The organism is Williamsia sp. z34 (assembly GCF_059553395.1).
The window spans coordinates 228,411-309,954 of record NZ_JCANWW010000007.1 but is presented as its reverse complement, the minus strand read 5'-3'; the positions used below and the strand labels follow the sequence as shown (position 1 = coordinate 309,954).

Genomic DNA, 81,544 nt, shown 5'->3' with positions numbered 1-81,544 from the left:
CCCTCCGTGTCAGCCTCAAGGTGAGTCACCGCACCGAGAGGAAGCCCGATGCTCGCCTTCACCACCGATGAGAAACGAGAGTTCGTCCTCGATTACCTCCAACAGCGCCACGGCAGCAAGACCGCCTGGCTGCAGGACAAACCGTTCAGCCTCCGACAGTTAGCACGCTGGCGCAGCGCCTATCTCCACGGCGACCTTGACCGCGACCTCGTACCTCGCAAGACTCGAGGAATGACCAGCCACCCTGCTCGACTTGAGGATCTGGAAAAACTCCTGACCCAACAACAACGCGAACACGACGCGCAACTGGCCGAACTCCACGAGGAAAACTCCTCCTTACGAGCGGCCAACGACGCGTTGGGAAAAGCTATCGGGCTCATGCACAAGTGGAGCGAGCACACGCCCGACGACACCCCCACTCCACCCGAGCCACCCAGTTCCTGACCTCCGAAAACATGCTGGTCACCCTACTTGCACAGCTACCCGGGATGAGCCAACGCAAAGCCCTTGCCGTACTGAATATTTCACGGTCAACCTGGCAATACCGCCAACGCCCCCGAAACCGGGTGAGCAACCCGATCTCACACCCCCAACGCCACCAACCACACGCACTGAATCTGACCGAGATCACCACGATCGAGGAGCACGTACTACGGGCCTGGACGCGCGGCGACTCCGTCGACCAGGCCTACGCCACCGCCTGGGACCAGGGCATAACAGTCGGCTCACGCCGCACCTGGTGGCGCTACGCCGCAGCCTTGGAACAATCACAGCGACCAGTCAAAACCCACCGCACCAAAACCGGGCCCCGCGAAAAACCCGTACTGCTGGCCACCGGACCGAACCAAATCTGGTCCTGGGATATCACCGACTTCAAAGCCCCTTACCGCGGACAAGCATTCAAGGTGTACTCAATCATCGACATCTTCTCCCGCAAGATCATCGCCAACCGCGTCGAAAACCGTGAACTCGACTACATGGCAGTGGAAATGTTCGAAACCGCATTCACCACAGAAGGAACCAAACCCCAATGGGTACACGCAGATTCAGGATCAGCGATGCGCTCCGATGCCATGAAAACCATGCTCGGCAACAACAAGATCAACGAATCGCACTCACGTCCCAGCGTCTCTAACGACAACCCGTACTCCGAGTCAGAGTTCCGAACCCTCAAACACCGCAAACATTTCCCCGGCATCTTCGAAACCCTCAACGACGCCCGCAACTACGTCACCACCTACACCGACTGGTACAACAACCACCACCGCCACAGCGGCATCAGCCTCTACACACCCAACGACGTCCACGACGGATCCTGGCGAGAAACCCACCGCCGCCGGCAACAAGCACTCGACGCCTACTACACCGAACACCCAGACCGATTCCGCCAACCACCAACCGCCCCACCCGCCCCGAACTGGTCAGGAATCAACTCCACCGGACCCCAACCCGCCACAAAATGACTCCACACAGGTTGACATCTACCGCTATGAGCGATTTCGGCACGGTCAACGGTCATTTCGGCACGGTCAACGGGTCTGGATCGGTCGGTGATTCACCTGCGATCTCCGGCCACCTGCGTCTGTCACCTCTGCCGATCAGGCCCGCGCGGCGGCGTGAATCAGCTCTTCGCCGGTGGCGTGAACGCTGCCAGCGGTTCAGAACCGGACCAGTCGTGGCCCCAGTAGCTGTCCGCGGTGATTTCCTCGGCCGTGTAATAGCGTTCGTCGACGAGCATGCCCTCGGTACCGAATTCGAGGTCCCAGCCGCCCGGTGCGCGCACGTAGAACGAGACCATCTTGTCGTTCGTGTGACGGCCGAGTGTCGAGGACAGGCTGAAGCCGAGTTTGTTCACCCGGTCGAGCGCCTGACCGACTGCGTCGAGGGTGTCGACCTCGACCATCAGGTGCACCATGCCGGGATCCTGGCTCGCCGGCGCCGGGCACAGTGCGAGGCTGTGGTGACGCTGGTTGACGCCGAGGAACCGCACGCGCCGCGCCGGACCGGGAGCGTCGGGCCCGCCGAGCCGGATGGCCCCGCGTGGTAGGAATCCGAGGACCTCGGTGTAGAAGGCGTAGGTCTCGTCGAAGGCCGGCGTGGGGAGCACCACGTGTCCCAGACCCTCTGTACCGGTGACGAATCGGCCACCGTGCGGAGTGACGACCGGGCTGTGGTCGAGCACGGCACCGAAGAAGATCTCGGTCCGGGACCCGGCGGGGTCATCGAATGCGATGACCTGCTCGGCATCGCGGTAACGCGACTCCTCTTCCGAGAGGGTCTCGACCGCGATCCCCGACTTCTCGACCGCTTCGCGTACACGTTGCAGCGCGAACTGATCGCGAACCTCCCAGCCGATTGCCAGCGCCTTGTCACTGTCGCCGGGCAACACGATGATGCGGGAGCGGCGCTCGTCGAGCCGCAGGTACAACCCGTCGGGTTCGGGACCCGAACCGGTCGACATGCCCAGACCATCGACGGTGAGCCGGCGCCAACGGTCGATATCGCGGGTCTGGACCCGGAGGTATCCGAGTGCTCGGATGTCAGTCATGGAAGAACCTTTCGGTGGTGCGGCCTTAGATCATCGAACGTTGGGCGCCCTGGGGTTCGCCGCCCATCTGGGTCAGGGCCGAGGCGTGATAGATCGAGCCCGGAACGTGGATGGCGTGCGCCAGACCGGCGTGGGCGTCGCGCCAGAAGCGCTGCATCGGGGTGCCGAGCTGCAAGGCTCCACCACCCGAGCGCGCGAAGATCTCATCGACGGCACGCACTGCCCGCCAGGCCGCACTGACCTGACTGCGGCGTCCGATGGCACGCAGTTCGAACGAGATCTCCTGGCCCTTTTCTGTCATGTCCCAGAACCGGTCGACGGTATCGAGGATCGCCGCCCGCGATGCCGCGATCTCCGCCGCCGCCTCGCCGATGGCGAAGAGTACGTAGGGATCTTCCTTGATCGCGACGCCGGACACCGTGACCCGCTCACGCTGAGCGTTGATGTGGCAGGCCAGTGCGCCTTCGGCGATACCGATCAGCGATGAGGTGATGCCGAGCGGGAAGATGCACGAGAACGGGAAGTTGTACAGCGGCTGGGTGCGCCCGAACTCCTTGGGTGCCGAGCCGTCGAAGACCTTCTTGGCCGAAAGGGTGCGGTAGGCGGGGATGTACGCGTCCTTGACGATCAGGTCCTTGCTGCCCGTGCCGCGCAACCCGACGACGTTCCAGCTCTCCTGGTCGATGTCGTAGTCCGATCGCGGCAGCAGGACGTGCAGGTGCTGCGGCGGCATCAACGGCTTGCCGTCCTGGTCACCGACGGTCGCACCGATCATGACCCACCCGCAGTGATCGGTACCCGACGAGAACGACCACCGACCATTGAGGATGTAGCCACCGTCGACCGGCTTCGCCACACCCATCGGGGCGTACGGCGAGGCCATCCACATGTCGGGATCCTCGCCCCAGACCTCGTCCTGCGCCTTGCGATCGAAAAAGGCCAGTTCCCAGGGATGTACCCCGACGATGCCGCTCACCCAGCCGGTGGCGCCATCCATGGCGCCGATGCCCATTGCGGTCTCGGCGAACTCGCGCGGATGCGACTCGAAGCCGCCGTACTCTTTCGGCTGCAGCATGCGGATCACACCGGCGTCACGCAGGCGCTTCGCCGCGGTATCCGACAGTTGCATCAACCTGTCGCCTTCGGCGCCCTCGGCGCGGATCTCCTCGGCGAACTGCTGAATGTTGTCCAGAACCTGGCCCATGGTCTTCTCGGCTTTCTTGTTCAGTACCCGGGCGAACGCCTGGGCAATGGTTGTGTCAGTGAGGTTTTCGTCGATACGCGGCCTCGCGTATCAGCCGGCCGCCACATCAACGGAGCTGTTGCGCTCTGCCCCGGCCACGTGCTGGGCCGCGATGTATCCGAACACCATCGACGGACCGATGGTTGCTCCGGCGCCTGCGTACTCATTGCCCATCACCGAGGCGGACGTGTTGCCGGTGGCGTACAGGCCGTCGATGACGCTGCCGTCTTCCCGAAGCACCCGACTATGGGCGTCGCAGACCAGTCCGCCCTTGGTTCCCAGATCTCCGGCCTCGCAACGGATTGCGTAGAAGGGCCCCTTGGCGATCTCGTCGAGGTTGGGGTTCTTCATGGTCGGGTCACCGTAGTACCGGTCGTAGGCACTGTCGCCGCGACCGAAGTCCTCGTCTTTGCCGGTACGGGCAAATCCGTTGAATCGCTCGATGGTCTTGATCAGTTCTCCGGCCGGGATCCCCACTGCCTGGGCGAGTTCGGTCAGCGTGTCTGCCTTGTGGATCACGCCGGAATCGTAAAACCCCTGCGGGAACGGCATGTTCGGAAGCACCTGGGCAAACGGGTACCGATTCTTGGCCTTGGTGTCCATGATGAACCACGCCGGCACATGGTCGCCCTCGAGCTGATCGTGGACGAAGTTGACGTACGGTCCCGATTCGTTGGTGAACCGGCGACCGGTGCTGTCCACGATGACCGAGGCCGGAATGCAGCGCTCGGACACCAGCGGGATCACCGCACCCATGGGGTGGAACACCGACGGCATCCACCAGGCGTCATCCATCAGATCGACAGCGGCACCGAGGCGCTGGCCGGCGATGATGCCGTCGCCCACATTCTCCTTTGCGCCCGCGCTGATGTCGGGTGCACCGTTGGCCGGCAGGTATTTCGCACGCATCTCTTTGTTGTGGTCGAACCCTCCGGTCGCCAGCAGCACACCCTTGCGGGCACCGATGCGGACGGTCTGGCCATCACGGTCGGCGACCACACCGATGACGGTGCCATGGTCGTCGGTGATCAGCTCGATCATGGACGTCTTGAGCCACAACGGAACACCGGCGTCCTTGAGTACCATGCGCAATCGGGCGACCAGCGCGCGGCCACCGGTTGCCATGTGTCGACGCCGGATGACGTTGGACGCCACGCGCCACGCGGCGACAAGCGAGGCCTTACGCCCTGCCCAGGTCCGCTTGACCATGGCCAGATCGTGGTAGTCCTTCGAGGTCACCCACAGACCCATCGGGCCCTTCATGCTGTTGGGACGCTGGAACTTCTCGTCCTCCTTCAGCGCCCGGGTGTCGAACGGCTTGCACTCGATGGTGCGCCCCAGCGCGCTTCCGCCTTCGAACTCGGGATGGTAATCGGAGTAGCCCTTGACCCAGTACATTTTCATATGCGGGCTGGCCTCGAGCAGGTCCATCAGCTCCGGGCCGTTGTCGACGTAGGCGTCGAGCCGGTCCGCGGGCACCTTGCCCTCGGTGATGACATCGAGGTAGCGGCGGATCGAACTACGGCTGTCCACTGCACCTTTGGCGCGCAAGGTCGGAGCATTGGGGATCCAGATCCCACCACCGGAGATCGCGGTCGACCCGCCGTACTTGCGGCCCTTGTCGATGATCAGGGTGTCGAGGCCACGGTGCGCTGCAGTGATACCCGCAGCCATGCCTCCGCCTCCGCTGCCGACGATGAGGAAGTCGACCAGATGGTCGAAGTCCTCGTGTGCGTTGAGGTTGTCCGTCATCGTGATGTCCTGTCTGTACGGGTGAGAAACGCCAGCACGGCGCTGAGCCAGGCCTCGCGGGCCTCGATCATCGTCCAGTGCCCACACTTGGGGAAAACGTGGAGTTCGGCGTTGGGGATGTCTCGCATCGGCAACATGGCCATGTCGACGGGGCTGACCCGGTCGTCGCGACCCCAGGTGAGCAGCGTCGGCGCGGTGATCTTGGCCAACCGGGCCCAGTACGGCGTGACGTCCGAGGCGGCGGCAGCGGCCATGCTGGCACCGAATGCCTTGCTGCTGTACATCCGTCGAGCGATTTCGAGTGTGGTCGGTTCGGTCGCCAGGGCCCACCGTTCCTCGATCAGTTCCGGGGTGACCAGTGCCGGATCATGGACCATCGAGAGCAGCCAGCGGACCAGACCATCGCGGGTCGGGTTGTCGGTGAATTCCATCAACAGCTTGATGCCCTCACTCGGACCCGACGAGAAGACGTTCTTGCCCATGCCGCCGATCGTGACCAGTTTTGCGACGCGCTGCGGTTCATCGAGCGCGACCTTGGTCGCGATGATGCCGCCCATGGAATTGCCGATCATGTCGACCGCACCGAGCCCCAGGCCATCGAGGAACTGCCCGACTGCTGATTGCGCCATCATCATCGGGTGGCCCTCACCTGGGTCACTCACGCCGAACCCCGGGAATTCCAGGACCAGGCAACGGAAGTGCTCGGCCAGATCGGCGAGCACACCGCGATAGTTGCGCCAGCCGGTGACGCCCGGGCCGGATCCGTGCAGCAGCAGCAATGGAGGGCCGACGCCGGCCTCGTGATACCGCAGGACCCCGAGACTCGTCTCGAGCTCCCTGCGGGTGCCCTCGTAACTCACGTCTGTGGTCATGAAGGAGACGTTGCCAGGACGTAACGCCGCTCACAGAAATCGTCCCGTTCAGCGAGATCGGGCATCGGCGGTGAACTGACCATTCTGCCTTCTTCCACTCAGCGAGACGACGCTACGGAGTGCCCCGAGGCCGGTCATACGCTCGCAGACATCAGCTGGAGTCGAATCACCGACCACACAACGGAATCCGAGGTGGATCAGATGTCGATCGAAACGATGTCACAGGCCGAGATGCGCAGCGCGCTGGGCCAGTTCGCAAGTGGCGTGACCGTCGTGACGGGCATGGACGACGAGGGGCCGATCGGGTTCGCGTGTCAGTCGTTCGCGTCGGTGTCACTCGAACCCCCGCTGATCCTGTTCTGCGCCGACCACCGCGGCCGGTCCTGGCCCCGGATCCGCAACACCGGCCGGTTCAGCATCAACGTGTTGCACGAGGAGCAGACCGATCTCTGCGCGCGGTTCGGAGGTCGCGCCGGCCGCAAGTACGACGAGCTCGAGTGGGAACTGTCGAAGTGGGGAACCCCCTCGCTACCCGGCGTGCTGATGCGGGTGCACGCCGAGGTTCATGACGTCCACACCGCCGGAGATCACGACGTGGTCATCGGCCGCGTCCTCGAATTCGAGTCGGTGACCGAGGAGCGTCCCATGATCTTCTTCCGCGGCAAGTTCGGCATCGAGACGCCCTCGACGTTGCTCCGCGCCTGAGCCGACAGCGCCGGAACCGGTTACCGCGCTAGAGCCATTGTTCCGACTCGACGGTCAGCAATCGATCAAGAGCTTCCGACGACCACGTCTTCTCCGGCGCGGGCACGGCTTTGCGGGTGCGCCGCGGGGAGTCTGCTTCTGGGTACAGCACCTTGGACACTTCCCGGGCCGCGTGGACGACCAGGGGCGCAACCCTTTTGAGCTGTGATGTACGCGCGTCGCCGCTGAGGGAGATCGCGGCGACCGGGCCGTCATAGCTGCGGATTGCGACACCGACACACGCCACGTCACGCACCGCCTCGCCTCGTTCGAACGCCAGACCGCTGCCCTGCCGGATGCGGTTGAGTTCTTGGTGCAATGTCGGCAGATCCGTGATGGTCCGTTCGGTGCAGCGCCTCAGCAGATGCGGATACAGCGCATCGATTCTCTCCGGGTCCATCCAGGCAAGCATCGCTTTACCGCCGGCGGTGGAATACGCCGGGGCCCGGCCGCCGACCCGAGAGGGCAGCGTGGAGGCGAACCGCCCACCGACCTTGTCCAGGTAGACGCTCTCGTTGCCGTCGAGCACGGACAGGTGCACCACCATCCCGGTCTGCATGTGCAGGTCGTGCAGAAGCGGAGCTGCCGCTTCCCGAAGTTGGGCGTGCCCCCCGTCGCCGCCCCCGAGTCCGATGGCGCGACGTCCCAGGCTGTAACCGAACGAGGCATGTTCCACCCAGTTCAGGCGGACCAGCTGATCCAGGATGCGATGCACCGTGGAGCGCGGCAACTGCGTACGGCAGGCGACCTCCTCGAGCGTCAGTCGCGTCGTCGGGCCGTCGAACGCGTCCAGGATGAGTGTCATGCGCTCGACCATCGACGGCGGCAAATCGCGCCGTGGGGTCTTGGTCGGGACGGTAGTAGCCGTGTCAACTGTCATCGGGCCTCCAAACGAACCTGGCCAGCTGTAGGCCATGGCGACAAAACTGAAATGAATTCTCATTATCGTAGCAGCAGTCCCGGTGACCGGGAAGCAATTGCCGCCGGGGGGTAGCTCGCGCTCCTCGGCATGCACCTTCCGGTCACTGCAGAAAAATTGCCCGAAGCACGACAGACCCGCTCCTCTCAGGAGCGGGTCTGTCGTGCACGGATACCGGGGGGTCAGGCGAAGGCGTCAGCGGCCTTCACCGGGGGTTGCAACTTCGCAGCTGCGCCGCGAAGGAGCAACACACCCATGAGACCGGCGAGGGCTCCGGCCACCGCCAGGGCCGAGAAGGCATAAACGAAACCCTTTTCCGGGTACAGCCCATACGAACCCAGCATGATCAGGCCCGGGATCGCCAGGATGCTGAGCATCACCTGACTGCCTACTGCACTGCCCATCGACCCGGAAAGGTTGAGCATGCCGCCGCCTATCCCCTGATCCTCGGCAGGCACCGTGCGCATTATCAGGTTCGGCAACGACGCCGACGCAGATCCCAGGCCCAGCCCCATCACGAACTGGCCGACCAGCAACTGTGGTGTCGTATCGTGCATCACCGCAATGAGAATCGACCCCACAGCGAGAAAGAACCCACCGAACGCGAGCATCGGTGCCGGCCCGAAACGCTTACTGAGGTGCCCACTGACCGGGCCGGCGATCATCGATGCGACGCCGGTCGGCACGGTGTAGAACGCCACCCCCAGAGCGGTTGCGCCGAACCCGTAACCGAGCCCCAAGTCGGCTTTGGTCATGACCATCATCGGAATCAGCATCGAGTGGCTGATCAGGACGAACTGCACAAACGCACTACCCGCCAACGCCTTTGCAACCGGCGCGTGCAACAGCAGATCCAGGTCGATCAGCGGTTCCTGCGGCTTGCGCTCGTAGTACAGCCAGGCCGCGAGAATCACCACACCGGCCCCAATGCACAGCAGGGTCTTCGGGGAGGTGTATCCCCAGGCGTTCATCTTGCCCAGTCCGAACAGCACCACGAACGCGCCGACGGCGAGGATCGCAGCGCCGACCACATCCAGCCGAGACCTGGTGCGCAGGGTCGATTCGGGCACCAGGATCGCAAAGGCGATGCCTGCCGCGGCGACATGGATCAGCTGGGCCCAGAACACGCCGGTATAGCCGAAATGGTCGATCAGATAGCCGCCGATGATCGGGCCGAGAATTGTGCTCGCGCCCATTCCGGTCGCGACGAAGCCAACAGCGACGGGAATCATGCTGCGGGGCATGATGTCCCGGATCAAACCGTAGGCGAGTACCAGGATCGCCATGCCGATGCCCTGCATGCCGCGACCGACCAGGAACAGCGCGAAGTTCGGCGCCACCGCGGCCACGAGGGCGCCGACACCGAAGATGACCGAACAAAACAGCATCACGCGCTTCTTGCCGTAGATATCGCCGATCTTGCCGACGATCGGCGTGGCTGCACCCAGGAGCAGTGTCACGATCGTGATGACCCAGCCCACCTCCGTCGTGGCGAAGTGCCGGCCGATCTCCGGCAATGCCGGGGTGACGAAGTTGTAGGCGAGCGGGATGACCTCGACCAGCAGGATGATGACCGCCAGCAGCGCCAACGATTTCCGACGGGTCAGGGGCGCACGCTCGGCCTCCCCAGATGAGAGGGGCAGCAGGTTCATATGTGTTCGACTCCGAATTAGAGGGGTAGACAAGCTGCCCAAAGGTGACAGCCGTCACGTGATACCGGCCACACGCTCCCACTGACCGAGATCCGGGTCGTGCCACTCTCACGTCGGCGCATCAGTGTGACGTCTAACCCGCAGTTCAGCATCGAAGAATTCGCCCATCGGCGACCAAAGGCCCAGGTGGGCATGGGCTCACATGCCTCGCCCCGCCGAACGAGGCGGAATGCAGCTCGCACTGGCCGGATCACCCTCGTCCCGGTCAGTGAGACCGTGAAACCCCCTCGCTCCCTTGGATAAAACTAGAATGAATACTAGTTTTGAAGCGTCACGAAATTTATGAGGAGCTCAACATGGTGGAATCACTCGATCTGTCCGGCCGCACAGCCGTCGTCACCGGCGCGGGCGCCGGGCTCGGGCGTGCAGAGGCACTCGCGCTCGCCGAGGCAGGCGCCGCTGTCGTCGTCAACGACATGGGCGAAAACGCGCACGTCGTCGCCGAGGAGATCAAGGCCGCCGGTGGTCAGGCAGTGGCCCTGACCGGCGATGTCTCCGATTGGTCGCTCGGCGGGCGTCTCGTCGACACCGCAGTTTCCACCTTCGGATCGTTCGACATCCTGGTCAACAACGCCGGGATCGTGCGCGACAAGATGATCTTCAACCTGTCCGAGTCCGACTGGGACGACGTGATCCGCGTCCACCTCAAAGGCCACGCCGCCACCTCCCGCGCAGCGGCCGTCCACTGGCGCGCTGCCAGCAAGGCGGCGGGCGCACCGGTGTTCGGTCGGGTCATCAACACCTCCTCGGAGGCATTCCTCTTCGGTGCCGCCGGTCAGCCCAACTACTCCGCGGCCAAGGCCGGGATCACCGCGCTGACGCTGTCGACCGCACAAGGCCTGTCGCGCTACGGAATCCGCGCCAATGCCATCTGCCCGCGGGCCCGTACCGCGATGACCGCCCAGGCCTTCGGAGAGAACACCGGAACCGCCGACCTCGATCCGCTCGCTCCCGAACGCGTGGCAACCCTGGTTTGTTACCTCGCCTCTCCCGCGTCCGACGAGATCAACGGACAGGTGTTCGTGGTCTACGGAAAGATGGTCGCGTTGATGGAAGCACCCAAGGTGGAGAACCGTTTCGACGCTGCGGGCTCGGCGTTCTCCGTAGAAGAACTCAATGATCAGCTCACCCCGTATTTCTCGGGACGCGGTCCGTACGAGACCTACGCCGCCTACAGCGTCGCCGGTCTGGAGAAGGTCGCGTTGGCAACCGAGCCCGCCGGCGTCTGAGCCCGAGCACCGGAGTACTTGCGGCCGGCATGCGCCATCGACCCGGTATGCGCCCCGTTGCCACTGAGCGGGACGGCGATTGACCCTCGCCCGCTGCCGGCCGCAAGCTCTGATTCATGTCGCAGGCTTCTCCCCCACCGCACTCGCTATCGGCTGCCGAAGCCGTCCTCGCCATCGAGGAGATCAAGCGGGTCTTCGCGGCCCGGCTCCGGTGCATGGACACCAAACAGTGGCACGAGTACGCGCCGCTGCACACCGACGACGTCGTGAGCGAGACGTGGGGCGGCCTGCCGGCAGACAAACAACCCCGCACCGGCGACACCGCGAACCGCATTGTCGGCAAAGAGAAGCTGGCCGAGGCGATCCGCAACCTGCTCGACGGACCGGTCAGCGTCACGACCGCTCACCACGGTCACACACCGGAGATCGAACTGACCTCCGACACCACCGCCCGAGGTATCTGGGCGATGGAAGACATGCTGTGGTGGCAAGACGGTGACGAAGAGCTACACCTTCACGGTTACGGCCATTACCACGAGGAATACCGCAAGGTGGACGGACGGTGGCTGATCAGCTATCGAAGCCTCACCCGCCTGCGGGTCGACTCATCACCCGGATTCTTCCGCTTCATGAAAGCACTGTGACCCCATGAAAGATCATGCCTCCGCACTCTTCGAGCCGCTGAAGATCCGCTCGCTCGAGCTCGCCAATCGGATCGCGATGTCGCCGATGACCCGATCGTCCTCGCCCGCAGGCGTTCCCGGGCCCGATGTCGCCCAGTACTACGCACGTCGCGCCCAGGGCGGCACCGGGTTGATCGTGACCGAGGGTGTCGCCATCGAACATCCGTCCGCCGTGGACAACGACAACGTGCCGCACATGTACGGTGACGACGCGCTGGCCGGCTGGCGCGCGGTGGTCGAGGGCGTACACGCGGTCGGCGGCAAGATCATTCCGCAGCTCTGGCATGTCGGGCCGCTCTGGGGTGCCATGGGCAAGGTCGACCCGGCGATCAAGCCGATGCGCCCGTCCGGGCTGTGGGGTCCCGTCGGCGTCACGTCTTACACCGACGAATATGTCACGGATGCAACACAACCGACCGCTCCGATGACCGAAGAAGACATCGCCGACGTCATCGACGCCTATGTTCGAGCCGCACGCAATGCCGTCGCAGCCGGGTTCGACGGGATCGCCCTGCACGGCGGCCACGGCTACCTCCTCGACTCGTTCGTCTGGCACGGCACCAACACGCGTGACGATGCGTGGGGCGGAGACCTGTTGGCCCGCAGCCGCTTCCCGGTCGAGGTCGTCACCGCGATCCGGACGGCCATCGGTGACGAGCTCCCGATCTTCTACCGATTCTCGCAGCACAAGCAGCAGGACTACACCGCCCGTATCGCCGAAACCCCCGACGAGCTCGGTATCGTGCTCGGGGCGCTCGCCGATGCCGGTGTCGACGTGTTCGACGCCAGCAACCGGCGTTTCGACGCACCGGTTTTCGACGGCAGCGACGTGTCGCTGGCCGGATGGGCCAAGAAGCTCACCGGCGCCCATTCGATGGCGGTCGGCAGTGTCGGTCTCGGGAAGTCGCTGCGCGACAGCCGCATCGACGGAGCGGCCCCGGTCGTCGACAACATCGGCGACGTGGAGCAGCGCATCGGTTCGGGTGAGTTCGACATCATCGCGATCGGGCGCCTGCATCTGGCAGACCCGGCGTTGGCAACGACGCTTCGCACCGGCGCACCGTTGACCGCGTTCAACCGAGCTGTCCACGAAGGCAGCCTTCTCTGAAAGCTTTACCGCCGATCCCGTGTCGTCTCCGGGATCGGCGGTAATACCCAACCGCTCAGTTCGCCGCAGCGGCGATACCCGCACGCCTGCCGAAGTAGCTGCCATCGCCGAGTGAGGCACCGCTGGCGTACCCACCGGCACACACCCCGGCGGTGGACCGACCCGCTGCGAACAGACCCGGGATCGGGTCACCGGATACGTGCAGCACCTCGGAGTCGAGGCCGGTGCGCAGGCCACCCAACGTGAATCCGCCGGTCATGCCCCGCAGATCGATGGCCGCAATCGGCGACCCGATCGGCTTGACCCATTCGGCCTTCTTGCCGAACGACGGGTCCTCACCCTCTGCCGCATGCCGGTTGTACAGTTCGACCGTTGCCTGCAGAGCCCCTGCCGGAAAGCCGATTTCGGCTTCGAGTTCTTCAACGGACTCGGCAACCCAGGTCGGCTGCCGCCGCAACTGGGGACTCGACGTCGGTCGCGTCAGTGCTTCCTCATAAGCCGCCTCGTCGATGACGAGGAACGCCTCATTCTGGTTCTCGATCAGAACTGCCTGACCGACCCGTCCCGGATAGGTGTCTTCGTTGATGAATCGCTGGCCGCGCCCGTTCACCAGGATGCCCCGGATGAACAATTGCGGGTCGCAGAAGAAGGCGACCTCGGTGGCGTCCATGTGTGCCAGGTCGGCACCGAGCGATTGCGCCATGCGGATCGCGCGGCCATCGTGTTCCTCGATCGAGGCGGCCGGGCGATTGATCAGCCGAGGCGCGAACGACTCGACCATCGTGGTGTTGTAGGCGAAGCTGCCGGTGGCGAGCACCACGCCCTTACGGGCGCGCACCGCGACACTGCGGCCATACTGTTTGGCCTGCACACCGACCACACGTCCGGCGTCGTCGATGATCAAAGCCTCGACGCGCATGTCGTATTCGGCCCGGACCCCGAGATCGGTGGCCTTGTCGGTGAGCGGCTTCATCAACATGTAACCGCCGCCCTTCTCGGCACTGACGTGCTTGTCTTTCATCTGCGGTACATGACCGCGGGGCGCCGGTGGGATGGTCGCGTTGAACGGCGCCGCATTCTCCCCTCCGGTGTACTGCAGACCGTCATCACCCGGTGGCTCCCAACCGGGTTCACCCCAGAAGCTCTCCTTGAACGGAACACCGCATTCGTCGACGAGCCAGTGATAGTGGTCGACACTGCCCTCGCAGTAGAGGTCGATCTTTGCCTCATCGACACCGGGTCCCAACGCGGCTTTCATGAAGGCCTTCATGTTGTCGACGGTGTCGTCGAATCCGCAGGCCTTCTGCAACGGGGTGCCGCCACCCATGTAGATGAAGCCGCCGGACATCGCCGCGGCACCGCCCCATCCCCCGGTCCGTTCGAGCACCAGGACCTCGGCACCGGCCTGCGCCGCGCCCACTGCCGCTGCCGCCCCGGCCACGCCGAAACCGGCGATGACCACGTCGGCCTCAAAGCCCCACTCGGTGATCTCGCCCGCCGGGATGGGCTTGATGGATGAACTGTCGGCCATATGCTGTCTCCTCACGAAAAACGCTGTAACACCTATGTGTTACGCACTTTCCGAGCCGCCGACAGCCGAGATCCCGGCCAACGGGAACCCCGCCCGCTCCCAAACGCGCCATCTTTACGAAGACGCTCCACCTACAACCGGCGCGTCTTCGTAAAGGTGGATCGTTTGAGGTTGAAGGGGGCGGGAGGACTCAGGACAGCCGCATCGAGCCCGTCTCGAGATACCGCTGCTGGAATGCGAAGGCCTCTCCCAGGAGGTGCGGTGTCTGTCCCGCACCGGGCACCGCTTCGGCCCGGTTCAGGTAGTCGTGCAGCAGCGGACGAAAGTCCGGGTGCGCGCAGTTGTCGATGATCACGCGGGCCCGGCGCCGCGGCGACAAGCCGCGCAGGTCGGCCAGACCCTGCTCGGTGACGATCACCTGGGTGTCGTGTTCGGTGTGGTCGACATGCGGCACCATCGGAACGATGGCAGAGATGGCACCGCCGCGGGCGGTCGACGGGCTCAGGAACATGGAGACGTAGCCGTTGCGGGTGAAGTCGCCCGAGCCGCCGATGCCGTTCATGATCTTCGTGCCCATGACGTGCGTCGAGTTGACGTTGCCGTAGATGTCGGCTTCGAGCATGCCGTTCATCGCGATGATCCCGAGCCGGCGGATCACCTCGGGGTGGTTGCTGATCTCCTGCGACCGCAAGGTGATGCGGGTGCGGTAGAAGTCGACGTTGGCAGTCAGCTCTTCCATACCGGCTTCGCTGAGCACCAGGGCGGTCGACGACGCGTGGGCGACCGTTCCGTCCTTGATCAGGCGGAGCATGCCGTCTTGAAGGACTTCGGAGTAGCAGTTCAGACCCTTGTACGGTCCGCGGTCCAGTCCACCGAGCACGGCGTTGGCGACGTTTCCGATACCGGCCTGGAGCGGCAGGAGTGTGTCGGCGGGCAGGCGGCCCGCGCGCACCTCGTAATCGAGGAAGTCCAGGACGTGGCCGGCGATGGCCTCACTGACGGCGTCCGGCGCGGTCACCGGGCTGGCGCTGTCCCGGCAGTTGGTTTCCACGACGGCGACAACCTTGGCCGGATCGACCCGGAAGGTGGTCTGGCCGATGCGGTCCTCGACATGGGTGATCTGGAGGGGTTTGCGATTCGGCGGGAGCGCGGTGCCGTAGTAGACGTCGTGCATGCCCTCCATCGCCTCGGGCACCCAGGAGTTGACCTCGAGGATGATCCTGTCTGCGACGTCGAGCCAGGTCTTGTTGTTGCCGATCGAGGCGGCGGGGATCAGTTCACCGGACTCGGTGATGCCGGCGATTTCGACGATGGCCACGTCGACGTTGCCGTAGTAGCCCTCCCACACCTGTTGCGCGACGTGCGAAAGGTGGATGTCGACGTAGTCCATCCGGCCGTCGTTGATGCGCTGACGGGCCGTCGGCTCCGCCTGGTACGGCATCCGCAGAGCGATTCCGTCGACCTCGCAGAGAATCCGCTCGGCCTCGGACGCCACCGAGGCGCCGGTCAGGAGATTGATCGTGAAGTCCGATCCATTCTCGCGGGTGTGCTCAATGCGTTCAGCCAGGGCCGGGATGGTGGCCTTGGGCGTGCCTGCGCTGCCGAAGCCACTGATGGCGACGGTCTCACCTGGGTGAACGAACGACACGGCGTCGGCAGCGGACATCACTTTCGAAGCAAACGCAGCACTTCGAATACGACCCGAGGTCGTGGGCTCACCTGATGTGGTCACGGCAACAGGATAAGCACCACACTTCGCGAGGATCTGGCCACATTCCGTGCGAATGAACCACAGTGGCGTGGTATAAGCAACCGGCGATCCGCAATCCACAATACGCTCCACTTGCCCGTGATCGCTTCGGGGTACACGCCGATCAGACGCAGTAAATCAAGCGAATTGTGGACGCGGTGACATCCCCGACGTCTTCCCAACTGTGCCCGTGGTCACACTCCGGACAACATTCGGGTTCGAACCCGACTGCTTGGGGAACCCACCCATCGACGGACGCCTGACCAGGGGTTCAACAGGAGCATTCGGATCGTCACATGGAGGGAGTGAGCATGACTGAGGACAACAGGGCCGACCAGGCCCGCAAAGGTCTTTTCGATTCCGTGAAGGGCAAGGCCAAGGAAGTGGCCGGCGCCGTGACCGGGAACGATTCACTGACAGCCGAGGGGCAACTGGAACAGACCCAGGCCCAAAAACGCAAGGAAGCCAACGCCCAGGAGGCCGTCGCCGCGGCGGAGGCCAAGCAGGCTCAGCGCGAGGCCGCCGAGGCCCGTGTCGAGAGTGCACAGGAACGGGCTGAGGTGGAAGCACAGGCTGCGAGCACCGAGCGCGTGGCCGACACGATGAAGCAGGCCCAGAAGGGCGCGGCTGCCCAGCAGGCGGAGCACATGCGCGAGGTCGAACAGGCACAGGCGGAGCGTGACGCCAAGGCCAAAGAACATCAAGCCCGAGCCGAAGAGCAGGCCGAGGTCGCCGAGGCGACCAATGAAGTTGTCGATGCAGTCGACGAACACAAGGAAGCGACCGACGAAGCGAAGCTGGCCAATGCCGAGGCCGAGCGGCTACGACGCCAGGCGGAAAACCTCACCGATCAAGCCGATCTTCCGTAGACCGACCGACCCCCCCACCGATATCGAGGAGAGTGCAGATGAACATCATCGAACTACCGTTGGTTGTGCTACGAACCCAGTATCGAATCGCCCGAATCCCGTTGCAGCTCTTCGAGACCAGAGTCGTCTCGCGACTGGACTCCGATGCCGCCGCCCGGCTCCTGTATGAACGTTCGCTGGGCGTTCTCGACTCGACCGTCGGGAATCTCCTGGGGGACAAATCAATCGAGATGCGCGGATCGGCGCTGACCGAACGCAGTGAGGCCCTCGGACGCGCGTCACAATTGGAAGCCGAAGCCGAACGTACGCGCCAGCAGGCCACCGCCACGCTGAAAGCCAAGGCCGACAACGCCATCGAAGACCGGAAGGTGGCGCGCGAAAACAAGCAGGCGGAGATCCAGGAGGCCGAACAGCAGGCGGCGGAAGACAAACGAGCCGCTGCGGCGAAAGCGCGAGAACGAACCACCGAAGCCCACCAGGAGGCCGACGAACTCGCCGCCAAGCGCAAACAAGAGGTCGAAGCCGCCAAGCGGGATGAGCAGGCCAAGATCAATGCGGCTGAACTGAAAGCGACCGCCGCCGCTGCCGCAAAAGCAAGGGAAGCAGCAGCCAAGCGGAACGCCGCGGAAACCGATCGCGACCAGGCCGACCACATCGAGAAACTCGCCGACGCCGAAAAGGAAAAACGTCAGGCGGACCGCGCCAACAACAAAGGCTGACGCCCGACGTTTGGAAGGATCAGGCCTTCGTCTGGAAGAGGGCTTCGGCGCCCAGTGTCCGCCGCAGTTCGCGCAATGAGTCCTCTTCCTCTGCACAAACGAGCTCGGTCGAACTCACGAAGGCTCCTTCTCACGAAAGAGCACCAGGTGCTCGTGATACAGCACGCCATCGCGGATATCCCCGGTCGCGGTGAACCCGGTGTCGTCGCGGTAGTCCAGATGTGCGCCGGTCACGGTATACGCACCGGTGTAGGCGCCGGCGGTATTTCCTCGTGCCTCTTCATAGCGTCCGTTCGGAAGCAATTCCTGTCGTATGTATCCGTCTGCCGTGACCCACATTCCGACGACGTCGAGGTTTGCGGTCGATGCGTTGCTCATGCCACTCCCATCCCTGAATCCATATGTTTCCACTCCTTCTCACCAGCTGACACGGAGTTGAGATGATTCGAGAGTATGGCGAATCCGAAGATTGAACATGGGTGCATTGCACCCATGTTCAACCCAATCCGCCTCAGCCAGAGGAGGGTCAACCCGCAACGACGCCGGCCGACTGTGGTCGATACGTGACCGTGGGATATCCGCTGGTCGGGTCGATGGTCACGTCCGCCCGGACCTGATACACCTGCTCCACCAACTCCGCGGTGATCACCTCGGTGGGGGTGCCCACAGCAACCACCCGGCCCTGGGCAAGGACCATCACCCGATCACAGAACATCGCCGCCAGATTGAGGTCGTGCAGTGCGATGTAGCTGGTGACGGGCAGTTCGGCCACCAACGCCAGGATGTCGAGCTGATGCCGGATGTCGAGATGATTGGTCGGCTCGTCCAACAACAACTCATCCGGTTCCTGCGCAAGAGCCCGCGCGATCTGCGCGCGCTGACGTTCACCGCCGGAAAGGCTGTGCCACAGCCGGTTCGACTTCGACGTCATACCGGTACGCTCGAGCGCCAGCTCGACGGCCGCATCGTCCGTGGACTCGTCGCCACCGAAAACTCCCCGGTGCGGAATGCGGCCGAGCCGGACTATGTCGAGAACAGTTATGTCGACCTCGGTGTCGGAATGCTGATCGACCATTGCCACCCGGCGGGCGACCTGACGTCGTCGCATACTTCTGATCTCGAGGTCGTCGAGCAGAACACGACCCGCATCCGGTTGCGCGATGCCGCTCAGCACCCGCAGCAGCGACGACTTTCCGGAGCCGTTCGGACCGAGTAGTCCGATGGTCTCACCCTTGACGGTCTCGACGGACACCCCGTCGAGAACGATCCGACCGCCGCGGCTCCATCCGATATCTCTGGCGCACAGGGTCATTGGCTCGACCTCATCCGGAAGAGGATCAGCGCGAACGCCGGGACACCGATCAGGGCCGTGACCACTCCGACCGGAACCTCCTGCGGTGCAAAGACCGTACGGGCCAGGGCATCGACCCACACCATGAAGATCGCGCCGGCCACCGCAGCAGTAGGAAGCAGACGGTCGTGTCGGGGTCCGACGAGGAAGCGGGCGGCGTGCGGCAGGACGAGGCCGACGAACCCGATCGCCCCGGCGGCGCTCACCAGGGTCGCGGTGACGAGTGCCGTGATGCCGAGCAACAGAATCCGGATCCAACGGACCGAGATGCCAAGGGACGCAGCAGCAGTATTGCCGAAGGTGAAGGCGTCGAGCGCGGCCGACTGCGTCAGGCACACCAGTAGGCCCACCACCGTGACCGTGCCGCAGAGCAGGACGCTCGCCCAGTCGGCCCCCGACAGCGAACCGAGTAGCCAGAACAGCACACCGCGGGTCTGTTCGGCGTCCGCCGAGGAGATCACGATGAACGACGTCAGCGCCGAGAACAGCTGTGTGCAGGCGACTCCCGCCAGTACCACCCGCGACATTCCACCGCCCGCGCCGGCGGCCAGCAACATCACCAGAGCGAATGACAGGACTGCCCCGAGAAACGCACCCACCGACAGCGACACCGCGCCGGCGCCGAGTCCGAGGACGACGATCACCACCGCGCCCGTGGACGCCCCGGACGAGATACCCAGGACAAACGGGTCAGCGAGCGGATTGCGCAGCAGCGACTGCATGATCGTTCCGCACAGCGCCAGACCGGCACCGCAGATGGCCGCGAGTAGGGTGCGCGGCAGCCGCAGCTCCCACACGATGCCGTCCTTGATCCTGCTCACCCCGGAGTCACCGAACCCGAGATGGTCCAGAACCACCCGATAGACGTCGCCCACCGACAGGCCGGCCGGACCGATGGTGATGACGATGGCAATGGACACCGCCAGCACCGCCAGGCCGACCAGCAGCAGAATCCCGAGAACGGGGGCCGAATCTGTCGGTGCCGGTCGGACCCCGCGGTGGGTGCCGGCCGCGGTCAGCGCGCCAGTCCCCACTGCTCGAGTGCGGCCGCGGTCTTCTCCACGCCGTCGATGGTGCGGATCGACGGATTCAGGTCGGCTCCGTTGACCACGATGTATCGCTTGTCGCGGACGGCGCTGAGCCGCTGGGTAACCGGGTTCGATTCGAGGAACGCGATCTTGCTGTCGAGGGCGTCGCCATCGACACTACGCCGGCTGAGGTCGGCGAGCACGAGGGCGGTGGGATCGCGATCGAGGATGCTCTCCCAGCTGACCTGCGGCCATTCGTTGGTGGTGTCGGCGAAGATGTTCTCGGCGCCAATGGAATTGGTGATGATGCCCGACGAACCGCAGCAACCGGCCATGTACGGGGTTTTGGTGTCGGCGAACCAATAGGCCAGCGACACACCGGCGGCGTCCACCGATCCCGTGGCGTTTTCGAACCGTTGCTGAAGTTCGACGACAAACGCCTCACCGCGCTCGCGGACGTCGAAGATGGCTGCGAGGTCTCGGATTTCCTTGTAGACGGTGTCGATCCGCAACGGATCGGTGCGGGCGCCGTCCGCGTTGACGCTGGCGGCGGTCTTACCGTCGCAGTCCGTGGGCGAGAGGTAGGTGGGCACGCCGAGCTGTTCGAACTGGTCGCGGTCGGCGACACCACCGGGTCCGAGTGTGCCGCCGAAAGATGCTGAGACGAAGTCGGGTTCGGTGTCGAGGACCACTTCGAAGGACGGATTGTTGTCCGCCAGACGCGGCACGTGGGCGTTGTCGGCGGCGAGGTTCTCACGGACGGGATCGGTCCAGGTGGCCGTGCCGACCATTCGATCCGCGAGTCCGAGCGAGAGAAGGATCTCGCTGGAGCCCTGGTTCAGCGACACCGCGCGCTGCGGCGGCGCATCGATGGTGACGGTATGACCGCAGTTCTCGATGGTCAACGGGAAGTCGAACCCGCCCGAAATCGTCTCCGACACTTGCTCATCCGCCGTGGACGAACATGCCGAGAGCAGCAGGATCGAGGTGATGGTGAAGGTGGTGGCAGCAATGTGCCGCCAAGACTTGCGCATGAAACGGTAACTCCTACATCAGGGCCCAGTCGCGGAGCCGAGGAACTTCTGACCGATCGATGAGTAACCGGACTTCGGCCCGTCAAGGCCGTCACCGTTGCGCGTCAGTCCCGGATTCACACCGGGTTCCCTCGCCGATCGTGGCCGCATGGGCGGCCTCGGCAACCATATACGGCGCTCACCCGTCCGTGGTCATGCGGCCTACTCCCCCGGCCGGGCTATTCAGGGGAAGCGTGTACGACCATGACCGGGCAGGGCGCGGTGTGAAGAACGGCCTGGCTGACCGAGCCGAGGAGCAGCCCGCGGAATCCGCCGCGGCCCCGGCTTCCGACCACGACGAGTTGGGCGTCGCGGGCCGTGTCGATGATGTAGGGCGCCGGCGCCTGGACCGCGATGCGGGTTTCGACAGGGACGTCGGGGTAGTCCTCGCGATGGCCGGCCAGCAACACTGCGAGTCCCTCGACGGCCTCGTCGTGGAGCCGTTGAACGGCGTCGGTGTGGCCGGGGAACACATCGCTGGAGAATCCCGGATAGGTGTGCACCGCGATCACCGAGGTGTCCAGTTCGTCGGCTTGGATGAATGCCTGCTTCACCGCCGCCTGCGACGTCGGCGAGCCGTCGACGCCGACCACCACCGGACCCGCTGCGGGAGGTTGACCGGGGACCACGACGACCGGGCAGTCGGCGTGGGCGGAAACATCGGTGCTGACCGACCCGAGAAGCAGACCGGCGACCCCACCAATGCCGCGGCTGCCGACGACCAGCATGTGCGCCCGGCCGGAGATCTCGCGCAACACCAGCGCCGGTTTGCCGTCGAACAACTGTCCGCTGACCTCGACATCGGCGTTGATCGCCTTGACCGTGCCGACCGCGGCGTCCACGATCCGGTGGGCGTCGTCGCGGACGGCGTCGATGACGTCTTGGGTCATCACGACCCCGGGGGCGTAACCGGCCGCGATGGTTCCCACTGCCGTCACCACCCGCAACATCCGACCCTCCCGTGCTGCGGCGGCAACGGCCCAGCGCAGAGCGTTCTGCGCGTGCTCGGAACCATCGACGGCCACCACGATCGGCGCGTTCAACGTAACCATTGCCTGCTCCTTTGCAGCTGAGATCGTCCAACTCGTGCGGTGACTCCACGATTGCCGATCTGCTCGCCGGTTGCAGGCGAACCGCAAACCACACATCGAAACGTGCCCGGCACCTTCTGACCCGAGGAAGCGGTCCCGACGTCACTCACCCGGACGGGTCCACGGACCGGGTGCGCCCGGTTCTCCGAATCCGCCGACCCCGAGGCTGGTGCGCAGTCAGGTTTGATATCGACAACATCCGGTCCATAAGAGTGCAATCATGTTGTGGAGCCGCGACGCGAACCCGGCCCGCGATCTCTCGCCGTGGCAAGGGAATACCCGCCCGTACGTGTCCAGATGCGCTCGTGCCGATCCGACATGTGTCCGGTGGTTGCGTAACCACTCCGCCATTGAAGCGTTGCCCGGTCGTCGCCGAAAGGTCTTGACGATGAACAACATCGGACCGTCTCCGGTTCATCTACGGGGTGGGATCCTTGGCTGATCGTGAGCGCCCGGCCGATCACATCGACCCGCAGGAGGCGATCACCGGACTCCTTCGCGACCTCGAGACCGATATCACCGGCTTATCCGAGCGGGAAGTGGCCCGGCGGGCAATCGTCTACGGTCCCAACCGACTGGTGAGAAGGCGACGTACCCACTGGTCGCGGCAGGTGATCCGGCAACTGACCCACCCACTGGCATTGCTGCTCTGGGTGGCTGCGGTTTTGGCCTGGATCAGCGACTCACAACCACTGGCGATCGCGATCGTGGTGGTGATCATCATCAACGCCGGGTTCGCATTCATACAGGAACGTCACGCCGAGCAGGCCGTCGAGGCGCTGTCGGCGATCATTCCCGAGAACGCACGCGTGATCCGGCAGGGGCCGGAACACACCGTCGCCGTCGCTGCTCTGGTGCCGGGTGACGTGATCGCACTCTCCGAAGGCGACAAAGTCCCTGCCGACGCGCGGCTCATCGAAGGCGCAGTCCAGGTTGATCTCTCGACGCTGACCGGTGAGTCCGACTCTGTCCACGTCGAGACGCGATCCGAGCCGCAATCGGGTCCACTCCTCGAAGCGACCGACATCGTCTTCAGCGGCACCAATGTGGTCGGCGGAGAGGCGCGGGCCGTTGTCTTCGCAACCGCGATGGGGACCGAACTCGGCCGCATCGCGGCACTTTCTCAGCGCGTCACCCATGAGGAGAGCCCACTCGAAACCCAGGTGAAACGTGTCGCCTGGCTGATCGCGGCGGTCGCGGTGGTGATGGGCGCGGCGTTCATCCCGATGGGAACGTTGTTGGCCGGCCTGTCCCTGCAAGACTCGGTCAATTTCGCCATCGGCCTGCTCGTCGCGAACGTCCCGGAAGGCTTGCTGCCGACCATCACGCTGGCGCTGGCGCTCGGCGTCCGGATACTCGCCCGCAGCGGAGCTCTCGTCAAGCGGATCTCGGCAGTGGAAACCCTCGGCTCGACCACCGTGATCTGCACGGACAAAACCGGCACCCTGACACAGAACAAGATGCAGGCAACCAGGCTGTGGACTCCGCAAGGCGAGCTCACGTTGCCCACCGGTGATGCCGATGCGGCCGTCCGGCGGGCCGCTCAGGTGATGGTCGACTGTTGCACCGCGACGATCACCACCGACGACTCGGGGGCCCTTGTCGAACGCGGGGATCCGACCGAAGTGGCCATCCTGCGCGCGGGCACCCAGCTGCTCGATGGTTCGCCGCCAGAGCACGCCGAACAAATAGAGCAATTCCATTTCGAATCCGCGCTGCGCCGAATGTCCACCGTGACCCGCTCGACACGTGGGACAAGAGTGAACGTCAAGGGTGCCCCTGAGGAAATCCTGGAGCGCTGCACCCGAATCGTGGAGAACGACGGCACCGACCGAGAACTGACGGATGCTGAGCGGCAACCAATTTCGGAGATGCTCAAGCAGTGGGCAGCGGAAGGGCTCCGACTCTTGGCAATCGCCGACCGCCAGATCGACGACACCGCTGCGGCGACTCTCGATCGAGACCAAGCCGAAAGCAACCTCACCCTCCTTGCGGTCGTCGCATTGCTCGATCCTCCGCGACCGCAAGTGAATGAGGCTGTGGCGAAGTGTCATTCAGCGGGAATTCGAATCCTGGTGGTCACCGGTGATCACGGGCTCACCGCCCGCGGCATCGCCGAAAAGGTCGGCATCGGCGCGGGCACCGGACTGCGGGTGGTCTCCGGTGCCGAACTCGAAGCCATGCCCGAGACCGAGCTCGATGAACTGTTGGCCGCACCCGGAGAGATCGTATTCGCACGCAGCTCCCCCGAGGCAAAACTTCGGATCACCGATGCACTGCGCAGTCAGGGCAACGTCGTGGCGATGACCGGAGACGGCGTCAACGACGCGCCGGCACTTCGCCGCTCCGATATCGGCGTCGCCATGGGCAAATCAGGCACCGACGTGGCCCGCGAAGCAGCCACCATGGTTCTGACCGACGATGACTTCGCCACCATCGTGACCGCGGTGGAGGCCGGGCGGCGGGTGTACGACAACGTCCGCAAGTTCATCGTCTACATCTTCGCCCATGCCACACCCGAAGTGATCCCGTTCTTGCTGTACGCACTTTCGGGCGGTCAGATACCTCTGCCATTGACAGTAATGCAGATACTCGCGATCGATCTGGGCACCGAAACCCTTCCCGCACTCGCACTCGGTCGTGAGCGCGCCGAGCCCGGCGTGATGGATCGTCCGCCACGAAAGCGCAACGAGAACGTCGTCGGCCGAGAGATTCTCCTGCGTTCCTGGGGAATCCTCGGTGGCGTGTCGGCACTGATGGTAATGGGATTGTTTGTGCACACTCTGCTCGATGGTGGTTGGCAGTTCGGGGATTCCGTCTCCTCGGGGCCCCTGCACGAGACCTGGCAACTTGCGACCACCATGAGTTTCCTGGCGATCGTGGCGTGTCAGATCGGGACGGCCATGGCCTCCCGAACTCAACGGACTTCACTACGTCGGATTGGGATCGGGACGAATCCGTTGCTGTTGTGGGGCTTCGCCTTCGAGATCGTCTTCGTCGTCCTCGTTGTCACCGTGCCTGTACTGCAGCGCATATTCGGAACCGTCAGCCCGCCATGGGATCTCGTCGTATGGCTGATTCCCATGCCGATCATCGTCTGGGGCACCGACGAAATCTACCGATGGCTACGTCGTCGCAACAGTGCCCCGGGAGCCGGGTTGGCATCACGCAGTCGAACACATTGACCACGTCCCCGTCGCGACCTCGACGAGTGACCGGCCGATTCGGTTCTGCGCGTGGAGAACAGCCACGCCGTTTCTTCAGTAGCCTCGACTCACCACCTCATCAAGGGAGACATCACGTGACGATCGCTGACACCGCCACCGGGACGATCACCGGATTCATCGCGGGCGCCCTGCTCGTCAACACCGTCCCGCACACGGTCAAAGGAATATCCGGCGAAAAGTTTCCCACGCCGTTCGCAAAACCACCGGGAGTCGGACTGTCCTCCCCCACCACGAATGTCGGATGGGGCGCGATCAACTTCGCGATGGGCAGCGCGCTGCTGCTCCGGCGCCGGGGAAAGGCACGCGATCAGATTGCCGTGGCCGTCGGCGGCGTTGCAACGGCCTTCTTCCTCGCGCACTATTTCGGTGGCCTGGACCTCGACTGAGGCCCCACCGAGTGGACAGCTCAGCGGGTTCGATAGTGCGCGTAGATCAGACCGCTGTTGCCGAAAGCACGTTCGGTGACCAAATCCAGATCAAGGCGCACTCCGTCGGGGAAGAACCGTTTGCCACCACCGACCACACTCGAGGTGATGAATAGGTGGTACTCATCCACCAGGCCGGCCATAATCGCCTGGGCCGCAAGGTTCGGGCCGTCGACCGTGAGGTCGCGGTCGGTCTCGGCCTTGAGCTTGCGCACCGCGTCCGGGTCGAAAGTCCGCTCGATCCTGGTCTTCTCACTCGACACCGACTCCAGCGTCGTGGAATACACGACTTTCTCCACCGCCTGCCAGTCGCGGGCGTACTGCAAGGCGTGCGGAGGAATGTCGGGCTCGGTGTGCGCAGTCTCCCAGTAGACCATCGTCTCGTACATCCGCCGGCCATAGAGATACGTCCCGACCGGACGGAACAGATCGTTGATGAAGGTATGCACCTCTTCGTCCTCGGCGGCGCCGGTGCCCAGGTCGCCCTCCGCCGCCTCGACGTAACCGTCGAGCGAGGTGATCATCGAGTAGATGAGCTTGCCCATGACTCTCCTTCGCGTACCACCGACCGCGCCGGTCTGTGCCTGTCCTACAGGCTTTGACTCCACACCACCAGGAACTCATCGATCGGGTGCACCCTCCGGCAACGCAAAGACCCCCTTTCGGCAACCTCGGAAGGGGGTCTTCGACTGCGAGTTGCTGTGGCGCCGACTCAAGGACGGAAGACAGCCCTCACACACCCGTCAGATTTGTTCTTGAACAGCTCGTATCCGTGGGCCGCGTCGATCAGCGGCATTTCGTGGGTGATCAGGTGGCTGGTGTCCAGGCGGCCGGACTCGAGCAGTGACAACAGAGCCGGTGCATAGCGTTGTCCGGGCTGCTGCGCCGTGCGCAAGGTCAAGCCTTTGTTCATGAGTGCACCGGTGGGGAATTTGTCGGTGACGCCGTACACCCCGAGCATCGCGACCGTCCCGCCTTTGCCGCACGCCACGATCGCCTCCCGCAGCGCCGCCGCACGATCGGTTTCCAGGCGAAGGGCTTGTTTGGCCTTGTCGTACAGGTGTTTGACTCCGTCGGTAACACCTTCCATACCCACCGCCTCGATGACGGCGTCCGGGCCTCTTCCCCCCGTCATCTCACGCACCGCGTCGACCACGCTGTCCGTCGACGAGAAGTCCACGGTTTCAGCACCGACCACCTGTTCGGCCAGTTGCAGCCTTTCCGGGATCTGGTCGATCACGATCACCCGCTCGGCACCGAGCAGGCGCGCACTGGCGGCCGCCATCAGGCCGACGCCGCCGGCACCCCACACCGCCACGGTTTCGCCGCCGGACAGGTCACAGAAGTCGGCTCCCATATACCCGGTGGGCAGAGCGTCGGAGACGAACAACGACTGCTCGTCGGTGACGCCGTCGGGTATCGCGAAGCAATTGGTATCTGCGAAGGGCACCCGGATGTACTGCGCGTGTGACCCCTGATATCCACCGAAAGGGTGTGTGTAGCCGTAGATTCCGCCCGTCGGGTAACCCAGGAGCGGTCGCTGCAGTTCGGCGTTCGGATTCGTGGTGTCGCAGAGTGAGTACAGGTCGTCTTCGCAGTACCGACACGCGCCACAGCCGATAAAGGAAGGAACCACCACCCGGGTGCCCACCTGCGTCCGCGACACCTCGGGACCGGTCTCGACGACACGGCCCATGAACTCGTGGCCGATGACGTCGCCTTCGCGCATCCCGGGAAGGTAACCGGACAGAAAGTGGAGATCCGACCCGCAGGTCGTGCTCAAACCCACCTCGATGATCGCATCATGGGGATTGACGATGGTGGGATCGGCAACGGTTTCGACGCTCAACTCGTTGACGCCCATCCAACATAGTGCCTTCATTTTGCAGGTCCTTTCAGGAGGCGCCGGGACGGGCGGATGGAAGCGGCGTCAAAGTGGGGATTTCGCCGGTCTGAACCAGCGCCCGCGCGCGATATAGGACCTTGAAAGCCGCTGTGCGAGAAACGAACCCCGGTACCGGTAGCGTCAACTGCAACGAGACGACAGTGCCGAGATCGCCGGGTGCGGCAACCGTGCGGATCTGTGCCAGCGGCGACGCATCGGGATCGTCGGTTCGCTCGAACACGATCTCGTGTTCTGTTTCGGTGACGGTGGTGTTCACCTCTGTCGACTCCCCGGCGACGTCGAAGGTCCAGATGACCACATCGTCCGACGCCTTGACCGATGCCACATCACCGACAATTCGGGAGAGCTTGTCGGGGTCCTGCCACACCGCCCTCACCAGCGCCTCGGGAGCGGCAATGGTGAGGCTGACCGGCGTCGACAGGCTGTCAGGATCCTGGCCGACACCTGCTTTCGCGGCGACCCGGCTTGCGGTTGCCACCGCCTGTTGCGCGATTCTCCTGGCTGGTCCGCTTGCGTCCATGGTCGACGACTACCCGACTGCGCCGGCTGACAAACGACATTCTCAACAGTTGTTCCGGAACTCTCCAAGCCGTTACGGCTGAAGCGCCCTCGAGTGCCGGTGTCAAGACAGACACACGTGGGTACCCGGTCGCCATGAACAAAGACGGGTTGACTGTGGTCGTCACGGGCGCGACGGGCAATGTCGGAACCAGCGTCATCGCAGCACTGAGCAGGCGCCCCGAGGTCGGGGTCATTCGCGGGGTGGCGCGCCGACGAACCACCCTGGACCACCCGAAAACCGAGTTCATCGTCGCAGACACCGCCGTCGACGACATGCGAGGAATAGTCCGGGGCGCCGACGTTGTCGTCCACCTGTCTTGGATTTTTCAACCAACCCACAATCCGGCGGTGACCTGGCAGAACAATGTCGGCGGGGCGATGCGGGTGTTCGAAGCGGCCGCGCAGGAGAATGTCTCTGCAGTGGTCTATTCATCGTCGGTCGGCGCGTATTCACCGGGTCCGAAAGACACCACGGTCGACGAGAGTTGGCCCACCCATGGTTGGCCCGGAGCCGCCTATCCCCGGGAAAAGGCCTACCTCGAGCGATGGCTCGACGATTTCGAGCACCGGACCCCGCAGCTGCGCCTCGTCCGGATGCGACCGGGCTTCATCTTCAAACGCGAGTCCTCGACGTCGCAACGACGCCTGTTCCTCGGACCCTTCGTGCCCCGCCGGTTGCTCCGAGGCTCGTTGATACCCGTCGTGCCTCAGACACCCGGACTGGCGTTTCAAGTACTCCATAGCTTTGATGTCGCAGAGGCCTTCGCCGAAGCCGTCATCCGACCGGTCAGTGGTGCATTCAACGTATGCACCGACGAGGTCGTCGATGGACGTTTTCTGGGCGACATGCTCGGCGCCCGGGTGGTTCCCGTCCCTGCCGGTGTGCTTCGTGCCGGCATCTGGGCCGGATGGCATGCCCATCTTGTGCCCGCCTCGCCCGGCCTGTTCGACACCGTCTTGCGCATACCACTGATGGACACCGGCCGGGCTCGCCGCGAACTCGACTGGAAACCACGATTCACCGCGCGGGACGCACTGGAGGAGGTGTTGACCGGTATGCGCACAGGTGCCGGGCTGGACACCGAACCATTGGCCCCCGACAGCGCCCGTCGCCGCCTCAGCGAAATCGCTCAGGGTGTCGGACGGCGCGATCGGTGAAAGTCACGCCCCGAACCCGGTATGGAAGCGGGTTTGAGCAACGAAGCGAACCGGTATCCATACTTTGAGCAACTAACCGAATCGGAATCCATACGGAGCCACCGTCCCCTCCGGCGCAGATTGCAGTTACCTGCCGGTCGACTGCACTCGTCGGATTCACACGTCAAGGAATCGCCGTGATCAAGCAACTACGCACTCGGTATGTTCTGGCAATTGCAGTCGCAGCAGCCTTCGCACTGGGCGCTGCAAGTCCTGCGCATGCCGATACCCCCTTACCGCTACCGGTCCCCGACACAGCGCTCAGCGGACTGGCGAACGCGATTGCCGCTCCGGATACGGACCCGCCCGGATCCAACGATTGGAACTGCACACCGAGCGCCCAGCATCCGAATCCGGTCATCCTCACCCACGGCACCTTGGAGAACATGACCATCTACTGGGCGGCGTTGGCACCACTGCTCAAGAACAACGGATACTGCGTCTTTGCCCTCAACTACGGCCAACAACCCGACAAGGCAACGCCTCTCACCTTGGGCATCCCCGGTTCGGCGGTCGCCGGGGGAACCGCCCCGATCGAGCAATCGGCACACCAGCTCGCCGCGTTCGTCGATCGCGTCAAAGCCTCCACGGGGGCCGCGAAAGTCGACATCGTCGGGCACTCCCAGGGCGGATCGATGCCCCGCTACTACCTCAAATACCTCGACGGCGCCCGATCGGTCGACAAACTCATCGGACTGTCCCCCACCAACCACGGCACGCTGTGGACCGGAGGACTCATCCCGCACGGTCAACCGTTGACGGAAGCATTGGCCTCACTGAGCCAGGCATCCCGCCAGCAGACACTCGGCTCGGAGTTCCTCGCCGAACTCAACGAGGGAGGCGACACGGTCGACGGTGTCACCTACACGGTGATCACCACCCGCTACGACGAGGTCGTCACGCCTTATACGTCGTCATTCCTGAACGGGCCGGGCGCCACGAACATCACCCTCCAGGACACGTGCCCGCAGAACTACGCAGACCACTTCTCGCTGGCCTACGACGACCTCGCACAGAGCTACGTCCTCAACGCACTTGACCCCTCGTATCCCATTGCCCCCTGCAGCTTCTCCCCGCCACTGCTCGGAAACTGACCAACACCAAGGAGACCATGATGACCGATGTAGCTTCCCAAGGATCCGGAGCCGCCGACGACCGCGACATCCTCACCGATCGCCAGGGCCATCCCATCTACGACAACCAGAACCAGCGAACCGTCGGCGAGCGCGGACCGGCCACACTCGAGAACTACCACTTTTTGGAGAAGGTCAGTCACTTCGACCGCGAGCGCATCCCGGAGCGCGTGGTGCATGCCCGCGGCGCGGTGGCGTATGGATATTTCGAGGCGACCGGTAAGTGGGGCGATGAACCGATCGAGCGGTACACCCGGGCCAAGCTGTTCAACGAACCGGGCAAACGCACCGATCTGGCCATTCGCCTCTCCAGTGTCATCGGTGGCCGCGACTCCTCGGAAACCGCCCGCGACCCACGTGGTTTCGCGGTGAAGTTCTACACCGAGGACGGCAACTGGGATCTCGTCGGGAACAACCTCGGCGTCTTCTTCATCCGCGACGCCGTCAAGTTCCCCGACGTCATCCACGCTCTCAAACCGGATCCGGTCACCTTCCGGCAGGAGCCGGCCCGGATCTTCGACTTCATGTCACAGACGCCTGAGGCGACGCACATGCTTGTCAATTTGTTCTCGCCGCGGGGCATTCCGGCCAACTACCGCACGATGCAGGGCTTCGGGGTCAACACCTACAAGTGGGTGAATGCCGAGGGCGAGACGGTCCTGGTGAAGTACCACTGGATGCCGAAGATCGGGGTCAAGAGCCTGACCGAAGCGGACGCAGCCGTCATCCAGTCCCAGGACCTCGGCCACGCGACCAAGGATCTCTACGACTCCATCGAGGCCGGCGACTACCCGGAGTGGGAACTGCTGGTGCAGATGATGAGCGATGACGAGCATCCTGAGCTCAACTTCGATCCGCTCGACGACACAAAGCTGTGGCCCGAGAACGAATTTCCGCCGAAGCTGGTCGGACGCATGGTGCTCGACCGCAACATCAGCAACCACTTCAACGAGAACGAGCAGATTGCGTTCGGCACGGGTGTCCTCGTCGACGGCCTGGACTTCTCCGATGACAAGATGCTCGTCGGCCGCACGTTCTCGTACTCCGACACCCAGCGTTACCGCGTCGGGCCGAACTACCTTCAGTTGCCGGTCAACAGGCCCAAGAACGCCAAGGTCGCCACCAATCAACAGGGCGGCCAGATGCAGTACGGTCTCGACAACAGCGGAGCAAACCCGCACGTCAACTACGAGCCTTCCATCACCGGCGGGCTACGCGAAGCCGAGTACCCGACCCATGACGAGCAGGGCCCGGTGATCGAAGGTCGGTTGACCCGAAAGCGGATCAACCGCACCAACGACTACGAGCAGGCCGGCCAGCGGTATCAGTTGCTCGAACAGTGGGAGAAGGACGACCTGGTCAACAACCTCGTCACCAACATCTCCGAAGCCGTCCGTGCAGTCCAGGAACGCATGGTGTGGCACTTCTTCATGGCCGACGACGAACTCGGCAACCGGGTCGGCGAAGGTCTGGGTATCTCTGCCGACGATGTACGTCACCTCGAACCCCTTGCATCTCAGACGTTGTCCGAGGACGAAGAGAAGCGCCGCACGAACCTCGGCAAGAACGGCCCGCGGGACGTCGAAGGCCTGACGATGACGCACTGTGTACCCAACGAACACGTCTCGTTGACGTAATCGACTGGTGGGGCACCCTGATGGGAAACCGTCCAGACGGGTCGGCATTCAAGTCGCTACAGGTCGCTCCACCATCTCTGTCCGGCGCCGGATGCCAAACTTGTCTTTGCACGACAACGCCAGCACACTGTGATCCATGGCCGTCCTGACGCGGGGCTCGCTGATCTCTCGAGCAGACGAGCTCATCACCGAACTCGGCGGTGATGCCCACGCTCTGCTGCGGGCCCACGGCATCGACCCGCTTACCACAGGCGACTTCGACCGGTATGTCCGCTACGAAGACGCGGCCGCCGTACTTGGGCACGCAGCTCGCGAATTCGACTGTCCCGACTTCGGATTGCGCCTCGGTGGCATGCAGAGCATCGCATCGCTGGGACCGCTGAGCGTCATCCTGCGCAATGCCGCGACAGTGGGCGAATCGATCACGAACTTCTGCCGCTTCCTCGGAAACCTTGCCCCTGCCGACACCGCGCGGCTGACCACGTCGCCGGGATCGGCGGTCTACTCGTACTCGACGATCCTCCACAACGACTTCGACCGGCGCCAGATGGTGGAGAAGAACCAGGCGCTGGCCATGAACGCCATCAACGTCATGATCGGCGACAGAATCGGGCCGATAAGGGTCACGTTCCAGCACGAGCGGCTCGCACCACTGGAGTCCTATTTCGAGGTGTTCGCTTGTCCAACCGAGTTCGGGCAGAGCCAGAACACCATCCAGCTGTCGCCGGCACATCTCGCCCGCCCCATCGAGGATCGCGACGAAGCCGCACTCACACTTGCGCAGGAGTACCTGTCCCGGGTCCATTCCGGCGTGGCGCTGGCCGAGCACGTCCGCGACGTCACGCGGCGCTTGCTCCTGGTTGGCGAGGCGGGTCTGAGCCAGGCAGCCCGAGCGGTGTCGCTGCACGAGCGCACGCTGCAACGGGAACTTTCGGCCGAAGGCACCACCTTCGAGAAAATTCTCGACGATGTTCGCCGGGCGACAGCCTGGGAGCTCGCCGCCACCGGCTTGCAGGCCTCACAGATCGCCTCGGCCCTGGGTTATGCCGAGCAGAGCAGCTTCACCCGTGCCTGCCGCCGCTGGTATGGCGAATCGCCGCGCGCGCTGCTGCAACAGCGCCGCGGGAGCCGACCGGAGGATCCGATCTTCTAGCGGCGATCTACGCCGGCGCCTCCACCCCCCACACACCACTGTCGCCAAATGACAACTCTATGTCGCCTGAGGGCAAGTTTTTTGCGGCCCCCGCTTGCGACGCTTGTAGGCAACGTCACACAAACGCTCAACTACGGGAGTTGACATGCCTTCAGCCTCGGCGCCTGGTTCAGGCGGCGCATTCGATCACGTCGATGTCCTCGTTGTCGGCGCCGGCCTGGCGGGGATCGCGATGGGATACCAGCTCAAGCGTTCACAGCCCGGCCGAACCTTCGCTGTCGTCGATGCGCGCGAATCGATTGGCGGCACGTGGGATCTGTTCCGCTACCCAGGGATTCGCTCCGACTCGGACCTTCAGGCCCATGGCAGGCTCCGCAGGACTTCAACCGCGACCGGATCGTCCTCGGCAAGGACCCGATCGCCGACCCCGAACTTCGCTTCATGTCGGCCACCTCACCTGCCGACATCTCGGACGACACCACCCGACAAGTCAAGGAGACCGTCCAGTGACGAATACACCGACCACGCATGGGAACCCGATACTCACCGCCAACAATGCCGCCCGGCCAGGGGATCCGACGCGATTCGCCGACGCCACCGACGGCGTCAAACTCGCGGTCTACGAGTACGGCGACAGCACGCGGCCCAGCGTCCTACTCGTCCATGGATTTCCCGACGACCACACGGTCTGGGATCCGGCAATCGCCCTCCTTTCCAACGACTTCCACGTGGTCACGTATGACGTGCGTGGCACGGGCGCCTCAGGTCAGCCAATTAAACGAACCGGGTACGCGATGTCCCAGTTGCGCGACGACCTGGCTGCCATCATCTCCCTGACCAGCCCGGACGCACCTGTCCATCTGATCGCCCACGATTGGGGATCGATCCAGAGCTGGGCCGCTGCAACCGATCCAGAGTTTGCCGACAAGGTCGCCTCGTTCACGTCCATTTCGGGACCGAGCCTCGACATGGCCGGCGCCTGGTTGCGCCGCGGGTACCGCCATCCACGCGAGTTGGTTCGTCAACTCGCCGATTCCTGGTACATCTTCGCATTTCAATTGCCATTCCTCCCAGAGACGTTGGTGCGGCTCGGTGTCGTCGAGAAATTGGTCTCCCGATCCGAGAGCATCGGTGTGCCCGTCGATCGGCGAACTCCGGCCGGACGTCGATCGCGGCGCGATGCCATCAACGGAATCCAGTTGTACCGCGAGAACTTTCGTTGCCTTCTCTCGCCGCGACCCGCCCGCGCGGTGTGCCCGGTACAGGTCCTTGCTCCGACGGACGACGCGCACGTCACTGTCCCACTCGGACTCGAGGCACCGAAACCCTTCGTCGACGACCTGCGTACGCGCGAGGTCCCCGGCAATCACTGGGTGGTGGAGCAGAATCCCACGCTGATCATCAGCCTCGTCACCGAATTCATCAGCACCGCAGTGCAGCAGAAGAACGGAGATCCGAGATGACCATGACACCTCAGCGCCAGAGCGACCCCGGCAAGGTCGCACTTCACGCCCGCAACGTGCAATTCGACTGGACGGGTTTGCCGTTCGAGTGGATTCCGGGTGAGCCCTTCTCCTCGCATTACATCAATGTCCTCAACCTCTTGCTCCCCGAGGGTGAGCGGTGGTTCGTGAAGGTGTTCAGTGAAGTTCTGCCGATGATTCAGGACGACCAGCTGCATGAAGACGTCGTCGGGTTCATCGGTCAAGAAGGTGTCCACGCAGCCTCCCATCAGGGGGTGCAGGACTACTACACCGCCAACGGCCTCGATGTCAGGCCTTACGTCGCGGAGATCGAGGCCATGTTCCGCAAGGTGCTCGGTGACCGTGACCTCGCGGGGCCGGCCAGAGAAGAATGGCTGATCGAGCGTGCCGCGATGGTGGCCGGGGTGGAGCATCTGACTGCGGTGCTGGGCAATTGGAGCCTCAACTCCCCCAAGCTCGATGCACTCGACGCGAACGCGACGATGCTGGACCTGCTCCGGTGGCATGGAGCCGAGGAAGTCGAACATCGCAATGTTGCGTATGACGTCTACCAGCACATCGACGGCAGATACTGGCGCCGAATCCGCACCTACGCGGTAGGAGGCATGCTGCTGTTCTCTCTGTGGTGGCGCGGCGTGAAGTTCATGATGGCCAACGACCCCACCATCAAAGCCGATGTAAAGCGCCCCCGCGCCAGAATCGTCAAGCTCATCTGGGCCGAGGCCCGTCACGTCGTACCCGGACTGGGCACCTTCGCGAAGGCCTCGTGGAAGTATTTCCTGCCGACCTACCATCCGTCCCATGAGGGCTCGACATCGCAAGCCGTCGCCTACCTGGCGAAGTCGCCGGCAGCCATGCGGGCGGATGCTCTTGCCACCTCTCAGACATCATGAGAAGCACTGCACACCGGGTGGATCGGGGTCGCGCGAGTAGTCGCACCGTTCGCTACAGACCGGGGACCGATATCCCGGACGCATTCGTCTTCCGGTTCTTCGAGACGGTCGCCGGAAGATGGTGGACCCGCGCCGCAGCACGTTCGGCCCGTGGCCGACCGCCAGTGGACGCCGTCGACCGCGACCTATGTGTTCGGGTCACGCGGGTCAGCGACGAGGCCGATGATGTTCGGGCATTGTGGTTCACCCGCACCGACGGTCAGCCGTTGCCGGCCTGGGACCCCGGCGCCCACGTCGACATCGTGCTGCCCAGCGGCCGCGTCCGCCAGTACAGCCTCAACAGCGACCCCGACGATCGACGCACATATCGCATCGCGGTCCGCCGCATCGAGGAAACCCGCGGTGGCGGCGGAGGTTCGGCAGAGGTCCACACCCTTCAGGTCGGCCAGGAACTGACGTTGAAGGGACCGCGCAACGCATTCCCCTTCATCAGTTCCCCGCGCGGGTACGTATTCGTCGCCGGCGGCATCGGGGTCACACCCATCCTGCCGATGCTGCGCGATGTGGCTCGCCGCGGCGATCCGTACGTCCTCATCTACACCGGCCGCGATCGCGCATCGATGCCCTTCCTCGACGAGATCGCTCAGATCGTGGGAGACCATGACGTCCATATCTGGCCGGACGACGAGTGCGGCATACCCGACGCAGCCAAGATCATCGGCCTCGCACCAGCCGGCGCCGCGCTCTACACATGCGGTCCGACACCGATGATCGACGCGATCCGCGCACAGATCCCGGACCCGCAGATCGACACCCTGCACTACGAACGATTCAGCCCACCACCAGTTCTCGGCGGCGAGGCGTTCACCATCCGGCTCGCGAACACCGGTGCAGAGGTGCAGGTCAAATCCGACGAATCCGCTCTGACGGCGATTCGGCGGACCAAGCCAGGGCAGCCCTACTCCTGCCAACAAGGCTTCTGCGGAACATGCAAGGTCCGATTGCTGGACGGCCACGTCGAGCACCGCGACCACGTTCTGACCGACGGCGAACGCGACGACCACATGATCCTGTGCGTATCTCGCGCTCAGGGCTCGATTTCCATCGATGCATAGGAGAAGGACGCGATGAAGGCAGTTGTCTGCACGCAGGGCGAGCTCACGGTTCGGGACGTGGACAGACCCAAACCAGGTGCGGGCCAAATCCTGATCAAAGTACTGCGGACCGGGATCTGCGGATCGGATCTACACGCCACCAAGGACGCCTCCGAGCTGAACGCATTGATGCTCGAGTCGGGCTACACAACTGCGATCCTTCCGGACCAGGAGGTAATTCTCGGTCACGAGATCCTCGGAGAGGTGGTGTCCTACGGCCCGAAGACCCGGGGCCGATGGTCTGCGGGTACGCCGGTGACGGCGCTGCCCATCCTCCACACCGAGGTCGGAATGCACCTGACGGGCTTCGATATTCATGCGCCGGGTGGTTACGCCGAATACACCCTGGTCGAGGAAGCGCTGACATTTCCTGTCCCCGAGGGGGTCTCCCCCGACAAGGCAGCGTTCACCGAACCGCTCACCGTCGCACGTCATGCAGTACGTCGATCGGGAATCAGCAAGAGGCGCCCCGCCGTCGTGATCGGCTGCGGTCCCATCGGCCTGGCTGTGATCCTGATGCTCAAGGCCGCAGGCGTCACGAAGGTCATCGCCTCCGATCCCTCATCCGGCCGACGGAAGCTCGCCACGCAGTGCGGTGCCGATGTGGTCGTCGACCCCACGGTCCGATCGCCCTGGGACACCCTCACCATCAAGGATCCGGTCAACTCGACGCCGGAGCTCCTTGCGTTCGCACTCAAGATGACCAAGGCCGTGCGCCGGATCCCATTTGCCTCGGTGGAGAAGATCTTCTTCGGAGCCGACCGACTAGGCCAATCCCCCCGCGGTCCGGTGATTTTTGAATGCGCCGGCGTCCCCGGCATCATCGATCACATAGTCGCCCATGCGCCGATTCGGTCCCTGGTGACGGTGGTCGGAATGTGCACCGAGGTCGATGAGTTCCGACCTGCCGTTGCACTCAGCAAAGAGATCGACCTGCGCTTCGTGTTCGGTTACGACCCGGCCGAATTCAGCCAGACGCTGGGCATGATCGCCTCCGGCAAGGTCGACCCATCGCCTCTGCACACGGCGACGGTCGGCCTCGACGGCGTCGCACAGGCATTCAACGACCTCGGCGATCCCGAGCGCCACGCGAAAATCCTCATCGATCCGTCCCGGTGAGAGGAAGCGTGCAGCGGCGGTTCGGCTCAGATCTCGATACGGTTGCCGGTGCATAGCGTCCAATCTCCCATCGGGCACGCAAACGCTCCACCTATGCAAAGACGCTCCACATGTACGTGGAGCGTCTTCGTGTAGATGGAGCGTTTGTGAATTCTGTGGAGCTAAGGGGAATCGAACCCCTGACCTTCTCGATGCGAACGCGATCAACTGGGCGTTTGCCGGAGTTGGTTGGCGCGGAGGAGTGGAATCGTCGCAGTTGGGGGCGTTTTCGGTGTTAGCGGTCTACGACAAGCCTCGGAGCTTCTGCGGACAAACTGCGGACAAACTCTTAGCTTCGTGCCACGACCACAATCCATCATCTACACTCACACTTCCCCAACGCCACCTTCGCCACGGGATGGACGCACAGGACTTCGCGATCAGACCTTCCGAGACGGACAATCACCCAGCATTGCGAGTCAATTCGTGACTAGGGCGACCGTACCAACTCGCCGCAGCAGCGGCGGGTCGGAACCGGTACGGTCGTTCCAATCTGCGATGTTGACGGTGCGCGTGTAGCGGCTTACCCGGCATTGCCAGGAATGCTTCTCCGAGCGCTTCGTTTCGGGTCGGGTGGCGTGGACGTCCGGGGCCACGTCGTCGGCTTCGGCTTCCCAGTTGTAGAGCAGCTGCGCCTCGCCGATGAGCTCACCGCCCCGCGATCCGACGATGTGAATCCCGACGACCGGCCCCTGCTCACCCTCCGCAATGGCCTTGAAGACTTGATCACGCCGGATGTCCGCAGCAGCACCTGAGACTTACCGTTGCCGGCAAGGTCGTAGGCCACGGTTTTCACGTCGCCGAACTTCTCGCGCGCAGCGGTCTCGGTCAGACCGATCGAAAACTCGACGGCAGTTTCGTCAGCCGCCGCGCGAGTCGTAGGCATCTCGATGCGCGGCGACGTCGTCATTGTTCTCGATGGCCCAGTTCGCCAATGCCACCGCATGGGGAATCAATGTGGTTGCGAGCGGGCTTGGTTCGTATTCCACGCGGGGCGGGACCTCCGCATGGGCGGTCCGGATGATCAATCCGTCCCGTTCGAGTTTGCGCAAGGTGAGGGACAACATGCGCTGTGAGATTCCCGGAATCGTGTTGAGCAATTCGGTGAATCGCAGTCGGCGATCGTGCAGCGTTGCCAGGATCAGCAGCGCCCACTTGTCGCCGAGTCGGTCGACCAGGGACCGAACCGCCTGACCATGGTCACCGCGGATCAGACACACGTTCGGACCCTGGTCGACATCTTTCTCAGGCATAGGACGGTCCTATCGACGGTTACGCACACGGATGTTCCTTTTGTACGCCCTTCGAAACTGATCAACAATCTGGGTACTTACTACGACCGACCGGGAGTGTCCCAAAAATGACTGTGACGTATTGGATTGTGGCGGCCCTACTGGCGTTGTTCTATCTGTATTCCGGCGCGATCAAGGTGGTGCAGTCACCAGAGCAACTGCGTCCGATGATGGCCTGGGTCGACACGGTGCCTCTGAGCCTCGTTCGGACGATCGGGGTACTCGAAGTCCTCGGGGCGGTCGGCCTGATCTTGCCCCCGCTCGTCGGAATGGCAGAGTTCCTCGCAGTCGCCGCGGCGATCGGACTCGTCCTGATCCAAATCAGCGGGATCACACTACATCTGATCCGCCGGGAGTTCCGCGAGATCGGCCTCAACATCGTCCTGTTGGTGTCGGCCATTGTTGCGGCCTGGCTGGCCACCGCCTGGGTTTGACGCGGTAACTGGTCGCGCGCGAAGGGAAAGACCGCCACCGCAGGTGATTCGGCGGTGTCGGCCTGGCGGCGTTCTAGACGACTCTCACACTTATCGTGGGCCGCAGCCCTCTCACGCATCGAGCAGGAACCCGCCGAGCAAAACCAATAGTGGTTGCGTCGCAGAACAATATGGACAGGGACGCAGTCGCTGCTAGGGACAAGGCTGAAGTCTGCGGCACATGTGCCGAGGACGATTTGAACAGGCTCGGACGAGCTCGACCCGACCACTCAGACGGAACCAGCATCAGACCAGTTGCGCCGGTGCTGCTATATAGACTCCGGCGGGGGCTGCGAAGACCGGTCCAGGTCGTCCGCCTCGACTTCGGCATATCGCCGCGCACGCAAGGCGGGCACCGGCAACGACTGCGCGCGAGTTGTGCCGTAAAGCAACTCCTTTCGGAGAAGTAGGGCCGGCCGAATCACACACCGTCACGCTCGTCACAAGCATTCAGACCGGAGCTACCTCAGCCACGAACAGGTGCGGCTACTCGCCGATGCCATCGAGTGGATGCCGATCGTGGTCCTGTTCCTCTCGTACACCGGACTCCGGTGGGGCGAGATGGCCGCGCTACGCCCAAGCGACTTCGACATTATCCGTCGACGCGTCGACATCAACCGCGCGGTGACCGAGGCCAACGGCTTGGTGTGGGGCAACCCGAAGGATCACGAGCGCCGCTCGGTGCCCTTCCCCGCAGCCCTCATCGACGACTTGCGACGCTCATGGAGCACAAGGGCTGGGACGACCTCGTGTTCACCAACAGCCGCGGCGGACTGCTTCGTGTCTCCAATTATCGCCCCCGCCACTTTGCTGTCGCCGTCACCGCGTGCCAGAAGGGCGATCCGACATTTCCGACGATCACGCCACACGATCTCCGACACACCGCTGCAAGCCTGGCGGTGTCCGCCTGGGCCTGTCCTCGGCGACCAACGCATGCTCGGACAGCGAAAACGTCCATGACTCTGGACGTCTACAGCGACCTGTTCGACTCAGGTCTCGACGCTGTGGCAGGGGCTCTGGACGTCGCAAGCCAGCGTTCCGCCTTTCCCGCAAACGAGCCACCTATACGAAGACGAGCCACAAATATGTGGCTCGTCTTCGTATAGGTGGCTCGTTTGTGATTTTTGTGGAGCTAAGGGGAATCGAACCCCTGACCTTCTCGATGCGAACGCGATCAACTGGGCGTGGTCGATGTCGAGAGTTGGAATCGTCGCAGCTGGAGGCGTTTTCGGTGTTAGTGATCGATGACCCGCGCTGGAGATTCCGCGGACAAACTGAATCACCCCAGGTTTTGTGTCGGCTCCAATGTGGGGGCTGCTCGATGATAAGTCCAGCGTAGAAGCTGGACTCGTACTCGTTGGATGGAACCATGCCGGTGCTCGAATGCAGCCTGCTGCAGTTGTACCAGTCGACCCACGTCGCGGTGGCGTACTCGACATCGGCGATCGTCTTGTACGGCCGTTGATGGAAGATCGTCGTGCGAATGCACTCGGTTTTGTTCAGCCCGTTCGCAGAATCGACCAACGCGTTGTCGTAGGCATCTCCCCACGACCCGATCGACGCAGAAATATGTTCCAGCGATAGCTTGTGCGCCAGCCGAGTCGACGTGTACTGCGACCCCGCATCCGAATGATGAATCAGCTCACCATCTTGACCGGATGGCCGTCGTGCTCGCGTTGCCACAACGCCATTCGCAACGGGATGGTCACCACAGTGACCTCTTTGCTCGTTGCGGCATGCCAGGCCACGATCTTGCGGGAGAACACGTCTATGATGAACACGACATACACCCAGCCGGCCCACGTTCTGACAAATGTGAAGTCAGTGACCCACACCCGGTTGGGCTCCTCAGCACGGAACTTGCGATTGATCTGATTTCCGGCCGGGATGCTGCCGATGAAATTCGTGGGACACCCTTCGATCGACGAAAGCCATTGAGATGAAACAACTTCATCGCACGATCAACCGCCCCATACGACACGCCCGGTATGGACGTGCGGTCGAGATGGGCACGCATCTTCACGCGCCCGTAAAGCCCCTCCGGGGTGATCCGACGCCGGCCCTGATGTTCGGTACGCCAGGCGACATCACGGACCGCGTCGGCCGTGTGGGCGTCTGCCATAGTGCGCGCAGCTGGCCGTCGCGCACGCCAGGCCCGGTAGGTGCGTGCCGCGATCTGACAACCCTGCCCCGCAAGATCCGGCAGATCGACTCGACTGCAACACCTTCGGCTCGCATCGCGTCAATAAAAGCGATGATCATCGATCGCGGGGTCGAGTTCCCCTGCGAAGAAAGTCGTCGCAGCCTTCAAGACCGCGACGTCTTCGCGCAGTTGCCGGTTCTCGGCCTTGAGCTTTTGATCTCGGCTGATTCCCCGACGTCACCCAGGGACGGGCTCCGGTATGGAGCTGAGCTTGTACCGCCCACCGGCGGACCGTCTCCTTACCGACACGACCTGCTTGGCAATGGCCCCGGCCACGGCAATCAACGACGCGTACTCACCGCCATGGTTCTGCAGCAACCGCAACGCCCGCTCACGGACCTCTCCGGAAGGACCGTGTTGTCTTCGTGATCAGAAATCCGAGACCTCCTCTGCCGCTGCCGATCCCCGAGATTCACTCCGCGATCATGACGCCGATGACCGACATGGCGCTCGATACGCGTGGACGACCGATGATGTACGGCAGAGGCAGGGTACTACAGCGCCAAAGCTTGCGGCGGCCCAGCCAGACTAGCCTTGGCTTGTCTGCCGAGATCGTCGAGAACCTCAACATCTCCCGCTTCCAATCCATCAAGAGCAACACGTGCCAGATCGACCGGCTGGTTGAGTAGTTCTTCTGGCAACGTCACGCCTGCCTGCGCGGCGTAATCGAGCAGGGTCTGGGTGGCGATCAGGCCGGGCACCAGAGCGGTGACCTGCGTGCCTTGTCCTGCCAGCTCGACCCGCACGCCATTGGTCAGGCCCCATGCTGCAGACTTGGCCGCGGCGTAGGCGGTATTGCCGTCGACAGTGTTCCATGCCGCGGCCGACAGGACGTTGAGGATTGCACCTCCACCGTTGCGGGCCAGAATCGGGGCAAACGCGCGGATAACGGCAAGGGTCCCATAGTAATTGGAATCCATCACAGCCCGGATGGCGTCGAGTTCACCGGTCACCAGGTTTCCGCCACCGGTGAAAGCGGCATTGTTGATCAATACATCGACGTCGCCGGCAGACGCTGCGGCAGCATCAACCGACGCCTGATCGGTGATATCCAAACGGAGAACCTCGACGCCGTCAATGTCGACCAATTCTGGCCGTCGTGCTGTCGCGTAGACCTTCGCGCCTCGGCGCACCAGCTCCACGGCCAAGGCGTGGCCGAGGCCTCGGTTGGTGCCAGTAACAAGGGCTGTCGCGCTTGATAGTTCCATTTGTCCTCCTGGAGATTGGTTCAAGGCCCATAAAGTGACCCATCGGTCCGTTACCTGAACGACGCTACACGAATCGGACCGCATGGTCACTTTGCTAGCATGTGGTGATGTCGTCCCCTGACCGCCCCTTGCGCGTAGATGCGGCTCGGAATCGGAAATTGCTGCTGGCTGCCGCCGAAGAGGAGTTCACCGAGCGAGGCCCGTCGGCCTCGGTTGCCCAGATCGCCCGTCGGGCGGGCGTGGGCAAGGGCACCGTCTTTCGGCATTTCGCCAGCAAAGACGATCTCATGGTTGCGATCGTGGCCGGCCATCTCGATATCCTCATTGCGCACGCCCAACAGTTGACAGGCGCCGACGACTCGGCGGCTGCGCTATTCGAGTTCCTGACCGTGGCGGCCGACGAACGGCAACAACATGACGTCGATTTCCTATGGGCTGTGAGCGACAACGACATCCGGGTGAAACAGCTACGAAACCGCCTACACCTGGCCATCGAAGCCCTCGTCGACCGTGCCCGCCAGGCCGGCACCATCCGCCCTGATGTTACTGGCGCAGACATTTTTCTACTGATGTGCGCACCAATACATGTCGCGAGCAATCTCGCCCACCCCGATCCCGAGCTGTGGAAGCGATACCTCGCTCTCATCTTCGATGGTCTTCGCCCGGAAGGCGCCCACCCGCTGCCGCAACCCGCACCGACCCTGACCTGACGCGGACACCGCGAACGGTCCGCCCCAGGCGCGAGATTCTGCCCTTCGTGCCGGCGATGGCGATCGTCAGCTGCCTCAGTCCCTTCTCGCTGCCTGATCGGCGACCAAATCGGCACCACGGGAACAGCTCGACACCGCAATCCTCAGACAAAAATTGCGACCACGCGCAGTCGGGACTGTCAGGAAAAGGCTGGATCTGACCTTGGCTTGACACGCCGCGCGGTGATTTGCCTGCTTAATTTTGGACCGGAGCCGACATCTTCGTATGGATGGAGCGTTTGTGAATTCTGTGGAGCTAAGGGGAATCGAACCCCTGACCTTCTCGATGCGACGCGATCAACTGGACGTTTGCGGGTGTTGACCGGTATCGGCAGCCCTGATCCGCCTCTACACCGGTTACCTCGGCTTGTAACTGGGTACGCAAGCAATGCCCGCCCCGACTTAGGAGGACCACGTGCCTATCCATCTGACCGCTGATGACCTGCGCGAGCTTCTCGACTCTGCCTTCACTGATCCGGCGCTGATCCTTGACGGAGGCCGATTTCGAGTGGTGGGTGCCGAAGACATGATCGATCGGCACCGGGCTTTTGCCGTGCTTACACGGGACGAGCTTCGGGAGCGGCTGCCGCGAGACCGGGAGCATAACGAAAGCGATCTCGAACTGCAGGCCAGTGTGTTGGACTCCACCGTCGCGAATCTCGGCGGGTGATCGGCGAGCGTCGCAGCGCGGTCACCTGATGGGTCCCATCCCAGCGTGACCCCACGGCACAAGGTGCGCTGGCCGACGCCATCTGCGCCTTCGCCAGAGACATCACCCGCTGTCGATTCAGGGCCGATCGCGGCAGGACCCCCTGGCCACTTGACCCGCACAACCCCAGACCAGAGAACAGAAATACACACATGGATAACCGGGACGTTGGAGCCGGCACAGAGAGGTCGGGGGCTGCAATCCCTTCGGACGCACCAGCTATGGTCCGGTAAATTCGAGTACTCGCCAGCCTCGGATTTCACTCAAACGGGAGATGATCCCACGGGCAGACCGTGCCCGCAGGTGGCACTACGAGGTCCACCAGGTACTGCGTGCGACGTTCATCGACGCACCTGCTCGGGTCGGCAGTGGACATGTGGCCGTAACCCTCGTGCGTGAGCAACCTTGCATTGCCCAGGGCCGTTCTGCAGCAACGGCATTCGAGTACCCCGTCTTCGGATCGTTCGTCGCTCCGATCAGGAGCAGGGGGTTCTCGGTCTCGGCGTTCCACGGCCCCTGGTACCGGTCAGTGCTCACTGGCCATCCTGCCGCGCACGGGGCCCAGAACCACCACGACAGGGGCTCTCAATACACCTCGATTGCCTTTACCGAGCGGTTGACCGAGGCCGGCATCGATGCCTCGATCGGGACGACCGGCGATAGCCACGACAATGCCCTTGCCAAGACGATCAACGGCCCCTACAAGACTGAATTGATCAAGCCGCAGGGACCCTGGCGAACCGTCGAGCACGGGGAAATCGCCACATTGGAGTGGGTGGACTAGAAAGTCTCCAGACTTCCCGAGGTGATTCAAAACAGAGCGAAATAACACCGAACGATGAGGGGCATAACGTGATAGGTACCGGACCTTCTGGTCGGACACGAGAAGGTCAACACCGGTTCCGCTGGTGACACCACGCGATGCCAGACCCCAGATCCCGTCGGCCGGCACCACGTCAGGGCGACAGCCGTACAGCTGACCAGCCAAAACCTTCACGATCCGGGACGTTTGCGGTGATCCGCCAGGCCAAGTCTCTAGACGAACCAGACGCCAAACAGAGCCAAAACCCGGGGCTGACGAGAAATCCTGCGGACAAACTGCGGACAAAGCCACAACCGTCCACACCCACACTGCAATACCTTGAACGAACTTCAGCGACAGAGGCCTGGCGATGGAACTGAACCTCTCCCCCCGCGCCACGCGCCAGTTCGCTCACCGCGCATACGATTCGTGACAAAACCCCGAACCATCTCGATCGGGGACCTTTCGACGACATCCGAGATGCGGCGTCATCGACCACAGCAGATCCCCGCCGGATTCACAGCACGCTCTTCATCTGCTTGGCGACAAGGCGCATCGTCATGACCGGTGCCAGCCGCGACAACGCTCCCAACACCTTCGCATCGGCTCCCACCAACAGGCGGGCTTTGCCCTTTTGGATGGCGTCTACGATTTCGCCGGCAGTCTGCTCAGGTGTAGTTGACCGAACCTTTCGGCCGCCTGCGTCGATCATCGTGACACCCGAGTTTCCGCTGATGTCTGTGCTGATATTGCCGGGAAAGACTGCCGTCACCGTGATATTTGTATCGATGAGCTCCTCATACAGGCCCTCACTGAACTGCTTCACTGCCGCCTTCGTTGCGCTGTAGAACGTCTGTCCGGCGAATGCAACGAGAGCTGAGAGGCTCGAGATGTTGATGATGGCGGCTTCAGGACGCTTCCGCAGCTCCGGGAGAAACGCGAGGGTCGTGTGGACAGTTCCCCAAAAATTGACATCAACAATTCGACGGATCTCGTGCCGCTCGAGTTCTGCCGACGGAACAAAACGATGAATGATCCCAGCAACGTTGAGGAGCCCGTCAACCTGACCGTGTTCCGCGATCACCTGCTCAGGTAGGTCGTCGACCACATCGGGATCACTGACATCGGCCACGTGTGTCGACACGCGCGCGCTGTTCGGAATCGACAGTTCGAGGGTCTGGTTCAGTGCGGCCTGATCACGGTCTATCAATGCAACACGAGCCCCGCGCGCAAGTAGTTCGAGCGCGACCTGACGGCCGATACCGTTGCCGGCCCCGGTCACGGCAAACACCTTTCCAGCGACCCTCAACGTCTCTTCCTCTCGCTGTCAGCTGTCATCTTGCCCCGGCATCGCTCTTCGTCAATGTCGAATTGCCGCCCCGTCCGGCCCTATTCCGACACCGGCAAGCCGAACTCAGACTGTCCACCGCCCTCACACTCTGCCGGCGTTCGCACGTTCCACCAATGGCACAGAATCCGTCGTGTCGAGAACAACCTCGAGCCGTTGCATCAGCAGTCCGGTGTCAGTGATGCGTGCTGCGCCGCAGGCCGTTCCGGTCGACAACGACAAGGGTCGACCGTCGACGATCTTGGTAACGAAGATGTAGGACGCGAACTCGACCACGCCACCGGCAACGCCAGTGACATGCACGTTGGAGCCGCAATGCCTCAACGGATACGGACTGTTCAGGCGGTGATCCTCCTGCCATGTCATCACCGCATCAGCACCCGCGATTTCAGCCCGGACAAATTCCTCATATTCTGTTGCGCCACTATCGGTACGGGAGCTGAAAATTGCATCATCACATAGCAATCCACGCAGGATCTGAGGATGCCATTCGTCATAGTGATACCACCAAGCCCCCACGAGTTGGGCGACTTCGATCGCAAGGGTGGTAGCACTGCGTTCTTCGATACCGGAATCCATAGACGCTCCTGGGACAGGTGGGGAACCAAGCTGATGGGCTGTGCCACATGGTGTTGGAGCCTCGACACCGTGACAACCCACGGTGTCCACACAGCGGGAGACAGAGGGCTCGTCGCCCCCACTCCCGGTGAGAGGGAGCGCCGATGGTGCGCAGGAGGGGCGCAATGCATTACTCAACAAACACATAACACAGGAGGCACCGTGGTAGATCCGACCCTCAAGCCAGTGAAGTCCTCGACCGTGGCAACTTGGTCCCATGAGGCGGACGTCGTCATCGCCGGTTTCGGGATAGCCGGAGTCACTGCCGCGATCGAAGCTGCACGTGCCGGCGCCGACGTCTTGGTCTTGGAACGGCTCGGTGGCGGCGGTGGCGCTGCCGCGATGTCCGGGGGCTTCATCTACCTCGGTGGCGGCACGCCGTTGCAGCGCGCGTTGGGTTTCGACGACACAGTCGACAACATGAAGGCTTTCATGAAGAGCGCCTTGGGCCCCGGAGTCGATGAACCGAAGGTCGACGTCTACTGCGAGGAGAGCGTCGAGCACTACAACTGGCTGGTGGACGCGGGCGTTGTTTTCGAGGAGTCATTCTGGGGCGAGCCAGGTTGGGAGCCCCCTCATAGTGAAGGATTGATGTATTCCGGCGGTGAGAACGCTGCACCGTTCAGTGCACTCATCCCACCGGCACCCCGCGGGCATCTTCCCCGAAAAGCAGCCGCGGCTGAGGGGGAACAGACCGGTGGTCACATGCTCATGAAGCCGCTTATCGAATGCGCACTAGCGCTCGGTGTCAGAACGGTATTCGACACTCGTGCGCAATCTCTCGTGATCGATGATGATGGACGCGTAACCGGAGTGGTGGCCCGCCAGTACGGTGCCGACCTCACGATCCGCGCCCGCCGCGGTGTGGTTCTGGCGACCGGGAGTTTTGCCTACAACGATGAGATGCTCAAGGACCATGCACCGCGCATAGCGGGCCGGCCGGCGGCATCGATCGAAAGCCATGACGGACAGGCAATTCGAATGAGTCAGGCGTTGGGCGCTGCCACCGCGCACATGGACGCAACAGAGGTGGCGATCTTCTGTGATCCGCAACTGATGGCACGCGGGATTCTCGTCAACGCACGCGGCCAGCGTTACGTCGCCGAGGACACCTACCCTGGCCGTATTGCGCAAGAAACACTCCTCCGCCAGGGCGGTGATGCATTCCTCGTGATCGACGAGGCCTCATTCGAGGAGGCCACCCAAACGGAATCGACCAGTGCGGTGATGCGGGGTACGCCGACATGGGTATGCGAGACCGTCGAAGAGCTCGAGAAAGAAATGGGGCTACCCAGCGGTGGCCTGACGTCGACAATCGAGTTGTTCAACCGACATGCGGCGACGTCGTCCGATCCGTTCTTCGCCAAGAAGTCCGAGTGGGTCAAACCGCTCGCAACCCCCATCGCGGCGTATGACTTGCGCGGTATGGTGGGCGGGTTCACCCTCGGTGGACTGAAGACGACCGTCGAGTCCGAGGTCCTTCATGTCAGTGGCGAACCCATCCCTGGCCTGTACGCCGCCGGACGTTGCACCTCGGGTGTGTGCGCTGGCGGCTATGCGAGCGGCGCAAGCCTGGGAGACGGCAGCTTTTTCGGTCGGCGCGCCGGCAAGTCCGCTGCGACACAGACAATCTGATCGAGACCGCCTCGCCCACGAACCACAAGAGGCCATCCCGGAGCTCGTCCGGGATGGCCTCTTCTCATAGGCTCAGTCGCGCACTTCCAAGGGCGCCTCGGCGGGATAGGAAGTCGGGGCCATCTTGTAGAAGTCCGTGAGTTGGGCGATGAACGCGGTATCGGTGGCGGGCTCACTCGGTTCTGATACCGCGGCACCCTTTGCCCGCATGTCTGCGATCAACATTCCGAATGCCGTCTCCATCGTCAAGTCGTCGGTGTGGTCCTGGTAGCGCTTGACGTCGGCCAGGTCATCGAAGAGCAACGCGGTGTAATGCACCAGCATCCTCATGTCGGCATTCGCCAAGCGGCTGATCTCGGTGTCGCCCGTGCGAATCGCCCATTCATCGTCACCGACACTGTGCAGTGTGGAAGACAGGTCAAGTCCGGGCAGGTCGCGCCGATCTCGTGGTCCGTTCGATTCACGACGGTGGTACATACGCGAATTATCAGTGAGTATCGCCGTATTCCAGAACGGTGCAGCGAGCCGTTCCGGCGAGCGGTCGGGCCCCTTGGGCCAGTAGGTGAATCCGCCATCGATGTCGGAGTCGTAGAAGTATGTGATCACCTGCGCGGTTTTGACCTCCCAGGCATCGAACAGACCGGACTTGAACATCACCGCCAGCAACCACAGTGGCGCATTGTGCAATCCGATCCCGCGGAAGCTTCCGGTGTCGAAGTGACCGGCATCGAAGCTTTTGGACGGACCACACATGTTGAAGAGCAGATCGTGGGCCATACCGTATTTCGCACCGTGCAGTTGCTTCGCCGTATCGAGCAGTTTCCGGCCGAAGTAGATCTCGTTGAGTTCAGGGTAGAGAACCACACCGTCGTTGCCGAGGAAACCCCGGAATACCGGCGCCACGAAATCGGAAAGCTGGGCGTCGGCCCGGCGATTGTTGCCGCCCGACACCGCGAGGTACTCCTCGGTGGATGCAAAGTGATGGGCCAGGACCAACCGCCACGGGGCGTTATCGCGGATGACCGACATGATCGTCGCGGTCTCATCAGGTGTGTAGAAATCCTGGATCACAGACGGTGGCGCGACCGGGGTCATCGGATGCCGTTCGAGCGTGGTTGTCATGGAGTGCTCCTCTTCTATCTCAGACGAAACCCACCGTACGGTGGTCGTGACTCGCATCACGTTAGAGCTTTGCAAAGGCGCTTTCCGGCCGGTATCCCATGCAGTGGGAGGCTTGCGCCACAAGTACTTTGGCCGATAAGACAGACCACTGCCGGGACGGTGAGTTCGAGAATTCGCCGACCCGGCAGCGGAGTGGTGTCGATCCCTCATCCGGAAACTGCAGCAGCATCCTCGCCCAAATAGGCAGCCTCGATCCGGCGCGGATCAGCCCGGAGCGACTCGGCGGTGTCATCGAGCACGATGCTGCCGTGGACCAGCACTGCAGCGCGGTCGGCTGCCCGCAGCGCCAGGTGAACATATTGCTCAACCAACACGACCGCCATATCGCCATCGGTCGCGAATCCCCTTAGCACCGAGAGGATCTCGTCGACAATCACGGGGGCCAAGCCCATACTCAATTCATCGATGAGCAGCACCTTGGGACGTTGGAGAATGGCCCGGCCGATGGCCAGCATCTGTTGCTCACCACCGGACAGCCTGCTGGCATCGACCTTCAACCGCTTCTCCAGGGAGGGGAAGTGCTCGAGGACTTCGCGTACCGCGCCGGCCCGCAGCGACCGCTGGGGCACAGCCAGTCGCAGGTTCTGTTCTGTACTGAGATTGCGGAACAGTGCGCGATCATCCGCAACGAGTACCAATCCGGCACGGACGGCGTCGCGCGGGTTACCTCCCCGTACCGCATGGTCACCGACGACCACCTCACCATCGAACCGCGGCAACAGGCCTGCCAGGGCCATCAGCAACGTGGTCTTCCCGGCACCGTTCGGACCGAGCAGGCAGGTGATCTCTCCGGCCTGCACCGTCAGATCGACTCCGCGGACACACGGCCGTTGCTTGGTGTAGCCGGTGGTGAGCGCACGGCATTCCAGTGCAATCATGACGATGTCTCCTGTGCTGTGAGAACGGGACTCGGCCTCGGACGGTCGCCGCTGACCACATCGGCGACGGCCTCATCCTCGGAGGGAACCCCGAGATATGCGCGGAGCACTTCCGAATCGGCGCGGATCGCGCTCGGCGGCCCGTCAGCGATCACCCGACCGAGGTCCAAGACCACAACCCGATCGCAGATGGTCAGCACCAGGTCCATATCGTGGTCCACCAACAGAATGGATGTCCCCGCGTCGCGTGCGGCTCGCAACTTGTCACCCAGCCAACGGCTTTCGTTGTTGTCCAGGCCGGCTGCTGGTTCGTCGAGCAGCGCCACTACCGGTTCGGCGACGAGAACCCTTGCCACCGAGACCAATTGCCGCTGCCCCTGGGACAGCGATGCGACCTCGGCGGCGCCGAGTTCGGACAGTCCGAGGAGTTGCAGCACTCGTTGGACCCGTTCACCCGCGCCCAACGAGGATTGCGACCGTGTTGCACCCACAGTGACGTTTTCCGCCACTGTCAGGTCGTCGTACAATTCGACATCCTGGAAGCTGCGCCCCAATCCGGCCCTGCTCCGAGCGTGCGGCGGTTTGCCCACCAGATCGACATCGCCCAGACGCATGGATCCCGTCGCCGGCGCAAACCCGGTGATCGCATCGATGAGGGTCGTCTTACCTACACCATTGGGTCCAATCAGTCCGACGATCTCGCCGCGTCGAACCTCGAAGGAGACCTCCGATGCGGCTGTGACCGCTCCGTAGCGCACGGTGACGTCGTCGATCACCAGTAACGGTTCCCCGCCATCGGGCGCGGCTGCGGCCAGACCGGTGGTGCTGATCTCCTGTGCGACAACGTTTTTGGTCTTGCGCTGTTTACCGAGCTTTGGCAGCGGAAGCTTCGGCAGAGTGCTCGCGATCCCGTCCGGATTGAGCATGACGGTGATGATGAGCAAGAGCCCACTGATCACCGCGTAATAGTCTCCGATATTCAGGAATCGATCGACGAACAAGTACAAAAGGCCGCCGGGTGCCATGATCCCCGCAAGTATGCCGCCGGTGATGGACGAAATTCCTGCGACGTACATGACCGCGAACAGGGTAATGCCGACGAAGACCATGAATGGCTCGGGTGTGGCCAACGTCTGTTGATAGCCCATCATCGCACCGGCGAGACCGGCGATGAATGCACCGATCGCGAAGGCAACGAGTTTGGTTCTCGGAACGTTGATTCCGGTGGCGGCAGCTGAACGCTCGTTGGCTCGGACGGCGAGCATATCGATACCCAGACTGCTGCGTCGCAGTCGGGCGACGGCCAAAGCAACGGCGGCGAGCAGGGCGGTGCGGGGCTTTCGGTCGCAGACCCGTGATCAGGTGGGCTGCGGGCGTGTGATGAGCTTCTCAAGCAGACGTGAGGATGTGAGCCCGGTCTCCCATACAATGGGAGCCTCGATCGGGTACAACTCCGGCAACCCCGAGTGGAACCCGTCCGTGGGTAATTCGATTATGTTTGGTCGCAGGACATCAGGCGTACATCATCCGGCGCTGCCCACCCGCCCGGCGACATCCCACGCAAGCCCCCGGCGCCGCGGTTTGAACGACGCCGCCGACGCGGTACCGTGACCCACGTCACACTCTAAGCGAAGTTCAGGAGTTCAAGTGAGCAGAATACGCACCGACGGCGGCCCAGTGTCGGTCGTCGGACGCATCTCTCTGGTGTTAGAAACATTCAACGGCACGGGACCGCTGACCCTGGCTCAGGTAACGGTCCGGACCGGGCTCCCCCGTTCATCCGTGCATCGCCTGCTCGAGCAACTCACCGCGGCCGGCTGGTTGGCCCGTACGCCAGAGCAGACCTATGAGCTCGGGGTCAAGGCATACGAGATGGGTCAGGCCGCACTCAACCAGAACCGCCTCCTGCAGCACGCCAGGCCCTTGATGCACGCCTTCGCCCAACGCACCGGGCTGACAATTCAGCTCTCGGGACCGGCTGGCGGAGAGACGATCTATCTCGCCAAGGTCAACGGCCGATCGTCAGGTGCGACACCTTCGGCGGTCGGGCAACGCGTACCGATTCACCTCACGGCCGCGGGCAAGGCGATGCTCGCGCATGCTCAGGGATCCCAACAAACTGCATTGTGGAGTGCCTTGCGTCTGAACGAGGACGGCACGTTGCTCGGCCGGACCAGCCAGAGCATCACCTCACGCAAACAACTCGACAACGAGCTTGCGCTGATTCGCGATCGTGGCGCCGCCTTCGACCGTGGAGAAGCCTTTCCGGGTATCGGATGCGTAGGCGTTTCCATCGGGCCGCCGGACCACATCTACGGCAACCTGGGCGGGTTGTCTGCATGTGGTCCGGCCATGTCACTCGACTACCGCAAACTGGTTGGGCCACTTCGTACTACCGCACGCGACATCTGGGAATCCTGCGTCGCGGCTGACCTCGCCACACACTGAGCGACGCAGTCGTCAGCCCGGTGTGGCACCTGCCGCTGTTGCTGCGGGAACAGCACCTGCCATCACCGCCGTGGCCCGATACGCCATGACCATGCCCGAGCCGAGCGGTACGCCCGGCGCAGGGTAGGCGGCCCCAGAGATGGCCGCCGACGAGTTCCCTGCGGCGTACAAACCCGCGATGGTGGACCCGTCCTCCCGCACGACCGCACCATCGAGGTCGATCACTGCACCACCCTTGGTACCCAGATCGCCGAGCACCAGGCGGACGGCGTGGAAGCGCGAGCCATCAAGCGGCAGTAGACAAGGACCGGGTGAGGCGGCCCCGACAAAGAACTGCCCGAACGGGTCTTCGCCGCGTCGGAAGTCCTCGTCCCGGCCGTTGCGCGCCTGATTGTTGAAGCGATCGACGGTCCGCACCAACGTCGCTGCGTCAAGACCCAGCTTCGGGGCGAGATCATCGACGGTTGTGGCCGTATGCCAGAGCCCCGCCTCTTCGAATGCCGCTTGCTCCGGCATCGGCATGCAGATGGCAGGTAGCTCGTCACCGAACCGGTTGTCGAAGATGAACCAGAACGCGTCACCAACACCCTGCTCCATTCGACCGCCCATCGCTCGGCCCATCTGGTCGTACGGGAGCATCTCGTTCGCGAATCGCTCGCCGGTGGTGTCGACGACAATTCCTGCCCGCACGCCCAATGTGAAGACGGCGTGTCCGTTCGGGAACAGGGTAGCCGGGCACCACCACGACTGGTCGAGAAGATCGACGGCTGCCCCAACCTCCTGAACCATGCGGAGGGCATCGCCACCACCGGTGGTGGGGTGTGACGAGGTCCAGTCGGCGGTGGGGATCTGTTGATGAGAAGCTCGCATCTCGGCAGAGCGTTCGAAACCCCCCGCTGCGAGGAGCACTCCTGCCCGCGCATGCAGTTTCTCCGCGCCGGCGCCGGTCGCCACCTGCACTCCGACGACTCGCCCGGCATCGTCTTGCACGAGGTGCTGCGCCGCTGTCTCGAGTCGCAATTCAGCCTTGTCCGAATTGTCGAGTGCCTGAACCATGCGGGCGATCCACGCCTGCCCCCCGTCCAGGACCGTGCGGTCGAGATCCGCACCGAACTGATCCTGCGCGACCATCGGCCTCACATCCGCCAACCGAGAACCCAGCTCCTGCGCCGAGATCGGTTTAGCAAAGATGGTGCGTCCATTCGCACTTCGTCCAGGCGCATCGAAGTAGTCGGGAAACGACCTATGCTCCATGGGGATACCGGCCCTCTCAAGGAATTCGACCAGCTCGGACCCGGTCTCCACATAGGCTCGCTGCACCTGGGGTGACGTCCGATCGCCGACCACCGACGTGAAGTAGGTCAGGCCCTTCTCGATCGAATCGTCGACGCCATCACGGGCAAGGATGTGATTTCCCGGCAGCCAGACGCTGCCGCCCGAATACGCCGAGGTTCCACCGAACAGGCTGGTCTTCTCGATCACGCAGGTCGATAGGCCGCGGGCGACCGCCGCCAGCGCCCCCGCCAGGGCCGCGCCACCCGAGCCCACCACCACCACGTCGTATGACTTGTCCCAGTTCATTTCACACTCCATATCGCTGCGGCTTCATCTGATCTGGGCGACCGCAAGGGCCCGGGGACGATAACAACGTGGCACTTCCCGCTCAGCGGCCCTAGGCGACCGGCTGTTGGGTGAACTCCACCAGGTAGCCATCGGGATCGCGAACCATGGCGATGACCATTCCGCCATACTGTTCGAGCATTGTGACGGGAACTTCGACGGTTCCCCCGTGTGCCACCGCCCGCTCTACCTGGGCCGGCGTGTCTGATGTGTTGACGACCACCTTGACGAACATGTTGCCGTGAACGGCTTCCCCGACCACGACACCTTCGCGCGGCGCCATCAACTCCATCCCGGCCGATCCTGCCCGAACGACGATGACCTCGTACTCAGGAGTGCCGAACTCGGACCCTCGTACGAATCCGCACCCGGCAGTGTAGAAGTCCACCGATCTAGCCAGATCCGCGACCCGAATCGCGGTCAGGGACAACATGTTTGTTTCAGATTCTGTAGATGTCATCGGGTCTGTGACCCTCCATTGAAGTCCAGCGTCTGACCTGTCAGACCACCGGCCTCGTCGGAGGCGAGATAGGCACAGAAGGCACCCACCTCGATCGAGTCTCCCAAACGTCCGATCGGGATGGTGGCAAGGATGTTCTCGATCGCGTCCGCGGACATCTTCTCCTCCAGGTTCTTCTGATGGCCGAGTGCCACGATGTTCGCGGTGACCCCAAACTGCCCGGTCTCAGCGGCGAGGTGCCGGATGAACCCTTCGATCCCACTCTTCCCGGTGGCATACATCGATACATTGATGTTCTGCCCGGTGCGCGCGGAGCCCGAAGAGATCTGCACGATACGACCCCATCCCCCGTCGCACATTCCATCGATGACGCTCTTGATGCAGTTCATCGCACCGTAGATGTTGAGATCGATCGAAGGTGCCCACTGCTGCGGCGAGAGCTCCCGAAAAGGACTGTGGTTACGCCCTTCTGCGACGCCGGCGTTGTTCACCAGGATGCTGACGTGGCCACCCAGCTCTTTCTCGGCGGCGCGTACCGACTCGGTGACCGCGTCCAGGTCGGTCACGTCGAACGGGGCGGTGATCGCAGTGTTCCCCTCTGCAATGATCTCCGCCGCCACCTTCTCGGCCCGATCCGCATACAAATCATTGACGATGACCGTGGCTCCTTGGCGCGCAAGTACTTTCGCGATTCCCTCGCCAACACTTTGCCCCGCACCGGACACCAACGCGATCCGACCTTCCAAGCTGAACACATGCACTCCTTGTCACGGCCGCGAGCGGCTCGTCGTCACGAACGAATGTGCTCCAGTTCACTGGAGTGCCGCAGAATTGTCAATCAATATTGGATTCTATTTCGTATCCAATCTGTTAGCGTGGCCGACATGACAACCGAGAAACCCGCGGTGGTCGCGGCTCCGATTCTCACCGCGGTCTCCGCCGGTGTCGCTCACCTCACCCTGAACAATCCACGGCGCAAGAATGCGATCACCCTCGAGATGGCCGCGCTAATAGGCGAATTCTGCGATCAGGTGGAGCGCGACACGGACATAGGTGCGGTGGTCGTGAGCGCGGCCGGAGAATACTTCTGCAGTGGCGCCGACACCCGTGATCTCGCGGCCTCCTCATCGGATCCGGCATCACCGGACGCGGTCGCGCGCACGTCCGCCGTCTACGGCGCATTCGTTCGGGTCGGCAACCTGCCGGTACCGACAATTGCCCGGGTGACAGGAGGCGCCGTCGGAGCCGGCTTGAACCTGGCCATGGCCGCCGACCTGATGGTGATCACTCCTGATGCCGTTCTCGAAAGTGGTTTCCTGGCCCGCAGCATCCACCCTGGAGGCGGTCACCTCGCACTGCTCGGGCGTGCGGTCGGTTGGTCGGAAACCATCGCGATGGCCGCTTGCGGACACTCCCTCACCGGCGAACAGGCCGTGCAACGCGGGCTGGCGCACGCGGCTGTTCCAGACGACGAGATTGACTCCTACATCGGTGAACTGACCGGTCCGGCGGCTGCGGATCCAGAATTGACCCGACGTGTGATGACCAGTGCCCGACTGGAACTCGGCCCACCCGGAGTCAGCTGGTCATCGGCACTCGAGATCGAGCGTGGCGTCCAGATGTGGTCGATGTCCCGCAAGGGTCAGAGCAATTGGTCTTCACGAGGACCGCGGCAGTCATGACCACGACACCAACAACGTCGACGTCCGCCATCACCGATGCGGAGCTCGAAGATCTACGGAGCCACGTCCGGGCATTCCTCCGAGCAGAACTCGACTCTGGAGCGTTCACTCCCACCACGGACAGTTGGATGACCGGCTTCGACGCTGCCTTCAGTAGGCGCTTAGGGCAACACGGCTGGCTCGGCATGACGATCCCGGTCGACCACGGAGGCCACGGTCGCAGTGCGCTCGAACGATTCGTGGTGACCGAGGAGCTGCTGGCCCACGGAGCACCGGTTGCCGCGCATTGGATCGCCGATCGCCAAATGGCTCCGGGAATCCTGACGAACGGCACCGCGTCACAGAAGGAGCGTTACCTACCCGGTATCGCACAGGGTGAAGTCTTCTTCGCCATCGGTATGAGCGAACCCGACGCGGGGTCGGACCTGGCAGCTGTCCGGACCCGGGCGACAAGTCATGCGGACGGTTCATGGTCGATCAGCGGTACCAAGGTCTGGACCACTGGCGCTCATGTGGCGCACGCAATGGTGCTGCTGGCCCGCAGCGACGGAGAAGCACAAGACCGTCACCAGGGGCTTTCTCAGTTCGTCGTCGACCTGCCCCACCCCGACATCGAGGTTCGCCCCCTGCAGAGTATCGACGGCGCTGCACATTTCAATGAGGTGATCTTCCACGACGCCCGGGTCGGCGCCGACTCGCTACTCGGCCGTCGCGGCGGCGGCTGGCAGCAGGTGATGAGTGAACTCGCCTTCGAGCGATCGGGTCCCGAACGGTACCTGTCCACGATGCCATTGCTGCGTTCATGGTCGGACCTCCTGCGCCGCGACGGCGCGACCGCCGAACAACGGGTGACGCTGGGTTCACTCACCGCGCACGCATGGGCGCTTCGTCGCATGTCCCTCGCGGTCGCAGCCGAGCTGGCTGCCGGCCGGAAGCCCGACGTCCTGGCCGCAATGGTCAAGGACCTCGGTTCCACCTTCGAAGGCGACCTTGTCGAGGCGATCCGATCATCCGGCGCGCCGACAGCCATGCGGGAAAGCGGTGATCCGTTCGCCCGCCTTCTGGCCACCAGCGTCCTGCACACGCCGGCCTTCACGTTGCGGGGAGGCACCAACGAGATCCTGCGGGGCATCGTCGCCCGCGGACTGGGAGTCCGATGACTGAGTTGACTGCTGAGTTGTCGGCTGCGGCAACGGAGATGGTAGAACGCGTCGGCATCGACACCCGTTCACCCGGGTCGGTGGACACCGAGCTCTGGACAGCACTGACCAATGCGGGTTTCACGGCCATCGGCATCTCTGAAGAGTTCGGCGGCAGCGGTGGCGACCTGGCCGATGCCCTCGCGGTGCTATCGGCTATCACCGGAAAAGGTGCTCTGACACCGTATTTGGAGCACACAATCCTCGCCTCGTGGCTGGCCGCAGCCGCCGGTCACCCGCTCGCGGCCAGTACCGCGACCGTGGCAGCGGCCGACAAGCGTTGCCGTGTCCGCAACGTCGACGCGGGAGTGGTGCTCGACGGTGTCGTCTCCGACGTCGTGCACATCGCTGTCGCCGACACCCTTGTCCTGCTACTCGCTGCAGAGGCTGCGGGTGATCGACCTGCTGTGGCCGTCATCGATCTGTCGGCTGACGGTCTGACCATGGCACCCGGGACCGACCTGATCGGGGCTTCGGTAGGGGTTGTCACCTTCGACTCGACCCCAGCTCTCTTTCACGGGCCGTCACAGGTTGACCGTACGGAGTTCGATCAGCGGGCAGCGCTCGCCTATGCCGTCGCACTGGCCGCCGTGACGCGTTCGGTTCGTGACGCGACCTGCCGTTACGCAACCGAACGCACGCAGTTCGGGCGGCCCCTGGCCAAGTTCCAAGCGATTCAGCAGCGATTGGCGGGGCTGGCGGCCCTCACGGCATTCGTCGACACCGCGACCTCATCCGCAATCGAGGTGAACGGATCAGACGGCGCCTCGTTCGCGATCGCTGCCGCAAAGGCAGTCGCGTCTTCATCTGCGCGGGAGGTGGCGGCAGCCGGTCATCAGATTCATGGTGCGATCGGATTCACCTCCGAGCATCGGTTGGGCCGCTTCACCACATCCCTGTGGACATGGCGCGATCGCCATGGCTCCGAACGTCACTGGGCCGAACTCATCGCCGCGCAGATTCTCGATGACAATGTCGACCCCTGGAATGCAGTGGTCGGGATCCAACAACCGAGGGCCGACGACCGCCCCCGCTCAACAACAGAGGGGAACCGACCATGAAGGCTCCGACGAAAGTACCCAGGGAGTGCGAGAGCGCGGCCGAGCAGCCTGCGGTCTGTGGCAGATCCGCGTGGCGGGGCGCAGATTCGGCCACCGACAAGGGCGTTCTGACCGGCGTCAGGGTCCTCGACCTGAGCCGGGTACTGGCCGGCCCCTACACCGCGCAGACGCTGGCCGACCACGGCGCCGAGGTGATCAAGGTCGAAGCGCCGACCGGTGACGAGACACGCGGATGGGGACCGCCCTTCGTGGATTCGGACACCAGTAGCGCCTACTACGGAAGCCTCAATCGCAGCAAAGAGAACATCTGTATCGACCTGAGCACTGTGGAGGGACGCGAGATTCTCGGCGACCTCCTGGCCGCAGCCGACGTCGTCGTGGAGAACTTCAAAGCAGGCACAATGGCCCGGTGGGGGTTCGACTACGAGACGGTGCTCGCGGCATCGAATCCGCGGCTGATCTACTGCCGCATCACCGGCTTCGGCATTGACGGGCCGATGGGCGGGCTGCCCGGATACGACGCCGTCCTTCAATCGTTCGGAGGGCTCATGAGTGTCAACGGATACGCCGACAGCGGTCCGTTACGAGTCGGGGTGCCTATCGTCGATATCGTCGCCGCGAATCTGGCGGTCAGCGGCATTCTGCTCGCCATGCTGGAGCGTGAGCGCAGCGGGCTCGGTCAGCTGGTCGACATGACCTTGCTCGATTCGGTCATCTCGTTACTGCACCCGCATGCGGCGAACTGGGCGGTGAGTGGGAAAACCCCGCAGCGCACCGGGGACTTTCATCCCACCGTGGTGCCCTACCAGGTGTTCCGCGCCGACGATGGCGACCTATTCGTCAGCGCGGCGAACAACCGCCAGTTTCGGTCGTTGACCGAAGTGCTCGGCATCCCCGAACTGGCAACGGATCCGCGATTCGAAAACAACGGGCAAAGGCATGCCAACCGCGAGGTCCTCGTCGAGTTGCTCGGCGCCCGCATCGCCAGTCACAGCCGCGGCCAACTAGCATCCCGGTTGGAGGCAGCAGGGGTGGCGGCCAGCCCGGTCAACACCGTCGACGAGGCATTACAGTCAGCTCAGGTGGCGCACCGAGGGCTGTTCATCGATACAGACGAGTTCCGCGGCGTCGGTGTGCCGATCTCGCTGGGCAGGTCACCTCATCGTCCACCGCGTCCGGCTCGAACACTGGGCGCCGACACCGACGCCATCCTCACCGCAATGGGATACAGCAAGAACCGTCTGGCAGAACTCCGGGCAGCGGGTATCTTCGGATGACCGCACCCAACCTGTACCCCCGGAGCCGTTCTGTTGTACCAACTGACATCGCCCCATGACCATGGCTGAGCGCAGGGACGTCACTCGAGCCGCCCAGCGTGTCGTGGACGCACTCGAGCGGTTGATCGTCACTGGCGAGTTGTTGCCCGGTCAGCCGATCCGGCAGGAGGAGATGGCCGAACGCCTCGGTGTCAGCCGTCTCCCGATTCGCGAGGCCCTACGCCAACTCAGCGCGGAAGGGCTTGTCCAGCATGTACACAACGTTGGATACACGGTGGCGCGGTTGCAGCAGAACGACTTCGACCAGATATACCTGATGCGTGCAGCGCTCGAACGAGAAGTACTCGCCACCGTCCCGCAGCTCGGTGACGCTACGCTCTCCGAAATCCGCGCCCTGGGCGACGCGGTCGCCGATGCCGCGGACCGTGGCGACGTCCTGGACATGCGATTGCGGAACCAGGCATTTCATTTCGCAATCTTCGAGCTGTCACCGCTGAATCTGGTGACTGCAGAGCTGCGCAGACTGTGGACGATGGCCATGCCGTATCACGCTGCGTACCTTTATGATCCAGTGGTCCGGCAACGAGTTGTCGCAGAGCACGACGCGATGATCGCAGCGCTGGCGGTCCACGACAACGATCGCCTGGTCGAGCTGATGAACGAACATCGTCGCGGCGGCGAGACCAGCACCGGGAGCATGTTGCGGGCAACAAGATCAACTCGCACCAGCGAGGACCGTTCCGAACTCTGGACAGGACTCCAATGAGCGCGCACACCGCCGGCTCGCCGAAGGCCGCCGAGTCCGCTGAGGACATGTGGGACCCCGACGTCGCGGAGATCGTCCGCCGCATGCGCGAGGTCGGGGCACGGCCGCTGCACGTCGGAGGCGTGACCGCTGCCCGCCGAACCCTCGAATCGATCGTCAGACCGCCGGGACCGTCGATGCGCGCAGTTGTCGATGCCACAGTCGAAGGGCCTCACGGTCCGTTGCCGGTCCGCGTCTATCGACCGTGGGAGGCACCGCAGACCGGGGCCCCCGCCCTTGTCTGGTTCCACGGCGGCGGAATGATCATGGGCTCGTTGAACTCGTTCGACCGGCTCGTCCGGGAGATTGCCGATATGACTGCGGCAGTTGTGGTGAGTGTGGATTATCGACTCGCGCCCGAGCACACGTATCCGGTGGCAAATGATGAAGCATTCGCTGCGCTGACGTGGTTGCATGCCACGTCATCACAGTGGGGCGTCGACCCGCGCCGAATCGGGGTCGGAGGCGACAGCGCAGGCGGTGGGCTCGCCGCCGGGACCGCGCTTCGCAGCAGAGATGCTGGAGGGCCTCACGTGTTCCAGCAGATCCTGTTCTATCCGGGTGTCGAGCGGCGCACCGACCGGCCGTCCATGCGCCAGTTCGGGGACAGTCCCTTTCTCAGCGCCGCGGACATCGACTGGATGAAGAACCTTTATCTCGGCGACGATCCGGCCGCGGACGACTGCTATGGGGTTCCGGCGACGGCGACCTCTCTGGCCGGGCTGCCACAGGCGGTCATCGCGGTGGGCCACGCCGACCCGTTGCGCGATGGGGTCGAGGATTACGGTCAGCGCCTGCGCGAGGAGGGGGTGCCTGTCGCCCTGCTGCGGTACCCGGGCGTCGGTCACGGCTTCGCGATGCAGACTGCGGCCGTGGCACGTGCCCGGAACGCGGTGAGCGAGGTCGGCGCGATTGTGGCCGCGCGTTTTCGCCAGTCCCCCGCGCGGGGCGGCGACTAGATACGCGCTGAGGTCAGGAGCTTCTTCAGCGGGATTGCGGTGTTCGCCAACGCTTGTGGTGTCAGTGGATTCCCCTGATTCAAGGCCGAACGCAGCGCGACGAAGTCGGCGGGCGAGTTCACACATTCGGCCCCGGTCAACGCCTCATCGGTGAAATACAACGTGACCAATCGACGCGGCTTCGCCGGGTCGATACGGGTGACCACCGAGGTGTGCCCGACCGCGCTACCGACCATCTGGATCTTCCAGTCACCCTGATCAGACCAGAACCACGGCGCCGGTCGCACGGATGTGGGAGCCGCGAGCAACGTTCTCGCAGCGGCGTTCGCCTGTTCCATCGCGTTGTCGACCGACTCCAGACGCATCCGAGACCCATCGCCGAAGACCTGGAGCGTGCAGTCCCCGATCGCCAGAGTCGAACCGTCGGATGTCCGGCAGTGCTCGTCGACGACGATTCCGTTGTCGCAGGACAGTCCGAGTTGCTCGGCGAGTTCGGTGCGCGGTACGGCCCCGATTCCCACCAGCACGGTGGATGCCTCGAGTTCGGTGCCATCAGACAATCTCACCGAACGGATACCTTCTGCGCCCGTGACGATTTCGGTGGGCTGTGCCCCCAGCATCACTCGGACACCCATGTCATGATGCGCGTGGTACATGAAGTCGGCGGTCCCGGTTCCGACCGCTCTTCCCATCAATCGAGTACCTGCCTCCACGACGGTTGCGTCGGCCCCAAGGCTTCGCAGCGTCGCGGCGACCTCGAGTCCGACGAAGCCACCGCCGATCACCACCGTCGGACCGGCCGAGATGCGCTCGGTCAGACGACGCGCATCGTCGAGCTCTCGTAAGACGACGACATCGGGGTGATCAGCGCCGGGCAGCTCAAGGCGTCTCGCACGCGCACCGGTTGCCAATACGAGCCTGCCGAATTGACGCTCCGTCAAGCTACCGTTCGCGTACTGCATCCGGAGCATCACCCCGCCCGACTGCGTGCGAATTATCCGGCGCACCTGACAGGAGGTGAGCAGTTCAATGTGGTTGTTCGCGTAGTACTCCACATCACGCAGAAGAATGCCCTCCGGGGTCGTATGGCCCTGCAGCCAGGCCTTCGACAGCGGCGGACGCTGATACGGCAGATGAGGCTCCTGCGACACAAGCGTTATCGCACCGGCAAAGCCACCAGCCCGGAGACGGTCGGCAAGCTGAACAGCTGCGTGCGATGCCCCCACCACCACAACATCATTCGGAAAGACCTGCGGGACGGATAGTGTGTCCGACACGCGTTCAGACCTGTTCGTCCGGGATCGTCACGTGAATGTCGGTTCCTTCGACGAGTTCGAGCTGACATGACAGACGCGAGGTGTCCTCACGATCAGCCGCGGTGCACTCGAGCATGTCGTCCTCGTCTTCACTCGGCTCGCCGAAATATTGCTGATCGTCAGCAGCGAGATATACGTGGCAGGTCGCACACGACAGCGTTCCGCCGCACTGACCGACGATGCCACGCACACCATTTCGGACAGCGGTCGACATCACCGAGTCACCCACCACGCCGTCGATGACCCGCTCCGAGCCGTCGGGCTCGACGTAAAATACTTTGGGCATCAGGTCTCCTACCAGGTCACCGGCATGTCGATGATCGGGAGCGTCAGGTTGTCCTGATCGATGACCGCTTCCCCAGCGAGCTTGAGCCCAGGCAACCGCTTGAACAGTTCGGCCAACCCCACCTGCATCTCCATGCGGGCCAGCGGCGCCCCGAGGCAATGGTGCAAACCGTAACTGAGGGTCAGATGTGGGTTGTTGGTGCGCTGAATGTCGAACTTCTCATCATGTTCGAACGCGACACCATCGTGGTTCACTGCGGCCGGATCCACCAGCACAGCTTCGCCTTTCGCGATCACCATGCCGTCGACGTCGACATCCTCGGTGGCCACGAAAGGTACGAGACCACCTCCGCCGGTGACCGTTTCCCCCAGCGCCATCCGCCCGTGACGGAGAACCTCCTCGACAGCTGTCGGTGCAATACCGTCAGGATCCTCCAGGAAGATCTCCAACTGGTCGGTATTACGCAGCAGAGAGAGTACCCCGGCGCAGATGAAGCCGGCCGTGTTGTCGAAGCCCGCGACGATCAGGATCAGCGCGATCGGGAGGATCTCGCCGTCGGTGAGGGTGTCGTCCTTGTCGCGGGCGTTCGCGAGGTCGCTCAAGAGGTCTTCGCGGGGCTCGCGTCGTCGTTCGTCGATCAACGACATCATGTACATGACCAGCTCGGTCATGTTCGCCGTGACCTCCTCTTCGGGCATGTTCGCAGTCGCGAGCGTCGACGAACTCCACTTCTGGAACTTCTCCCGGTCCTCTGAAGGGACTCCGAGCAGGTTGCTGATCATCTGAATGGGGAGCGCCACAGCGTAATCTTCGACCAGATTGGTCGGCGCACCCTTGGCAACCATTTCATCGATCAGCTGATTCGCGAACTCGACCGCCGAATCACGCATCGCCTTCACCCGCTTCGGTGAGATGGCTCGTTGTACGAGCTTGCGCAGCTTGGTGTGGTGCGGCGGATCCTCGAACTGAATCGTACTCTTGAGGAAGTCTGGGAATTCCACGAAGTACGGGATCTGGCGTTCACCGGTTCGGAACGGTTCGCGCACAAATCGTTTGTCGCTCAACATTTGTCGTGCCGCATTGTTGCGGTGTATCACCCAGACGTCCCCGCCGAAGGGCATGGTCATCTTGGTCATCGGCCGATCGGCTGCGATAGCACGGTACCGCTGCGCCGCCTCATTCGGTGTGACCGATCCGAATGGGTACTCAGTCTGTGGGGCTGTGGCTTCAGTTGTGCTCATGGATGACTCCGATTGGGCTAAGAGATGAATCAGGACACCGGCGACTGAGCCGGGGCGATGACTTGGGGCGTGGCCTCGGGACTGATGGCCATGATTTGGTCGATCTTCTCGGCAACCGTCTCCACTGTCAGTCCCGGTTCGTGGATGCCCACCGTATTCAGCAGCGCAAGACGATTGACCGCTCCGCCGGCGACGTTGAAGACTTCGCCAGTCACCTCGCACGACGGGTGGGCCAGGTATGCCGCCACCGGCGCCACATGTTCCGGCAACAGGGCCGTTCGCATGTACTCCATGATTTCGGGCGACAACGTGTCGGCCGACGCTTCGGCCATCCGGGTCCCGGCGCCGGGTGCGATCGCGTTCACCCTGATGCCTGCATCGAATCCCTCGATGGCGAGGTTGCGGGTCAGTCCGAAAACAGCACCCTTGGATCCGCCGTAGTGCGCCATTCCCGGATTCCCGAGCATCGCCTGCGAGATCGTGTTGACGACCCGTCCTGTCCCCGACTCCTCCAGGTATGGCCACGCTGCGCGGCAGACGCGCAACGTCCCGAAGTAGTGGACATCGAGATGGCGCTGGTACTCCGCATCGGGAACGTCCCGGAACGGAGCGGTGCGCACGATTCCGGCGTTGTTGATGACGGCGTCGAGATGCCCGAAGGCGGAGATCGCGGACTGCACGAGTTCGGCGGCACCCTCATCGGTTGCAACGTCACCTGTACACCCCACTGCGCTGCCACCGGCCGCGATGATCTCGGCGACCACATCAGCTGCCGGATCATCCCCATCCGTACCTGAACCGTCGGTGCGGGCACCGAGATCGCCGACGACCACGGAGGCACCGCGCGATGCCAGTAGTAGCGCGTGCGCCCGGCCGATGCCCCGGCCCGCTCCGGTGACGATCACGACTCGCTGTGCAAAGTCCAATGTTTCCATACTGATTTCCTTGACTTTCTGCCGTTGGAGGTTGAATTCAGGGACGGGTGTTGCCGCCGCGATTCCTGACGTCGGCCACCCAGATGGTTCCCTGCGCTTCACGTGCAGACTTCTCGAAGTCGAAGACCTCGACTCCCACAGTCATGTACAGCGTGCTGCGGTCGGGTCCGCCCAGTAGGCAGGCCGACGCAACACCTTCGGCGAGGGGCAACTCGATGGCATCGGTGATGCCGTCCTCGCTAAAACGAACGACGTGACCGCTGCCCGGCATCGCCGCCCACACCCCACCCTCGTCGTCGAGTCCAATTCCATCCGGGAGGAACGGGCAAGAGGCGAACTCTCTTGCGTTACTCAAAGTTCCATCTGGCGCTCGGTCGATCACGGTGATCTTGTTCGCCATCACCTCTGCGGTGTACAGCCTCGTGCCATCTGCGCTCAGCGCAATCCCATTGGCACACATGAGCGGTCCCACACCCGCCGGCGTCGACGTCGAACCATCCGGCTCTACCACGATCAAAGGCGAGGCCACCGGCTCATCGCCCTTGAAAAGGTCGAATCCGAGCTGTGTGATGTAGGCGCGACCGTCAGCGTCTACGACCATGTCGTTGGTCGCCGCAAGAGAGAACTCAGTGATGTCCGCATACACCGAAAGATCGTCAGGCGCTCCACCGCCATGAACCAGCACGAGCTTCTCATGCATAGAATTCACAATGACCCGGCCGTCGGGAAGCCAACCGAAACCACCGAGGACGATGGGTGCATCGGTGTGGGCGGCGCGTCCGTTAGCGTCGATGACCACCGTCGCCCGCCCATCGGCATCGAGCGTCTTGATGGTGCCGGTGTACATATCTGTGAACCAGAAGGTGTTGTCATGCCACCGTGGACATTCGGGCCAGGAATATCCGCTCGAGATGGCACGTGGCTCAAACAAGCGAGCCTTGGCATCTGCGATGGCGGCAGCAACGGTTTCGCCGACAGCATTGGTCATGGTGAAAGGCCTTTCGAAGAAGACAGGACCCGCAGGTCCGGTGCGGACAACGACGGCGAACCACTCGGTACCAAGCAATTTCGCCGAAGACAAGCACCCGCTGTAAACGGTTCAACTCGCGCTACCCACTACTCCGTGAAGTGGGTCACACTCATTTCACGGATGACCATAAGGGCAGCCGTGAGGCGCAGGACCACGTCATCCCATTCAATGGAAGGCCACGATCGGAGTGCCCGCGTCCGGGAATCACTGCGCACCGGAGCGCATTCCCATCGAGTGGGAGACCGTCCGTCATCTGTGTCGGCTCAGCGGATGATCGCGTGAGACCCCGAACGGACACCCTTGCGCTGCCACACAATCGAAAGGACATCACATGCCGTCGATCGAGGAAATCAGAGCAACTGTTCTCAAGTACCTGAACTGCATTACGACCGGCACGTCACAGGACATCGCCGAGCTTTACGCACTTGACGCAACTCTCGAGGACCCCGTCGGCGCGGATATCCGCAGCGGGCGGGCGAACATCGAGGCTTTCTACCGCAGTCTCGATGCAATGGAGACCAGCGCCGAGGCGATAACCGTTCGCGTCGCGGGAAACTCGGCAGCCTTCCATTTCCGGGTCACCACCTCGACACCGGACGGCGCAGTCATCATCGAGCCGATCGACGTGATGACCTTCGACGAGGACGGACTCATCAAGACCATGCAAGCGCACTGGGGCCCGGAGGACGTGAAGATCGACAGGACGGTACCGGTTACCGCATGAGAAGCGTGTCAGACAGACCGACGTTGGGCGTCAAGCCTGGGTGGGCACGGGTTCGAGCTGTTTGCGAACCCGGTCCACTCGGTCCTGCCAATAGTCGAGCCATTCCGGGGCCGGGAAGATATGCGTGCGCCGCTCAGCCATCGCGCGCACGACCTGCTCGGCGATTTGCTCGGGCGTAGACCCATTGTCAATGTCCTGGTTCACTTTCTCCCGCAATTCTTCGAGCTCCGGGTCCGCCTGTGATCTCGGCACGTGAGCGGCCGGAGCATTGCGCTCGTCGTTTCTGATGGCGGTCGCGGTGTATGCCGGGCAAAGCACCGCAACACCAACGTGCGGGAACTCGGTGGCGAACTCGTGCGCCAGACTCTCCGACATCGCCACGACCGCAGCCTTGGACGCGATGTACGGGTGCAACGGAGCTGTCGTTGTGAAGCCGGCCATCGACGCGGTGTTGATGATGTAGGCCTGATCCTGCTCCCTCAGAACCGGCAGGAAGATGTTGCATCCGTATATAACACCCCACAGATTGACACCCAACGTCCATTCCCAAGTCGCAAGATTGGTTGTGGCGAACCGCTGCATCCCTCCCACTCCAGCGTTGTTGCACAGGACGTGGACCGCGCCGAATCGATGCACCGCCGCATCCCTTAGTGCGCGGACCGATAACTCATCGGAAACATCAGTCACTACTGCAAGTACGTCACCAAACTCGCTCAGCCGTTGCTCCGCACTGGCAAGGTCTTCGATGTCGTTGTCAGCAATCACAACCTTCATTCCCTCGTTGAGGAACCGCGCGGCAAGCGCATACCCGATGCCGTTGGCGCCGCCAGTGATCACGGCAACCCGGCCTTTGAGATCCTTCATTCCCCGCCTTTCGAATTCTTGTCGTGCGACTTGCTGAGGGTGAGCAGAAAAACAGGTGTTGCTAGAGATATTCTCGATCAACCTGATCCCTGTGGCTGAAATGTGGAAGAGACATCGGTGTCGCTGCGCGGGGGGCGGCTTCGGAGGCCCCGTACATCGCCGTCCAAACCATTCTCAACAACGGCCGCTGCCATACTCGGGCAGATCGATCGGCTTCACGCGATCAATCGGACCAACAGAACATCGGGTTAACTGCTCTGTGAGCGATCTGTGTCTTCCACCCTGGACAGGTTCGCACTCTGCGACGTGGTCGGCGACAAATCAACGCCATTGTGCAGATACCTGTGCAGGAAATCCACCGTGCGGTCGAAGAGGTGCATGGCGGGTTTCAGCGTCGACAGCATTGTTGCGAAACCGTGCATCATCCCGTCGTACCGCACCAGGTCCACCGCCACGCCGGCTGCCTGCAGACGTCGCGCGTAGGCCTCTGTTAAGTCTCTGGTCGCATCGACCTCCGCAGTCACCACCAGGGTTGGCGGTAATCCGGACAGGTTCGTTGCTCGCGCGGGACTCACATAGGGGTCGTCGCGATCCTCGACACGGGGCACGTACTGATCCCAGAACCACGCAGAATCCACAGGGCTGAGCAGACTCGTCGAGAGGTCAGGATTCGAGATCCGCGGTTCTGCGGCGCCATAGAAGCTGACCTGAGCGTTCGGGCGCGGCCGATCCTCGTCTTTGAGCTGCTGACCTAGAGCGAATGTCAGTACGCCGCCGGCACTTTCACCAGCCAGGGCAGCAGCATTCACTCGCGCGGGGAGCTCGTCGGGGGCCGACTTGATCCACTCCCAGACCGCGCGCGCATCCTGCAGTGCGGCCGGATACGGGTGTTCGGGTGCAAGACGGTAGTCAACAGAAACGACCACCACGTTTGCGGCGTTGCTCAAACGCCGTAGATACTCTTCATTCTGGTCCAGGCCGCCGATCACGAAGCCCCCACTGTGCATCCATTGGACGACGGGCAGCTCGGGGTCCGCCGACGGCCGGTATACCCGAACCGGGATACCGCCCGTATCTGCAGGGACAACGAGATCGAAACGGTCGTGGATTGCTGTCGACGGCAGGATCGCACCGGCATCGAGCACCGCACGCAACTTCGCAACCGGCATCGCGCTCATACCACCGGGAAACCGTTCGGCCGTTGCGTCGACTATCTGCTGGGCTGCGGGTGCCAGCGGCATCGTCGTGCTCCAATCTCGTCGAGGACACCCACCGATCGGCGGGTGAAAGCATCATCTCAACCGGCCGATGCATCACGGTCCGGGCTTCCCGTCCAGCGGGAGATGACCCCCGCTGTACCGATTTGGACCAGTACAACTGAGCAGCAGAGCGAACTTCCACTCAGTGGGCGGCTCTCTTACGTCGCCACACTGCACGCGGTGTGCTGAGCTCCTCTGCTCAGCTCGAGTTCAGTGCGCGATCGCCGCGGCGATCATTCGAAAGGAGACCGATGACAACAACTTCCAACGATGTCACCTCAACCGAGGGGATCACAGAAGAGGAATTGGCGGCAGCGATCGAACAGGCGGAACCCGCCTCGTTGCTGATGTCCATGGTGCATGTGTCCGGCGACCTGTCCCTACTCGATGAGTTCGAGGGCAAGCTGGCCACCGCCATGTCAACGCTCAAGGGTGGTGGGGCCAAGTCCAAGACCCGCTATGGCGCGGCCAGCGGCGCCGCGGTGCCACCTCCCGGCCAGTTCCCAGCCGAGGTCGTCACCGATATCCGCGCCCGTGCGAAGCAGGTGCTGACCACCGACCTGTCGGCAGCGCTCGGGGTTCCCGACCCCGAGTTGTTCCTGCGGATGGCCTCTTTGTGCACCGTTGGTCCGGTCGATCAGGAGTTCCTCCGGATTCTGATGGAGCAGGCAGGATTTGAGCCGGGGCGCCGTCATGTGCCGGTCACCAAGACACCTCCCAGCGAGTTCGACGTCATCATCTTCGGCGCCGGAATGGTTGGCCTGAACGCCGCAATCAAACTCGGTGAAGCCGGATTCGACTACACCGTGTTCGAGGCACGCGACGACATCGGCGGTACCTGGTCTCGAAACATCTATCCCGGCGCCGCAGTCGACACCCCGAGTCACTACTACTCATATTCCTTCGAACTCAATCCGGACTGGACTCGCTACTACCCCACCGGCCCTGAGTATCTCGAGTACATGCGTGCAGTCGCCGACAAATACGACCTCTATCGAAACATCCGCCTGTCGACCAGAGTGGTGTCGGCCCAGTGGATCGAAGATGATCAGAGATGGACAGTTGTCACCCAGTCAGGCAACGACGCGCCTCAGACACACACCGCCGCAGCAGTTGTGACGGCCCTGGGCGTTCTCAACTCCCCAAATATCCCCGATATCCCCGGGCTCGACGACTTCGGCGGCACCGTCATCCACACCGCCGAATGGGATCCACAGCTCGACCTCAAGGGCAAGAACGTGGTTGTCATCGGCACCGGTTGCACAGCGGTGCAGGTGGTTCCGAACATCGTCGATGACGTCGCACACCTGGCCGCCGTAGTCCGCAGCCCCCACTGGATCGTCCCGGAAAAGACTGTCGTCAATGAAGTGCCACCCGCCGAGAGGTGGGCGATGCGTCACCTGCCGTACTTCCAGAACTGGTTCCGGCTGAGGGCCTATTGGCTGGCCTCGGATAACTACTACATGATGCCGCGCATCGATCCCGAGTGGGCCGCGACGCACCTGTCGGTGTCGGCGACGAACGATCTAGTCATGCAGACCTCACTTGCCTATCTCGAGCGAATGTTCCCCGATCGTCCGGACCTGCGCGACAAGTTGACGCCGAATATCCGGCCGTACTCTAAGCGGATTGTCAAGGACCCCGGGTTCCTGGAATCCCTGAAGAAAGACCATGTGACGCTGCACCGCGCGTCGCCGACGCAAGTACATTCAGACGGTGTCACCCTCAGCGACGGCGAGTTCGTCGCTGCGGACGTCATTATCCTTGCCACCGGTTTCAAGGTGCAATACGCGTCCTATATCGAGATCATCGGCCGCGACGGGGAGCGGTTGGCAGACAGATGGAAGCAGGGGGACGACCCCCGCGCCTATATGGGCATCCAGGTCAATGGGTTCCCGAACCTGTTCATCACAGCCGGACCGAATGCGGCACCGAATCACGGTGCAGGACACAATATAACGAGCGAGGAGCACGTTCACTACATCGTCGAATGCCTTCAGTACCTGATCGAAAACGGTTACTCGGCAATCGATGTCAGGCCGGAAGCACTCGCCGAGTACAACGACCGCGTCGACGAGGCGTTGGATAAAACTGTATGGGCCCATCCCGGCGAAAACGCGACCGGCTACTACCGAAACAGTGAAGGCCGCCCTGTGGTCCCGTGTCCCTGGCGCCTGGTGGATTACTGGACCATGCTGAGAGAGCCGCACCCAGAGGATCTGGTGTTCACCAAGTCGTCGGCAACATGATCGCAGCCGACGGTTTGCGATACCGATCGAAATAGCCTTGGAAAGACCGTCCAGATTCGCTCCGGGCGGTCTTTCTTCGTTCTTCATATTTCCACTCACAGACCACCAATGTGTTTGCAATTCAGCGCTTCTCCCAAAGAGCGGGACAGCATGTGTGTTTGCCGGCGCGCAGAGCTGTCTACTACGCCTTGCGTAACACTTCTTTCATTTCTGGCTCTGCGCCACTCTTTCGCGACTCGAAAGGCATATCAATGGCTGTTAAACCGCCTCCCGGCAAAGCGGAGGTATTGCCGAATTCATCCGAGCGACCAGATGGCTGGACTCCCCGGCTGATACTAGGACTGATTGCGCTCATTTTGCTGCTCGAAGTCTTTTCGATCAGCTACATGATGGTGTCCACTGCACTACCGTCGATCGCTGCGGAGTTCGAAACCACTCAGGTCGCTTGGACCGTGACAGCGTTCGCGCTCACGGGTGCAGTCGTATCGCCACTTGTGGGCAAACTCGCGCTGATGTACGGCAAGAGAGCAATGCTGACCGTTTGTGTGACGATCGCTTCGATCGGCGCACTCATCAGTGCCCTTGCACCGTCCTACGGGGTCCTGATCCTCGGCCGGGCCGTCTTCGGACTCCTCATCCCGTGCCTGTTTCTGAGTTATCTGCTCATTCGCGACGTATTTCCCCCGCGCACAGTACCTCTCGCGATCAGCATCGTCACCAGCGGAATGGGTCTCATCGCCCTACCCGCCCCCTTCCTGACCGGCTTCCTTCTCGACAACTACGGCTTCCGCAGCGTGTTCTGGTTCTTCTTCGTGGCCACCGCCGTGCTCATCGTGGTGATCAGGTTCCTGGTGGAAGAATCCCAGGTGCGCGTCAAATCCAAGCTCGACGTCGTCGGCGCCAGTCTGCTGGGCGCCGGCGTGGCCGGTGTACTCGTTGCCATCAGCTTCGGACCCACGTGGGGCTGGACTGCACTGTCCACCCTCGGGTTCCTCGCCTCGGGCATCGCAGTCCTGGTTCTATGGCTGCTGTCGGCAAAAAAGATTTCCGAACCGCTGATCAATACCGACGTCCTGCGACGCCGTTCAGTCCTGCTCACCGTGACCTCGTCTGGACTCGCCTACGGTATCTCCGGCCTCTTCGGCACGCTGCTCCCCACCATGGTCATGGCGCCGCTGGTACTCGATCTCGGATACGGCTGGGGACTCGATGCGGAAGGTTTCGCCTTTTACCAACTGCCCGTCGTGATCGGCATGGTCATCAGCGGACTGATCGCAGGTCTCATCATCGGTCGGGGGACCACACCGCGTCTGGCCCTGATCCTGGGGTTGGGCATCGGGACAGTGGGGCTCGCCCTGCTGGCCCTCGAGCACGGCGACAAGGTCCTGGTCGTGGTGTTCGCGGCGATCGTGGGATTCGGACAGGGCATGGCTTACGCCGCCATACCGAATCTGGTCGTCACCACCGTCGAAGAAGAGTTCCAGGCAGAAACAGCGAGCATCGTCTCGGTTTGCAAGGGTCTGTTCTCCTCGATACTCGCACTCGTCGCCTTCACAGTGATGAACAACTCGTTCATCCAGACCCGTGTCGAAGGCGCCGCCTTCTACTCCTACGGCGGATTCACTGCGGCATTCCTGATCGCCGCTGGCGCAGGCTTGGTCGGCTTTCTCCTGGCCGTCGGCCTGCCGCGGCGCGGCTCCTTGGGCGTCACAGCGACAACCACGGATGAGCCGCTCAGCGGAAAGGTGACAACCACGGGCTTTCGCGAACCGATGCTGACGCACATCTCGAAAACGTGACACCGGTGCTGTTCCAGCACCCAAGCACACCGGCCGAGTGGGCGGTGGGCACGACCATTACCGACGTCGCGCTCATCGCTCGCATCGCCGATCCTCTCGGCTATCTCCATCTGAAGTGCAGCGATACGCGCTGCACGCAGTCGATCCGAAAGACGTCGCGGGGTCTGTCAGAGTAAAGGTGGATCCGACCATGGCATCTGTTAGTTACCGGTCGGGGTGATCCGGCCTTCGAAGGTGATAGCGAACTCGTTGAGCGCCTGCTTCCACCTCATTGCCCATCGTGCCTTACCGCGGCCTGTGGGGTCGAGCGAACGGGTGACCAAGTACAAACATTTGAGCGCAGCCTGCTCGGTTGGGAAATGCCCGCGAGCCCGGATCGCCCGCCGATAGCGCGCGTTGATCGACTCGATGGTATTGGTGGAGCAGATGATTCGCCGTATCTCGACGTCATAGTCCAGGAACGGAATGAACCCGGTCCACGCGTTCTCCCACAACTTGATGATCGCCGGATACTGACCACCCCACTTACCCGTGAACTCGACGAATCTTCCCTTCGCTGCGGCCTCGGTCGGGGCGGTGCAGACAGGTTTGATGTCCTTGGAAATCTGATCCCAGTACTTGCGAGAGGCGTACCGAAAGGTGCTGCGCAACAGGTGAATGATGCAGGTCTGCACAATCGCCCGATCCCACACCACATTCACCGCATCAGTCAGCCCGGTGAGGCCATCGCAGACCACGATGCACACGTCGGCGGTGCCGCGGTTCTTGATCTCGGTGAGCACCGAGAGCCAGAACTTGGCGCCCTCACCGCCATCGCCGGCCCACAACCCCAAGATGTCGCGTTCGCCGCTGGTGGTGACGCCGATGGCCACATAAATCGGCCGATTCGTCACCTGCCCATCCCTGATTTTGACGTGGATAGCGTCAATGAACATCACCGGATAGACGCGGCAGTCTCTAGCCAACGTCGCGATCGAGGGGCCGGTTGCACCACTCGGTCGTCTCGGCGACGACTTTGTCGGTAATCTTCGAGATCGTGTCCTTCGACACCGAGGCACCATAAATGTCTTGGAAGTGTGCTGCGACCTCTCCGGTGGTCAATCCCTGTGCCGTTAAGGACAATACGATCTCATCGATACCCGTTAGTCGGCGTTGCCGTTTCTTGACGATCTGCGGATCGAACGAGGCATTGGTATCGCGCGGGACTTCGATCTCCACCGGCCCGATCTCGGTCAGGACCGTTTTCGACCGCATCCCGTTTCGAGAGTTGCCGCTACCGCGGCCGACCGGGTCATGCTTGTCATAACCAAGATGCTCGGTCATCTCCGCGTCCAACGCGGTTTCGAGAACATTCTTGGTCAACGGGTTGAGCAGCCCGTTCGGGCCGATCAAATCCACGCCCTGCTCTTTGGCCTGCGCCTGGAGCTGCTCAGCCAACTGTTTTTGATCCACCTCGTTCGCCATGGGCTCGAGTGTTTCGGACATCTGTGATCCTTCCCGCCAAGCGCACGCTCGGCGTGTCAAACCACGATCAGATCCACCCTTTTTCTGACAGTCCCCTTCCACGCCTCGGATCCCCCCAACGGGATGAGCTTCCGCCTTAAATGTGTTTCATCGGAACGTGTTCGGGTTGTTGTAGCGTGCCGTAGCACACCGGGAGATCTAGCTCCCGAGGGTTTGGTGTCGCCAAATCGAACGGTTAACAGCAAGGGCAGCTTAAATGATCGCCGCAGTCGCGCGACTACGCCACGCTTTGGACCTCGATGCGGCCGCGCGAGTCCGTGGCCGCCACTATCTGGATTGGCTTCCGACACTGGATAGATGGAAATCTGAAGGAAACGACGATGAGGCGCTTAAATTGCTCCTCGAGATCGTCGACACCATACTGAATCCTGCGCTTCTCAGCGAGGTTGGCACAGCTCCCCTGCCTACATCGAGCGGCGGCGATCATCTACCACCGACGAAAGCAATACTTCGCGGAAGCTCGGCTGATCAGACGATTTCTAGCGGCACTCCCACCAGATGGAGATACGCGCGGAGCAACTTTCGCGAAGCTCAAGTCACGTTTGGCGAAAGCCGAGGCTCGAATCTGAGCAACCTGGTTATCCAATCCCGTACAGACACGACCCACCACTCCAGTTGTGGCCACTCGAGTTGAGCAGGCAGCAGTCCCCTCACCCTTCGAGATCCAAAGCCCAGAACAGTCAACCGATGGCTGCGCTGTTCTGTCAGTCGCCAGTTGAACGCACGAACGATTCCTCACCCTTTGGTTGCACACGAGAAGGTCAACACGGTTCCAATGGTGGCACCAATCGACCTCGGATCCGGCTCCGTCGACTGGGACCACGTCAGTGCGACAGTCATACGGCTGACCAGCCAAAACCTTCACGATCCGGGACGTTTGCGGTGATCCGCCAGGCCAAGTCTCTAGATGAACCAGACGCCAAACAGAGCCAAAACCCGGGGCTGGCGAGAAATCCTGCGGACAAACTGCGGACAATTTGCGGACAGTAAGCCGAATGGAAACTAATACCAGAAGGCTGAAATAGCCTTTGACCTGCGAAGATAGAGTGGAGCTAAGGGGAATCGAACCCCTGACCTTCTCGATGCGAACGAGACGCGCTACCAACTGCGCTATAGCCCCTTCGTTGCTCTCGCGAGCAACTTGAACAGGTTAACACTGGGTCGTTATTGGCCCACAACCCGACGGTACGAATCGTGATGATCGACGTCGTCGATGCGTGAAGCGGGCACGTAACGGGGCAAGTGGTCGAAGACCGGGTCTTCGTCGTCGATCTCCAGAACGATCGCTCCGGGACGGCGCAGGCGTGCGGGAATAGCGGCCCGGGGGTCGACCTCGGGATGTGCGCGGCGCGCTTCTTCCTCACGACGTGTACGGGCCAGACGACGCATCCGCTGCTGATAGATCCGCTGCTCGTTGCGCACCGCGCGACGCAGGAAGAACATGTAGCCCACCAGTGCAGTGAGCAGCAGACCGGCAGCGACCCAACCGGCCGTCCCGACGACGACACCCGCGAACATGCTGACCAGAGCCAGAGCACCCAACAGTGCCATCACCCGCTGGCGGAAGCGGTAGCGCTTGTCGCTGCGTTCGCGATCGGCTTCCGGATCGAAGCCGCCTCGGCGCGCACGGCGAGCCGAATTGTCTTCGGCCACTTCCTCGTCGGCGTCATCCTCGTCGTGGTCGGCGTATTCGGCGTCGTCCTCGAACTCGTCTTCGTCGTCGTCATGCTCAGCGTCTTCGAGCTCGGCCTCGTCGAGCTCACCGTCTTCGAGTTCGGCTTCTTCGAGTTCAGCTTCTTCGGAGTCCTCGTCGACCTCGGCCTCGAGGTCCTCTTCTACCTCAGCGACGGAATCGTCCTCGTCGGTTTCGGCAGCCTCGTCGACCGCGTCGGCATCAACCTCTGCCGCGTCGTCGGCTTCGGCCTCGATGTCGTCCTCAAGTTCGGCCTCGACGGCATCAGCCTCGACAACAACCTTTTTCAACACCGGAGTCTTTTCGACCTCGGGCGCTTCGGTGGCGACTGCGTCCTCGTCGACCTCGGTCACATCGACCTCGGGCTCCTTGACGGCCGTGGCAGTTCCGGATTTGGCGACCACCTTGCGGTATTCGCGAACCGGCGGTTCCCATTCGGCGTCGTGCGGGTGCCGGCCAGAGGCCATCCGTCGTTTGGTCTTCGCAATGGTGCGGCCACCGCGGTGGAGCACGCGGGTTGCCAGCGCAGCATCAGATGTCTTGCGCACAGTCGGTCGCGACTTCACGACCATCGGCACCAGTACGAACAGCCAGATCGCCACCAGACACACCCACAACAGCGAGTTCGGCATGGGTAGCTCCTCCCTTCGGCAACCTTGCTCGACCAGTCAGCCGAGTGCACGTCTGTCACACCAGTAACAAGCGCTCCAAGCCAGGCTATGGCCATAGCGTCTTCGAGCAGCGATGACGCGCCGACAAACCCCCGATTTGTCGAGAGCAAATACACAGCAGTGCGCAACATTCAGATCGACTGGTGTCAGCCATCGCTGAACTCCGTCGAACAAACCTTGACCGCGTCCCACGGCCTGGGCAGTTGGAGCGCGCCGTGCAAAGGTGGAGCGTATGCCAAAACTTGTGTACTACATCGGGATTTCGATCGACGGCTACATCGCCGGGCCCGATGACGAGATCGACTTTTATCCGATCACCGACGACTACATGCAGTGGATGCTGGACGAGTTCGGCGACGCCTTGCCCGGTCATATCCGCGCGCAGGTCGGCATTGCCGAGCGACCGCTGACCAAGTTCGGCCGCATCATCATGGGTCGTCGCACCTACGATCCAGCGCTGGCGCAGAACATCACGAGCCCGTACCCCCACCTCGACCAGTACGTCGTGTCCCGGGAACTGCGCGTGGACGATCCGGCGATCACGGTGATCCGAAACGAGCCCGCCGTCGCCGTCGACATGCTCAAAAAAGAGAACTCCGATCTGGACATCTACCTGGCCGGTGGCGGACAACTCGCCGGTCAGCTACTCCCCCAGATCGACGTGCTGGTGGTCAAGACCTACCCCGTCGTCGCCGGGGCCGGGCGGCCCGCTTTCGACACCCGGTTCAACCCGACGCAGTTCACCCTCGAGAACGTCGAGACCTTCTCCGGCGGCCACATCGTGTCGACCTACAGTCAGGAAACGACCAACTCCCTCGACTGACCAGTCCGCCATCTGATCTGGTCAGCGCGTTGCGCGACCGGCACGCACCAGTGTTTCCACAGCACCGCCGGGCAATTCTTCGATCGTCAACGCCAGGAGAAGATGGTCGCGCCACGCTCCGTTGACATCCATGTAGCGCTTGAGCAAACCCTCGTCCCGAAATCCCACCTTGTGGAGAACGGACAGCGACGCGGCGTTCTCGGGCTGAACGGTCGCTTCGAGCCGGTGCATCCCCACCGTCGAAAAACAGTGGTCGACGCCCAGGGCCAGCGCGCCGGTGGCCACACCACGACTGGTGACGGCGGCATCGACCCAGTAACCGATCCAGGCATTGCGCAGCGCACCGCGCTGAATGTTGCCCACGGTGAGCTGTCCGCAATATTCGCCATCGAGTTCGATGACCATCGGCAGCATGTTCCCGGCCCGTGCCTCGGCGCGGAGCACCGAATGCAACCCCGGCCAGGCCGCCGGGTTGTGCCGGGCCGACCACAGTCCGCTGCCGGTGGGTTCCCATGGCATCAACGAGTTCTGATTCTCGATCCGCAGGCGGCTCCACGCCCGCGCATCACGCAGCCGGACCGGGCGGACCGTGACGCTGCCCCCTGCGACACCGATCGGACCCAACTTGGCCGGCCACCCGCGCCGCGACGTTTCCCCTCTGCTCCAGGCAAACACAGTGCAGTCTTACCCGCGCTGCGCCAGGAAAGCCACATCGACCTCGTCGCCCGGCCGCAACTCCACATCCTCGGGTTCGATGATCACGAGGCAGTTGGCCTCGGCGAGCCCGGCCAGCAGGTGCGAGCCGCCGTCGGGCGCGGAGATCACCTGGGCCAGATATTCACCGGTCTGTTCGTCTCGCATCAGCTGTCCCCGCAGATATCCGCGGCGACCTTCGACCGACGTGATCGCACCCACGGTCCGGGCGCGCACCACGCGACGCATCGGCTGGCGCTTGCCCATCGCGATCCGGATCAGCGGCCGCACCATGACCTCGAAGGCCACCAGTGCACTGACCGGATTCGCGGGCAGCAAGAAGGTGGGGACCTCGTCCCGGCCGAGCTGACCGAAACCCTGGACCGACGCCGGGTACATCGCGATCCGGGTGATCTCGAGCTCGCCGAGTTCGGCGAGGGCTTCTTTGATCGACTCGGACGCGGCACCACCGACCGGGCCGGTGATGACGACGATCTCGGACCGAATCAGTTGTCCCTCAACGATTTCGCGCAGCTGGGTCGGCTCGCTGTCGGCGATGCCGACCCGGTTCACGTCGGCGCCGGCATCACGTGCGGCCGCGGCGAGGGCATAGCTGTTGACGTCGTAGACCTGTCCGCCGCCGGCGGTGCGATCGATGTCGACCAGCTCGCCACCGATCGAGATCACCGACAGTCGCGGCCGGGGGTGGACCAGAACCCGCTCACATCCGACCGCGGCCAGCAACCCGACCTGCGCCGGACCGATGATCGTCCCGGCCCGCACGGCCACATCACCGGGCTGCACATCGGCACCCTCGTGGCGGACGTACTGTCCGCTGCGCACCGCATGCCCGACGCGCACCTTCGGCAGACCGCCGTCGGTCCAGCGACGCGGGACCACGGCGTCCGCGAGCGTCGGCAGCGGGGCGCCGGTTTCCACCCGGACCGCCTGCCGCGGTTGCAGCCGCGTCGGTGTTCGGGAGCCCGCCTTGAGTTCTCCGACCACCGGAAGGACCACGATCACATGGTCCCCCGGCGACTCGGAGTCATCGCCGGCGATACTGCCCGCTTCGGCGACATCGACACTGCGCACCGCGTAGCCATCGATGGCCGACTGATCAAATCCGGGAAGCGGCCGGTCGGCCGTCACATCCTCGGCACAGAGCAGACCTTGCGATTCGGAGATCGCCACCCGTACCGGCCGAGGTGCCACCGCTGCAGCGGTCACCCGACTCAGCTGATCCTCCACCGAACGCACCGATCATCTCCTCTCACCCCGCCCTGACCACGTGAGCCGATATGGCACGGGAGTCTGCACACACGCAAGACATGACGTTAGCGGGTTTCGACGACCGAACCGGTCCACCGGCCCGGCAGTTCGGGCGCGTTGTCGAAAATTCTCAGGTAGCCCTTAGACACCGAGGCGCTGAACGAGCCACTCCCGAAGTTCGGGACCGTAGTCGTCGCGGTCGAGCGCGAGGTCGACCGACGCCTTCAGGTACCCGCCCGGGTTGCCCAGATCGTGTCGGGTGCCGCGGTGCACGACCACGTGGACCGGATGTCCTTCTTCGATCAGCAGGGCGATGGCGTCGGTGAGCTGCAATTCGCCGCCGGCACCGGGCTTGATGCGGCGCAGGGCGTCGAAGATGGCCCGGTCGAGGATGTACCGACCGGCAGCCG

General features: G+C 63.0%; 70 protein-coding genes, 1 tRNA gene, 7 pseudogenes and 1 riboswitch (1 of these 79 running past the window's edge). Of the genes and pseudogenes, 36 read left to right on the top strand and 42 right to left on the bottom strand.

Translation table 11 applies throughout. The features are described 5' to 3' along the window. The first annotated feature begins 48 nt into the window (after positions 1–48). Together AC51GT_RS19160 and AC51GT_RS19155 are read left to right on the top strand one after the other, a co-directional pair. Positions 49–444 (top strand): hypothetical protein, encoded by a 396-nt coding sequence (locus AC51GT_RS19160; RefSeq protein WP_496324071.1) that lies wholly within the window; start codon positions 49–51, stop codon positions 442–444. Positions 445–488: 44 nt separating this feature from the next. Beyond that, positions 489–1,463, top strand: coding sequence for a transposase (locus AC51GT_RS19155; RefSeq protein ID WP_496329362.1), 975 nt, complete (start codon positions 489–491; stop codon positions 1,461–1,463). Between the two features lie 158 nt (positions 1,464–1,621). Here AC51GT_RS19155 and bphC read toward each other — a convergent pair whose 3' ends face one another. From bphC to AC51GT_RS19135, 4 genes are all read right to left on the bottom strand, one after another. Continuing rightward, positions 1,622–2,548 carry a biphenyl-2,3-diol 1,2-dioxygenase gene (gene bphC, locus AC51GT_RS19150; protein ID WP_496326651.1) on the bottom strand — a complete coding sequence of 309 codons (927 nt, stop codon included), beginning with the start codon at positions 2,546–2,548 and terminating at the stop codon, positions 1,622–1,624. A 25-nt stretch (positions 2,549–2,573) separates the two neighbouring features. After that, on the bottom strand, positions 2,574–3,752 hold the full coding sequence (locus AC51GT_RS19145; protein ID WP_496326650.1) for an acyl-CoA dehydrogenase family protein: 1,179 nt from the start codon (positions 3,750–3,752) through the stop codon (positions 2,574–2,576). A 90-nt stretch (positions 3,753–3,842) separates the two neighbouring features. Continuing rightward, positions 3,843–5,543 (bottom strand): FAD-binding protein, encoded by a 1,701-nt coding sequence (locus tag AC51GT_RS19140; RefSeq protein WP_496329806.1) that lies wholly within the window; start codon positions 5,541–5,543, stop codon positions 3,843–3,845. Continuing rightward, on the bottom strand, positions 5,540–6,415 hold the full coding sequence (locus AC51GT_RS19135) for an alpha/beta fold hydrolase (protein WP_496326648.1): 876 nt from the start codon (positions 6,413–6,415) through the stop codon (positions 5,540–5,542). The genes AC51GT_RS19140 and AC51GT_RS19135 overlap by 4 nt, the downstream gene beginning before the upstream one ends. Before the next feature lie 201 nt (positions 6,416–6,616). Between AC51GT_RS19135 and AC51GT_RS19130 the strand changes: the two genes are divergently transcribed. Beyond that, positions 6,617–7,120: a flavin reductase family protein gene (locus tag AC51GT_RS19130; protein WP_496326647.1), complete on the top strand. Its 504-nt coding sequence runs from the start codon at positions 6,617–6,619 to the stop codon at positions 7,118–7,120. Between the two features lie 28 nt (positions 7,121–7,148). On the opposite strand, the gene AC51GT_RS19125 is transcribed toward AC51GT_RS19130, so the two are convergent. Continuing rightward, positions 7,149–8,039, bottom strand: a complete 891-nt coding sequence (locus AC51GT_RS19125; protein WP_496326646.1) for an IclR family transcriptional regulator — start codon at positions 8,037–8,039, stop codon at positions 7,149–7,151. Between the two features lie 221 nt (positions 8,040–8,260). Continuing rightward, on the bottom strand, positions 8,261–9,730 hold the full coding sequence (locus AC51GT_RS19120; RefSeq protein WP_496329805.1) for an MFS transporter: 1,470 nt from the start codon (positions 9,728–9,730) through the stop codon (positions 8,261–8,263). A 356-nt stretch (positions 9,731–10,086) separates the two neighbouring features. Here AC51GT_RS19120 and AC51GT_RS19115 point away from each other — a divergent pair, with 356 nt between their 5' ends. The 3 genes from AC51GT_RS19115 (at position 10,087) to AC51GT_RS19105 (ending at position 12,810) form a co-directional block, all read left to right on the top strand. After that, on the top strand, positions 10,087–11,019 hold the full coding sequence (locus AC51GT_RS19115) for a 3-oxoacyl-ACP reductase (protein WP_496326644.1): 933 nt from the start codon (positions 10,087–10,089) through the stop codon (positions 11,017–11,019). Positions 11,020–11,135: 116 nt separating this feature from the next. Further along, a complete protein-coding gene (locus AC51GT_RS19110) occupies positions 11,136–11,663 on the top strand; it encodes a nuclear transport factor 2 family protein (protein ID WP_496329804.1) in 528 nt (175 codons plus the stop codon). Positions 11,664–11,667: 4 nt separating this feature from the next. After that, the gene (locus tag AC51GT_RS19105; protein WP_496329803.1) at positions 11,668–12,810 is read left to right on the top strand and encodes an oxidoreductase; all 1,143 of its coding nucleotides are present in this window, start codon (positions 11,668–11,670) and stop codon (positions 12,808–12,810) included. A 55-nt stretch (positions 12,811–12,865) separates the two neighbouring features. Here AC51GT_RS19105 and AC51GT_RS19100 read toward each other — a convergent pair whose 3' ends face one another. Then, positions 12,866–14,341: an FAD-dependent oxidoreductase gene (locus AC51GT_RS19100; RefSeq protein WP_496326641.1), complete on the bottom strand. Its 1,476-nt coding sequence runs from the start codon at positions 14,339–14,341 to the stop codon at positions 12,866–12,868. A gap of 190 nt (positions 14,342–14,531) precedes the next feature. Further along, positions 14,532–16,073: a succinyl-CoA:acetate CoA-transferase ScpC gene (gene scpC, locus AC51GT_RS19095; RefSeq protein WP_496326640.1), complete on the bottom strand. Its 1,542-nt coding sequence runs from the start codon at positions 16,071–16,073 to the stop codon at positions 14,532–14,534. Between the two features lie 329 nt (positions 16,074–16,402). Between scpC and AC51GT_RS19090 the strand changes: the two genes are divergently transcribed. Both AC51GT_RS19090 and AC51GT_RS19085 read left to right on the top strand, forming a co-directional pair. Beyond that, positions 16,403–16,960, top strand: coding sequence for a CsbD family protein (locus tag AC51GT_RS19090; protein WP_496326639.1), 558 nt, complete (start codon positions 16,403–16,405; stop codon positions 16,958–16,960). 38 nt (positions 16,961–16,998) lie between these two features. After that, positions 16,999–17,679, top strand: coding sequence for an IF2 family translation initiation factor (locus tag AC51GT_RS19085; protein ID WP_496329802.1), 681 nt, complete (start codon positions 16,999–17,001; stop codon positions 17,677–17,679). Between the two features lie 114 nt (positions 17,680–17,793). Here AC51GT_RS19085 and AC51GT_RS19080 read toward each other — a convergent pair whose 3' ends face one another. The 5 genes from AC51GT_RS19080 to AC51GT_RS19060 form a co-directional block, all read right to left on the bottom strand. Beyond that, a complete protein-coding gene (locus AC51GT_RS19080; RefSeq protein ID WP_496326637.1) occupies positions 17,794–18,057 on the bottom strand; it encodes an Atu4866 domain-containing protein in 264 nt (87 codons plus the stop codon). Between the two features lie 148 nt (positions 18,058–18,205). Then, on the bottom strand, positions 18,206–18,991 hold the full coding sequence (locus tag AC51GT_RS19075) for an ABC transporter ATP-binding protein (RefSeq protein WP_496326636.1): 786 nt from the start codon (positions 18,989–18,991) through the stop codon (positions 18,206–18,208). Continuing rightward, the gene (locus AC51GT_RS19070) at positions 18,988–19,983 is read right to left on the bottom strand and encodes a FecCD family ABC transporter permease (protein WP_496329814.1); all 996 of its coding nucleotides are present in this window, start codon (positions 19,981–19,983) and stop codon (positions 18,988–18,990) included. The genes AC51GT_RS19075 and AC51GT_RS19070 overlap by 4 nt, the downstream gene beginning before the upstream one ends. A 62-nt stretch (positions 19,984–20,045) precedes the next feature. After that, a complete protein-coding gene (locus AC51GT_RS19065; RefSeq protein WP_496329801.1) occupies positions 20,046–21,092 on the bottom strand; it encodes an ABC transporter substrate-binding protein in 1,047 nt (348 codons plus the stop codon). A gap of 8 nt (positions 21,093–21,100) precedes the next feature. Next, positions 21,101–21,250: riboswitch (adenosylcobalamin (AdoCbl) riboswitch) on the bottom strand. Between the two features lie 60 nt (positions 21,251–21,310). Continuing rightward, positions 21,311–22,183: a universal stress protein gene (locus AC51GT_RS19060; protein ID WP_496329800.1), complete on the bottom strand. Its 873-nt coding sequence runs from the start codon at positions 22,181–22,183 to the stop codon at positions 21,311–21,313. 473 nt (positions 22,184–22,656) lie between these two features. Between AC51GT_RS19060 and AC51GT_RS19055 the strand changes: the two genes are divergently transcribed. Then, positions 22,657–25,407 (top strand): cation-translocating P-type ATPase, encoded by a 2,751-nt coding sequence (locus tag AC51GT_RS19055; protein ID WP_496329799.1) that lies wholly within the window; start codon positions 22,657–22,659, stop codon positions 25,405–25,407. A 116-nt stretch (positions 25,408–25,523) separates the two neighbouring features. Beyond that, positions 25,524–25,835 (top strand): hypothetical protein, encoded by a 312-nt coding sequence (locus AC51GT_RS19050; protein ID WP_496326632.1) that lies wholly within the window; start codon positions 25,524–25,526, stop codon positions 25,833–25,835. A gap of 20 nt (positions 25,836–25,855) precedes the next feature. On the opposite strand, the gene AC51GT_RS19045 is transcribed toward AC51GT_RS19050, so the two are convergent. The 3 genes from AC51GT_RS19045 to AC51GT_RS19035 all read right to left on the bottom strand — a co-directional run bounded on the left by AC51GT_RS19045 (position 25,856) and on the right by AC51GT_RS19035 (position 28,258). Further along, positions 25,856–26,419 carry a dihydrofolate reductase family protein gene (locus tag AC51GT_RS19045; protein ID WP_496326631.1) on the bottom strand — a complete coding sequence of 188 codons (564 nt, stop codon included), beginning with the start codon at positions 26,417–26,419 and terminating at the stop codon, positions 25,856–25,858. Positions 26,420–26,586: 167 nt separating this feature from the next. Continuing rightward, positions 26,587–27,756: a zinc-dependent alcohol dehydrogenase gene (locus AC51GT_RS19040; protein ID WP_496326630.1), complete on the bottom strand. Its 1,170-nt coding sequence runs from the start codon at positions 27,754–27,756 to the stop codon at positions 26,587–26,589. Between the two features lie 13 nt (positions 27,757–27,769). Further along, positions 27,770–28,258, bottom strand: coding sequence for a hypothetical protein (locus AC51GT_RS19035; RefSeq protein WP_496329798.1), 489 nt, complete (start codon positions 28,256–28,258; stop codon positions 27,770–27,772). Between the two features lie 176 nt (positions 28,259–28,434). Between AC51GT_RS19035 and AC51GT_RS19030 the strand changes: the two genes are divergently transcribed. The 10 genes and pseudogenes from AC51GT_RS19030 to AC51GT_RS18985 all read left to right on the top strand — a co-directional run bounded on the left by AC51GT_RS19030 (position 28,435) and on the right by AC51GT_RS18985 (position 38,111). Continuing rightward, a complete protein-coding gene (locus AC51GT_RS19030) occupies positions 28,435–29,499 on the top strand; it encodes an NAD-dependent epimerase/dehydratase family protein (protein WP_496329797.1) in 1,065 nt (354 codons plus the stop codon). A 176-nt stretch (positions 29,500–29,675) separates the two neighbouring features. Beyond that, entirely contained in the window at positions 29,676–30,632 is a 957-nt protein-coding gene (locus AC51GT_RS19025) for an esterase/lipase family protein (protein WP_496329796.1), read from the top strand. A 20-nt stretch (positions 30,633–30,652) separates the two neighbouring features. Then, the gene (locus AC51GT_RS19020; protein ID WP_496329795.1) at positions 30,653–32,308 is read left to right on the top strand and encodes a catalase; all 1,656 of its coding nucleotides are present in this window, start codon (positions 30,653–30,655) and stop codon (positions 32,306–32,308) included. A 136-nt stretch (positions 32,309–32,444) separates the two neighbouring features. Continuing rightward, complete coding sequence (locus tag AC51GT_RS19015) at positions 32,445–33,461, top strand: AraC family transcriptional regulator (RefSeq protein WP_496329794.1); 1,017 nt, start codon at positions 32,445–32,447, stop codon at positions 33,459–33,461. A 145-nt stretch (positions 33,462–33,606) separates the two neighbouring features. Continuing rightward, a pseudogene (locus AC51GT_RS19010) lies at positions 33,607–33,828 on the top strand (NAD(P)-binding protein); the annotation flags it as partial. Then, positions 33,771–33,971 (top strand): hypothetical protein, encoded by a 201-nt coding sequence (locus AC51GT_RS19005; protein WP_496329816.1) that lies wholly within the window; start codon positions 33,771–33,773, stop codon positions 33,969–33,971. The pseudogene AC51GT_RS19010 and the gene AC51GT_RS19005, both read left to right, overlap by 58 nt. Continuing rightward, the gene (locus AC51GT_RS19000; RefSeq protein WP_496329793.1) at positions 33,968–34,924 is read left to right on the top strand and encodes an alpha/beta fold hydrolase; all 957 of its coding nucleotides are present in this window, start codon (positions 33,968–33,970) and stop codon (positions 34,922–34,924) included. Before AC51GT_RS19005 ends, AC51GT_RS19000 begins: the two co-directional genes overlap by 4 nt. Then, positions 34,921–35,838 carry a metal-dependent hydrolase gene (locus AC51GT_RS18995; protein ID WP_496329792.1) on the top strand — a complete coding sequence of 306 codons (918 nt, stop codon included), beginning with the start codon at positions 34,921–34,923 and terminating at the stop codon, positions 35,836–35,838. Before AC51GT_RS19000 ends, AC51GT_RS18995 begins: the two co-directional genes overlap by 4 nt. After that, a complete protein-coding gene (locus AC51GT_RS18990; RefSeq protein ID WP_496329791.1) occupies positions 35,835–36,953 on the top strand; it encodes a PDR/VanB family oxidoreductase in 1,119 nt (372 codons plus the stop codon). The genes AC51GT_RS18995 and AC51GT_RS18990 overlap by 4 nt, the downstream gene beginning before the upstream one ends. Before the next feature lie 12 nt (positions 36,954–36,965). After that, complete coding sequence (locus tag AC51GT_RS18985; protein ID WP_496329790.1) at positions 36,966–38,111, top strand: zinc-binding dehydrogenase; 1,146 nt, start codon at positions 36,966–36,968, stop codon at positions 38,109–38,111. A gap of 546 nt (positions 38,112–38,657) precedes the next feature. On the opposite strand, the pseudogene AC51GT_RS18980 reads toward AC51GT_RS18985, so the two are convergent. Together AC51GT_RS18980 and AC51GT_RS18975 are read right to left on the bottom strand one after the other, a co-directional pair. Then, positions 38,658–38,991, bottom strand: a pseudogene (locus tag AC51GT_RS18980) (oxidoreductase dimerization domain-containing protein); the annotation flags it as partial. Positions 38,992–39,010: 19 nt separating this feature from the next. Next, positions 39,011–39,403 carry a winged helix-turn-helix transcriptional regulator gene (locus AC51GT_RS18975; RefSeq protein ID WP_496329789.1) on the bottom strand — a complete coding sequence of 131 codons (393 nt, stop codon included), beginning with the start codon at positions 39,401–39,403 and terminating at the stop codon, positions 39,011–39,013. 107 nt (positions 39,404–39,510) lie between these two features. Here AC51GT_RS18975 and AC51GT_RS18970 point away from each other — a divergent pair, with 107 nt between their 5' ends. Beyond that, the gene (locus tag AC51GT_RS18970; RefSeq protein WP_496326619.1) at positions 39,511–39,876 is read left to right on the top strand and encodes a DoxX family protein; all 366 of its coding nucleotides are present in this window, start codon (positions 39,511–39,513) and stop codon (positions 39,874–39,876) included. A gap of 1,347 nt (positions 39,877–41,223) precedes the next feature. Here AC51GT_RS18970 and AC51GT_RS18965 read toward each other — a convergent pair. Then, positions 41,224–42,442 (bottom strand): annotated as a pseudogene (locus AC51GT_RS18965) (IS3 family transposase); the annotation flags it as partial. A gap of 170 nt (positions 42,443–42,612) precedes the next feature. After that, positions 42,613–43,326 carry an SDR family NAD(P)-dependent oxidoreductase gene (locus tag AC51GT_RS18960; RefSeq protein WP_496329788.1) on the bottom strand — a complete coding sequence of 238 codons (714 nt, stop codon included), beginning with the start codon at positions 43,324–43,326 and terminating at the stop codon, positions 42,613–42,615. A gap of 107 nt (positions 43,327–43,433) precedes the next feature. On the opposite strand from AC51GT_RS18960, the gene AC51GT_RS18955 reads away from it, so the two are divergent. Further along, positions 43,434–44,036, top strand: coding sequence for a TetR/AcrR family transcriptional regulator (locus AC51GT_RS18955; RefSeq protein ID WP_496329787.1), 603 nt, complete (start codon positions 43,434–43,436; stop codon positions 44,034–44,036). Positions 44,037–44,490: 454 nt separating this feature from the next. After that, entirely contained in the window at positions 44,491–44,745 is a 255-nt protein-coding gene (locus AC51GT_RS18950) for a hypothetical protein (RefSeq protein WP_496329786.1), read from the top strand. Between the two features lie 298 nt (positions 44,746–45,043). On the opposite strand, the pseudogene AC51GT_RS18945 reads toward AC51GT_RS18950, so the two are convergent. Then, positions 45,044–45,321, bottom strand: a pseudogene (locus AC51GT_RS18945) (alpha/beta hydrolase). A 19-nt stretch (positions 45,322–45,340) separates the two neighbouring features. On the opposite strand from AC51GT_RS18945, the pseudogene AC51GT_RS18940 reads away from it, so the two are divergent. Beyond that, positions 45,341–45,565 (top strand): annotated as a pseudogene (locus AC51GT_RS18940) (IS3 family transposase); the annotation flags it as partial. A 538-nt stretch (positions 45,566–46,103) separates the two neighbouring features. On the opposite strand, the gene AC51GT_RS18935 reads toward AC51GT_RS18940, so the two are convergent. Together AC51GT_RS18935 and AC51GT_RS18930 are read right to left on the bottom strand one after the other, a co-directional pair. Next, positions 46,104–46,868, bottom strand: coding sequence for an SDR family NAD(P)-dependent oxidoreductase (locus AC51GT_RS18935; RefSeq protein WP_496329785.1), 765 nt, complete (start codon positions 46,866–46,868; stop codon positions 46,104–46,106). Between the two features lie 150 nt (positions 46,869–47,018). Next, positions 47,019–47,513 carry a hypothetical protein gene (locus AC51GT_RS18930; protein WP_496329784.1) on the bottom strand — a complete coding sequence of 165 codons (495 nt, stop codon included), beginning with the start codon at positions 47,511–47,513 and terminating at the stop codon, positions 47,019–47,021. A 201-nt stretch (positions 47,514–47,714) separates the two neighbouring features. Here AC51GT_RS18930 and AC51GT_RS18925 point away from each other — a divergent pair, with 201 nt between their 5' ends. After that, on the top strand, positions 47,715–49,187 hold the full coding sequence (locus AC51GT_RS18925) for an FAD-dependent oxidoreductase (RefSeq protein WP_496329783.1): 1,473 nt from the start codon (positions 47,715–47,717) through the stop codon (positions 49,185–49,187). Positions 49,188–49,259: 72 nt separating this feature from the next. Here AC51GT_RS18925 and AC51GT_RS18920 read toward each other — a convergent pair whose 3' ends face one another. The 3 genes and pseudogenes from AC51GT_RS18920 to AC51GT_RS18910 all read right to left on the bottom strand — a co-directional run. Then, positions 49,260–50,309, bottom strand: a complete 1,050-nt coding sequence (locus AC51GT_RS18920) for a hypothetical protein (RefSeq protein ID WP_496329782.1) — start codon at positions 50,307–50,309, stop codon at positions 49,260–49,262. Positions 50,310–50,515: 206 nt separating this feature from the next. After that, positions 50,516–51,247 carry an ABC transporter ATP-binding protein gene (locus AC51GT_RS18915; RefSeq protein ID WP_496329781.1) on the bottom strand — a complete coding sequence of 244 codons (732 nt, stop codon included), beginning with the start codon at positions 51,245–51,247 and terminating at the stop codon, positions 50,516–50,518. Next, positions 51,244–52,572, bottom strand: a pseudogene (locus tag AC51GT_RS18910) (branched-chain amino acid ABC transporter ATP-binding protein/permease); the annotation flags it as partial. The pseudogene AC51GT_RS18910 and the gene AC51GT_RS18915, both read right to left, overlap by 4 nt. Before the next feature lie 322 nt (positions 52,573–52,894). Here AC51GT_RS18910 and AC51GT_RS18905 point away from each other — a divergent pair. Beyond that, entirely contained in the window at positions 52,895–53,695 is an 801-nt protein-coding gene (locus AC51GT_RS18905) for an IclR family transcriptional regulator (RefSeq protein WP_496329780.1), read from the top strand. A gap of 12 nt (positions 53,696–53,707) precedes the next feature. Here AC51GT_RS18905 and AC51GT_RS18900 read toward each other — a convergent pair whose 3' ends face one another. The 3 genes from AC51GT_RS18900 to AC51GT_RS18890 form a co-directional block, all read right to left on the bottom strand. After that, positions 53,708–55,276 (bottom strand): FAD-dependent oxidoreductase, encoded by a 1,569-nt coding sequence (locus AC51GT_RS18900; protein ID WP_496329779.1) that lies wholly within the window; start codon positions 55,274–55,276, stop codon positions 53,708–53,710. Positions 55,277–55,367: 91 nt separating this feature from the next. Continuing rightward, positions 55,368–55,775 carry a VOC family protein gene (locus AC51GT_RS18895; RefSeq protein WP_496329778.1) on the bottom strand — a complete coding sequence of 136 codons (408 nt, stop codon included), beginning with the start codon at positions 55,773–55,775 and terminating at the stop codon, positions 55,368–55,370. Further along, positions 55,772–56,530 (bottom strand): SDR family NAD(P)-dependent oxidoreductase, encoded by a 759-nt coding sequence (locus tag AC51GT_RS18890; protein ID WP_496329777.1) that lies wholly within the window; start codon positions 56,528–56,530, stop codon positions 55,772–55,774. Before AC51GT_RS18890 ends, AC51GT_RS18895 begins: the two co-directional genes overlap by 4 nt. A 129-nt stretch (positions 56,531–56,659) precedes the next feature. Between AC51GT_RS18890 and AC51GT_RS18885 the strand changes: the two genes are divergently transcribed. From AC51GT_RS18885 to AC51GT_RS18860, 6 genes are read left to right on the top strand one after another with little or no spacing between them, the layout of a single operon-like run. Beyond that, the gene (locus AC51GT_RS18885) at positions 56,660–57,457 is read left to right on the top strand and encodes an enoyl-CoA hydratase-related protein (protein ID WP_496329776.1); all 798 of its coding nucleotides are present in this window, start codon (positions 56,660–56,662) and stop codon (positions 57,455–57,457) included. After that, positions 57,454–58,617, top strand: coding sequence for an acyl-CoA dehydrogenase family protein (locus AC51GT_RS18880; RefSeq protein WP_496329775.1), 1,164 nt, complete (start codon positions 57,454–57,456; stop codon positions 58,615–58,617). Before AC51GT_RS18885 ends, AC51GT_RS18880 begins: the two co-directional genes overlap by 4 nt. After that, complete coding sequence (locus tag AC51GT_RS18875) at positions 58,614–59,717, top strand: acyl-CoA dehydrogenase family protein (protein ID WP_496329774.1); 1,104 nt, start codon at positions 58,614–58,616, stop codon at positions 59,715–59,717. The genes AC51GT_RS18880 and AC51GT_RS18875 overlap by 4 nt, the downstream gene beginning before the upstream one ends. Next, positions 59,714–60,994, top strand: coding sequence for a CaiB/BaiF CoA transferase family protein (locus AC51GT_RS18870; protein WP_496329773.1), 1,281 nt, complete (start codon positions 59,714–59,716; stop codon positions 60,992–60,994). The genes AC51GT_RS18875 and AC51GT_RS18870 overlap by 4 nt, the downstream gene beginning before the upstream one ends. Before the next feature lie 55 nt (positions 60,995–61,049). Then, the gene (locus AC51GT_RS18865; protein ID WP_496329772.1) at positions 61,050–61,760 is read left to right on the top strand and encodes a GntR family transcriptional regulator; all 711 of its coding nucleotides are present in this window, start codon (positions 61,050–61,052) and stop codon (positions 61,758–61,760) included. Further along, on the top strand, positions 61,757–62,758 hold the full coding sequence (locus AC51GT_RS18860) for an alpha/beta hydrolase (protein ID WP_496329771.1): 1,002 nt from the start codon (positions 61,757–61,759) through the stop codon (positions 62,756–62,758). Before AC51GT_RS18865 ends, AC51GT_RS18860 begins: the two co-directional genes overlap by 4 nt. Here the strand turns inward: AC51GT_RS18860 and AC51GT_RS18855 are convergent. From AC51GT_RS18855 to AC51GT_RS18835, 5 genes are all read right to left on the bottom strand, one after another. Continuing rightward, entirely contained in the window at positions 62,755–63,984 is a 1,230-nt protein-coding gene (locus tag AC51GT_RS18855) for an NAD(P)/FAD-dependent oxidoreductase (protein ID WP_496329813.1), read from the bottom strand. The genes AC51GT_RS18860 and AC51GT_RS18855 overlap by 4 nt on opposite strands. Before the next feature lie 55 nt (positions 63,985–64,039). Further along, positions 64,040–64,360, bottom strand: coding sequence for a 2Fe-2S iron-sulfur cluster-binding protein (locus AC51GT_RS18850; protein ID WP_496329770.1), 321 nt, complete (start codon positions 64,358–64,360; stop codon positions 64,040–64,042). 8 nt (positions 64,361–64,368) lie between these two features. Continuing rightward, positions 64,369–65,496, bottom strand: coding sequence for a cytochrome P450 (locus AC51GT_RS18845; protein ID WP_496329769.1), 1,128 nt, complete (start codon positions 65,494–65,496; stop codon positions 64,369–64,371). 134 nt (positions 65,497–65,630) lie between these two features. Beyond that, positions 65,631–66,536: an SDR family NAD(P)-dependent oxidoreductase gene (locus tag AC51GT_RS18840; protein ID WP_496329768.1), complete on the bottom strand. Its 906-nt coding sequence runs from the start codon at positions 66,534–66,536 to the stop codon at positions 65,631–65,633. Between the two features lie 37 nt (positions 66,537–66,573). Further along, a complete protein-coding gene (locus AC51GT_RS18835; RefSeq protein ID WP_496329767.1) occupies positions 66,574–67,524 on the bottom strand; it encodes an SMP-30/gluconolactonase/LRE family protein in 951 nt (316 codons plus the stop codon). A 373-nt stretch (positions 67,525–67,897) separates the two neighbouring features. Between AC51GT_RS18835 and AC51GT_RS18830 the strand changes: the two genes are divergently transcribed. Continuing rightward, positions 67,898–68,290, top strand: a complete 393-nt coding sequence (locus AC51GT_RS18830) for a nuclear transport factor 2 family protein (protein WP_496329766.1) — start codon at positions 67,898–67,900, stop codon at positions 68,288–68,290. Between the two features lie 30 nt (positions 68,291–68,320). Here AC51GT_RS18830 and AC51GT_RS18825 read toward each other — a convergent pair whose 3' ends face one another. Continuing rightward, positions 68,321–69,154, bottom strand: a complete 834-nt coding sequence (locus tag AC51GT_RS18825; RefSeq protein ID WP_496329765.1) for an SDR family NAD(P)-dependent oxidoreductase — start codon at positions 69,152–69,154, stop codon at positions 68,321–68,323. 248 nt (positions 69,155–69,402) lie between these two features. Further along, positions 69,403–70,395 carry an alpha/beta hydrolase gene (locus tag AC51GT_RS18820; protein WP_496329764.1) on the bottom strand — a complete coding sequence of 331 codons (993 nt, stop codon included), beginning with the start codon at positions 70,393–70,395 and terminating at the stop codon, positions 69,403–69,405. A gap of 269 nt (positions 70,396–70,664) precedes the next feature. Between AC51GT_RS18820 and AC51GT_RS18815 the strand changes: the two genes are divergently transcribed. Further along, positions 70,665–72,662 carry a flavin-containing monooxygenase gene (locus AC51GT_RS18815; RefSeq protein ID WP_496329763.1) on the top strand — a complete coding sequence of 666 codons (1,998 nt, stop codon included), beginning with the start codon at positions 70,665–70,667 and terminating at the stop codon, positions 72,660–72,662. Positions 72,663–72,913: 251 nt separating this feature from the next. Further along, positions 72,914–74,461 carry an MFS transporter gene (locus tag AC51GT_RS18810; RefSeq protein WP_496329762.1) on the top strand — a complete coding sequence of 516 codons (1,548 nt, stop codon included), beginning with the start codon at positions 72,914–72,916 and terminating at the stop codon, positions 74,459–74,461. Between the two features lie 200 nt (positions 74,462–74,661). Here AC51GT_RS18810 and AC51GT_RS18805 read toward each other — a convergent pair. From AC51GT_RS18805 to sepX, 3 genes and pseudogenes are all read right to left on the bottom strand, one after another. After that, positions 74,662–75,946 (bottom strand): annotated as a pseudogene (locus tag AC51GT_RS18805) (IS256 family transposase). A 1,086-nt stretch (positions 75,947–77,032) separates the two neighbouring features. Continuing rightward, positions 77,033–77,105, bottom strand: a tRNA-Ala gene (locus AC51GT_RS18800). A gap of 44 nt (positions 77,106–77,149) precedes the next feature. Continuing rightward, positions 77,150–78,310 (bottom strand): divisome protein SepX/GlpR, encoded by a 1,161-nt coding sequence (gene sepX / locus AC51GT_RS18795; protein WP_496329761.1) that lies wholly within the window; start codon positions 78,308–78,310, stop codon positions 77,150–77,152. A gap of 271 nt (positions 78,311–78,581) precedes the next feature. On the opposite strand from sepX, the gene AC51GT_RS18790 reads away from it, so the two are divergent. After that, positions 78,582–79,172, top strand: coding sequence for a dihydrofolate reductase family protein (locus tag AC51GT_RS18790; RefSeq protein WP_496329760.1), 591 nt, complete (start codon positions 78,582–78,584; stop codon positions 79,170–79,172). 21 nt (positions 79,173–79,193) lie between these two features. Here AC51GT_RS18790 and AC51GT_RS18785 read toward each other — a convergent pair whose 3' ends face one another. The 3 genes from AC51GT_RS18785 to AC51GT_RS18775 form a co-directional block, all read right to left on the bottom strand. Next, entirely contained in the window at positions 79,194–79,847 is a 654-nt protein-coding gene (locus tag AC51GT_RS18785) for a GNAT family N-acetyltransferase (protein ID WP_496329759.1), read from the bottom strand. 9 nt (positions 79,848–79,856) lie between these two features. Beyond that, a complete protein-coding gene (gene glp / locus AC51GT_RS18780; protein ID WP_496326600.1) occupies positions 79,857–81,122 on the bottom strand; it encodes a molybdotransferase-like divisome protein Glp in 1,266 nt (421 codons plus the stop codon). A gap of 153 nt (positions 81,123–81,275) precedes the next feature. After that, a protein-coding gene (locus AC51GT_RS18775) for a UTP--glucose-1-phosphate uridylyltransferase (RefSeq protein ID WP_496326599.1) crosses the window boundary here: on the bottom strand, positions 81,276–81,544 show its 3' end. 679 nt of this gene lie beyond the right edge of the window; the window shows 269 of its 948 coding nt (coding positions 680–948); its start codon lies off the right edge, out of view — the gene reads right to left on this strand; the stop codon is at positions 81,276–81,278.

Coding starts and splice junctions, on each gene's coding strand:
- AC51GT_RS19160 (WP_496324071.1), top strand. CDS start 49: ATGCTCGCCTTCACCACCGATGAGAAACGAGAGTTCGTCCTCGATTAC.
- AC51GT_RS19155 (WP_496329362.1), top strand. CDS start 489: ATGAGCCAACGCAAAGCCCTTGCCGTACTGAATATTTCACGGTCAACC.
- bphC (WP_496326651.1), bottom strand. CDS start 2,548: ATGACTGACATCCGAGCACTCGGATACCTCCGGGTCCAGACCCGCGAT.
- AC51GT_RS19145 (WP_496326650.1), bottom strand. CDS start 3,752: ATGGGCCAGGTTCTGGACAACATTCAGCAGTTCGCCGAGGAGATCCGC.
- AC51GT_RS19140 (WP_496329806.1), bottom strand. CDS start 5,543: ATGACGGACAACCTCAACGCACACGAGGACTTCGACCATCTGGTCGAC.
- AC51GT_RS19135 (WP_496326648.1), bottom strand. CDS start 6,415: ATGACCACAGACGTGAGTTACGAGGGCACCCGCAGGGAGCTCGAGACG.
- AC51GT_RS19130 (WP_496326647.1), top strand. CDS start 6,617: ATGTCGATCGAAACGATGTCACAGGCCGAGATGCGCAGCGCGCTGGGC.
- AC51GT_RS19125 (WP_496326646.1), bottom strand. CDS start 8,039: ATGACAGTTGACACGGCTACTACCGTCCCGACCAAGACCCCACGGCGC.
- AC51GT_RS19120 (WP_496329805.1), bottom strand. CDS start 9,730: ATGAACCTGCTGCCCCTCTCATCTGGGGAGGCCGAGCGTGCGCCCCTG.
- AC51GT_RS19115 (WP_496326644.1), top strand. CDS start 10,087: ATGGTGGAATCACTCGATCTGTCCGGCCGCACAGCCGTCGTCACCGGC.
- AC51GT_RS19110 (WP_496329804.1), top strand. CDS start 11,136: ATGTCGCAGGCTTCTCCCCCACCGCACTCGCTATCGGCTGCCGAAGCC.
- AC51GT_RS19105 (WP_496329803.1), top strand. CDS start 11,668: ATGAAAGATCATGCCTCCGCACTCTTCGAGCCGCTGAAGATCCGCTCG.
- AC51GT_RS19100 (WP_496326641.1), bottom strand. CDS start 14,341: ATGGCCGACAGTTCATCCATCAAGCCCATCCCGGCGGGCGAGATCACC.
- AC51GT_RS19090 (WP_496326639.1), top strand. CDS start 16,403: ATGACTGAGGACAACAGGGCCGACCAGGCCCGCAAAGGTCTTTTCGAT.
- AC51GT_RS19085 (WP_496329802.1), top strand. CDS start 16,999: ATGAACATCATCGAACTACCGTTGGTTGTGCTACGAACCCAGTATCGA.
- AC51GT_RS19080 (WP_496326637.1), bottom strand. CDS start 18,057: ATGAGCAACGCATCGACCGCAAACCTCGACGTCGTCGGAATGTGGGTC.
- AC51GT_RS19075 (WP_496326636.1), bottom strand. CDS start 18,991: ATGACCCTGTGCGCCAGAGATATCGGATGGAGCCGCGGCGGTCGGATC.
- AC51GT_RS19065 (WP_496329801.1), bottom strand. CDS start 21,092: ATGCGCAAGTCTTGGCGGCACATTGCTGCCACCACCTTCACCATCACC.
- AC51GT_RS19060 (WP_496329800.1), bottom strand. CDS start 22,183: ATGGTTACGTTGAACGCGCCGATCGTGGTGGCCGTCGATGGTTCCGAG.
- AC51GT_RS19045 (WP_496326631.1), bottom strand. CDS start 26,419: ATGGGCAAGCTCATCTACTCGATGATCACCTCGCTCGACGGTTACGTC.
- AC51GT_RS19040 (WP_496326630.1), bottom strand. CDS start 27,756: ATGAAGGCACTATGTTGGATGGGCGTCAACGAGTTGAGCGTCGAAACC.
- AC51GT_RS19030 (WP_496329797.1), top strand. CDS start 28,435: ATGAACAAAGACGGGTTGACTGTGGTCGTCACGGGCGCGACGGGCAAT.
- AC51GT_RS19020 (WP_496329795.1), top strand. CDS start 30,653: ATGACCGATGTAGCTTCCCAAGGATCCGGAGCCGCCGACGACCGCGAC.
- AC51GT_RS19015 (WP_496329794.1), top strand. CDS start 32,445: ATGGCCGTCCTGACGCGGGGCTCGCTGATCTCTCGAGCAGACGAGCTC.
- AC51GT_RS18995 (WP_496329792.1), top strand. CDS start 34,921: ATGACCATGACACCTCAGCGCCAGAGCGACCCCGGCAAGGTCGCACTT.
- AC51GT_RS18990 (WP_496329791.1), top strand. CDS start 35,835: ATGAGAAGCACTGCACACCGGGTGGATCGGGGTCGCGCGAGTAGTCGC.
- AC51GT_RS18985 (WP_496329790.1), top strand. CDS start 36,966: ATGAAGGCAGTTGTCTGCACGCAGGGCGAGCTCACGGTTCGGGACGTG.
- AC51GT_RS18975 (WP_496329789.1), bottom strand. CDS start 39,403: ATGCCTGAGAAAGATGTCGACCAGGGTCCGAACGTGTGTCTGATCCGC.
- AC51GT_RS18970 (WP_496326619.1), top strand. CDS start 39,511: ATGACTGTGACGTATTGGATTGTGGCGGCCCTACTGGCGTTGTTCTAT.
- AC51GT_RS18960 (WP_496329788.1), bottom strand. CDS start 43,326: ATGGAACTATCAAGCGCGACAGCCCTTGTTACTGGCACCAACCGAGGC.
- AC51GT_RS18955 (WP_496329787.1), top strand. CDS start 43,434: ATGTCGTCCCCTGACCGCCCCTTGCGCGTAGATGCGGCTCGGAATCGG.
- AC51GT_RS18930 (WP_496329784.1), bottom strand. CDS start 47,513: ATGGATTCCGGTATCGAAGAACGCAGTGCTACCACCCTTGCGATCGAA.
- AC51GT_RS18920 (WP_496329782.1), bottom strand. CDS start 50,309: ATGACAACCACGCTCGAACGGCATCCGATGACCCCGGTCGCGCCACCG.
- AC51GT_RS18915 (WP_496329781.1), bottom strand. CDS start 51,247: ATGATTGCACTGGAATGCCGTGCGCTCACCACCGGCTACACCAAGCAA.
- AC51GT_RS18900 (WP_496329779.1), bottom strand. CDS start 55,276: ATGAACTGGGACAAGTCATACGACGTGGTGGTGGTGGGCTCGGGTGGC.
- AC51GT_RS18895 (WP_496329778.1), bottom strand. CDS start 55,775: ATGACATCTACAGAATCTGAAACAAACATGTTGTCCCTGACCGCGATT.
- AC51GT_RS18885 (WP_496329776.1), top strand. CDS start 56,660: ATGACAACCGAGAAACCCGCGGTGGTCGCGGCTCCGATTCTCACCGCG.
- AC51GT_RS18880 (WP_496329775.1), top strand. CDS start 57,454: ATGACCACGACACCAACAACGTCGACGTCCGCCATCACCGATGCGGAG.
- AC51GT_RS18875 (WP_496329774.1), top strand. CDS start 58,614: ATGACTGAGTTGACTGCTGAGTTGTCGGCTGCGGCAACGGAGATGGTA.
- AC51GT_RS18870 (WP_496329773.1), top strand. CDS start 59,714: ATGAAGGCTCCGACGAAAGTACCCAGGGAGTGCGAGAGCGCGGCCGAG.
- AC51GT_RS18865 (WP_496329772.1), top strand. CDS start 61,050: ATGACCATGGCTGAGCGCAGGGACGTCACTCGAGCCGCCCAGCGTGTC.
- AC51GT_RS18860 (WP_496329771.1), top strand. CDS start 61,757: ATGAGCGCGCACACCGCCGGCTCGCCGAAGGCCGCCGAGTCCGCTGAG.
- AC51GT_RS18850 (WP_496329770.1), bottom strand. CDS start 64,360: ATGCCCAAAGTATTTTACGTCGAGCCCGACGGCTCGGAGCGGGTCATC.
- AC51GT_RS18845 (WP_496329769.1), bottom strand. CDS start 65,496: ATGACCAAGATGACCATGCCCTTCGGCGGGGACGTCTGGGTGATACAC.
- AC51GT_RS18840 (WP_496329768.1), bottom strand. CDS start 66,536: ATGGAAACATTGGACTTTGCACAGCGAGTCGTGATCGTCACCGGAGCG.
- AC51GT_RS18835 (WP_496329767.1), bottom strand. CDS start 67,524: ATGACCAATGCTGTCGGCGAAACCGTTGCTGCCGCCATCGCAGATGCC.
- AC51GT_RS18830 (WP_496329766.1), top strand. CDS start 67,898: ATGCCGTCGATCGAGGAAATCAGAGCAACTGTTCTCAAGTACCTGAAC.
- AC51GT_RS18825 (WP_496329765.1), bottom strand. CDS start 69,154: ATGAAGGATCTCAAAGGCCGGGTTGCCGTGATCACTGGCGGCGCCAAC.
- AC51GT_RS18820 (WP_496329764.1), bottom strand. CDS start 70,395: ATGCCGCTGGCACCCGCAGCCCAGCAGATAGTCGACGCAACGGCCGAA.
- AC51GT_RS18815 (WP_496329763.1), top strand. CDS start 70,665: ATGACAACAACTTCCAACGATGTCACCTCAACCGAGGGGATCACAGAA.
- AC51GT_RS18810 (WP_496329762.1), top strand. CDS start 72,914: ATGGCTGTTAAACCGCCTCCCGGCAAAGCGGAGGTATTGCCGAATTCA.
- sepX (WP_496329761.1), bottom strand. CDS start 78,310: ATGCCGAACTCGCTGTTGTGGGTGTGTCTGGTGGCGATCTGGCTGTTC.
- AC51GT_RS18790 (WP_496329760.1), top strand. CDS start 78,582: ATGCCAAAACTTGTGTACTACATCGGGATTTCGATCGACGGCTACATC.